Annotated in this window: 88 protein-coding genes, 3 tRNA genes and 1 pseudogene (1 of these 92 running past the window's edge); 46 read left to right on the top strand and 46 right to left on the bottom strand. The window is 67.7% G+C overall.

Annotated elements, in window-relative coordinates; genetic code table 11:
- The 11 genes from FN976_RS23875 to trpE form a co-directional block, all read right to left on the bottom strand.
- A partial coding sequence (locus tag FN976_RS23875; protein ID WP_255440780.1) for a GTP-binding protein occupies positions 1-287 on the bottom strand: 287 nt, incomplete at its 3' end.
- A gap of 31 nt (positions 288-318) precedes the next feature.
- Positions 319-393: transfer RNA gene (locus tag FN976_RS23870), tRNA-Thr, on the bottom strand.
- A 62-nt stretch (positions 394-455) separates the two neighbouring features.
- Positions 456-529, bottom strand: a tRNA-Gly gene (locus FN976_RS23865).
- Positions 530-640: 111 nt separating this feature from the next.
- Positions 641-726: transfer RNA gene (locus FN976_RS23860), tRNA-Tyr, on the bottom strand.
- Between the two features lie 63 nt (positions 727-789).
- The gene (locus FN976_RS23855) at positions 790-1,524 is read right to left on the bottom strand and encodes a uracil-DNA glycosylase (protein WP_145895637.1); all 735 of its coding nucleotides are present in this window, start codon (positions 1,522-1,524) and stop codon (positions 790-792) included.
- 14 nt (positions 1,525-1,538) lie between these two features.
- Positions 1,539-2,330 carry an indole-3-glycerol phosphate synthase TrpC gene (gene trpC, locus FN976_RS23850; RefSeq protein WP_145895625.1) on the bottom strand — a complete coding sequence of 264 codons (792 nt, stop codon included), beginning with the start codon at positions 2,328-2,330 and terminating at the stop codon, positions 1,539-1,541.
- A gap of 1 nt (position 2,331) precedes the next feature.
- Positions 2,332-3,363: an anthranilate phosphoribosyltransferase gene (trpD, locus tag FN976_RS23845; protein WP_145895623.1), complete on the bottom strand. Its 1,032-nt coding sequence runs from the start codon at positions 3,361-3,363 to the stop codon at positions 2,332-2,334.
- A gap of 12 nt (positions 3,364-3,375) precedes the next feature.
- Complete coding sequence (locus FN976_RS23840; RefSeq protein WP_145895621.1) at positions 3,376-4,023, bottom strand: LysE family translocator; 648 nt, start codon at positions 4,021-4,023, stop codon at positions 3,376-3,378.
- Between the two features lie 7 nt (positions 4,024-4,030).
- A complete protein-coding gene (ltaE, locus tag FN976_RS23835; protein WP_145895618.1) occupies positions 4,031-5,068 on the bottom strand; it encodes a low-specificity L-threonine aldolase in 1,038 nt (345 codons plus the stop codon).
- On the bottom strand, positions 5,065-5,637 hold the full coding sequence (locus FN976_RS23830; protein ID WP_145895616.1) for an anthranilate synthase component II: 573 nt from the start codon (positions 5,635-5,637) through the stop codon (positions 5,065-5,067). Before FN976_RS23830 ends, ltaE begins: the two co-directional genes overlap by 4 nt.
- Entirely contained in the window at positions 5,634-7,160 is a 1,527-nt protein-coding gene (gene trpE / locus FN976_RS23825) for an anthranilate synthase component I (protein ID WP_145895614.1), read from the bottom strand. The genes FN976_RS23830 and trpE overlap by 4 nt, the downstream gene beginning before the upstream one ends.
- A gap of 323 nt (positions 7,161-7,483) precedes the next feature.
- On the opposite strand from trpE, the gene FN976_RS23820 reads away from it, so the two are divergent.
- Complete coding sequence (locus tag FN976_RS23820; RefSeq protein ID WP_145895612.1) at positions 7,484-8,083, top strand: chalcone isomerase family protein; 600 nt, start codon at positions 7,484-7,486, stop codon at positions 8,081-8,083.
- Here the strand turns inward: FN976_RS23820 and FN976_RS23815 are convergent.
- From FN976_RS23815 to FN976_RS29565, 4 genes and pseudogenes are all read right to left on the bottom strand, one after another.
- Positions 8,080-9,654 carry a fibronectin type III domain-containing protein gene (locus FN976_RS23815; RefSeq protein WP_145895610.1) on the bottom strand — a complete coding sequence of 525 codons (1,575 nt, stop codon included), beginning with the start codon at positions 9,652-9,654 and terminating at the stop codon, positions 8,080-8,082. The genes FN976_RS23820 and FN976_RS23815 overlap by 4 nt on opposite strands.
- A 79-nt stretch (positions 9,655-9,733) precedes the next feature.
- A pseudogene (locus tag FN976_RS29810) lies at positions 9,734-9,841 on the bottom strand (phosphoglycolate phosphatase); the annotation flags it as partial.
- A gap of 39 nt (positions 9,842-9,880) precedes the next feature.
- Positions 9,881-12,037, bottom strand: a complete 2,157-nt coding sequence (locus FN976_RS23810; RefSeq protein WP_145895608.1) for a catalase — start codon at positions 12,035-12,037, stop codon at positions 9,881-9,883.
- A gap of 73 nt (positions 12,038-12,110) precedes the next feature.
- A complete protein-coding gene (locus tag FN976_RS29565) occupies positions 12,111-12,233 on the bottom strand; it encodes a hypothetical protein (protein ID WP_255440777.1) in 123 nt (40 codons plus the stop codon).
- 214 nt (positions 12,234-12,447) lie between these two features.
- Between FN976_RS29565 and FN976_RS23805 the strand changes: the two genes are divergently transcribed.
- Entirely contained in the window at positions 12,448-12,726 is a 279-nt protein-coding gene (locus FN976_RS23805) for a hypothetical protein (RefSeq protein WP_255440775.1), read from the top strand.
- On the opposite strand, the gene rpe is transcribed toward FN976_RS23805, so the two are convergent.
- Positions 12,707-13,399: a ribulose-phosphate 3-epimerase gene (gene rpe / locus FN976_RS23800; RefSeq protein WP_145895604.1), complete on the bottom strand. Its 693-nt coding sequence runs from the start codon at positions 13,397-13,399 to the stop codon at positions 12,707-12,709. The genes FN976_RS23805 and rpe overlap by 20 nt on opposite strands.
- 64 nt (positions 13,400-13,463) lie before the next feature.
- Between rpe and apaG the strand changes: the two genes are divergently transcribed.
- The 5 genes from apaG to FN976_RS23775 are packed head-to-tail and all read left to right on the top strand — an operon-like array spanning position 13,464 to position 17,755.
- Positions 13,464-13,844 (top strand): Co2+/Mg2+ efflux protein ApaG, encoded by a 381-nt coding sequence (apaG, locus tag FN976_RS23795; protein ID WP_145895602.1) that lies wholly within the window; start codon positions 13,464-13,466, stop codon positions 13,842-13,844.
- Positions 13,845-13,860: 16 nt separating this feature from the next.
- Positions 13,861-15,117 carry a cation:proton antiporter gene (locus FN976_RS23790; protein ID WP_145895600.1) on the top strand — a complete coding sequence of 419 codons (1,257 nt, stop codon included), beginning with the start codon at positions 13,861-13,863 and terminating at the stop codon, positions 15,115-15,117.
- 55 nt (positions 15,118-15,172) lie between these two features.
- Positions 15,173-16,285: a YbdK family carboxylate-amine ligase gene (locus tag FN976_RS23785; protein ID WP_145895635.1), complete on the top strand. Its 1,113-nt coding sequence runs from the start codon at positions 15,173-15,175 to the stop codon at positions 16,283-16,285.
- An 8-nt stretch (positions 16,286-16,293) separates the two neighbouring features.
- Positions 16,294-17,256, top strand: a complete 963-nt coding sequence (gene thiL, locus FN976_RS23780; RefSeq protein WP_145895598.1) for a thiamine-phosphate kinase — start codon at positions 16,294-16,296, stop codon at positions 17,254-17,256.
- A gap of 4 nt (positions 17,257-17,260) precedes the next feature.
- Positions 17,261-17,755 (top strand): thermonuclease family protein, encoded by a 495-nt coding sequence (locus tag FN976_RS23775; protein ID WP_145895596.1) that lies wholly within the window; start codon positions 17,261-17,263, stop codon positions 17,753-17,755.
- 44 nt (positions 17,756-17,799) lie between these two features.
- Here the strand turns inward: FN976_RS23775 and FN976_RS23770 are convergent, their stop codons facing one another.
- On the bottom strand, positions 17,800-17,991 hold the full coding sequence (locus tag FN976_RS23770; RefSeq protein ID WP_145895593.1) for a hypothetical protein: 192 nt from the start codon (positions 17,989-17,991) through the stop codon (positions 17,800-17,802).
- Positions 17,992-18,104: 113 nt separating this feature from the next.
- Between FN976_RS23770 and FN976_RS23765 the strand changes: the two genes are divergently transcribed.
- Genes FN976_RS23765 through FN976_RS23755 form a run of 3 tightly spaced genes read left to right on the top strand, consistent with a single transcriptional unit; the run spans position 18,105 to position 20,034 of the window.
- On the top strand, positions 18,105-19,025 hold the full coding sequence (locus FN976_RS23765; RefSeq protein ID WP_145895591.1) for a LysR family transcriptional regulator: 921 nt from the start codon (positions 18,105-18,107) through the stop codon (positions 19,023-19,025).
- Complete coding sequence (locus FN976_RS23760; RefSeq protein WP_145895589.1) at positions 19,022-19,546, top strand: phosphatidylglycerophosphatase A family protein; 525 nt, start codon at positions 19,022-19,024, stop codon at positions 19,544-19,546. The genes FN976_RS23765 and FN976_RS23760 overlap by 4 nt, the downstream gene beginning before the upstream one ends.
- Positions 19,543-20,034: a CinA family protein gene (locus tag FN976_RS23755; protein ID WP_145895587.1), complete on the top strand. Its 492-nt coding sequence runs from the start codon at positions 19,543-19,545 to the stop codon at positions 20,032-20,034. The genes FN976_RS23760 and FN976_RS23755 overlap by 4 nt, the downstream gene beginning before the upstream one ends.
- On the opposite strand, the gene FN976_RS23750 is transcribed toward FN976_RS23755, so the two are convergent.
- Positions 20,031-21,176 carry an Acg family FMN-binding oxidoreductase gene (locus FN976_RS23750; protein ID WP_145895585.1) on the bottom strand — a complete coding sequence of 382 codons (1,146 nt, stop codon included), beginning with the start codon at positions 21,174-21,176 and terminating at the stop codon, positions 20,031-20,033. The genes FN976_RS23755 and FN976_RS23750 overlap by 4 nt on opposite strands.
- 102 nt (positions 21,177-21,278) lie before the next feature.
- On the opposite strand from FN976_RS23750, the gene FN976_RS23745 reads away from it, so the two are divergent.
- The 3 genes from FN976_RS23745 to FN976_RS23735 are packed head-to-tail and all read left to right on the top strand — an operon-like array spanning position 21,279 to position 23,591.
- The gene (locus tag FN976_RS23745; RefSeq protein ID WP_145895583.1) at positions 21,279-22,163 is read left to right on the top strand and encodes a LysR family transcriptional regulator; all 885 of its coding nucleotides are present in this window, start codon (positions 21,279-21,281) and stop codon (positions 22,161-22,163) included.
- Between the two features lie 10 nt (positions 22,164-22,173).
- Positions 22,174-22,668 carry a nuclear transport factor 2 family protein gene (locus tag FN976_RS23740; protein WP_145895581.1) on the top strand — a complete coding sequence of 165 codons (495 nt, stop codon included), beginning with the start codon at positions 22,174-22,176 and terminating at the stop codon, positions 22,666-22,668.
- Positions 22,665-23,591: an alpha/beta fold hydrolase gene (locus tag FN976_RS23735; protein ID WP_145895579.1), complete on the top strand. Its 927-nt coding sequence runs from the start codon at positions 22,665-22,667 to the stop codon at positions 23,589-23,591. The genes FN976_RS23740 and FN976_RS23735 overlap by 4 nt, the downstream gene beginning before the upstream one ends.
- On the opposite strand, the gene FN976_RS23730 is transcribed toward FN976_RS23735, so the two are convergent.
- The 9 genes from FN976_RS23730 to argS all read right to left on the bottom strand — a co-directional run bounded on the left by FN976_RS23730 (position 23,533) and on the right by argS (position 31,696).
- Complete coding sequence (locus FN976_RS23730; RefSeq protein WP_145895577.1) at positions 23,533-23,802, bottom strand: hypothetical protein; 270 nt, start codon at positions 23,800-23,802, stop codon at positions 23,533-23,535. The genes FN976_RS23735 and FN976_RS23730 overlap by 59 nt on opposite strands.
- A 93-nt stretch (positions 23,803-23,895) precedes the next feature.
- The gene (locus FN976_RS23725; RefSeq protein WP_145895575.1) at positions 23,896-24,321 is read right to left on the bottom strand and encodes a putative toxin-antitoxin system toxin component, PIN family; all 426 of its coding nucleotides are present in this window, start codon (positions 24,319-24,321) and stop codon (positions 23,896-23,898) included.
- The gene (locus tag FN976_RS23720; protein WP_145895572.1) at positions 24,305-25,522 is read right to left on the bottom strand and encodes a THUMP domain-containing class I SAM-dependent RNA methyltransferase; all 1,218 of its coding nucleotides are present in this window, start codon (positions 25,520-25,522) and stop codon (positions 24,305-24,307) included. Before FN976_RS23720 ends, FN976_RS23725 begins: the two co-directional genes overlap by 17 nt.
- On the bottom strand, positions 25,519-27,099 hold the full coding sequence (locus tag FN976_RS23715) for an RNA polymerase factor sigma-54 (RefSeq protein WP_145895570.1): 1,581 nt from the start codon (positions 27,097-27,099) through the stop codon (positions 25,519-25,521). Before FN976_RS23715 ends, FN976_RS23720 begins: the two co-directional genes overlap by 4 nt.
- A 21-nt stretch (positions 27,100-27,120) precedes the next feature.
- Positions 27,121-27,909, bottom strand: a complete 789-nt coding sequence (lptB, locus tag FN976_RS23710) for an LPS export ABC transporter ATP-binding protein (RefSeq protein ID WP_145895568.1) — start codon at positions 27,907-27,909, stop codon at positions 27,121-27,123.
- Positions 27,909-28,541, bottom strand: a complete 633-nt coding sequence (gene lptA, locus FN976_RS23705; protein WP_145895566.1) for a lipopolysaccharide transport periplasmic protein LptA — start codon at positions 28,539-28,541, stop codon at positions 27,909-27,911. Before lptA ends, lptB begins: the two co-directional genes overlap by 1 nt.
- Before the next feature lie 99 nt (positions 28,542-28,640).
- The gene (locus tag FN976_RS23700) at positions 28,641-29,294 is read right to left on the bottom strand and encodes a thiol:disulfide interchange protein DsbA/DsbL (RefSeq protein WP_145895564.1); all 654 of its coding nucleotides are present in this window, start codon (positions 29,292-29,294) and stop codon (positions 28,641-28,643) included.
- 61 nt (positions 29,295-29,355) lie between these two features.
- Entirely contained in the window at positions 29,356-30,006 is a 651-nt protein-coding gene (locus tag FN976_RS23695) for an SPOR domain-containing protein (RefSeq protein ID WP_145895562.1), read from the bottom strand.
- A 16-nt stretch (positions 30,007-30,022) separates the two neighbouring features.
- A complete protein-coding gene (gene argS, locus FN976_RS23690) occupies positions 30,023-31,696 on the bottom strand; it encodes an arginine--tRNA ligase (protein ID WP_145895560.1) in 1,674 nt (557 codons plus the stop codon).
- Positions 31,697-31,801: 105 nt separating this feature from the next.
- Between argS and FN976_RS29560 the strand changes: the two genes are divergently transcribed.
- Entirely contained in the window at positions 31,802-32,254 is a 453-nt protein-coding gene (locus tag FN976_RS29560) for a hypothetical protein (RefSeq protein WP_255440770.1), read from the top strand.
- A gap of 6 nt (positions 32,255-32,260) precedes the next feature.
- Here the strand turns inward: FN976_RS29560 and FN976_RS23680 are convergent, their stop codons facing one another.
- The gene (locus tag FN976_RS23680; RefSeq protein WP_145895558.1) at positions 32,261-32,716 is read right to left on the bottom strand and encodes a DUF2214 family protein; all 456 of its coding nucleotides are present in this window, start codon (positions 32,714-32,716) and stop codon (positions 32,261-32,263) included.
- A complete protein-coding gene (locus tag FN976_RS23675; RefSeq protein WP_145895556.1) occupies positions 32,713-33,642 on the bottom strand; it encodes a LysR family transcriptional regulator in 930 nt (309 codons plus the stop codon). Before FN976_RS23675 ends, FN976_RS23680 begins: the two co-directional genes overlap by 4 nt.
- 53 nt (positions 33,643-33,695) lie before the next feature.
- Here FN976_RS23675 and FN976_RS23670 point away from each other — a divergent pair, with 53 nt between their 5' ends.
- Entirely contained in the window at positions 33,696-34,376 is a 681-nt protein-coding gene (locus FN976_RS23670) for a glutathione S-transferase family protein (protein ID WP_145895554.1), read from the top strand.
- 4 nt (positions 34,377-34,380) lie between these two features.
- Here the strand turns inward: FN976_RS23670 and FN976_RS23665 are convergent, their stop codons facing one another.
- The gene (locus tag FN976_RS23665; protein WP_145895552.1) at positions 34,381-35,331 is read right to left on the bottom strand and encodes a Bug family tripartite tricarboxylate transporter substrate binding protein; all 951 of its coding nucleotides are present in this window, start codon (positions 35,329-35,331) and stop codon (positions 34,381-34,383) included.
- A 126-nt stretch (positions 35,332-35,457) separates the two neighbouring features.
- Here FN976_RS23665 and FN976_RS23660 point away from each other — a divergent pair, with 126 nt between their 5' ends.
- The 6 genes from FN976_RS23660 (at position 35,458) to FN976_RS23635 (ending at position 42,498) form a co-directional block, all read left to right on the top strand.
- Positions 35,458-36,438, top strand: coding sequence for an amidohydrolase family protein (locus tag FN976_RS23660; RefSeq protein ID WP_145895550.1), 981 nt, complete (start codon positions 35,458-35,460; stop codon positions 36,436-36,438).
- A gap of 84 nt (positions 36,439-36,522) precedes the next feature.
- Positions 36,523-37,203: a haloacid dehalogenase type II gene (locus FN976_RS23655; RefSeq protein ID WP_145895548.1), complete on the top strand. Its 681-nt coding sequence runs from the start codon at positions 36,523-36,525 to the stop codon at positions 37,201-37,203.
- Between the two features lie 19 nt (positions 37,204-37,222).
- Positions 37,223-39,412, top strand: a complete 2,190-nt coding sequence (locus tag FN976_RS23650; protein ID WP_145895546.1) for a malate synthase G — start codon at positions 37,223-37,225, stop codon at positions 39,410-39,412.
- Between the two features lie 84 nt (positions 39,413-39,496).
- Positions 39,497-41,455 carry a tetratricopeptide repeat protein gene (locus FN976_RS23645; protein WP_145895544.1) on the top strand — a complete coding sequence of 653 codons (1,959 nt, stop codon included), beginning with the start codon at positions 39,497-39,499 and terminating at the stop codon, positions 41,453-41,455.
- Complete coding sequence (locus FN976_RS23640) at positions 41,433-41,726, top strand: cysteine-rich CWC family protein (RefSeq protein ID WP_255440769.1); 294 nt, start codon at positions 41,433-41,435, stop codon at positions 41,724-41,726. Before FN976_RS23645 ends, FN976_RS23640 begins: the two co-directional genes overlap by 23 nt.
- A 7-nt stretch (positions 41,727-41,733) precedes the next feature.
- On the top strand, positions 41,734-42,498 hold the full coding sequence (locus FN976_RS23635) for a class II glutamine amidotransferase (RefSeq protein ID WP_145895543.1): 765 nt from the start codon (positions 41,734-41,736) through the stop codon (positions 42,496-42,498).
- On the opposite strand, the gene gshB is transcribed toward FN976_RS23635, so the two are convergent.
- The 3 genes from gshB to ilvA all read right to left on the bottom strand — a co-directional run bounded on the left by gshB (position 42,491) and on the right by ilvA (position 45,937).
- Positions 42,491-43,435, bottom strand: coding sequence for a glutathione synthase (gshB, locus tag FN976_RS23630; protein ID WP_145895542.1), 945 nt, complete (start codon positions 43,433-43,435; stop codon positions 42,491-42,493). The two genes, FN976_RS23635 and gshB, sit on opposite strands and share 8 nt — an antisense overlap.
- An 83-nt stretch (positions 43,436-43,518) precedes the next feature.
- Complete coding sequence (cobS, locus tag FN976_RS23625) at positions 43,519-44,346, bottom strand: adenosylcobinamide-GDP ribazoletransferase (protein ID WP_145895541.1); 828 nt, start codon at positions 44,344-44,346, stop codon at positions 43,519-43,521.
- Positions 44,347-44,392: 46 nt separating this feature from the next.
- On the bottom strand, positions 44,393-45,937 hold the full coding sequence (gene ilvA, locus FN976_RS23620) for a threonine ammonia-lyase, biosynthetic (RefSeq protein WP_145895540.1): 1,545 nt from the start codon (positions 45,935-45,937) through the stop codon (positions 44,393-44,395).
- Between the two features lie 288 nt (positions 45,938-46,225).
- Here ilvA and FN976_RS23615 point away from each other — a divergent pair, with 288 nt between their 5' ends.
- The gene (locus FN976_RS23615) at positions 46,226-46,681 is read left to right on the top strand and encodes an OsmC family protein (RefSeq protein WP_145895539.1); all 456 of its coding nucleotides are present in this window, start codon (positions 46,226-46,228) and stop codon (positions 46,679-46,681) included.
- Between the two features lie 13 nt (positions 46,682-46,694).
- Here FN976_RS23615 and coq7 read toward each other — a convergent pair whose 3' ends face one another.
- Positions 46,695-47,312 carry a 2-polyprenyl-3-methyl-6-methoxy-1,4-benzoquinone monooxygenase gene (coq7, locus tag FN976_RS23610; RefSeq protein WP_145895538.1) on the bottom strand — a complete coding sequence of 206 codons (618 nt, stop codon included), beginning with the start codon at positions 47,310-47,312 and terminating at the stop codon, positions 46,695-46,697.
- A 318-nt stretch (positions 47,313-47,630) separates the two neighbouring features.
- On the opposite strand from coq7, the gene FN976_RS23605 reads away from it, so the two are divergent.
- From FN976_RS23605 to FN976_RS23565, 9 genes are all read left to right on the top strand, one after another.
- On the top strand, positions 47,631-48,698 hold the full coding sequence (locus FN976_RS23605) for a porin (protein WP_145895537.1): 1,068 nt from the start codon (positions 47,631-47,633) through the stop codon (positions 48,696-48,698).
- Positions 48,699-48,791: 93 nt separating this feature from the next.
- A complete protein-coding gene (locus FN976_RS23600) occupies positions 48,792-49,562 on the top strand; it encodes a DUF3047 domain-containing protein (RefSeq protein ID WP_255440768.1) in 771 nt (256 codons plus the stop codon).
- A gap of 106 nt (positions 49,563-49,668) precedes the next feature.
- Positions 49,669-51,252, top strand: a complete 1,584-nt coding sequence (locus FN976_RS23595; protein WP_145895536.1) for an ABC transporter substrate-binding protein — start codon at positions 49,669-49,671, stop codon at positions 51,250-51,252.
- A 94-nt stretch (positions 51,253-51,346) separates the two neighbouring features.
- Positions 51,347-52,327, top strand: coding sequence for an ABC transporter permease (locus FN976_RS23590; RefSeq protein WP_145895535.1), 981 nt, complete (start codon positions 51,347-51,349; stop codon positions 52,325-52,327).
- Positions 52,327-53,553 carry a M20 aminoacylase family protein gene (locus FN976_RS23585; protein ID WP_145895534.1) on the top strand — a complete coding sequence of 409 codons (1,227 nt, stop codon included), beginning with the start codon at positions 52,327-52,329 and terminating at the stop codon, positions 53,551-53,553. Before FN976_RS23590 ends, FN976_RS23585 begins: the two co-directional genes overlap by 1 nt.
- A gap of 58 nt (positions 53,554-53,611) precedes the next feature.
- Positions 53,612-55,195: an ABC transporter substrate-binding protein gene (locus tag FN976_RS23580; protein WP_145895533.1), complete on the top strand. Its 1,584-nt coding sequence runs from the start codon at positions 53,612-53,614 to the stop codon at positions 55,193-55,195.
- A gap of 48 nt (positions 55,196-55,243) precedes the next feature.
- Positions 55,244-56,176, top strand: a complete 933-nt coding sequence (locus FN976_RS23575) for an ABC transporter permease (RefSeq protein WP_145895532.1) — start codon at positions 55,244-55,246, stop codon at positions 56,174-56,176.
- Positions 56,177-56,189: 13 nt separating this feature from the next.
- Positions 56,190-57,167: an ABC transporter ATP-binding protein gene (locus tag FN976_RS23570; protein ID WP_145895531.1), complete on the top strand. Its 978-nt coding sequence runs from the start codon at positions 56,190-56,192 to the stop codon at positions 57,165-57,167.
- Positions 57,168-57,235: 68 nt separating this feature from the next.
- On the top strand, positions 57,236-58,264 hold the full coding sequence (locus tag FN976_RS23565; RefSeq protein WP_145895530.1) for an ABC transporter ATP-binding protein: 1,029 nt from the start codon (positions 57,236-57,238) through the stop codon (positions 58,262-58,264).
- Positions 58,265-58,298: 34 nt separating this feature from the next.
- Here FN976_RS23565 and FN976_RS23560 read toward each other — a convergent pair whose 3' ends face one another.
- Together FN976_RS23560 and zwf are read right to left on the bottom strand one after the other, a co-directional pair.
- The gene (locus FN976_RS23560; RefSeq protein WP_145895529.1) at positions 58,299-59,147 is read right to left on the bottom strand and encodes a MurR/RpiR family transcriptional regulator; all 849 of its coding nucleotides are present in this window, start codon (positions 59,145-59,147) and stop codon (positions 58,299-58,301) included.
- Between the two features lie 105 nt (positions 59,148-59,252).
- Positions 59,253-60,707 carry a glucose-6-phosphate dehydrogenase gene (zwf, locus tag FN976_RS23555; RefSeq protein ID WP_145895528.1) on the bottom strand — a complete coding sequence of 485 codons (1,455 nt, stop codon included), beginning with the start codon at positions 60,705-60,707 and terminating at the stop codon, positions 59,253-59,255.
- A 148-nt stretch (positions 60,708-60,855) separates the two neighbouring features.
- Here zwf and FN976_RS23550 point away from each other — a divergent pair, with 148 nt between their 5' ends.
- Genes FN976_RS23550 through FN976_RS23525 form a run of 6 tightly spaced genes read left to right on the top strand, consistent with a single transcriptional unit; the run spans position 60,856 to position 68,101 of the window.
- Positions 60,856-61,869, top strand: coding sequence for an ABC transporter substrate-binding protein (locus FN976_RS23550; RefSeq protein WP_145895527.1), 1,014 nt, complete (start codon positions 60,856-60,858; stop codon positions 61,867-61,869).
- Between the two features lie 16 nt (positions 61,870-61,885).
- A complete protein-coding gene (locus tag FN976_RS23545; protein WP_145895526.1) occupies positions 61,886-64,102 on the top strand; it encodes an ABC transporter permease in 2,217 nt (738 codons plus the stop codon).
- Between the two features lie 2 nt (positions 64,103-64,104).
- On the top strand, positions 64,105-65,163 hold the full coding sequence (locus tag FN976_RS23540; protein ID WP_145895525.1) for an ABC transporter ATP-binding protein: 1,059 nt from the start codon (positions 64,105-64,107) through the stop codon (positions 65,161-65,163).
- A gap of 44 nt (positions 65,164-65,207) precedes the next feature.
- Positions 65,208-66,155 carry a transaldolase gene (gene tal / locus FN976_RS23535; RefSeq protein ID WP_145895524.1) on the top strand — a complete coding sequence of 316 codons (948 nt, stop codon included), beginning with the start codon at positions 65,208-65,210 and terminating at the stop codon, positions 66,153-66,155.
- Between the two features lie 3 nt (positions 66,156-66,158).
- The gene (gene pgi / locus FN976_RS23530; RefSeq protein ID WP_145895523.1) at positions 66,159-67,697 is read left to right on the top strand and encodes a glucose-6-phosphate isomerase; all 1,539 of its coding nucleotides are present in this window, start codon (positions 66,159-66,161) and stop codon (positions 67,695-67,697) included.
- 35 nt (positions 67,698-67,732) lie between these two features.
- Positions 67,733-68,101, top strand: coding sequence for a DUF805 domain-containing protein (locus FN976_RS23525; RefSeq protein ID WP_145895522.1), 369 nt, complete (start codon positions 67,733-67,735; stop codon positions 68,099-68,101).
- 188 nt (positions 68,102-68,289) lie between these two features.
- Here the strand turns inward: FN976_RS23525 and groL are convergent, their stop codons facing one another.
- The 3 genes from groL to FN976_RS23510 all read right to left on the bottom strand — a co-directional run bounded on the left by groL (position 68,290) and on the right by FN976_RS23510 (position 72,032).
- Positions 68,290-69,936, bottom strand: coding sequence for a chaperonin GroEL (gene groL, locus FN976_RS23520; protein ID WP_145895521.1), 1,647 nt, complete (start codon positions 69,934-69,936; stop codon positions 68,290-68,292).
- Positions 69,937-69,982: 46 nt separating this feature from the next.
- Positions 69,983-70,303: a co-chaperone GroES gene (gene groES / locus FN976_RS23515; RefSeq protein ID WP_145895520.1), complete on the bottom strand. Its 321-nt coding sequence runs from the start codon at positions 70,301-70,303 to the stop codon at positions 69,983-69,985.
- A 199-nt stretch (positions 70,304-70,502) separates the two neighbouring features.
- Positions 70,503-72,032 (bottom strand): winged helix-turn-helix domain-containing protein, encoded by a 1,530-nt coding sequence (locus FN976_RS23510; protein ID WP_145895519.1) that lies wholly within the window; start codon positions 72,030-72,032, stop codon positions 70,503-70,505.
- A gap of 135 nt (positions 72,033-72,167) precedes the next feature.
- Between FN976_RS23510 and FN976_RS23505 the strand changes: the two genes are divergently transcribed.
- Positions 72,168-72,755: a hypothetical protein gene (locus FN976_RS23505; protein ID WP_186511130.1), complete on the top strand. Its 588-nt coding sequence runs from the start codon at positions 72,168-72,170 to the stop codon at positions 72,753-72,755.
- A gap of 1 nt (position 72,756) precedes the next feature.
- On the opposite strand, the gene FN976_RS23500 is transcribed toward FN976_RS23505, so the two are convergent.
- Genes FN976_RS23500 through FN976_RS23490 form a run of 3 tightly spaced genes read right to left on the bottom strand, consistent with a single transcriptional unit; the run spans position 72,757 to position 74,651 of the window.
- Positions 72,757-73,401, bottom strand: coding sequence for a MarC family protein (locus FN976_RS23500; protein ID WP_145895517.1), 645 nt, complete (start codon positions 73,399-73,401; stop codon positions 72,757-72,759).
- Entirely contained in the window at positions 73,402-73,905 is a 504-nt protein-coding gene (locus FN976_RS23495) for a MaoC family dehydratase (protein WP_145895516.1), read from the bottom strand.
- A complete protein-coding gene (locus tag FN976_RS23490; protein ID WP_145895515.1) occupies positions 73,905-74,651 on the bottom strand; it encodes an SDR family oxidoreductase in 747 nt (248 codons plus the stop codon). Before FN976_RS23490 ends, FN976_RS23495 begins: the two co-directional genes overlap by 1 nt.
- A gap of 123 nt (positions 74,652-74,774) precedes the next feature.
- On the opposite strand from FN976_RS23490, the gene FN976_RS23485 reads away from it, so the two are divergent.
- The 3 genes from FN976_RS23485 to FN976_RS23475 are packed head-to-tail and all read left to right on the top strand — an operon-like array spanning position 74,775 to position 76,991.
- The gene (locus FN976_RS23485) at positions 74,775-75,458 is read left to right on the top strand and encodes a dienelactone hydrolase family protein (protein ID WP_145895514.1); all 684 of its coding nucleotides are present in this window, start codon (positions 74,775-74,777) and stop codon (positions 75,456-75,458) included.
- A 4-nt stretch (positions 75,459-75,462) separates the two neighbouring features.
- Positions 75,463-76,347, top strand: coding sequence for an amidohydrolase family protein (locus tag FN976_RS23480; protein WP_145895513.1), 885 nt, complete (start codon positions 75,463-75,465; stop codon positions 76,345-76,347).
- Entirely contained in the window at positions 76,344-76,991 is a 648-nt protein-coding gene (locus tag FN976_RS23475) for a glutathione S-transferase family protein (protein ID WP_145895512.1), read from the top strand. Before FN976_RS23480 ends, FN976_RS23475 begins: the two co-directional genes overlap by 4 nt.
- Here FN976_RS23475 and FN976_RS23470 read toward each other — a convergent pair.
- From FN976_RS23470 to hemB, 4 genes are read right to left on the bottom strand one after another with little or no spacing between them, the layout of a single operon-like run.
- Positions 76,982-77,716, bottom strand: coding sequence for a DUF72 domain-containing protein (locus tag FN976_RS23470; RefSeq protein ID WP_145895511.1), 735 nt, complete (start codon positions 77,714-77,716; stop codon positions 76,982-76,984). The two genes, FN976_RS23475 and FN976_RS23470, sit on opposite strands and share 10 nt — an antisense overlap.
- A gap of 10 nt (positions 77,717-77,726) precedes the next feature.
- Positions 77,727-78,284 (bottom strand): DUF1003 domain-containing protein, encoded by a 558-nt coding sequence (locus FN976_RS23465; protein ID WP_255440763.1) that lies wholly within the window; start codon positions 78,282-78,284, stop codon positions 77,727-77,729.
- Complete coding sequence (locus FN976_RS23460) at positions 78,281-79,387, bottom strand: magnesium transporter CorA family protein (protein WP_145895510.1); 1,107 nt, start codon at positions 79,385-79,387, stop codon at positions 78,281-78,283. The genes FN976_RS23465 and FN976_RS23460 overlap by 4 nt, the downstream gene beginning before the upstream one ends.
- Before the next feature lie 9 nt (positions 79,388-79,396).
- Positions 79,397-80,398 carry a porphobilinogen synthase gene (hemB, locus tag FN976_RS23455; RefSeq protein ID WP_145895509.1) on the bottom strand — a complete coding sequence of 334 codons (1,002 nt, stop codon included), beginning with the start codon at positions 80,396-80,398 and terminating at the stop codon, positions 79,397-79,399.
- A gap of 212 nt (positions 80,399-80,610) precedes the next feature.
- Between hemB and FN976_RS23450 the strand changes: the two genes are divergently transcribed.
- The 5 genes in view from FN976_RS23450 to FN976_RS23430 are tightly spaced (each overlapping or abutting the next) and all read left to right on the top strand, a layout consistent with a single transcriptional unit that may run on beyond the window.
- Complete coding sequence (locus FN976_RS23450; RefSeq protein ID WP_145895508.1) at positions 80,611-81,033, top strand: CopD family protein; 423 nt, start codon at positions 80,611-80,613, stop codon at positions 81,031-81,033.
- On the top strand, positions 81,030-82,163 hold the full coding sequence (locus tag FN976_RS23445) for a VanZ family protein (RefSeq protein WP_145895507.1): 1,134 nt from the start codon (positions 81,030-81,032) through the stop codon (positions 82,161-82,163). Before FN976_RS23450 ends, FN976_RS23445 begins: the two co-directional genes overlap by 4 nt.
- Positions 82,160-82,498: a (2Fe-2S) ferredoxin domain-containing protein gene (locus FN976_RS23440; protein ID WP_145895506.1), complete on the top strand. Its 339-nt coding sequence runs from the start codon at positions 82,160-82,162 to the stop codon at positions 82,496-82,498. The genes FN976_RS23445 and FN976_RS23440 overlap by 4 nt, the downstream gene beginning before the upstream one ends.
- Complete coding sequence (locus tag FN976_RS23435) at positions 82,498-83,130, top strand: alpha/beta hydrolase (RefSeq protein WP_145895505.1); 633 nt, start codon at positions 82,498-82,500, stop codon at positions 83,128-83,130. Before FN976_RS23440 ends, FN976_RS23435 begins: the two co-directional genes overlap by 1 nt.
- Positions 83,127-83,985 carry the 5' portion of a D-alanyl-D-alanine carboxypeptidase family protein gene (locus FN976_RS23430; protein ID WP_145895504.1) on the top strand. 305 nt of this gene lie beyond the right edge of the window, so the window shows 859 of its 1,164 coding nt (coding positions 1-859); its start codon is at positions 83,127-83,129; its stop codon lies beyond the right edge, outside the window. The genes FN976_RS23435 and FN976_RS23430 overlap by 4 nt, the downstream gene beginning before the upstream one ends.

The following is an 83,985-nucleotide window of genomic DNA, read 5'->3' as shown; positions in this document are numbered from 1 at the left end:
GCACCGGTGATCATGTTCTTCACGTAGTCGGCGTGGCCGGGGCAGTCGACGTGGGCGTAGTGGCGGTTCGCCGTCTCGTATTCCACGTGGGCGGTGTTGATCGTGATGCCGCGCGCCTTTTCTTCCGGGGCCGCGTCGATCTGGTCGTACGCCTTGGCTTCGCCGCCGAACTTGCTCGCCAGCACGGAGGTGATCGCCGCCGTCAGCGTGGTCTTGCCATGGTCCACGTGACCGATGGTGCCCACGTTCATGTGCGGCTTGGTCCGCTCGAATTTACCTTTTGCCATTTTTTCGACTCCGAAAAAAGTTCCACAGTTCTGGTGCCCTTGGCGGGAATCGGACCCGCGACCTCTCCCTTACCAAGGGAGTGCTCTACCACTGAGCCACAAGGGCGAATTTCTCGCCGCGCCCCGAGGGGCCAATCTCATTTGTCGCCGCGCGTCGAACCGATGGCGTGGAGCGGGAGACGGGAATCGAACCCGCGTCATTAGCTTGGAAGGCTAGGGTTCTACCATTGAACTACTCCCGCAATGGGGGCCCGTTCAACAGCCCCGATGCAAGCCCAAGCTGCCACGACACATCATCAAACAACTCATCGTTCCGACACTTTCGCCAGCTCCGCAAACAACTCATGCGAAGCTGGTGGAGGAGGCTGGATTCGAACCAGCGTAGGCGTAAGCCAACAGATTTACAGTCTGCCCCCTTTAGCCACTCGGGCACCCCTCCGGCGAACCTCGAAATATAGCACGATTCGCGGCGGCCGATTCGCCCCGCGGCCCGCCCCCAGGCTCAGAAGGGGGGCGCCACCCCGCGGGCGGCCAGCCATGCCCGGGCTGCCAGGAAATGCCCACATCCAAGGAAGGGAGCCGGCGGCCGGCGGGCGGACAGTGGCGACGGATGGTTGGCCTGCAGGACCAGTGCTTCCCGGCCGTGCCGCGCCGCGGTTTCCTGGATGAGTTGCGCCTTGGCCTGGGCGTGCGTACCCCACAACAGGTAGACGCAGGGCGTGGCGGTTCGGGCGACCAGCGCGAGCAGCCGGTCCGTCAGCGCTTCCCAGCCGCGGCGCGCGTGGCTGGCCGGCTGGCCATCCTCGACCGTCAGGCAGGTGTTGAGGAGCAGCACGCCGCGCTGCGCCCAGCCCACGAGCGAGCCGGAACCCGGCTGGACCCCCAGCTCCTGGAAGATGTTGCGCAGCGACGGCGGCAGCTTCACCCCGGGCGCGACCGAAAATGCCAGGCCCTCCGCCTGCCCCGGCCCGTGGTAGGGGTCCTGTCCGAGCACGACGGCATGGATGTTTTCCAGCGGCGTCAGCTCCAGCGCGCGGAAGGGCCGCGGAGGGTAGACCACGGCGCCGGCCGCGAGCCTTTCGCGCAGAAAGTCCGCCAGGCGCCGGCCTTCGTCGCTGGCCAGGAAGCCCTCGACCTCGGCTTGCCAGCCCGGCGCCAGGGGCCAGTCTCCCGGTTCCCAGGCCTGCAGGCTCTGCGCGCCGGCAAAGTCGAATCCGGCCTGCGGCGGCTTGGCCATCGCCACCAGCCCGCTCAAGCGTTGAACAGCGCCGCCAACGCCGCGCCCGGATCCGGGGCGCGCATGAATGCCTCGCCGACCAGGAAGGCGTGCACGCCGGCTGCGCGCATCTTCTGCACGTCGTCCCGGCCCAGGATGCCGGACTCGGTCACCAGCAACCGGTCCGACGGGATGTCGGCCAGCATGCCCAGCGTCGTGTCCAGGCTGACTTCGAAGGTGCGCAGGTTGCGATTGTTGACGCCGACCAGCGGCGTCTTCAGCCGCAACGCCCGGTCGAGTTCGGCGCCGTCGTGCACCTCGACCAGCACGGCCATGTCGAGCGTGCGCGCGATGGCCTCGAACTCGGCCATCTGCGCGTCGGACAGCGAAGCGGCGATGAGCAGGATGCAGTCCGCCCCCATGGCCCGGGACTCGTAGACCTGGTAGGCGTCGACGAGAAAGTCCTTGCGCAACACCGGCAGGTCGCAGGAGGCGCGTGCCTGCTTGAGGTAGTCGGAACTGCCCTGGAAGAACTGGCGGTCGGTCAGCACCGAGAGGCAGGCCGCGCCGTGCTCGGCATAGCTCTGCGCGATGTCGGCTGGCATGAAATCCTCGCGCAGCACGCCCTTGCTGGGGCTGGCCTTCTTGATCTCTGCAATCACGGCCGCCTGGCCCGCCGCCACCTTGGCCCGCAGCGCCTGCTCGAAGCCGCGCGTGAGCACCCGGCTGAAGGCGTCGTCGCGCATCGCTTCCAGCGATTTCTTCTTCTTCGCCGCGGCAACTTCCTCCCGCTTCACCGCGACGATCTGGTCGAGGATGTCCGGCATGTCAGGCGCCCAGCGTCTTCGACAGGGCCACGAGCTGCTGCAGCTTGGCCATGGCACCCCCGCTCTCCAGCGCGGCGCGCGCCTGCTCGATGCCCTGCTTGATATCCGCCGCCACGTTGGCGGCATAAAGGCCGACGCCGGCATTGAACATGACGATGTCGCGGGACGGTCCGGCCTGGTTGGCCAGCACCTGCTCCAGCAGCACGCGCGACTGTTCGGCTGTTTCCACTTTCAGGGCCCGGTTGCTGGACATCGGAATGCCGAAGTCTTCCGGGTGGATTTCGTATTCGCGGATCTCGCCGTTCTTCAGCTCGCCCACCATGGTGGCCGCGCCGAGGCTCACTTCATCCATGCCGTCGCGCCCGTAGACAACCAGCGCGTGCTCCGCGCCCAGGCGTTGCAGCGCACGCACCTGGATGCCCACCAGGTCGGCGTGGAACACGCCCATCAGGATGTTCGGGGCGCCGGCAGGATTGGTCAGCGGCCCCAGGATGTTGAAGATCGTGCGCACGCCGAGTTCCTTGCGCACCGGAGCCACGTTCTTCATGGCCGGGTGGTGGTTGGGCGCGAACATGAAACCAATCCCGACCTGTTCGATGCACTTGGCGATGGCTTCGGGCGACAGGTTGATGTTGAGGCCCAGCGCCTCCAGCACGTCCGCGCTGCCGCTCTTGCTGGAAACGCCGCGTCCGCCGTGTTTGCTGACCTTGGCGCCCGCCGCCGCCGCCACGAACATCGAGCAGGTGGAGATGTTGAAGGTGTGCGAGCCGTCGCCACCGGTGCCGACGATGTCGACCAGGTGGGTCTTGTCGGCCACGTGCACCTTGGTCGAGAACTCGCGCATCACCTGCGCGGCCGCGGTGATCTCGCCGATGGTTTCCTTCTTCACGCGCAGGCCGGTGATCAGGGCCGCCATCATGACGGGCGAGCACTCGCCGCTCATGATCAGGCGGACGATCCTCAGCATCTCGTCGTGGAAGATCTCGCGGTGCTCGATCGTGCGCTGCAGCGCTTCCTGGGGAGTAATGGGCATCACAAGCTCCTCTTAGCGTGACGGATTGTCGGACAGGGCCAGGCGCACGCCGAAGCCGATGAACATGAGGCCGGCGACGCGGTCCAGCCAGTGCATGCCGCGCTGCACGGACTCACGCCGAGCCATCCAGCCGGCGGCCAGCGCCCAGCCGGAATTGACCGGGATGCTGTTGACGTTGAACAGCGTGCCCAGCAGGATGAAGGCGAGCGCCTTGTTGTCCGTTTCGGGCGCGATGAACTGCGGCACGAACGCCAGGAAGAAGATCGCCACTTTCGGGTTCAGCACGTTGGTCCAGAAACCGCCGAGGAAGACGGCGCGCAGGCTCGCGGGCTGCTGCTGCGCGAGGGCGTGCAGGTTGGCCGCCTGCGTGGGCGCGCGCGCCAGCAGCAGCTTCACGCCGATCCACAGCAGGTAGGCGGCGCCCGCCCACTTCAGCACCGTGAAGGCGAAGGCCGAGGTGGCGAGCAGCGCGCTCACGCCGAGCGCGGCGGCGAACACGTGGACGAAACAGCCGGCGGTGACCCCGAGGCCGCCGACCACGCCCGCCCGCACGCCGGAGCGCAGCGAGTTCGACACGATGTAGAGAACGTCCGGGCCGGGCGTCAGGTTCAACAGCACGCCGGCGGCGATGAAGAGCATCAGATGCTGGAATTCGGGCATGTCGTCCTCAGCGCTGGAAGAACGACCGGATCGCACCCGCGGCGCGGTCCACGCCTTCGGCATCCACGTCGAGATGAGTGACGAAACGCAGGCGGTACAGGCCGGTGGCGAGCACGCCTTGTCGCCGCAAGTGTTCGAGTAGTTCCGCCGAACGTTCGCGCGCCGCCCCTGTGAGGTCGACGAACAGGATGTTGGTCTGCGGCACTTCCACCTGCAGCCCATCGATGCCTTGCAGGCCCTCGGCGAGGCGGCGTGCCAAGGCGTGGTCCTGGGCCAGGCGGTCGACTTGCTGGTCGAGGGCGAACGACGCCGCAGCGGCCAGAACGCCGGATTGCCGCATCGCGCCCCCGGCCATCTTGCGCACGCGCCGCGCCCTGCCGATGAGCGCCTTCGAGCCGCAGAGCGCGGACCCGACGGGCGCACCCAGTCCCTTGCTGAAGCACACGGACACGCTGTCGAACAGCCGCGCGATGCGCCGGGCTTCGGCACGCGCGTCGCCGCCCCCGGCCTGCGCCACCGCCGCGTTGAACAGGCGGGCGCCGTCGAGGTGCGTGGCGAGCCCCTTGGCGCGCGCGAGCGCGGTCGCCTGCTCCAGGTAGCTGAAGGGCAGCACCTTGCCGCCGAGCGTGTTCTCCAGCGCGAGCAGGCGGCTGCGCGCGAAATGCGGATCATCCGGCTTGATGTTCGCTTCGATGTCGGCCAATGCCAGCGTGCCGTCGGCCTGGTGAGCCAGCGGCTGCGGCTGCACGCTGCCGAACACCGCGGCGCCGCCGCCTTCCCAGCGGTAGCAGTGCTGCATCTGGCCGACGATGTATTCGTCACCGCGTTCGCAATGCGACAGGATGCCGCACAGGTTGCTCTGTGTGCCGGTGGGCACGAACAGTGCGGCCTCGAAGCCGAGCATTCCCGCGATCTTGTCCTGCAGTGCGTTGACGCTCGGGTCGTCGCCGAAGACGTCGTCGCCGAGCGGCGCGGCGGCCATCGCCGCACGCATTCCTTCGGTCGGCTGGGTGACGGTGTCACTGCGCAGGTCAACAGCTTTCATGCGCGCTGCTCCAGGAAGTTCTTCAGCATCGCGTGACCGTGCTCGGTGAGGATGGATTCGGGGTGGAACTGCACGCCTTCCAGCGGCAGTTCACGGTGCCGCACGCCCATGATCTCGCCGTCGGGGGTCCAGGCCGTCACTTTCAGTTCCTTCGGGCAGCTCTCCCGTTCGATCGCCAGCGAGTGGTAGCGGTTGACGGTGAAGGTCTCCGGCAGATCGGCGAACACGCCTTCGCGCGTGGTGGTGATGACGCTGGTCTTGCCGTGCATCAGTTCCTGCGCGCGGATGATCTTGCCGCCCAGCGCCGCGCCGATGCTCTGGTGGCCCAGGCAGACGCCCAGCACCGGCAGCTTGCCGGCGAAATGGCGGATGGCTTCGACGGAAATGCCGGCCTCGGCGGGGGTGCAAGGCCCGGGCGAGACGACCAGCCGGTCAGGGCGCCGATCGGCGATGGCGGCCACGCTGATCTCGTCGTTGCGGAACACCTCCACCTCGGCGCCCAGCTCCCCGAAGTACTGCACCAGGTTGTAGGTGAAGCTGTCGTAGTTGTCGATCATGAGCAGCTTCATTCCAGCCCCTCCTCGACGAGTTCCGACGCACGCAGCAGCGCACGCGCTTTCGCTTCCGTTTCCCTCCATTCCATCTCGGGAACGGAGTCCGCCACCACGCCCGCCGCAGCCTGCACGTAGAGCATCTGGTCCTTGACGATGCCGGTGCGGATGGCGATGGCCACGTCCATGTCGCCGGCGTAACTGAGGTAGCCGCAGGCGCCGCCATAGAGGCCGCGCTTGTTCGGCTCCAGCTGGTCGATCAGTTCCATCGCATGGACCTTCGGCGCGCCCGTGAGCGTGCCCGCCGGAAAGGTCGCCTTCAGCACGTCCATGTTGGTCATGCCGTCGTTCAGGATGCCTTCGACGTTGCTCACGATGTGCATCACATGGCTGTAGCGCTCCACCGCGAACGCTTCGGTCACCTTCACGGTGCCCGTCTTGGCGATGCGGCCGATGTCGTTGCGCGCCAGGTCGATCAGCATCACGTGCTCGGCGCGCTCCTTCGGGTCTTCGATCAGCTGCTGCTCGGTGGCCTTGTCCAGCTCGGGCGTGGCGCCGCGCGGCCGGGTGCCGGCGAGCGGACGGATGGTGATCTTCTGGCCTTCGGGAGTGTGCTCCTGGCGCACCAGGATCTCGGGCGAGGCGCCGACGACGTGGAAGTCGCTGCCGCCCGAGCCGCCGGATGCACCGCTGAAGTTGTAGTAGTACATGTACGGGCTGGGGTTCAGCGAGCGCAGCGCCCGGTACAGCGACAGCGGTGATTCGGTGTAGCGCTTCTTGATCCGCTGGCCCACCTGCACCTGCATGAAATCGCCGGCCGCAATCAGCTCCTTGGCGCGCTCGACCGCCTGCAGGTAATCGGGCTTGGAGAACTCACGTTCCGCCGGGTAGGTCTCGGTCTGGCGCACCACCGGCGCGCTCACCGAGTACTTCAGCTGGTCCTTCAGCTCGCGCAGCCGCTTCTTGCCATTGGAATAGGCCTCGCCGCGCGCCGGGTCGGCATAAACGATCAGGTAGAGCTTGCCGGAGAGGTTGTCGATCACCGCCAGTTCCTCGCATTGCAGCAGCAGGATGTCCGGGCAGTTCAACGAGTCGGGCGGGCAGCTCTTTTCGAGCTTCTTCTCGATGTGGCGCACCGTGTCGTAGCCGAAGTAGCCGGCCAGGCCGCCGCAAAAGCGGGGCAGGCCGGGTCGCAGCGCCACCTTGAAGCGTTGCTGGTACGCGGCGACGAAATCCAGCGGGTTGCCCGGCGCCGACTCTACGACTTCGCCGTCGGTCACCACTTCGGTCAGCGCGTCGGCTCCGAAACCGCGGGCGCGCAGCAGGGTGCGCGCGGGCAGCCCGATGAAGCTGTAGCGGCCGAAGCGCTCGCCGCCGACGACGGATTCGAGCAGGAAGCTGAGTTTGCCGCCGCCCTTGGCGTGCGCCAGCTTCAGGTACAGAGAGAGCGGGGTTTCGAGGTCGGCGAAGGCCTCGGCGATGAGCGGGATGCGGTTGTAGCCCTGCGCCGCAAGGCTTTTGAATTCAAGTTCGGTGATCACGGGATGAGCCTCCACAAGCTCGGCGGCCGTTGCCGCGTGTTCTCAAAGACGGTGCCTCGGAGACGAGGCGCGGGGCACGGGCTGCCCCGTGCGGTCAGGATCGAACGTGACGTGGCTTGCGCCAGGGCCAGGCTCCCCGGTCCGCGCAACCTGTGATCGTGGTGTGGTGGATGAACACGGCAGCCAGTGTAGCAAAGGCATGTGGAATCCCGGGCGGGAACGGCAAAACATCGGGTTCCACGCGAAAACCCTCTTGCCATGCCTCGCGGCCATCCACAAAATCGGGGAAAACGAACGGTCGTTCTATTTCAGGAGACAAGGACATGCAAATCATCCGCAGCCTGCTGGCCGCCGCCGCCGTGACGTTGTTGCTCGCCGCCCCGGCGCTGGCGCAGACGGTCACGGTCAACGGTGTGAAATACGAGGACGCCACCGACCTGCGTGGGGCCAAGCTGCAGCTGAATGGCGCGGGGACGCGCTATCGCGGCCCTTTCAAGGTCTACACCGCCGGCTTGTACCTCACGAAGAAGGCGGGCACGCCCGATGAAGTCCTGGCGGTGCCCGGGGCGAAGCGTGTGAGCATCACCATGCTGCGCGACATCGATTCCGCCGAACTCGGCAAGCTGTTCGCGCGCAGCATCGAAGACAACATGGACAAGGCGGCGTTCTCCAAGCTGATCCCCGGGGTGATGCGCATGAGCCAGGTGTTCTCCGACTGCAAGAAGCTCTCCGCGGGGGAGAGCTTCAACATCGACTGGGTGCCCGGCGCCGGGACGGTCATCACCGTCAGCAACCCCAAGTGCCCGCAGAACATCGAGCCGTTCAAGGAGCCCGAGTTCTACAGCGCGCTGTTGCGCATCTGGGTGGGGCCTTCGCCGGCCGACTGGAAGCTGAAGGACGCCCTGCTGGGCAAGCCAGCCTAGGGATTGAGCAGCACGGCGGCGGCGCCAAAAGGCGCCTCGGTGCCGTTGGTGATGGCCATGTACATCACCTGCAGGTCCGCGCTGCCGGTCGGCATGAGGAAGTGGTAGTCGTCGATGTAGCCGTGCGCCGTGGCATCGAGGCGGTCGCCGTTGGGCCACAGGAACACCACTTCGCGGGCGCGCGACTGGTTCTCCCAATCTTCGAAGTCCACCCGGTCCGGCGCGCCTGAGCGAGCGCCGTCGGCGTAGATCAGCTTCTTCGGGCCCAGGAACGGAAGCTGGCCAGCGAGCCGGCCCGCCGTGACGGAAGGGTCGCCGTAATACAGCTTGTAGCGCGCGCCACCCACGTGCAGGGGAAACGCGGCCTGCGCGCTGGTGAACATCTTCGGGCAGCCCGCCGCGTCGTACTGCACCTGCCAGGCGCTGCCGCTCCATACCGCGTACGCGTGGTTCATGTTGAAGCTGGAGCAGCCGCTCACGCGGTCCACCGTGAACACCATGAACGTGCCGGCAGCGCCGTCCCAGCGCCAATCGGTGAGCGTGGGCCAGCCCACCTTGTGCTGGCGGGCGTTCTGGATGCGGCTGGCGGCGGCCACGCTGTCGCCTTCCACGCCGATCGCCACCTGCGGCGCGCAGCCGCCGCCCGCCGAATAGTCCGCAGCCGTGGTACAGGCGGTCGGCACACCCGCGTGGAAGTCCTGGCCCGTGTAGCCGTCGGCGCTGTCGACGCTGAAGATGCGCGTCCGGCCGTCCGCGCCTTGCGCTTCGAAAAAGAGCCGGACCTTCGCGCCCAGCGATGCGGCGAGCGGCACGCCTTGCCCGGTCGCCATGCCCGCGATCCAGGGCGTGGAACTGACCGGCGCATGCAGGCCGGTGGTGCCGCCGGAGCTGGAAAAAGCCAGGTAGCTGGCGGGCACGGCGGCGTCGATCGTGCGGGTACCGAGGGCGGTGGTCAGGATCTGTCGCGACTGCCCGCTGGGTCCGTAATACAGCTGCACGCGGTTCGCCGTGACGGCCGAAGCTTCCGGCCCGAACCGCGTGGCGCTGATGCGGGCATTGCCGTCGCTCACGATGCGCGCGAGCCCGGCGGTGCGATTGCCGCTGCCCTGCAGCTGCCAGTGTTCCGCGGGCGTGGCGCCGCTGGTGGGCGCGGCGGCAGCGGAAGTCGCGCAAGCTGCGTCGCCGCAAGCCGTCAGTGTCACTGCGTAGGTGGTGGCAGCTTTCAAGCTGGCCAGCACCAGCTGGGTGGCATCGGCCGGCGCAGTCAGCGCCAGCGGAACACCGCCGGTGTCGTCGGTGGCGGTGACGCGGAAATGGTCGACGCGCCCGGCGGTCGTCCAGCGAAGCAGCAACTGCGTGGATGAAGCGACGGTGACGGCGCCCAGCGCCCGCCCGCCGGTCTGCGCCAGCGTCACTCCGGCCGGTGCCTGCACGGCAGCCGGCGGCGCAACGGGAGCGGGAGCCGGAGCCGGGGGCGCAGGCGCCGGCGCGGGCGTGGCCGGTTCAGGGCTGGAACCACCGCCGCAGGCGCCAAGCAGGGCCAGCGTGCCCAAGGCAAGGACGATGCGCATCGTCCGATTGTGAAGACCTAACCGCGCCCCGACAAGGCGGGGATGCACAGGCCGAGATCGGCCAGCGAATCGACGAAACCAGCATGATGTCCAGCGCGGCGCAGAAGTCACCCAAAGTGTCGACCAGTGTGCCGTCGAGATCGAGGATGGCGGCTCGCAAGCCGGTGGGGAGCAGGGCGGAGCGCATCACCGCAGCATAGCTGCGCTCGCGCAGCCGGTCAGCGGTTCAGGCGGGCACCTCGTCCACCAGAGCGCGGCCCCAATGCCGGTGCCTGGCGATGGCCGCGATGAAGTCCTGCGCCATCTGCAGCCGCGTCGTCGGCTCGTTGGTGCCGATGATGACGCCCGCGGGCGGCGGGGCATCGGCCTGCGCGAGCCCGGCCGACTGCAGCAGCTCGATCGCCTCGCCGATGATGCACAGCGGCTTGCAATGCTTGTAGGCCTCCAGCAGGAAGTGCCTGGCGTCACCGTGGCGCATCAACGCCTGCGCGCTGGCCGCACCGCCCGGCACCAGCACCGCATCGAACATCACCGACGGCATGTTGGCGAAGGTATGGTCCACCGGCACCTGTTGGCCGGACGAGGACGCCACGACGCCCAGGTGGGAAGCGATCACCTTGGTGACCGCCCCCGCGTCCAGCAGCGCCTGCTGGATCACCTTGAAGGCGCCGAGCTCCACGCCCGGCGCGATCAGCACGGCGACGCGCCGGGTCTGGATGCCGTTCACCGCCCCTTCCATGCTGAGCGAGGGCGCCGCTTCAATGAGGGGCTTGGCGCGCGATTCGCGGAAGCCGGATTGCCCGGCCGCCGCCTTGGCGTCCGGTGGCCCGATGCCCAGCGGCTCGGCGACCTTGCGCGCGAGCTTGATGTCCACGTGCGCGAGGTTGTCCACCACGCGCTGGCGGATGGCCGGCACTTCCACCTTCGACAGTTCGAACTGGTAGGCGGCGATGATGTGTTCCTTCTCGGCGGGGCTTTGGCTGTTCCAGAACAGCGTCGCCTGGCTGAAGTGGTCGTCGAAGCTGGGGCTGCGGCGGCGGATCTTCGGCGACTCCAGCGCCTCGGGGTGGCTCTGGAAGCCCTGCTGCCCGCCGTCGACGCGAAATTCCGAGCCGGTGGCCAGCGTGTTCGGTTCGTAGGAGACCCGGCCCTTGTTGATCTGCATGCGGTGCATGCCGTCGCGCTGGAAATTGTGGAAGGGGCACACGCCCCGGTTGATCGGCAGCTCGTGGAAGTTGGGGCCGCCCAGGCGCGACAACTGGGTGTCGGTGTACGAGAACAGGCGTCCCTGCAGCAGCGGGTCGTTGGTGAAATCGATGCCGGGCACCACGTGTCCGGGGTGGAACGCGACCTGCTCGGTTTCGCTGAAGAAGTTGTCGGGGTTCCGGTTCAGCACCAGCTTGCCGACCACCGTGACAGGCACGAGTTCCTCCGGGATCAGCTTGGTGGGGTCGAGCAGGTCGAAGCCCAGGCTCTCGGCCTTGTCCTCGCTCACGATCTGCAGCGCCAGTTCCCACTCCGGGAAATCACCGCGGTCGATCGCCTCCCACAGGTCGCGCCGATGGAAGTCCGGGTCCTTGCCGGCGATCTTCTGCGCCTCGTCCCAGGCCAGGCCGTGCTTGCCCAGCTTCGGCTTCCAGTGGAACTTCACGAAGTGCGAGACGCCGCGCGCGTTGACCAGCCGGAAGGTGTGGACGCCGAAACCTTCCATCATCCGGTAGCTCCGGGGAATGGCCCGGTCGGACATGACCCACATCAGCATGTGCGAGGTCTCCGGCATCAGCGAGACGAAATCCCAGAAGGTGTCGTGCGCGCTGGAGGCCTGCGGCATCTCGTGGTGCGGCTCCGGCTTGAGGGCGTGGACCAGGTCCGGGAATTTCATCGCGTCCTGGATGAAGAACACGGGGATGTTGTTGCCCACCAGGTCGTAGTTGCCCTCGCGCGTGTAGAACTTGACGGAAAAGCCGCGCACGTCGCGCACGGTGTCGGCGGAGCCGCGGGAACCGGCGACGGTGGAAAAGCGCACGAACACCGGGGTGCGGCCGCCCACCTCCTGCAGGAAGTCGGCCTTGGTGTATTCCACCAGGGGCTTGGTCAGCTCGAAGTAGCCGTGGGCCGCGGCGCCGCGCGCATGCACCACGCGCTCGGGGATGCGTTCGTGGTCGAAATGGGTGATCTTCTCGCGGAGGATGAAGTCCTCCAGCAAGGTCGGCCCGCGCACGCCCGCCTTCAGCGAGTTGTGGTTGTCGGGCAGGACCACGCCCTGGTTGGTGGTCAGCAGGTTGTCGGTTCCCTGGCTGAAGGCTTCGAGCTGCTTGTTCTTGGCGGCGGCGGCATCGCCGGCCTTGGTCTTGCGCGAGCCATCCGGTCGGGACGAGGCCATTCAGTTCACTCCTGCGGAAACGGGCGAGTTGGGAGCGGCGCCGCGGGGGGCGGCGGAAGTTCGCTCTTGGGGGCTAGCGGACCTCGAGGTCCAGCATGGCTTCCAGCATGCGGGCCAACGAGACGAGGGCGAACGTTCCGACACCGCCGGCGGCCAGCCAGGTGAGCCCGTCGGGCACTGCGATGAGGACGTCCATCCGTTTCTCCTTGGCATTCTTTCTGTGAACAGGCATTGCACCAAGGCTCAGCCGCGCGGGCCGTAGCCCCGCAGCGGGCGCGTTTGTGGGGGGAGGCCGTCAATGACTGTAGGAACGCTCCCACGCCACCCCGGGTGACTGGCCGTCGTCGCGCGGCCCCGTCCTACCAGCGCGCCTGAGCCATGCGGCGAGCATGGAACGAAAGGAGCCATCCATGCCGACCCGATCCAGCAAGACCGAAGACCGGCCGCAAGGCCAGACGCTGCCAGTGCAGGGAGAAAAACAGGAGAGAGTGCCGCGCCAGCCGCACGAGCGCGACGAATCGGCAGACAGCCAGGCGGCCTCGGAACCGAACGGGCGTGCCATCGGAAAGATCGCCCACGACGACCTGGCCGAAGGCCAGGTCGACACCGACAAGGGCCCCGTGCTCGATGCGACCTATGACAAGGTGCGCGAAGGCGCCAGCCAGCCGGTCAAGCAGTTCCGGCCTTGAGCTGCTCGCGCATCGCGGAGATGACGCCGCGGTAGTCGGGCTTGCCGAAGATCGCGCTGCCGGCGACGAACGTGTCGGCGCCGGCAGCGGCCACGCGCGCGATGTTGTCGGTCTTGATGCCGCCGTCCACTTCGAGGCGGATGTCGCGCCCCGTTGCCGCGATGCGCTTGCGCGCGGCTTCGACCTTGCGCAGCGCGGAGTCGATGAAGCCCTGGCCGCCGAAGCCCGGGTTCACGCTCATGATGAGGATGAGGTCGATGTCGTCGATCAGCCAGTCCAGCACGTCGAGCGGTGCCGCCGGGTTGAACACCAGCCCGGCCTTGCAGCCGCGCGCCTTGATCGCCTGAACGCTTCGATGCGCGTGCGCGGAAGCGTCCGGGTGGAAGCTGATGTAGTCGGCGCCGGCTTCGGCGAAGGCCTGCGCCAGCGCGTCCACCGGCTGCACCATCAGGTGCACGTCGATCGGCACGGGCTGGCCGGTGGCCGTCTTCGCGTGCGGCTTCAGCGCCGAACAGATCATCGGGCCGAATGTCAGGTTGGGCACGTAATGGTTGTCCATCACGTCGAAATGGATCCAGTCCGCCCCGGCGGCGATGACGTCGCGCAGTTCCTCGCCCAGCCGCGCGAAATCGGCCGACAGGAGCGACGGTGCGATGCGGAAGTTCTTGCTCATGCCCGCATTGTCGCAAAGCGGCCGGGAACCAGGCTCCAGCTCGCGGGTAGTAGCATTCGCACCCATGGCCAAGTATGAGTTTCGCGTCGAGGTGCAGCCCCGCTACCTGCCCGACCAGTCCGCTCCCGAAGACGGGATCTACAGCTTCGCGTACACGATCACCATCGTGAATGCGGGCGAGGAGGCGGCGCAGCTGATCGCCCGCCACTGGATCATCACCAACGAGCTGGGCGCGGTGGAAGAGGTCAAGGGCCTCGGCGTGGTCGGCCAGCAGCCGCTGCTGAAGCCCGGCCAGTCGTTCGAATACACCAGCGGCTGCCGCCTGCGCACACCCACCGGCACCATGCGCGGCAGCTACTTCTGTGTGGCCGAAGACGGCGAGCGCTTCGAGGCCGAGGTGCCCGAATTCCACCTGGACGACGGCACCCGCCGCGTCCTGCACTGAGGGCGCGAGCCTGCCCATGGAAGAAGTGATGGCCATCTGGGCCGAGTGGCTGAAGCCTTCGGCCGGCCTGCCCACCGTGCAGTGGTCGCTGCTGCTCGCGGCGGCGGCCGCGGCAGGCCATCTGCTGCAGCGCTACACGGGTCTGCCGAAGGTGGTGGGCTACTCGATCGTCGGCACGCTGGCCGGCCTGGCGGGCTTCTCCGGTGCGGTCTGGCCGCTGCAAGGCGTCGCCCTGTTCCTGCTGGAGTTGGGCGTCGCCATGGTCCTGTTCGAATCCGGCGGCCGGATCCCGCTGCGCTGGTTCCGCCACAACCCGATGGTGCTGCTGCAAAGCCTGCTGGAGTCGGCGCTCACGGCAGTCGCCGTCTACTATGTGCTGCGCTGGCTCGACGTCCGGACCAGCGTGGCGGAGGCGGTCGCGTTGATCGCCATGGCCGCCTCCCCAGCGGTGCTGAGCCGCGTGATCATGGACACCGGCGCCGCCGGCCCCGTGACGGAGCGGGCGATGGCGTTGTCGACGCTGAGCACGTTCTACGCGCTGACGCTGGTGAGCGCGCGCGCGGGGACCATGAACCGGCCCGACCAGGACCCGATCGCCACCTTGTACCCGGTGGCCGTCGTGCTCGGCATCTCCGTCGTCGTGGGGGCCGTGCTGGCGCTGGCGTTGCGCTCCGCGTTGCGGTTCATGAGCCCGACCAGCGAGAACACGTCCATCCTCCTCATCTGCCTGATCGCCGCCGGAACGGCGCTGGCCGCGCACTTCGGCGGCTCGGCGCCGCTTGCGGCCCTGCTGGGCGGGCTGCTGCTGAAACAGCTGCACCCGCGCCCCTGGGCCTGGCCGCGGCAGCTGGGCACGGCCTCGTCGCTGCTGACCATGCTGATGTTCGTGCTGGTTTCGGTGGTGGCGGCCAAGGCGGACTGGAATCCCGCGGTGGCGGGCATCGTGGTGGCGCTCGTGCTGGCGCGCGCCGCCGCCAAGGTCGGCGGGGTGGCACTGGCCAATTGGGGCAGCGGCACCAGCTGGCAGCAGGCGCTCTGGACGGGCGCCGCGATGTCGCCGATGTCCTCGGTGGCGCTGCTCCTGGTCTCGCAGTTCGTCGCGTCGTCGCTGACGCTGGGCCCGCGCATTGCCAGCATCGCCTTGCCGGCCATCCTGCTGATGGAGATCCTGGGCGCCATCATCGCCACGTTCGCCATCTACCGCGCTGGTGAAAGCAGCAGGCCCTGGCAGCCGCAGGCGGCCGCGGTGCCGCTGGGGGAGGCGCGTGGATAAGCGCGTCGAACCGGTGCCCTCCGTGCCCGCGGCCGCCCCGGAGGAGCCGCCGCAACTGGAGACGTTCCAGCATTCGGCCGCCCTGTCGCTGGGCGTCGAGCTGGAACTGCAACTGGTCAACACGCACGACTATGACCTGGCCCCGTACTCCGACGAGATGCTGCGGCTGATGGCGAAGATCCCCTTGCCGGGTGCGGTGGTGCCGGAGATGACCTCCAGCATGATCGAAATCTCGACCGGCGTGTGTCATTCGTCGAACGAGGTGCTGGGGCAGCTCACGCTGATCCGCGATGCGCTGGTGCGCTGCGCCGACAAGCTCAACATCGCCTGCGTGGGCGGCGGCACGCACCCGTTCCAGCAATGGCACGAGCAGCGCATCTACGACCGGCCGCGCTTTCGCCAGTTGTCGGAGCTGTACGGCTACCTCTCCAAGCAGTTCACCATCTTCGGGCAACACGTCCACATCGGCTGTCCCGATGCCGATGCGGCGCTGCTGATGCTGCACCGGATGTCGCGCTACATCCCGCATTTCATCGCGCTGTCCGCGAGCTCGCCTTATGTACAGGGCCACGACACGCAGTTCGATTCGGCCCGGCTCAACTCGGTCTTCGCCTTCCCGATGTCGGGGCGGGCACCCTTCACCCTCAGCTGGGACGAGTTCGGCCAGTTCTTCGCCAAGACCACCCGCACCGGCGTCGTCAAGAGCATGAAGGACTTCTACTGGGACATCCGGCCCAAGCCGGAATACGGCACCATCGAGATCCGCGTGTTCGACACGCCCCTGACGGTGGAGCGCGCCGCGGCCCTGTCGGGTTTCGTGCAGGCCCTGGCGGCCTGGTTCCTGCATGAGCAGCCCTTCGTGCCGCAGGAAGACGATTACATGGTCTACACCTACAACCGCTTCCAGGCCTGCCGGTTCGGGCTGGAAGCCGTGTACGTCGAGCCGGCCACCGGCGAACACATGCCGCTGCGCGAGCACATCGCCGCCACGCTCAAGCGGATCGAGCCGCACGCGCGCGACATGGGAGCGGCCGCGGCCATCGACATGCTGCGGATGTCGGCCGAGCTCGCCGTGAATGACGCGCGCTGGCTGCGCGAGACGCAAGGCCGCGAACGGCTGCTGGCCGAGATGGTCCGCCAGGGGGCGCAACGCTTTCGCGGGCGCTGAGCGGCACCATGGGTGAGTTCGAACTGATCCGCCGCTTCTTCGACCGTCCCGTGCGGCGCAGCCCGCTGGGGGTGGGCGATGACTGCGCGCTGCTGGCGCCGCAGCCCGGCATGCAACTGGCCGTCTCGAGCGACATGCTCGTGGAGGGCCGCCACTTCCTCTCGACGGTCGATCCGCGTCGCCTGGGCCACAAGGCACTCGCCGTCAACCTGAGCGACCTGGCGGCCTGCGGCGCGCGGCCGCTCGCCTTTTCGCTGTCGCTCGCGTTGCCGCACGCGGATCCCCATTGGCTCGCTCCCTTCGCCGAGGGCCTGTTCGCATTGGCCGAGGCGCACGACTGCGAGCTGGTGGGCGGCGACACCACGCGCGGGCCGCTGTGCATCGCGATCACGGTGTACGGCGAAGTGCCCGCTGGCCAGGCCTTGCTGCGGTCCGGCGCACGGGCGGGGGACGACCTGTGGGTGAGCGGCACGCTGGGCGATGCGCGGCTGGCGCTGGAGATCTTCCGGGGGCGGGCGCAGGCGACGGCCGAGGTGTTCGTGGCCGCGCGGGCCCGCATGGAACAGCCCGAACCCCGGGTCTCGCTCGGACAAGCGCTGCGCGGGGTCGCCACGTCGGCCATCGATGTCAGCGACGGCTTGCTGGGTGACCTGGCGCATGTCCTGGACCGGTCAGGCGTGGGGGCTTCCGTGGACGCTCCCAGCGCGGCCGGGTTGCTGGCCGCCGCACGCGCGGGCTACACCGCGCCGGCGCCGCAGATTCTCGAACTGGTGCTGGCCGGCGGCGACGATTACGAACTTGCGTTCACCGCGCCGCCAGCGGCACGGCAGTCCGTGGAAGAGGCAGGGGCGCGGACCGGCACGCCGGTCACGCGCATTGGCCGCGTCGAAGCCGAACCGGGGTTGCGCGTGCTGGACGCGAACGGCGGCCTCGTGCCACGAAGCTTTGCAGGATTCGATCATTTCGCCTGAATCCATGGTGGCCATTGCGTGGCGCTTGGTGCTGGCCGCGGCGCTCCTGGGCGGTGCCGGCGCGCATGCGGGCCAGTTCCAGGGCGTCGTGAGTCATGTGACCGATGGCGACAGCCTGTGGGTGCGGCCGGCGGACGGCGCCGAGCCGGTGGAGATCCGGCTGCTGCACCTGGATGCACCCGAGGGTTGTCAGGCGTTCGGCGCCCAGGCCAGGGCGGCCCTGGCACGGCGCGTCTTGCACCAGAAGGCGATCGTGCGAACGAGGGGGCAGGACGACTATGGCCGGACCCTGGCCCGGATTCAGTTCCAGGGCGAGGACCTTGGCGCCTGGCTGGTGCGCGGCGGCTATGCGTGGTCGACCGGGAACCGCAAGAGCCCGGGTCCCTATGCGGCATTCGAGGCACAGGCACGTGACGCGCGCCAAGGTCTTTGGGCCGAACCCGGCGCGCAGCGGCCGCGCGACTTCCGCCGGACGCACGGCCGCTGCCAGCGCGGCTGAAGCTGGAGGCTGGCGTGTGCCGGGCCAGGCCCAACCGGCGGCATTCACGCCTCCATCTGGCGCGGAGCACGCGTGGGGGGTGTGCCGGCCAGGCCGCGCCAGCCACGTTGCAGGCGCAGCGCGATCGCGTCCAGGGAATCGTTGATGGCGGCGCGGCGGAGGTCATGGGCCCGCGCCCTCGCGCCTTCGACGATGCGCGCGTGCCGGTCGCTGGAGAGTTGAGAGATGTTGAACATGGCGGCTCCTTCTGGTGATGGCGGTACTTTAGGAACCGCGGCGATTCCGCGAAACCGCCTGCGCCGCAAATGCGTGTTGCACGGCTGGCAAAGCCGCTGGTTACCATGTCGCCATGCGGGACCTGCAATTCGACGACATGCACCTGTTCGCGCGCGTCGCCGAACTGGGCACGCTGTCGGCGGTGGCGCGCGAACGCGACGCACCAGTCAGCCAGGTCTCGCGCACGCTGGCCCGCATCGAAAAAGCCTGCGGCGCCCGGCTGATCCACCGTTCCACGCATGGCCTGTCGCTCACGGCCGAAGGCACCACTTTCCTCGCGTACTGCCGGCGGGTGGTCGGCACACTCGATGAGCTGGAAGGGGAGTTCGCCACCAGCGCCAAGGAGGCGACCGGCCTGGTCCGGGTGGCCGCCAGCACCGTGGTCGCGCACTACCAGCTGGTGCCCAGCCTGGCCGGGCTGGGCCAGCGGCATCCCGGATTGAAGGTCGAACTCGAGGTCGGCGACCGCCTGGCCGACATGGCGCGCGACGGCATCGACATCGCCATCCGCACCGTGGCCAACCTGCCGGACACGGTGGTGGCACGGCAGATCGGCACTTTGGGCCGCGCGATCTACGCCGCGCCGGCCTACATCGCCGCTGCCGGCATGCCGACGCACCCCGAGGACCTCCGGGCCCACCGCCTGATCACCAACACCGCGGTGCCCATGCTGAACCAGTGGCCCTTCGTGGTGCAAGGCGAGCGCACGGTGTTCGCCGCGGCCGGCCACTGGTCCACCAACGACACCAACATGGCCGCCACGATGGTGCTGGCCGGCCTCGGCATCGGACGCCTGGCGACGCTGGTGGGCGACGCCCTGGTGCGGCAAGGCCAGTTGGTGCCGGTGCTGGCGCCGTTCGTGGATCTCGGCCCGGTGCCTGTCTACGCCATCACGGCCGGCGCCCGCCACCGCCTGCCCAAGATCCGCGCCTGCATCGAGTACTGGGCCGAGTGGTTCATCGATGCGGAACGCGCGCGGGCGCTCGCCGCATGACCCTCGCCGCGCCATTGCTGGCACCCGCCCGTCCCACGCTGCGCTTCATGTTGTCGCATCCGGCGCACATGCTGGCGCTGGGTTTCGGTTCCGGCTTGTCGCCTGTGGCGCCGGGAACCTTCGGCACGCTCTGGGCCTGGGCTGCGTACTTCGCGCTGCAAGCCTGGCTGGACACAGCCGCCATCGGCTGGGTGATCGTGGGTGCGACGGCCGTCGGCTGGTGGGCCTGCACGGTCACGGCGCAGCACCTGCGGGTGCTGGACCCCGGCCACATCGTGTGGGACGAAGTGGTGGCGTTCTGGCTGGTGCTGTGGCTTGTGATGCCGGCCGGCTGGTCTGGCCAGCTGGCGGCCTTCCTGCTGTTCCGCTTCTTCGATGCGGTGAAGCCGGGGCCGGTGGCCTGGGCCGACAGCCTGTTCCACGGATTCGGCTGGCGCGGCGGCCTGGGCATCCTGCTGGATGACCTGGTGGCCGCCTTCTGCACCTTGCTGGTGATCGCTTTCTGGGCGCGCCTGTGGTGAACGGAACTGACGATCTCTGCCGCACTCTTGCGCAGGCTCTGCTCATGCGGGGCTGGCAGCTGGCGACGGCGGAAAGCTGCACCGGCGGGATGATCGCCGCCGCCTGCACCTCCCTCGCGGGCTCCAGCGAATGGTTCGAGCGCGGGTTCGTCACCTATTCGAACGAGGCCAAGACCGATTCGCTGGGCGTCGACGCGCAGCTGATCGCTCAGCACGGCGCAGTGAGCGAAGTGGTGGCGCGCGCCATGGCGTTCGGCGCCGTGCGCCATTCCCTCGCGCAGGTGGCCGTCGCGGTCACCGGCGTCGCGGGGCCGAGCGGCGGCAGCCCGCAGAAACCGGTGGGCACCGTGTGGTTCGGGTTCCAGGTGGATGGCCGCCTCGTCAGCGAGACGCTTCTGTTTCCAGGCGACCGGGCCGCCGTGCGCGAAGCCACAGTGCTGCATGCATTGCGGCGGCTGATCGAACTGCTGGCTGAAGAAGGCTCCTAGGCCGCCATCAGGTGCGCATCGAGGCCGCGGCGCGGTGACGGGCCGATGGCCGGCCCATAGCCGAGACGCGCCCACATCTGCACGGTGTGTCCTGGCGCGGCCAGCATGGAATGGATTCGCGCATAGGGCGCCGCCTGCTCCGGATATTCCTGCAGCGCCTGCGACAAGGGCTGCATGGCCAGGCCGTGCGCGGTCGCCGCGAGCTGGGCCCGCACGTAGGCGCGGCCGGCGTTCACCTGCGTGCGCCGGTCGTTCGCCGCGGTCGTCATCCAGAAGAAGGCCGGCGTCGCGGCCAGCTTGCCCTGGAACTGCTCGACCTGGCTGGTGGTCGCGTAGTCCTTGGGCCCCGGCGCCTGGCTGCGGTCCAACAGGCCGACCGCCGCCATCGCGCGCAGCATCGGCGAGTTGATCGACAGGCCGTCGCGATGCCGCGCGATCTCCACGGGGCCGACCCGCAGCACGCGGTAGGACTCCATGATCGTGCGAGGCGTCTCCAGTTCGATGCGCCAGGCCTGGGCGGCGATCGTCCGGTGCGTGGCCAGCAGATCGGGCCGGCTGCCGCCCGCGAAGCCCACCTTCGCGGCTTGCGGCGGCACGCTTTGCGCGATGGCGCGCAGTGCGTCAGCGGCGGGTTCGCGCGGCGTGTAGGCCTCGCGGTTGGTATGGCGATGCCGGATCTGCGCGAACAGCGGGTCGGGCGCGTCGGTGTCCGGCACCAGGCGGATGCGCGCGACCGGGCGGGCATCGAGCACCTTCGGGCCGAACTCCCCCTCGGGGAACAGGTTGACTTCGGCGCGGTGGCCGCGTTGCCGCGCCGCCAGGTCGAGCAGTTCGATGAAGGTTCCGTGGCTCATCATGATCTGGCGCGAGAACGGGTCGGTTTCCGGCAGCAGCCGCCCCAGGTCGCAATGCAGCAGGATCTCGCCGGGCTGGCGCAGGTCGACCAGCCAGGACTGCAGGTTGTGCGAATGCGGCGCGAGCACGGCGTGGCGGAGCGCCCAGCGGCGCAGGTCGGGCTCGGCGTCGCCCGGCCCTTGCCAGGCCTGCACGGCGGATGGGGGCAGGGTGCTCGAGCACCCTGTGGCGGTGGCCGCCAGGATGGCGCTCCCACCCACGACACGAACGAAACGGCGACGGTCCATGGTGAATCTCCGGTGAAGGTTCAATGCGATGCGATGGAGCCGATTGTGGAAAGCGCGCGCCTATTCGACAATCACCCAACCGTCCATAGGAGCTATGCATTCATGAATAGGGCCTTCGACTGGAACCTGGTGCGTTCCTTCCTCGCTGCGCTGGACCATGGCAGTCTGCTCGGCGCCGCCCGCGCTCTGGGTGCGAGCCAGCCCACGCTGGGCCGGCATATTGCGGAACTCGAGACGCAACTGGGCACGGTGCTGTTCGAGCGCACGGGCCGCGGCCTCCGGCCCACGGCCATGGCCGAGCAGCTGGCGGTGTCGGCCCGGGCCATGGAAAGCGGCGCCGACCAGTTGGCGCGCAGCATTTCCGGCGCCGACGCCGAGGAAGCCGGGTCGGTGCGGCTGAGCGCGAGCCAGACGGTGGCCTGCTACGTATTGCCGCCGCTGCTGGCGCAAATGCGGCTCGCGCTGCCCGGCATCCAGGTGGAGCTGATCGCGAGCAATGCCGTCAGCAACCTGCTGCGGCGCGAGGCCGACATCGCGCTGCGCATGGTGCAGCCGGACCAGGGGAGCCTGGTCGCGCGCCGCATCGGCCGCATCACGCTGGGGGCCTACGCGCATCGCGACTACCTGCAGCGCCGTGGCACGCCGAGGCAACTGGCGGACCTGCTCAACCACGACGTCATCGCCGGCGACCGTGACGAAGCCGTGCTGCGCGCCTACCGCGAGTTCGGCTTCGACGTGGACAAGACGGCCTTCGCCCTGCGCACCGACGATCTCATCGCCTACTGGCAGGCGGTGCGGGCCGGCCTGGGCATCGGCTTCGTCGGTGACACCCTGGCCGCGTCCGATCCTCAAGTGGTGCCGGTCCTGCCGACGCTGAAAATTCCGCCGCTGCCCATCTGGCTGACCGTGCATCGGGAAATCCGCAGCAACCGCCGCATCCGGGCGGTGTACGATTTCCTGGCGCGGGCCGTTCCCAAGGCGCTGTGAGGGACACCAGATGCAGACCCAGAACCGGCAGACCATCGAGAACCTCTATGGCGCGTTCGCGCGCCTCGACGCGGACGGCATGGCGCCTTGCTACGCGGACGACGCGCAGTTCGACGACGAAGTGTTCTCGCTGCGCGGCAAGCGCGAAGTGATGGGCATGTGGCGCATGCTGTGCGACGGCGTGCGCACCAAGGGGCGCGATGACTGGAAACTGGAGTTCCGCGACGTGGCGGCCGAAGGCGCCAGCGGCCAGGCGCACTGGGATGCGTATTACCGCTTCACCGCGACCGGCCGCTTGGTGCACAACAGCATTGATGCGAAGTTCGACTTCGACGACCAGGGCAGGATCCGCCGGCACCGGGACCGCTTCGACTTCTGGCTCTGGTCGCGCCAGGCGCTGGGCGCGCCGGGTGCCGTGCTGGGCTGGACGCCTTTCCTGCGCAACAAGGTGCGGGGCCAGGCGAATGCCAACTTGCAGCGCTTCCTGGCGAAGACTCCCGGATGAGCTGGTTCGAGGGTTTCGAGCGGGCCAGGTTCTCCCTGCCGGGGGGCAGCGTGACGGCGCGCATCGGCGGCCATCGCAGCAAGCCCGCGCTGTTGCTCCTGCATGGCTTTCCGCAGACGCACACGATGTGGCACCGCGTGGCGCAACAACTGCAAGAGTCGTACTTCGTCGTGCTGCCCGACCTGCGGGGGTATGGGGACTCGCACAAACCTCCCGGCGGCGCCGACCATGCCGCCTACAGCAAGCGCGCCATGGCGCAGGACATGGCCGACCTCATGACGGTGTTGGGGCAGCCACAGTTCTTCCTTTGCGGGCATGACCGCGGGGGGCGCGTGGCGCACCGCCTCGCGGTGGATCAGCCCAACCGCATCCGCAAACTGGCCCTGATCGACATCGCGCCCACCTTCGACATGTACCACGGCAACTGGGGGCGCGATCCCGCGCCGGGCGTCGACCCGCATTTCCAGTTCGCCAAGTCCTACTACCACTGGTTCCACCTGATCCAGCCGGCGCCCTTGCCCGAAAGGATGATCGGCGCCGACGCGCGCTCCTACCTGCACGCCAAGCTGGGAGGCTGGGGAGCGGCCGGGCTCCAGAACTACGAGCCGGAGGCGCTGGCCGAGTACGAGCGATGCTTCTGCCGCGCGGAATCGATCCATGCGGCCTGCGAGGACTACCGGGCGAGCGCCGGCATCGACCTGGAGCACGATGCGGAAAGCCGCGACAAGGGCCACAAGATCTGCTGCGAAACGCTGGTGCTGTGGGGCGAGCGCGGCGTGGTGGCCAGGCTGTTCGATCCGCTGGCGCTCTGGCAGGCCCAATGCGCCAGGGCGGTCACGGGCAGCACGCTGCCCGCGGGCCACTTCATTCCCGAGGAACTGCCCGGGCCGACGGCCGACGCCTTGCGCGCGTTCTTCCGCTGACCAGGTGCGGCAGCAGCATCGATCGGCGCACGCTGTCGGCGGCGCAGGCGGCGGTGGATTTCATGTCGTGGCCGAGGCCGGCCAGCGTGGTGTCGATGTCCTCGATGTGGTCGGCCCACTTGCCGGTCTGCATCTGGTCCATGGCCAGCAGCATGCGCAGGGCCAGCAGGTTGCGCACCAGCCGGCTCTTGTCGTCGAAGGCGGAATTCACGGTCTGCTCGGGTCGTTGTTCGTGACCCGCAGATTCCCATGATGCGCGGGCCCGGACTGTAGTCGCCGGGCGGCGCTTCCGGTGGCGCCGCCCCTACTGTGAAGTAGTACGGAATCCCGTCAGGCCCGAGGCCGCCGTCACCTCCAGGCGTCCCAGCCGTTTGGCCATCCGCAAGACATCGGCATCCTTGCTCAGCAGCACGCACCGCTCGGCCACCGCCAGGTCGATGAATTTCTGGTCATCCGCATCGCCGCAGGTCAGGGGTGCCCGGCCGGGCGGCGGGACGACGCGGGCAAGACGATCGAAATCGGCGAGCACGGCGAGTGCATCCCCGCGCGCCAGCCCCACGCGTGGCGCCAGCTTGGGGTACGCGAGGACGCGCGCCAGTTCCTCCCGCATGGTCGCGGTCGCCAGCCATTCGAAGCTCCCGTCGGCCAGACCCGCTGCAACCGGGGCCATCGCCGGATCGCGGAACACCAGCAAGTCCAGCACGATATTGGTGTCAAGCACCAGCCGCATCGCGCGCCCGGGCGGAGCCCGCCACCATGTCGAAGCGGAACAGCCGGCATTCGATCGGGCCGTTCCACATCGGGACGCGGCGCGATTCCTTCAGCCGCATCCGCGTCGGCAGCTTCAGGTCGGGCGAAAGCACCCAGGCGTTCCAGCCCGCGTAGTGGCGCTTCCAGTGCGCGGCCAGCTGCGTGAAGAAGTCGCCGCCCTGGTCCATCTGCGCCTGCTCTCGCCCGCCCCGGCCCGGGCCCGCGATGCCGCCGGCCTCGATGCGTTCGCCATAGGGCGGATTCAGCAGCATCATGCCGGGTGTGTCGGAGGGCGGCATGCGCTGCAGCGCGTCGCCGCCGCGGAACTGCACGGCCTGCGCCACGCCGGCCCGCTCCGCGTTGCGCTGGGCGAAGTCGACCATGCGGTGCGCGACGTCGCTGCCGAAGATCGGTGCGGCGGGCGCCCGCCGCGCGGCCTCCGCTTCGCGCACGATGGCGCCCCAGTCGGCCGGCCGATGCGGCGCCAGTCTCTCGAAACCGAAGCGGCGCAATGACCCTGGCGCGATGTTGCAGGCGATCTGCGCGGCTTCGATGGCAATGGTGCCGCTGCCGCAACAGGGGTCGTAGAGCGGCGTGGCGGCGTCCCAGCCGCTGGCCGCGAGCATGGCCGCCGCCAGGGTTTCCTTCAGCGGCGCCTCGCCCTTGTCCTCGCGCCAGCCGCGCTTGAACAGCGGCTCGCCCGACGTGTCGATGTACAGCGTCGCCAGTTCCTCGGCCAGGTGCGCGAAGATGCGCACGTCGGCCCTCTGCGTGTCGACGTCGGGCCGCGCACCACCGCGTTCGCGGAAGCGGTCGGCCACCGCGTCCTTGATCTTGAGGGCCGCGAAATTCAGGCTCTTGAGCGGGCTCTGGTGCGCCGTCAGCTCGATCTTGAAGCTCTGCCGGGTGTTGAACCAGTCTTCCCAGGCGACGCCGTGCGCCGCCGCATACAGATCGTCCTCGGCGCGGTAGGGCCCGTGGAACACCTGCAGGAGCACCCGCTGCGCGAGCCGGCTGTGCAGGTTGAGCCGCATGATCGTGTCACCGCTGCCTTGCAGCGCGATCCCGCCGCGCACGGCCTGTGGTCCCACGGCAGCGGGGCCGGCGACACGCGTCACTTCGTCCAGCAGGTACGGCTCCACACCGCTGGCGCAGGGCAGGAAGAGGGACAGGGTGCTCACAAAGCCTTCCGCAGGTTGGCCGGCGCGATCCGCAGCGCTTCGCGGTACTTGGCCACGGTGCGGCGCGCGCATTCGATGCCCTGCTCTTTCAGCATCTCGCTGATCTGGCTGTCCGACAGCGGCTTCTTGGTGCTCTCCGCCGCCACCAGCTGCTTGATGAGCGCACGTACCGCCGTGCTGGAGGCATTGCCGCCGGTCTCCGTGCCGAGCGCGGAGCCGAAGAAGTACTTGAGCTCGAACGTGCCGAAGGGCGTGGACATGTACTTGGCCGTGGTGACGCGCGAGATGGTGGACTCGTGCAAGCCCAGTTCGTCGGCGATCTCACGCAGCACCAGCGGCCGCATGGCCAGCTCGCCATGCGAGAAGAAGTTCTTCTGGCGCTCGACGATCGCGGTGGAAACGCGCAGGATGGTGTCGAAGCGCTGCTGGATGTTCTTGATGAACCAGCGGGCCTCCTGCAGCCGCTGCTGCAGCGCCTGGTGGCCTTCGCCCTTGTGCGCCTTCAACGCGCCGGCGTAGACGTCGTGCACGCGCAGGCGCGGCACCACGTCGGGATTGAGCTGCACGCGGAAGCGTGCCTGCGCGGTGCGTCCGATCTTGGTCACCAGCACGTCGGGCACGATGATGTTGCGTTCGACGTCGATGAAGCGCCGGCCCGGCTTGGGTTCCAGCCGCGTGATCATGGCGATGGCCAGCTTCACCTGCGCCTCGCTGTCGCCGCACAGCGCCGCCAGCCGCTTGACGTCGCGCCGGGCCAGCAGGTCGATCGGCTGCCGGCACATGCGCATCGCCAGCGGGATCACGGCGTCATCGGGCGCCGCCTGCTGCAGCACGCGCAGCTGCAGCGTCAGGCACTCGGCCAGCGAACGCGCCCCCACCCCCGTGGGCTCCAGGCTTTGCAGCAGGTGCATCGCCATGGTGAACTTGTGCACCAGCTCTTCCTGCTGCTCGAGGTCATGCGGCGCCAGGCCCGCGGCCATCGCCTCCGGCGTCTCCTCGAGGTAGCCGTCGTCGTTGAGCGATTCGATCAGGAAGCGCAGCGCGGCCCGGTCTTCCTCCGACAGGCGCAGCGACAGGGCCTGCCGGTGCAGCCAGGATTGCAGCGATTCGTTGCCGCGGGCCAGGTCGGTCGCGTCCACCTCGCTGTCGTCGCCCAGGTTGTTCTTCTTCGCCGGCGCGTCGCCGCCCCATTCGCCGTCGTCGGCCACGGTTTCAGTGCTGCCGTCGCCGTCCCAGCTCGGCGCCGTGTCGTCGCCATAGTCCGGGGCATCCGCAGCGGGTTCGGAGGCCGCTTCCGTCTGGGTTGCCCTGGGTGGCTCGTGGCCGTTCAGTGGAGCTTCACCGCCGAAGTCGATGTCGGATTCCTCGCGGGGCGGCGGCGCATCGGATTGGGCGGGGCCGAATTCCTCGCCGACCGGGTCGTCCGCATGAATGTCGAGGAAGGGGTTGTCGTCCAGCATCTGCTGGATCTCCTGGCCGAGTTCCAGCGTCGAGAGCTGCAGGAGGCGGATCGACTGCTGCAGCTGGGGCGTCAGCGCCAGGTGCTGCGAGACCCGGAGGGACAGGCCCTGTTTCATGTTCGTCCAGCTCGCCGTCTCTTACATCCGGAAGTGCTCACCGAGGTAGACCCGGCGCACGTCGGCGTTGTTGACGATCTCGGAGGGCGTGCCCTGGGCCAGCACGCAGCCCTCGCTGATGATGTACGCGTGGTCGCAGATGCCCAGTGTCTCGCGCACGTTGTGGTCGGTGATCAGCACGCCGATGCCGCGCGATTTCAGGAAGCCGATGATGCGCTGGATCTCGATCACCGCGATCGGGTCGATGCCGGCGAACGGCTCGTCCAGCAGGATGAAGCGCGGCTGCGTCGCCAGCGCCCGCGCGATCTCCACCCGGCGGCGCTCGCCGCCCGACAGCGCCAGCGCCGGCGAGTCGCGCAGGTGCTCCACCCGCAGGTCCTGCAGCAGCGTGGTCAGGCGCTTCTCGATCTCGTCGTGCGTGAGCGGCGCCTCGTCGGGGCCACGCTGCAGCTCGAGCACGGCGCGCACGTTGTCCTCGACGTTCAGCTTGCGGAAGATCGACGCTTCCTGCGGCAGGTACGACAGCCCCAGCCGCGAGCGCCGGTGGATCGGCATGTGCTCCACCGAGCGGCCGTCGATCGAGATCTCGCCGCCGTCGGCACGCACCAGGCCGACGATCATGTAGAACGACGTGGTCTTGCCCGCGCCATTGGGGCCGAGCAGCCCGACCACTTCGCCCTTGGCGACCGCCAGGGAAACGTCCTGCACCACTTTGCGGCCCGCATAGGACTTCTTCAGGTGGCGCGCTTCCAGCCGGCTGGTTTCGGCAGCCGCCGGTGCTTCCGGACGGCCGGTTTCGGCGTCGCCCATCAGCGGGCCTCTCCGCCCAGGGTCGTGCTGGGGCGCAGGCGCGCCGGTGCGGGGGCCGGTGTGGCAGGGGCCGCTGCAGCCGGCGCCGACGCGCCAGGGCGCGGGGCCAGGGTCGCGCGGACCCGGCCACCCGGGGTCGCCGGGGTGGCGCCCGCGGGCCCGCCGTCCACCGTGAACACGTCGGTCGTGTTGTCGTACGTGATCAGGCTGCCCGTCATCTCGTCGTTCAGCGTGGTGCCGCGGAAGCGCCGCATCTCGGCGCGGCTGATGAACTTGACCTTGTCGGCCCGGCCGTCGTACTCGATGGTCTGCGCCTCGCCCTCGATGAACTCGTCGACGCCTTCCCGCTTCTGCCGGAAGAACGCCAGCTTGCCTGGCTCGGCCGTCACCACGCCATGCTGGAAGCCGTCGGGGTCCTGCTTGACCTCGACCTTCGCGCCACGGATGACGATCGTGCCCTTGGTCAGCACGACGCGGCCGGTGAAGACGCTGGTCTGCCGCAAATCGTCGTACCGCAGGGCGTCCGCCTCGATGTTCATGGGCTTGGCGCGATCCGCTTTTTCGGCGGCCGCGCCCGTCGTGGCCAGCGCGAGAGCCAGGGCGAGCCAGAGGGAGGCAGAAGGGTGTTTCATAGAGGCATGAATCTTGCTGGGCATTGTAGCCAGCAGAAAACGGAAAGGCCCGCGCGAGCGGGCCTTTTCTGCGGCAGGACGCGCAGGCGCCGTGCGCTTTTACTTGGCCTTGCGGGCCTCGCCGATCAGGTAGTCAGTGACCTGCAAGGCCTTTTCGATGGTGCCAGCCATCGTGCCGTCGGTGTAGTACCGGCCGGCGACGCCCATCGCGGGCACCCCTTCGACCTTGTAGGCGTCCTGCAGCTGCGTGGCGCGGCGCGCCTTGGTCTGCACGGAGAACGAGTTGTAGGTCTCGGCGAACTTGGCCTTGTCCAGCCCGTTCTTTTCGGCCCACGCGACGATCAGCTCTTCGCGGTTGAGGGCTTCCTTGGTCGAGCCGTGGATGGACGCGAACACCTTGTGGTGCAGGTCGTCGAGCTTGCCCATGGCCTCCAGGGTGTAGAACAGGCGCTGCTGCGGCACGAAGTCGTCGCGGAAGGCGACGGGCACCCGGCGCACCACGATGTCGGCGGGGGCGCTCTTGATCCAGCTGACCAGCTTGGGTTCGAAAGCGTTGCAATGCGGGCAGCTGTACCAGAAGAACTCGATCACCTCGATCTTGCCGGCCGGCGCATCGACCGGCACGCGCTTGTCGAGCGTGCGGAATTCCTTGCCTTCCTCGGGCTTGCGCTGCGCCAGCGCGAAGCCGGGCCAACCGAGCGCCGCGGCGCCCACCAAACAGGCCGCTCCGGCCGAAAACTCGCGTCGATTCATTTCCGTTTTTTCTCCTAGAACTGGCTCAGAGCCGGGGGGAAGGCGAAGGTTCCTGAAGGCTTCAGCGCTGGACGCGCACGAGGGCCGTTTCGAAGCCGCCGGCCTCGATCTTTTCCTTGCTGCGGTCGGCGTCTTCCCGTTTCTCGAACGGGCCCACGCGGACCCGGAACACCTGGCGTCCAGCCTGTTCGCGTTCGAGCACCTTGGCCTCGACGCCCATCAGGGACAGCTTGGCGCGCTGGGCTTCGGCATCTTCCGCCGTCCGGAAGGCGCCCGCCTGCACGAAATACAGGAAGGGATCCGCCGCGCTCCCCGTGCGGGCCGCCGCCAGGTCGCCCAGCGGGTCGGCCGGCGGGGGCCGCCCGACCACGGCGGGCGGCTCGAGCGTCTTGTCCTTGGACTTCTCGGCTTCCTTGTCCTTGGCGTCTTTCGCCTTGGCGGTCGAAGCCGCTGCCGCCGGCGCCGAGGCGGACGCCGCCGGAGCCGAAGCCGCCTTGGCCGGGTTCTTGCCGTACAGCGGGGCGTTCGGGTCCCAGTTCTGGTTCTTCTTGGTCTCGGCCGCGTCCTGTTCGGCGGTGCGGCTGGGTCCCTTGTTCAGGAAGGGCACCGGCACCTTGGTCACGTAGACGGCCACAGCCAGGGCGGCTGCCAGGCCGAGGACCACGCCGATGATGACGCCGACAATGACGGAGCCGCGTTGTTTGTGTTTCACGTTGGGTTCGTTCAACCTACATCTTGCGCGGGGCGCCGACGCCCAGCACCGCCAGGCCATTGTGCAATACCTGCGCGCAGGCCGCGACCAGGGCCAACCGCGCCGTCTTGAGCCGTTCGTCGTCCACCAGGATGCGCTCGCTGTCGTAGTAGCTGTGGTACGCCGCAGCCAGCTCGCGCAGGTAGAAGGTGACGTCGTGCGGCGCGAAATCGGCCGCGGCCATCGTCAGCATCTCCGGATAACGGGCTAGCTGCAACATCAGGTTCAACGCGGCGGGGCTCTCCAGCGCCGACAGGTCGGACCCCGACAAGGTCGCGGGGTCGCCCCCCCAGGTCGCCAGCACCGAGCAGATCCGGGCATGGGCGTACTGCACGTAGTAGACCGGGTTGTCGTTGTTCTGCGCCAGCGCCAGGTCGACGTCGAACACGTACTCGGTGTCCGGCTTGCGCGAGAGCAGGAAGAACCGGACCGCGTCCTTGCTCGTCCACTCGATCAAGTCGCGCAGCGTCACGTAGCTGCCCGCGCGCTTGGAGATCTTCACCTCCTCGCCGCCGCGCATCACCCGCACCATGGTGTGCAGCACGTAGTCCGGGTAACCCTGCGGGATGCCGACGCCGGCCGCCTGCAGGCCGGCGCGCACGCGCGCGATGGTGCCGTGGTGGTCGGTGCCCTGGATGTTCACCACCTTCCTGAAGCCGCGCTCCCACTTGGTGATGTGGTACGCGACGTCGGGCACGAAGTAGGTGTAGCTGCCATCGGACTTGCGCATCACGCGGTCCTTGTCGTCGCCGTAGTCGGTGGATCTGAGCCACAGCGCGCCGTCCTGCTCGTAGGTCTTGCCGGCCTCCTGCAGGCGCTTGACGGCGTTGTCCACCTTGCCGGTGGTGTAGAGGCTGGACTCGAGGAAGTAGTTGTCGAATTTCACCTCGAACGCTTTCAGGTCGAGGTCCTGTTCGTGGCGCAGGTAGGCCACGGCGAACTGGCGGATGCCGTCCAGGTCGTTCACGTCGCCCGAGGCGGTGAATTCCCGGTCGTCGGCCTTCACGGTCTGGCGGGCCAGGAAGTCGTTGGCGATGTCCTGGATGTACTCGCCGTTGTAGGCTGCTTCCGGCCAGCCCGGGTCGCCCGGCTTCACGCCCTGGGCGCGCAGTTGCGTGGACTTCGCCAGCGTCTCGATCTGCACGCCCGCGTCGTTGTAATAGAACTCGCGCGTGACGTCCCAGCCCTGCGTGGCGAACAGGTTGCAGATCGCGTCGCCCAGCGCGGCTTGGCGGCCGTGGCCCACGTGCAGCGGCCCGGTGGGGTTGGCCGAAACGAACTCCACCATCATGCGCTGGCCATTCGCCGGTCGGGTGCCGAAGCCGGCACCCGCGGCCAGCACTTCGCGCACCACGGCCTGCTTGGCCTCGGGCTTCAGGCGGATGTTGAGGAAGCCGGGGCCGGCGATTTCGACCGCGTCCACCCAGCGCCCGAACGTGGGCGTGGCGAGCAGTGCTTCGCGCAGGCTTTCGGCCACCTGCCGGGGATTGCGCTTCAGCGGCTTGGCCAGCTGCATGGCGGCGGTGCAGGCCAGGTCGCCGTGCGCGGCCGCCTTGGGCGACTCGAAAGCGGCCTTGTCGCCGGCACCCGGCGAAAGCCGGTCCAGCTCGGCCGCCAGCGTGGCGAGCAATTCTTGTTTGACCTGGAGCATGGGCCGATTTTAGGCGAGGGGTCCCCGGCGACCCGGCCGTGGGCTTGTGACTGTCCAGCTTGTGTGCTCGAATCAGCCTTTCTGTCCCCGCTGTAGGAGTACCGCATGAAGAAGTTGTTTTCCCTCTTGACCCTGGCCGTCGCCCTGTCGGCCGGCCCGGCTTTTGCCGCCAGCCACGCCGGTGCGCCCATGGCGGGAGGCACCTGCGACGCGCAGGCCGCTGACAAGAAGCTCGCGGGGGCGGCCAAGACCAGTTTCCTCAAGAAGTGCAACGCCGACAGCGGCGGCGGCAACGCGGCTTGCGAGAAGTCCGCCGCCGACAAGAAGCTGGCAGGCGCCGCCAAGACCAGCCACATCAAGAAGTGCATGGAAGACGGTGGTGGCATCGCCTCGGCCTGCGAAAAGTCGGCCGCCGACAAGAAGCTGGCCGGCGCGGCGAAGAACAGCCACATCAAGAAGTGCATGGAATCGGGCCCCATGGCGGGTGCTCCCGCTCCTGCCGCCACCGCGACGGCGGCCGCCCCCGCAGCCAAACCGGCGGCCTCCGCCAAGAAATAGGCGGGGTCAGGCCGCCCCGAATCCCCTGGCGAGGAACACCGCCGCCAGCGGGATCAACGGGATGAGGTGCGCCTGCACCATGACCAGCCGGCGCGTCGCACGCACTTCATCCGGGCCCGGCAGGGCACCGGTGGCGCGCAGCGTGCGCTTCCAGCGGATGAAGCGGATCGTCGGCAGGATCGACAGCAGGGCCACCGCCACGAACAGGCCGAATTTCACGTACAGCAGCCAGTTGCTCCCGTACCAGGCCCCGCCCTTGGCGCCCAGGAACACCCGGGCCAGCCCGGTGGCGAAGACCGCTCCCGCAGCGATACCGTAGATGAGGTCAACCCGCGCGAGCCGGTCGACCACGCTGGCGTTCATCCATTCGGGGCGGCACAACACGGCCTCGCTGGTGAGGAAGACCACCATGGTGAGGATGGCGAGGAGGTGCGCGTAGGCGAGCAGGGCTTCGGAGGTCATCGTGTCTCCGCCAGCCAGAAGTCCGGCCGGGCGTAATGGTGCTTGAGGAAATCGATCCAGAGCCGCACCCGCAGCGGCAGGTGCTTGCGCTGGGGAAACACGGCATAGATGCCATTCGGCGGGGCGGCGAATCCCGCCAGCACCTCGACCAGCCGGCCCGACGCGATCTCGGCGTGCACTTCCCAGGTGCTGCGCCAGGCGATGCCCCAGCCCTGCAGGCACCAGTCGTGCAGGACCTGGCCATCGGTGCAGTCCAGCGGCCCAGGGGGCTTGAAGTGCATCAATTCGGCGGATCCGTCCTCCTGCGGCACGCGAAACGCCCAGCCGCGGGTCTGCGACGCGTCGCTGGAGAGCGTCAGGCAATCGAGCTTGAGCAGGTCGTTCGGATGCTGGGGCGTGCCGTGGCGTTTCAGGTACGCCGGCGTGGCGACGCACATCCGGCGGTTGTCCGCGAGGCGCACGCTCACCAGAGAGGAATCGGGGAAGTCGCCGACCCGCACCGCGCAATCGAACCCTTCCCCCGCGAGGTCGACCACGCGGTCGCTCAGGTTGAGCGAAATGGTGACGTCGTTGTGCAGCTCGCGAAAGCGCGGCACCAGGGGGGCCACGTGGCGCCGGCCGAAGCCGGCGGGCGAGGTGATGCGCAGGTGGCCGCTGGCCTTGACGCCCCCCGCGCTGACGCTGGCCTCCGCGTTGGCCAGGTCGGCCAGCAGGCGCTGGCAATCCTCGAGGAAGGCGCTGCCTTCGTGCGTGAGCGCGATGCGGCGGGTGGTGCGCACCAGCAGCTTGACGCCCAGGCGCTCCTCCAGCGCGTCGAGCCGCCGGCCCATGATGGCGGGCGCCACGCCTTCGGCACGCGCGGCGGCTGTCAGGCTGCCCTTGGTGGCCACCGAGACGAAGGATTCGAGCTGCTTCAGTTTGTCCATCCGCGCGCCATTATCCTGACAGCGCGGCGCGGCTGCCCTGTTAGGGTGCGCGGATGCCCAACGTCACCCCCTTCACCCTCTACTCCGGCCCGCTCAGCATGTACGGCGCCAAGACCCAGATCGCCGCGCTGGAGAAGGGCGCGGCGTTCGAGCTGGTCATGGTGCCGTTCGACTTCGACCAGCTCTACAGCCCCAAGCACGACGAAGTCGTGCGCATCAACCCCAAGCGGCAGGTGCCGGTGCTGGTGCACGACGGGGTCGAGCTCTTCGACTCCACGCAGATCTTCGAATACCTCGAAGACCTGCTTCCGGAGCCGCCGCTCTGGCCGCGCGGACGAGCCGAGCGCGCACGGGCACGGCTGCTGGAGCTGAAGTCGGACGAGGTGTACTTCCCGCATGTGATCCAGCTGATGGGGCTGCAGCGCGAGTTGCAGGGTGAGAAGGCCCGGGCGGCGATCGCGGCGTGCACGGCCTACTACCGGCAGATGGAGGCGCAGTTGCGCGACCGCGAATGGCTGGCCGGCGAGTACAGCTATGCCGACATTGCCTTCTACATGGGCGCGCTGTTCGGCGAACGCCAGGGTGCGCCGCTGCTGGCGGAAACGCCTCGTTTGCTGGCCTGGCGCGAGCGGATGACGGCCCGCCCGGCCGTGCGGCAGGTGGCGGGGGCCATGGGCCGCTGGCTGGCGTCGGTGGGCCGGCCGGTGCCGGCCTTCCTGCGGCCGGCGCTCTGAGCGGCTATTCAGCCTTGAATCCGGAGGCCTTGATCGGCGCCTCCCAACGCTTCAGGTGCGCGGCCTGGGTCGAGGCCAGCTCGGCAGACGGGGCGTGGTTGGGGACGAGGCCGAAGCCGTAGATGCGTTCCTGGATGTCGGGCGCCTTCAAGGCGTCGCCGACTGCGCGGTCGATGCGGGCCACCATGTCGGCCGGCATGCCGGGCGGGCCGTACAGGCCGAAGAACGCATCGGCCGCGGTGTTGATCCCCAGTTCCTTGAGCGTGGGCACATCAGGAAGCGCGCGCGAGCGCGTCTCGCCCGTCACGGCCAGGATGCGAACCCGGCCTGCCTTGTGGTGTTCCAGCGTCTCGGACGCGGTGTCCACCATCAAGGGGATCTGTCCGCCGATCAGGTCCTGCGCGGCCGGTGCCCCGCCCTTGTACGGCACATGCGTGATCGCGACGCCGGCGGCCTGGCTGAGCAGCAGGCCGGCGAAGTGCGGCACGGTGCCCGCCCCCGAAGTGGCGTAGCTCGCTTTGGTGGGGTTGGCCTTCATCCAGGCCAGCACCGATTTCAGGTCGCCCGCCGGCGCGCCCGGGCCGGCGGTCACCGCGAAATCGAAGGTGACGATGCGCGAGATCGGCGTGAAATCCTTGATCGGGTCGTAGTTCAGCGTGTACAGGTGCGGCGCGATCACTGTGGCGCCGCTGGGCGACAACACCAGGTTGAGGCCGTCCGGCGGCATCCGCTTGAGTTCGCCCAGGATCAGCCGGCCGGCGGCCCCGGGCTTGTTGTCGACCACCACGTTCTGGCCGAGCGGGCCCTTGATCTTCTCCGCGATCAGGCGCGCGATGGTGTCGGCCGAACCGCCGGGCGGGAAGCCCACCCAGATCTTCATCGTGCGGTCCTGCGCCAGCAGCGCCGGAGCTGTGAAGGCGGCGGCGGCAAGGGTCGCGAAGTGGCGGCGCTTCATGGGGCTCTCCTAGAATGCGGATGATTCATTTAACAAGTTAAACAACATATCGTCGCGGCCTCGCGCCGCCCATCGGGTCGCACCCGGTGAGTCGGAAAGTTGTACCAAAGCGAAGGAGACAAAGCCATGCCCGTGATCGACGTCCACACCCACATGTTCACCGCCCAATGGCTGGAGCTGCTGAAGAAGGAAGGCGGCGACTACAACATCCAGACGCGGCCCGACGGCCAGCAGGAGATCTTTCGCGGCAGCACGCCGGTGGTGATTCCGCAGAAGGGCCATTTCGACTGGGACCTGCGCATCCGGCACATGAACGAGGCGGGCATCGACGTTTCGGTGGTCTCCCTGACCTGCCCCAACGTCTACTGGGGCAACGAGGACGTGAGCTGCCGCGCCGCGCGCGAAGCCAACGACAACGTGGCCGACGCGCAATCGCGTTTCCCCGACCGCATCCGCTGGTTCGCGTCGCTGCCCTGGGAGTACCCGCAGCGCGCCATCGAGGAGCTGGAGCGCAGCTGCGCCAAGGGGGCCGCGGGCGTGATGGTGCTGGCCAATGTGGCCGGGCGCAGCCTCACCGACCCGGTGTTCGCCCCCATCTGGGCCGAGATCGACCGGCGCAAGCTGCCGGTGCTGGTGCACCCGACCGACCCGCCCGGCGTGGACCTGATGGACATGACCAAGTTCGACCTGAGCTGGTCGGTCGGCTTCATGTTCGACACCACGCTGGCGATCACGCGGATGATCTTCGAGGGCTTCTTCGACCAGTACCCGAACCTGAAGATCATCGCGTCGCATGGCGGCGGCACCTTGCCCTACCTGGTGGGCCGCTTCGAGAAGGGCGACGAGGTGGAGCTCGCTTCGCGGCGGCAGATGAAGCGCAAGCCGACCAACTACCTGCGCCACATCCACTACGACTGCATCACCTACAACCTGGGCGCCCTGCAGTACCTGATCTCGGTGGTGGGGGCGGAGCAGGTGATGTTCGGGACGGACTGGCCGCACTGGGTGCACGACACCAAGGGCGCCTTCGCCAATACCGCCCGCTTGCCAGCGGACCAGATGCGAGCCGTGCGCGGGGCAAATGCGGAGCGGCTGTTCGGGCTCTAGCGACCACATTACCTGCATCCAGGTCACGGATAAATCGCCATTCGGTCCACGAATGGCTGTGCAAGTTCGGAATACAGTGGCGGCATGGATCATCCCCGCGCCGTTTTGTTCGATGCCTACGGCACGCTGTTCGACGTCTACAGCGTCGGCCTGCTGGCGGAACAGCTGTTCCCCGGCCAGGGCCAGGCGCTCGGCGTGCTGTGGCGCGACAAGCAGATCGAATACACCCGGCTGGTCACCACCTGCGATGACGGCGCGCACTACCAGCCGTTCTGGGACCTGACGCGCGCGGGCCTGCGTTTTGCGTGCAAGCGGCTGGGGCTGGACCTCACGGCCGAACGCGAGCAGCAGTTGATGAACCAGTACCGGCACCTGTCGGCCTTCCCGGAGAACCGCGAAGTGCTGCAGGCGCTGAAGTCGCGCGGCATCGCCACCGGCATCCTGAGCAACGGCGACCCGGAGATGCTGGGCGTCGCCGTGCGCAGCGCGGGCCTGGAGAACTTGCTGGACCACGTGCTGAGCGTGGACAGCGTGCGCAAGTACAAGACGCATCCCGATGCCTACCGGCTCGGCACGCAAGCCACCGGGCTGCAGCCCGCGCAGATCGCCTTCGTCAGCTGCAACGCCTGGGACGCGCTGGCCGCCACCTGGTTCGGCTACCGCACCTTGTGGGTGAACCGCTACCAGCTGCCGTTCGAGGAGCTCGGCACGCAGCCCATCCGCACCGGCAGCACGCTCGCCGACGTGCTCGCCTTCTTTGATTGATCCCTCGAGAGGAACCGCCATGACCCGTACATCCATCCACGGCCTGCAGGTCGACAGCGCGCTCAAGCGCTTCATCGACGCCGACGTGCTGCCCGGCACTGGCGTGGACGCCGCCACGTTCTGGAAAGGCTTCGACGCCATCGTCGCCGACCTGGCCCCGAAGAATGCCGCGCTGCTGGCCGAACGGGACCGCCTGCAGACGGAGATGGACGGCTGGCACCGCGCGAACCCGGGCCCGATCCAGGACATGAAGGCGTATCGCGCCTTCCTCGAGCGCATCCGCTACCTGGTGCCACCGCCCAAGGGTGCGAAAGCCACCACCGCGAACGTCGACGCCGAACTCGCGCTGCAGGCCGGCCCGCAGCTGGTGGTGCCCATCCTGAACGCACGCTATGCGTTGAATGCGGCCAACGCACGCTGGGGCTCGCTCTACGACGCGCTCTATGGCACCGACGTGATCCCCGAAAGCGGCGGCGCGGAAAAGGGCCCCGGCTACAACGAAGCGCGCGGGGCCAAGGTGATCGCGTATGCGCGCCAGGTGCTGGACCAGGCCGCGCCGCTGGCGCAGGGCTCGCATGCGGACGCTACCGCCTACCAAGTGGACGGCGGCCAGCTGCGCGTCACGCTCAAGGGCGGCACGGCGACCGGGCTCAAGGACGGCAAACAGTTCGTCGGCTGGCAAGGCGAGGCGGGCGCGCCTTCGTCCGTGCTGCTGAAGCACAACGGCCTGCACCTGGACATCCAGGTCGACCGCACGCACGCCATCGGCCGCACGGACGCCGCCGGGGTGAGCGACGTCGTCATGGAAGCCGCGCTGTCGACCATCCTCGACCTCGAAGACTCCATCGCCGCGGTCGACGCCCAGGACAAGTTGCTGGCGTACACCAATTGGCTGGGCATCCTGAAGGGCACACTGACCGAGAGCGTGGCCAAGGGCGGCAAGAGCTTCACTCGCGGGCTGAACCCGGACCGCCGCTATCAGGGTGCCGATGGGCAGGAGGTGCGTTTGCACGGCCGCTCGCTGCTGTTCCTGCGTAACGTGGGCCACCTGATGACCAACCCCGCCATCCTGTGGGGCGGCGAGCGCGAGATCCCCGAAGGCATCCTCGACGCGGTGGTCACCACGGCGATCGCGATGCACGATTTGCAAGGCCATGGCGCCAACGGAATTCGCAACTCGCGCACCGGCTCGGTCTACATCGTCAAACCCAAGATGCACGGCCCAGCCGAAGTGGCGTTCGCCTGCGAGCTGTTCTCGCGCGCCGAACAGCTGCTGGGCCTGGCGCCGAACACCGTGAAGCTGGGCATCATGGACGAGGAGCGCCGCACCAGCGTCAACCTGCAGGCCTGCATCGCCGAAGCGGCGGCACGTGTCGCCTTCATCAACACCGGCTTCCTGGACCGCACCGGGGACGAGATGCACACCGCCATGCTGGCCGGCCCGATGTTCCGCAAGGGCGACATGAAGTCCAGCGCCTGGATCCAGGCTTACGAGAAGAACAACGTGCTGGTCGGCCTCACCTGCGGCCTGCGCGGACGGGCCCAGATCGGCAAGGGCATGTGGGCCATGCCCGACCTGATGGCCGCGATGCTGGAACAGAAGATCGGCCACCCGAAGGCCGGCGCCAACACCGCCTGGGTGCCGTCGCCGACCGCCGCCACGCTGCACGCGCTGCACTACCACCAGGTGGATGTGTCGGCGGTGCAACAGGAACTCGAAAAGATCAATGCGGAGGCCGAGCGCGACAACCTCCTCGCCGGCTTGCTCCAGATCCCCGTCGCGCCCGAAGCGAAGTGGTCGGCCGCCGAGCGGCAGCAGGAACTGGACAACAACGTGCAGGGCATCCTGGGCTATGTGGTCCGCTGGATCGACCAAGGCGTGGGCTGCTCGAAAGTGCCCGACATCCACAACGTGGGCCTGATGGAAGACCGCGCCACGTTGCGCATCTCCAGCCAGCACATCGCCAACTGGCTGCACCATGGTGTCGTGAGCCGGGAGCAGGTGGTCGAGACCTTCCAGCGCATGGCGGCCGTGGTGGACCAGCAGAACGCCGGCGACCCGCTTTACAAAGCCATGGCTGGCCACTTCACGACGTCGGCGGCTTACCAGGCTGCGCTCGACCTCGTCTTCAAGGGCATGGAGCAGCCGTCCGGTTACACCGAGCCGCTGCTCCACGCCTGGCGGCTGAAGGTCAAGGCAGGCGAGTGACCGCCATGGCCCCGTGCCGGCCGGGTTAAACTTGCTCGACCGTGCGGGGCCCCGCCACCGCGCGGGCTTCACTTCGTCTGCGGTATGACCAAGGCGCGCGCCTCTCTCGTCTTCTTCCTCGTCCTCGCGGCAGCCATCTTTGCGGTCTATGCGCCAGCGTTGGGCAATGGCCTGGTCTTCGACGACAACCGGCTCACGGACGGGACCATCTTCGGTGCCTATGGCGGAGTGTGGCCCCCGAAGCCGCGCCTGATTTCGTACGGCAGTTTCGTGTGGGTCCAGGCCCTGGTGGGCGAGGGTTGGTGGAAGCAGCGCCTCTTCAATGTGGTGCTGCATCTGGCGACCTGCTGGGTGGTCTACCTGCTGCTGCGCGAGCTGCTCGAACGCCTGCGGAGCGCCGAAGGGGAAACCGCTGCGCCGGAAGCCCTCGCCGCCGCCGCGCGCGTCGCGGTGCTGGTCTTCGCCCTGAATCCCATGGCCGTCTATGCCGTGGCGTACCTCGTGCAACGCTCCATCGTCATGGCGACACTGTTCGCCGCGCTGGCCTGCTGGTGCTGGGTGCGTGGCCTGGCGAGTGGCCGCATCGGCTTCTTCGCGGGCGCGCTCTGCTGCTATCTGCTCGCCCTCCTGTCGAAGGAAACGGCCGTCATGACAGCGGCGCTGGCCGTTCCGCTTTACGTCTATGTCCGGCGGCCGCACTGGAAGCAGACGGTCGCGATCGTCGCCGGGGCCCTGGCGCTGCTGGGCGTGGCGGTGGCGGCGCTCTTCCCTTTGTTCGGCGCAGCGCTCGGCCGGCTGCTCGACGCGGACTCCGTGCAATACGCCCGTCAGCTCGAACAGTTGCGCCCGGGCATCACGCCCCTGCTGTTTCCGTTGAGCATCCTGAACGAGGCGGCACTGTTCTTCGCCTACGGGCTGCTCTGGATCTTCCCGAACGTGCAATGGATGGCCATCGACGTGCGGCCCGCATTCCCGCTGGCGTTCACCTCATTTCCGCAAGCCGCCGGCGCGGTGGCTTTCGTGGCCGTGGTCGGAGTGTCGGCGTGGCGCCTGTTGCTGCGCTCCGACGCATGGGGCTTGCTGGGCCTGTGCGTGTTGAGCGCGGCACTGCTGTTCGGGACGGAGTTCGCCACGGTCTGGGTGCAAGACCCGTTCGTCCTGTACCGGAGCTACCTCTGGGCGATCTTTCTGCCCGCAGGGATTGCCTTGCTGCTGCTGCTGTTCCAGGCGCGGACGATTTACCAGATCGGCGTGCTGGCGGCGCTCGTGTTCGCGGGCCTGGCGGTGGAGCGCAATCTGAGCCTCAAGGATGAATTCAGCGTCTGGTCGGACGCCGCAGGCAAAGTGGACGAAAAAGCGCCTGCCAACGCCTTGGGGCGCTGGAGGCCCTTCCTGAATCGCGGCTCCTACTACCTGGACCGGGAAATGGTCGATCTCGCGCTGGCCGACTTCGCCCGCGCCGAACAGTTCGGCGAGACACAAGGCTCCGCGCGCTTCAGTCTCGGGATGGCGCTGCAGCTGACAAAGCGGCACGGGGAGGCATTGCAGAATTTCCAGGTGGCCGAGAACATGGGCTTCCAGGAAGCGCAGCTCTACTTTCACCGTGGTGAGTCACAGGCGAGCATGGGGCAGTGGGACCAGGCCGTCGCGAGCTATACCCGGGCGTTGGACAAGCGGCAGGACCGGTCCGTGGCGGCGCTTACGCGGCTGCGCCGCGGCGAGGCCGCCGTACCGGCACGAAACTATGACCTGGCGATCAAGGATTTCCAGATGCTGCTGGCCTCGCAGCCGCAGGATGAGCGCGTGCTCGCGGGCCTGGGCCTCGCGTACATCGGCAAGGAAGACGCCGCGCAGGCGATGGCCGTGTTCGACAAGCTGCTGGCCGCGCGCCCGTCGGCCGCGATGGGCTACTACGGCCGTGCTCTCGCCCACGTTGTCGGGGGCAACAAGGCCGCGGGGTTGCGCGACCTGGACCAGGCGATCGCCCTGGACCCCCGCAACGAGACGTACCGGAACCTTCGTGCGCGTATCGCGCAGAAATGAGGGCGCAGCCGTGGTTGTCCCGCCGGACGCATTCGTGCAGGACACACCGGTCGAGCCATGGGCCGCAACGGCTTGCCCGCTGTGTGGCCAGGCGAACCAGTGCGCGATGGAGGCCGCGCGGGCCAACGGGACCGAACCCGGCACGTGCTGGTGTGCCGGCGTGCCGTTTACCGCCGAGCTGCTGGCCGCGGTGCCTCCAGGGTTGAAGAACCGTGCCTGCATCTGCGAAAGATGCGCGCGCCGCGCCGCGGGCATTGGCGGCGGCCAATAATCGCCGCATGTGCCAGCTCCTCGGGATGAACTGCAACACGCCGACCGACGTGACGTTCAGCTTCGCCGGCTTCGCCCAGCGCGGCGGCCGCACCGATCACCATGCGGACGGCTGGGGCATTGCCTTCTTCGAGGGCGCCGGCCTGCGGCATTTCGTGGACCACCAGCCGGCCTGCGATTCCCCGGTGGCGGAGCTCATCCGCCGCTACCCGATCAAGAGCCGGCACGTCGTCGCGCACATCCGCAAGGCGACGCAGGGCGAAATCGCCCTGGAGAACTGCCACCCCTTCGTGCGTGAGCTCTGGGGCCGCTACTGGGTGTTCGCGCACAACGGCGACCTGAAGGATTTCCAGCCGCGGCTGCACGCCAGCTTCCGCCCGGTCGGCAACACCGACAGCGAGCGCGCCTTCTGCTGGTTGATGCAGGAGATCGCCAAGTCGCACGCCGGCGTGCCGAGCGTCGAGGAACTGACGCTCACCCTGCGCGAACTGACGCCGGTGATCGCGAAGCACGGGTGCTTCAACTTCATGCTCTCCAACGGGACCGCGCTCTGGGCCCATTGCTCGACGAACCTCTTCTATGTCGAGCGCAAACACCCTTTCGCGCACGCCCAGCTGAAGGACGAAGACATGAGCATCGACTTCGCGCGGCACACGTCGGCGGACGACAGGATCGCGGTGGTGGTGACCGCGCCGCTCACCGTCAACGAGACCTGGACAGCATTCGCGCCTGGCGAATTGAAAGTCTTCGTCGACGGCGCCGCGCTCAGCTGAGCGCGGCTTCGAGCGCGTCCACGAACATCGCGGGGACATCGAACCCCGCCTGCTGCGTGATCTCCTGGAAGCAGGTCGGGCTGGTGACGTTGATCTCGGTCAGGCGGTCGCCGATGACGTCGAGGCCGACCAGCAGCAGGCCGCGCTGCGCCAGCGTGGGCCCGAGCGCCTCCGCGATCCGGAGGTCGCTGGCCGAAAGGGGTTGCGCCACACCTTTGCCGCCCGCCGCCAGGTTGCCGCGGATCTCGCTGCCTTGCGGAATGCGCGCCAGGCTGAATGGCACCGGCTTGCCGCCGATCACCAGGATGCGCTTGTCGCCTTGCGCGATCTCGGGCACGAAGCGTTGCACCATCAAGGTGACGGCGCCGTCCTGGTTCAGTGTCTCGGTGATCGAGCCGAGATTCAGACCGTCGGCGCCGACGCGGAAGATGCCCATGCCGCCCATGCCGTCCAGGGGCTTGAGGATGATGTCGCGGTGCTCGGCATGGAAGGCGCGCACCTCGGCAGGATCGCGCGTGACGAGCGTGGGGCTGACGAACTCCGGGAACTCCATGATCGCCAGTTTTTCCGGGTGGTCGCGCAGCGCGGCTGGGCGATTGAACACCCGCGCGCCCTCGCGTTCGGCCTGTTCGAGCAGGTGCGTCGCGTAGAAATATTCGCTGTCGAACGGCGGGTCCTTGCGCATCAGCACCGCCCCGAAATCCTTCAGTGCGCGCGTCGAGGTGTCCGCTTCGGTGAACCAGCTGTCTTCGTCACCGGTGAGGGTGATGTCCCGCACCCGCGCATGCACGACGTCACCGGAGCGCCAGCTCACATCGCGCGGCTCGCAGGCGCTGATGCGGTGGCCGCGCCGCTGGGCCTCCCGCATCATCGAGAACGTGGTGTCCTTGTAGACCTTGAAGGACTCGAGGGGATCGGCGACGAACAGCAGGTTCATGCGGCTGGCGGGGCGTGGCGGAGCCCTCTACTGTTGCACGAAATGCGGCGGCTCGTGCACCGCGCGGCGGAAGCCCGCACGCCTCAACGGCCCAGGCCGAACCCCACGCCGAGGTAGAACGCCACCTCGCAGACCTGCTGCGTCGCGCCGAGGCCGTCGCCGGTGAAGCCTTGCAGCCGGCGCTGCAGCAGTTGGCGCATGGCGTACCAGGCCAGCGCACTGGCGACCAGCGCCAGCAGCAGGCTGATCCAGCCGCCGGCCACGCCCAGCAACAGCAATGGCAGCACGCACCAGAGGCCGGCCAGCACCAGCGAGCGCCGCTCGATGCGCTCGGCCAGCGGCTTGCTCTTGGAGTGCTCGGCGTCGCCGGCGTACGGCAGCGTGTGGATGATGAACAGCGGCCAGTAGCGCGACACCACATGGGCCGCCAGCAGCGCCGCCATCACGCCGCCCGCGGATTCGCTCGCGATCACGCCGATCAGCGACAGCTTCAGGCCCAGCGTGAGCACGAGCGCCATGGCCCCGAACGAACCGATGCGCGAGTCCTTCATGATCTCGAGCGCCCGCTCGCGGTCCGCGCTGCCGCCCAGGCCATCGGCCAGGTCGGCCAGACCGTCCTCGTGGAAGGCGCCGGTGAGCAGGGCGGTGGCGATCGTGCAGGCGAACGCCGCCGCCAGAAGGTTCAGCGGGCGGGTCGGCAAGCCCAGCGAGACGACGGCGAAGGCGAAGCAGGCCACGAAGCCGACGACCAGGCCGACACCGGGGAAATGGACGGCGCTGGCCCGCAGCATCTCGGGGCGGAAGTCGGTCCATTGGGCGATGGAGCCCGTCACCGGCAGCCGCGTGAAGTACTGCAACGCCACGAGGTAGTGGCGCAGGAACTGGCTCAGGCTGGCTCGGACGGCATCCATGCATCTGATCGTAACCAGAGCCGGCCCCTCGTGGGGCGCTTCCGGCTCAACTGCGCAGGAACAGCCGGTAGACCGGATTGGCGGTCTCTTCGACAACCGGGTAGCCCAGGGTCTCCAGGAACGACGCGAACACCTTGTCGTCGGCCTTGGGCACCTGCAGGCCCACCAGGATGCGACCGTAATCGGCGCCCTGGTTGCGGTAGTGGAACAGCGAGATGTTCCAGGTGGGCCGCATGTGCGAGAGGAACTTCATCAGCGCGCCCGGGCGCTCCGGGAACACGAAGCGCAGCAACCGCTCTTCCCGGGCCAGCGGCGAGTGGCCGCCCACCATGTGGCGGATGTGCTCCTTGGCCAGTTCGTCGTGCGTGAGGTCCAAGGCTTCGAAGCCATGGCGCGTGAAGTTGGCCGCGATCTTCGCGGACTCGCCCTTGCCATGCGTGGTGAGGCCGACGAAGACGTGGGCGCGGGCGGCGTCGCTGATCCGGTAGTTGAACTCGGTCACGTTGCGCGGCCCGCCCGGCAGGGTGCCGATGAGCTCGCAGAAACGGCGGAAGCTGCCCCGCTCCTCGGGGATGGTGACGGCCAACAGCGCCTCGCGCTCCTCGCCCACCTCGGCGCGCTCGGCGACGAAGCGCAGCCGGTCGAAGTTCATGTTGGCCCCGCACAGGATGGCCACGTAGGTCTCGCCACGGGTCTTCTTCGCGGCGACGTACTGCTTGATCGCGGCCACCGCCAGGGCGCCGGCGGGCTCGACGATGCTGCGCGTGTCGACGAACACGTCCTTGATGCCGGCGCACACCGCATCGGTGTCGACCAGCATGAATTCGTCCACCAGTTCGCGCGCGAGGCGAAAGGTTTCCTCGCCCACCAGCTTCACGGCGGTGCCGTCGGAGAACAGGCCCACGTCCTGCAGCGTGACGCGCTTCTTCGACGCCACTGACCGCATCATGGCATCGGAATCGCTCATCTGCACCCCGATCACCTTCACTTCGGGCCGGACCGCCTTGATGTAGCTGGCAACCCCGGAGATGAGGCCGCCGCCGCCGATGGCGACGAACACGGCGTCGAGCGGGCCCTGGTGCTGGCGCAGGATCTCCATGGCGATGGTGCCTTGGCCGGCAATGACGTCCGGGTCATCGAACGGGTGCACGAAGGTCAGGCCCTCGCGTTCGGCGATGCCCACGGCGTGGTCGTACGCGTCGGAATAGCTGTCGCCATGCAGCACGACTTCGCCCCCCAGCGATTTCACGCCTTCGATCTTCAGCTGCGGCGTCGTCACCGGCATGACGATGACCGCGCGTGAGCCGAGGCGGTGCGCCGCCATCGCCACCCCTTGCGCGTGGTTGCCGGCGGAGGCGCAGATGACGCCCCGCGCGAGCTGCTCGCGGTCGAGCTGGGCCATCTTGTTGTACGCCCCGCGCAGCTTGAAGCTGAAGACGGCCTGCTGGTCCTCGCGTTTGAGCAGCACCTTGTTGTGCAGGCGCCGGCTGAGGTTCCTGGCGGGCTCCAGCGCCGACTCCACGGCGACGTCGTACACCCGCGCGGTCAGGATTTTCTTGAGGTAGTCCGCAGGCTGCAGGTGCTTTTTCATGATCCGGAAATCATAAGTGGATAGAAAAAAGCCCCCGCGCCTTGCGGCTCGGGGGCTAAATCCACCAAAGGAGAGGTGGAGGAGACAACCGGTGCGGCTTGCAGCAGCGGGCTCTTGCCGAGCTGCCTTTGCAAGCGGGGCCTAGCGGAATCGCTATGCTGTGAAACCAGTATAGCCATGTATTTGTTGCGATGCACAACGGCCGTTGTGCCATTGCTGCAAACAAAGTTGCGGTATCAGCGAAATTTATCGGCGTGCAGGCGCCTTGATGCAGGAACGGATCGACGAATGGAATGCACAGTGAGTTGGACGGGGACCACGGGCGCGCGCTCGGGCATGGGCTTCTTGGCCGAAACCGGCAGCGGTCACGTCCTCATGATGGACGGCGCGCCCGATGAGGCGCGGCCGGAGAACGGCGGGCGCAACCTGGCGCCGCGGCCGATGGAGACCGTGCTGGCCGGCACGGGTGGCTGCACGGCCTACGACGTGGTGCTGATCCTCAAGCGCGGGCGGCACGACGTGCGGGCCTGCTCGGTGAAGCTGTCGGCGGATCGCGCGGCGACTGATCCCAAGGTGTTCACCAAGATCCACATGCATTTCACGGTGCGCGGCCGCGGGCTGCCCGCGGCGGCCGTGGAGCGCGCGATCGCGATGAGTCACGAGAAGTACTGCTCCGCCAGCGCCATGCTGGCGCACATGGCGGCCATGACCACCAGCTTCGACCTCGTCGAGGAGCCCGCCTAGCAGCCTGGGCGAGTCAGATGTAGTGCGCGGTGGTGGTCATCGCCTTGGCGGCGGCGCGCATCGCCAGGCGCACCGGCGCCGGCAACTCGGCGGCGCCGGCAGCCAGGGCCTGCTGTCCGTGCGCGGCCTCGTCGCTCTTCATCTGCGCCACGATGGCGCGCGACGCGTGGTCGCCGGACGGCAACCGTTCGAGGTGATCCTGCAGGTGCGCTTCGACCTGCCTCTCGGTTTCCATGACAAAGCCGAGACTGACTTTCTCGCCCAGACGGCCGGCGACGAGGCCGAGGCCGAACGCGCCGGCATACCAGAGCGGGTTCAGCAGGGAGGGCCGGGCACCGAGTTCGTCGAGGCGGGTCCGCGTCCACGCGAGGTGGTCGGACTCCTCGCGGGCCGCCTGCGTCAACTGAGCGCGCAGCTTCGGATCGTCGGTCGCAAGGGCCTGAGCCGTGTACAACGCCTGGGCGCAGATCTCGCCGACATGGTTGACCCGCATCAACGCCGCTGCGTGGCTGCGCTCCTGGGCCCCAAGATGGGTGTCGTCGGCCGGTACAACTGGGCATGGCCGGGTCGCCCGCGGCTTAGAAAAAAGTGTTCGTAGGGCGCCGTCGATGACGCCAAGAAGCGGATCCATGGCCGGAGTGTAAGTGCGCGCCTCCGGTTTCAGCCAGAAGGCGCTCAGTACCGCCTTTTCGCTACGGTCAATGCGCCGCGGGAAGCTTTTTTCGAGGGTGTTGCGCGGGGTCCACTCGACTGTTGGCGTTTGTTGTCGCCCTGCAACGAAACAACAACCGCGCGGTTAAATACTTTGCGAAAGAAAAGGCGGTCTGGTGCAATAGCGGCTAACTTCCCAAAAGGAGGTTGGCCCGGGGATCCGGTGGGAGCGCGAACGTGCCTGCATTTCGATTCCCAACCGTACCGGAGCCCTATGTTTAACCTTGGAGAAACTTGCATGAAAAAGTCCCTGATTGCTCTGGCCGTGATGGCTGCAGCCGGCGCAGCTTCCGCCCAGTCGTCTGTCACCCTGTTCGGTATCGTTGACGCCACGCTCCAGTTCGGCCGCGGCAACGTGTCCGACCGCAACCAGCTCGGCAACTCCGGCTACAACAGCTCGCGCCTCGGCTTCCGCGGCACGGAAGACCTCGGTGGCGGCATGTCCGCTTCGTTCTGGCTCGAAGCCGGCGTGAACAACGACAACGGTTCCGGCCAAGCCACGAACACCAACAACCAGGCTTCGGGCAACCCGATCGCCGGTATCGCTGGTGGCCAAGGCCTCACGTTCAACCGCCGTTCGACCGTCAGCCTGGCTGGCAACTGGGGCGAACTGCGCCTGGGCCGTGACTACACCCCGCATTTCTGGAACCTGACCGTGTTCGACCCGTTCGGCACGAACGGCGTGGGCACCACCGCCACCCTGAACACCGGCTTCACCGGTGTCACCACGGTCCGCGCTTCCAACAGCATCGGCTACTTCCTGCCCCGTAACCTGGGCGGCTTCTACGGCCAAGTCCAGTACTACATGGGCGAAAACGCTGACCCGTCCGCTGGCGGCGTCGAAGACGACGGTTCCGGCCTGAGCCTGCGTGTCGGCTTCGCCACCGGCCCGTTCAACGTCGCCTTCGCCTACGGCAAGACCGAATTCGCTGCTGGCGACATCAAGCAGATGAACCTGGCCGGCCAGTGGGACTTCGGCATGGCCAAGCTGATGGGCCAGATCGTGCGTGACGAAAACGGCGCGACGGACGCCGACGGCTGGCTGATCGGCGCCCTGGTGCCGGTCGGCGCCGGCGAAATCCGTCTGGCTTACTCGACCTACAAGGTCGACACCGCCGCCGCCGACCCGAAGCAGCGCAAGATCGCCCTGGGCTACGTGCACAACCTGTCCAAGCGCACCGCCGTGTACGCCACGTACGCTCAGGTGAAGAACAGCGGCGGCTCCGCCGTCGGCCTGAACGGTGCCGTGACCGCTGCCAACAGCTCTTCGCGCGGCCTGGACATCGGCATTCGCCACAGCTTCTAAGCACGAAGGACGGCTGGCCTTGCGCCAGCTCGACAATTCGAAGAAACTTGAAAGCCGCCTTCGGGCGGCTTTTTTACGTTCGTTGGGAAAGCTTTGAAACTCCTCACCGCCGCGGTGGCCGTGTTGGCAGCCGCGCTTCTCTGCGGCTGTTCGGCCATTGGCCCGACCCATCCGGTCCCTCCGGGGACGCCGGTCGCGCAAACGCCGTGGGCGACCGCCGGCGCGCGGTACGGTTCTGAATGGGCCCACTTCAAGCTGCCCGGCAAGCGCGGAGTCGACTTCCGCTACGTGCGCAACGAGGGGCGCGATGCCGTGGCGGCGACTTCGGTGTCGGCGGCCAGCATGCTGCGCAAGCCCGTGCGCATCGAAGCCCACGACCTGGGAAGCGTCCGCTTCTCATGGAAGGTTCCGGAACTGATCGCGCAAGCCGACCTGGCGCTGCGCGACCTGGCGGACTCCCCCGTCCGCATTGTTCTCGCCTTCGAAGGCGACCGGTCGCGGTTCTCCATGCGTGACGCAATGACGGCGGAGCTGGCGTATACCCTGACCGGCGAGACGATGCCGTACGCCACGCTGATGTACGTGTGGTGCAACGTGCGGCCACCGGGCACCGTGATCCGCAGCCCGCGGACGGACCGCATCCGAAAGCTCGTTGTCGAATCGGGTTCAGCCAACCTCAATCGCTGGCTGGACTACGAGCGGGACATCCGGGCCGACTACATGCAGGCTTTCGGGGAGCCGCCGGGCGCACTGGTCGGGATCGCCATCATGACGGACAGCGACAACACCCGGACCCGCACGCGTGCCTGGTATGGGCCGGCCAGGCTGGTGCCGTCGGCCGCATTCGTGCCTTCGGCGCACTGATGCCGCGCCCTGCGCGCCGTGTCACATCGGCGTCTGGGGAAACCCCTTTTGACCCCCTGGCACGGCTGCTGCATAGTCGTCGTTCTTTTCAATCCAGAGGGTTCCCATGAATTTTCGATACGCACTGTTGGCGGCCGCGGCCGCTGCGGCGCTGGCGGCTGCGCCCGCCGTGCAAGCCAAGCCGTTCAAGTGGACCAGCGCCAGCGACATCCCCACGCTGGACATCCATTCGCAGAACAACGCGCTTGGCAACGGCGTCCACGCATCGGTGTACGACGCCCTGGTCTACTACAACAGCCAGACCTTCAAGCCCGAAGGCCAGTTGGCCACCAGCTGGCGTGAAGTCACCCCCACACAGGTGCGCTTCACCCTGCGCTCGGGCGTGAAATTCAGCGACGGCACGGCACTCAACGCGGACGACGTGGTCTATTCGATCATGCGCGCCATGGCCAAGTCGTCGAACTACCATGTGTACACGCAGGGCATCGACAAGGTCGTGAAGGTCAACGACAACACCGTCGACTTCATGATGAAGGGCCCGAACCCGGTGCTGCTGAACCAGCTGACCGAGCTGCGCATCATGAGCAAGGCCTGGGCCGAGAAGAACAAGTCCGTCGAGCCCAAGGACATCCGCACCAAGGACGAGACTTTCGCGCACCGCAACGCGATGGGCACCGGCCAGTTCATGGTCAAGGAATGGAAGCCCGACGAGAAGCTGCACCTGGTGCGCAATCCCAATTACTGGGGCAAGGTCGACAGCAACGTCACCGAGATCATCTACACGCCGATCAAGTCCGAAGCCACGCGTGTCGCGGCCCTGCTTTCCGGCGAGGTCGACTTCCTGCTCGATCCGAGCCCGAACGACCTGGCCCGCCTGCGCGCCGGCGCCAACCTGAAGGTGATGGACGGCGTCGAGAACCGCACCATCTTCTTCGGCATGGACCAGTTCCGGGATGAACTGCCCGGCTCCAACGTGAAGGGCAAGAACCCGCTCAAGGACGTGAAGGTGCGCCGCGCGCTGTACCAGGCCATCGACAGCGACAGCATCCACAAGGTGACGATGCGCGGCCTGAGCCAGCCCACCGGGACCATCGTGGCACCGCAGGTCGCCGGCTGGACGGAGGCGGTGCACAAGCGCTTCCCGTACGACCCGGAAGCTTCCAAGAAGCTGTTGGCCGAGGCCGGCTATCCGCAGGGCTTCGAAGTCGACTTCGCCTGCCCGAACAACCGCTACATCAACGACGAGGAAATCTGCCAGGCCGTGACCGCGATGTGGTCGCGCATCGGCGTCAAGGCCAAGCTGCGCACGCTGCCCCTGGTGACCTACTTCCCGATGATCCAGCGCCACGAGGCCAGCATCTACATGCTGGGCTGGGGCGTGCCGACCTTCGACGCGTTGTACAGCCTGCAGTCGCTCACCCGCAGCATGGTGGCCGGCACGGGCGATGGCAACTACAACGTGGGCCGGTACAGCAACCCGCGCATGGACGTCATCGTCGACCGCATCAAGGTCGAGACCGACCTGCCGGTGCGCAACCGCTTCCTCACGGAAGGCCTGCAACTGAGCAATGACACCGTCTCGCACATCCCGATCCACAACCAGATCATCCCCTGGGCGATGAAAAAGAACGTGGAAGTGGTGCACCGCGCGGACAACCGCCTCGACTGGCGCCTGATCAAGGTGAATTGAGCATGGACGGGGGTTTTCTTTAAGTCTAAAGAAAACCCCCATTCCGGCACGGCACTTGCTCTGCTAGCATCGGCCGCTCCCAAGTTGCCTATACATGTTCGCTTTCATCCTGCGCCGTCTGATCCAGGCCGTGATCGTCATGGTCACGGTCGCCTTCATCGCCTTCCTGCTGTTCCAGTACGTCGGCGACCCGGTCGTGTTCCTGCTGGGCCAGGACGCCACCCCGCAACAGATTCGTGAGCTGCGCGCCGACCTCGGGCTCGACAAGCCGTTCTTCGTGCAGTTCTGGCATTTCCTGGCGAATGCCTCCCAGGGTGAATTCGGCCTGAGCCTGCGCCAGGGCGCCAAGGTCTCGCGCCTGATTGCCGAACGCTTCCCCGCCACCCTCGAACTCTCGCTCGTCGCCGCCTTGCTGGCGCTCATGATCGGCATCCCGATGGGTGTGTATGCGGCGCTGCGCCGCGGCACCTTCATGAGCCAGGTGTTCATGACGATTTCCTTGCTCGGCGTCTCGCTGCCCACCTTCCTGATCGGCATCCTGCTGATCCTGGTGTTCGCGGTGTCCCTGGGCTGGTTCCCGAGTTTCGGCCGCGGCGACACCGTGAAGATGGGCTGGTGGACTTCCGGCCTGCTCACGCCCAAAGGCTGGCACCACATCGTGCTGCCGGCGCTCACGCTCGCGATCTTCCAGCTCACGCTCATCATGCGGCTGGTCCGCGCCGAGATGCTCGAGGTCCTGCGCACGGACTACATCAAGTTCGCACGCGCCCGCGGCCTGTCGAACCGTTCCATCCATTTCGGCCATGCCCTGAAGAACACGCTCGTGCCGGTGATGACCATCACGGGCCTGCAACTCGGCGGACTGATCGCCTTCGCGATCATCACGGAGACGGTGTTCCAGTGGCCCGGCATGGGCCTGCTGTTCATCCAGGCGGTGACGTTCGCCGACATCCCGGTGATGGCGGCCTACCTGTGCCTGATCGCGCTGATCTTCGTGATCATCAACCTGGTCGTCGACCTGCTCTATTTCGCCGTCGATCCGCGCCTGCGCGTCGGCAAGGTCGGAGGGCACTGATGCTCGCACCCGCCGCTCCCTCGCGCCTGATGGCCCATGGCCGGGCGTTCTCGCACATCGCGCAGTTCCATCCGGAATTGACGGCGCTCCGGCGCGACCTGCACGCGCATCCGGAACTCGGCTTCGAAGAGGTCTACACCGCCGCGCGCGTCCAGGAAGCGCTGCGGCTGTGCGGCGTCGACGAGATCCATACCGGCATCGGCAAGACGGGCGTGGTGGGCATCATCCGCGGCCGGGGCCAGGCCTCGGGCCGGATGATCGGCTTGCGCGCCGACATGGACGCGCTCACCATGACCGAGCACAACGACTTCCCCTGGAAGTCGACCAAGACTGGAATGATGCACGGCTGCGGCCACGACGGCCACACCACCATGCTGGTCGGCGCCGCGCGCTACCTGGCTGAAACCCGCAACTTCGACGGCACCGCCGTCCTGATCTTCCAGCCGGGCGAGGAAGGCTTCGCCGGAGCCAAGGCCATGATCGAGGACGGCCTGTTCCAGCGCTTCCCCGTTGAATCCGTCTATGGCATGCACAACTGGCCCGGCCTGAAGCCCGGCACGGTCGGGATCATCCCCGGGCCCATGATGGCGGCGGCGGACCGGTTCACCATCGAAGTCACCGGCAAGGGCGGCCACGGCGCGCATGCCTACCTGGCCGTCGACCCGGTGCTGGTGTCCGCGCACATCATCACCGCCATCCAGAGCATCGTGTCGCGCAACGTCAAGCCCATCGACGGCGCGGTCGTCAGCGTGTGCGCCATGCAAGCCGGCGACCTGCATGCCATGAGCGTCATTCCCGGCAAAGCCACGCTGGTCGGCACCGCGCGCACCTTCCGGCCCGAGGTGCAGGCGCTGGTCGAGCGGCGCCTGAACGAGTTGTGCAGCGCGGTCGCACTCGGCTTCGGGGCCACGGCCAGCGTCCACTATGAGCGCATCTATCCGGCGACCGTGAACTCCGAACGCGAAGCCGAATTCGTGGCCGACGTCGCGGAAACGCTGGTGGGCGTGGAGCACGTGGTCCGCGACATGGAGCCCAGCATGGGCGCCGAGGACTTCTCCTTCATGCTGCAGGCGAAGCCGGGTGCCTACATGCGCATCGGCCAGGGCGGCGAGGGCAGCTGCATGCTGCACAACAGCCGCTACGACTTCAACGACGACATCCTTCCCCTGGGCGCGGCCATCCATGCCAGCCTGGTGGAGCAATCCATGCCGTTCGCCGCGGGCTGAGGCCTCGGCGCGCAATCTCCGTTTTGTCCAGACGTCCCACTCAACAAGGAGTTTCCCGATGAAATTCAAGACCCACCTGATCGCCGCCGCCGCGCTTTGCGCGGCCGCCGTGTCCGTCCAGGCGCAGACGGTCCGCATCGCCAACCAGGGTGACTCGCTCTCGATGGACCCGCACTCGCTGAACGAGTCGCTGCAGCTGTCCGTCACCGGAAATGTGTACGAAGCCCTCGTGGGCCGCAACAAGGACCTGAGCGTCGCCCCCGGCCTCGCCACCTCGTGGAAGCAGACCTCGCCCACCGTATGGCGCTTCGAGCTGCGCAAGGGCGTGCTGTTCCATGACGGCACCCCCTTCACCGCCGACGACGTCGTCTTCTCGTTCGCCCGCACGCAGGTCGACGGCTCCGACATGAAGTCGTACACCAACGACTTCAAGGAAGTCCGCAAGATCAACGACCACACGGTCGAGATCGAGACCAAGGCGCCGTTCCCCATCCTGCCGGACGTCATCTCGCTCGTGTACATCATGAGCAAGAAGTGGTGCGAGACCAACCAGGCCACGCGCCCGGTGGACCGCCGCAAGGGCGTGGAGAACGCCGCATCGTTCCGCGCCAACGGCACCGGACCCTACCGCCTGCGCGAGCGCCAGCCCAACGTGCGCACCACCTTCATCCGCAACGGTGCCTACTGGGGCAAGATCGACGGCAACGTCCAGGAAGTCGTGTTCACGCCCATCGGCAACGACGCCACCCGTGTCGCCGCGCTGCTGTCCGGCGAGATCGACGTGATGGAGCCGGTGCCCGTGCAGGACATCGACAAGGTCAATGGCTCCGCCAACGCCAAGGTCCTGGTGGCCCCGGAGCTGCGGACCATCTTCCTGGGCATGGACCAGAAGCGCGACGAGCTGCTGTACTCCAGCGTCAAGGGCAAGAACCCCTTCAAGGACAAGCGCGTGCGCCAGGCCTTCTACCAGGCCATCGACATCGAGGGCATCCAGAAGACCGTGATGCGCGGCGCCTCCAAGCCGACGGCGCTGATGGTCGGCCCCGGCATCAACGGCTTCGTCGCGGACATGAACAAGCGGCTGCCGTTCGACCCGGAAGCGTCCAAGAAGCTGCTGGCGGACGCCGGCTATCCGCAGGGCTTCGAAGTGACGATGAACTGCCCCAACGACCGCTACGTCAATGACGCGCGGATCTGCCAGACGGTGGCCGCCAACCTGGCGCGCGTCGGCGTCAAGATCAACCTGGCCGCGGAAACCAAGGGCACTTACTTCCCGAAGATCCTGCGCCGCGACACCAGCTTCTACCTGCTGGGCTGGACGCCGGGCACCTATGACGCGCACAACGCGCTGAATGCCCTGATGGCCTGCGTGGACGACAAGGGCGCCGGCCAGTTCAACCTGGGCGCGTACTGCAATCCCGAGGTGGACAAGCTGACGCGGGCGATCCAGTCCGAGACCGACAAGCCCAAGCGCAACAAGATGATCGTCGATGCCTTCAAGGCGCACGCGGACGACGTCGGCCACCTGCCGCTGCACCAGCAGTCGCTCGCCTGGGGCGTGCAGAAGAACGTCGACCTGGTCCAGCTGGCCGACAACTTCATGCCCTTCAAGTGGATCAGCGTCAAGAAGAGCGGCGCCTGAACCCGTGCCGCGGGGCCCTCTCCGGCTCCGCGGCCTTTCCCGCCTCCCATGAAAAAAATCCTGTTCCGCTGGTTCGACAGTGACGTCGGCTACAGCTTCCGCACGTCGCCGGTGGCGATGGTGGCGGCCTTCATCGCGGCCGTCTGCGTTTTCTGCGCCGCTTTCGCCGACTTCGTCGCGCCGCACAAACCCTTCGACCTGACGACCCTCGAGCTGAGCCATGCGCGGCTGGAGCCGTCGATGAAGGCGCATCCGCTGGCCGACCCCAAGCTGCCCGCGCGCACCTACCTGCTCGGCACCGATGACCAGGGCCGCGACATCCTGTCGACGCTGATGTACGGGGCGCGCGTGTCGCTCGTCGTTGGCGCCGTCTCCGTGCTGCTCTCGGTGATCATCGGCGTGTCGCTCGGCCTGCTCGCGGGCTTCCGCGGCGGCTGGATCGATGGCTTCCTGATGCGGCTGTGCGACGTGATGCTCAGCTTTCCGCCCATCCTCGTGGCCTTGCTGATCGCCGGGGTCGGCCGCGCGATGTTCCCCAATGCGCACGACACCGTGGCCTTCGGCGTGCTGATCCTGGCCATCACGCTCACCGGCTGGGTGCAGTACGCCCGCACGGTACGCGGCTCCACGATGGTGGAGCGCAACAAGGAATACGTGCAGGCCGCGCGTGTCACCGGCGTGGCGCCGTTGCGCATCATGGTGCGTCACGTGCTGCCCAACGTGCTGGGACCGGTGCTGGTGCTGGGCACGATCCAGGTGGCCACGGCCATCATCACCGAAGCCACCTTGTCGTTCCTCGGTGTCGGCGTACCGCCGACCCAACCGTCGCTGGGCACCCTCATCCGGGTGGGCAACGACTATCTCTTCTCCGGCGAGTGGTGGATCACCGTCTGGCCCGGAGTCATGCTGATCCTGATCGCCCTGTCGGTGAACCTGCTGGGCGATTGGCTGCGCGATGCCCTGAACCCCAGGCTGCGCTGATCCCGCCCATTCCATGAGCCTCCTACAAGTCCAGAACCTGATCGTCGAGTTCCCATCGCGCCGCGGCACGCTGCGCGCGCTGGACGACATCTCCTTCGAAATCGCGCCGGGTGAAATCCTGGGCGTCGTCGGCGAGTCCGGCGCCGGCAAATCGCTCACGGGCGCCGCCATCATCGGCCTGCTGGAGCCGCCGGGGCGCATTGGCTCCGGCCAGATCGTGCTGGAAGGCCAGCGCATCGACAACCTGCCTTACGACCAGATGCGCCACATCCGCGGCCGCAAGATCGGCGCGATCTTCCAGGACCCGCTGACCTCGCTGAACCCGCTGTACACCATCGGCCGGCAGCTGACCGAAACGATCCAGGCGCACCTGCCGGTCAGCGACGAGGAAGCCAAGCGCCGCGCCATCGGCCTGCTGGAAGACACCGGCATTCCCGCCGCGGCGGAACGCATCGACCACTTCCCGCACCAGTTCTCCGGCGGCATGCGCCAGCGCGTGGTGATCGCGCTCGCGCTGGCGGCCGAACCCAAGCTGATCGTGGCGGACGAGCCCACCACCGCGCTCGACGTTTCCATCCAGGCGCAGATCATCCAGCTGCTCAAACGAATCTGCAAGGACCGCGGCGCCGCGGTCATGCTGATCACGCACGACATGGGTGTGATCGCCGAAACCTGCGACCGCGTGGCGGTGCTTTACGCCGGGCGCGTGGCCGAGATCGGCCCGGTGCACGAGGTGATCAACCAGCCGGCGCACCCCTACACGCTGGGGCTGATGGCGGCCATCCCCGACATCACGATCGACCGCGAGCGGCTGAACCAGATCGACGGCGCGATGCCGCGGCTGAACGCCATCCCGCCCGGCTGCGCCTACAACCCGCGTTGCCCGCGCGTGTTCGACCGCTGCCTGCGCGACCGGCCCGACCTCCTGCACGCCGGCGCCACGCGCGCGGCCTGCTGGCTGCATGACGCGAACGCGGAGGCCCTGGCATGAGCATGAGCGCGGTCATTCCCGCCCCGGAAGGGACGTCGCTCCCTCTCCCCTCCGGGGAGAGGGTTGGGGTGAGGGGCGCGAGCGTCGAAGCGCCCGCGACCACCAATCCTCCTCTGGTCCAGGCCCGCGATCTTGCCAAGACGTTCGACGTCTCGGCTCCGTGGCTGAACCGCGTGATCGAGCGCAAACCGCGCCAGCTGCTGCACGCCGTGGATGGTGTGAGCTTCGACATCCAGAAGGGCCAGACGCTGGCCCTGGTCGGCGAGTCGGGCTGCGGCAAGAGCACGGTGGCGCGCCTGCTCGTGGGTCTGTACGAACCCACGCGCGGCGGCTTGCAGTTCGACGGCGTCGATGCGCATGCCGCGTTCAAGACGCCGGAAGGCCGCAAGCTGCGCCGGCGCATCCAGATGATCTTCCAGGATCCCTATGCCAGCCTGAACCCGCGCTGGAAGGTGGAAGACATCGTGGGCGAGCCGCTCAAGGAGCACGAGCTGGTGACCGACCCCGCCGAGTTGAAGGCGCGCGTGGGCGAGCTGCTGAAGTCGGTGGGCCTGTCGCCGCTCGACATGGTGAAGTACCCGCACCAGTTCTCGGGCGGCCAGCGCCAGCGCATCTCGATCGCGCGGGCGCTCGCCACCGAGCCGGAATTCCTGGTGTGCGACGAGCCGACCTCCGCGCTCGACGTGAGCGTGCAGGCGCAAGTGCTGAACATCATGAAGGACCTGCAGCGCGAGCGGGGCCTCACCTACCTGTTCATCTCGCACAACCTGGCCGTGGTGCGCCACGTGAGCGACCAGGTCGGCGTGATGTACCTGGGCCGGCTGGTCGAAGTGGCCGGCAAGCACCAGCTGTTCGGCAACCCGCGGCACCCCTACACGCGCATGCTGCTGGACGCCATCCCGAAGATGCACGACACCGGCCGCTCGCGAACGCCGGTCTCCGGCGAGGTGCCCAACCCCTTGAACCCGCCGCCCGGCTGCGCCTTCAATCCGCGCTGCCCGCACGCCAATGAGCGCTGCCGCACCGAGCGGCCCAGCCTGCTGCCGATCCAGGGCATTCGTGTGGCTTGCCACGCGGTGGAAGAGGGGCGGATCTAGTTTCTGGGTCCCCGCCTGCGCGGGGATGGCGGTCCTACGCGTAGCGCTTGGACCGCAAATTGTTCTTCATCTCACGCAGCAACGGCTGCAGCCGAGCGCCCCCGATGCGCAGTGCCACGGTGGTCGCCAGCACGTCCACGATCATCAGGTGCAGCAGGCGCGAGACCATCGGGCTGTAGCGGTCATACCCTTCCGGATGATCGGCCGCCAGGTGGATCTGGCCGGACCCCGCCAGCGGTGAACCGGTCGCGGTGATGGCGATGGTGGTGGCGCCGTTGCGCCGCGCGATGTCGCAGGCATCCATCAGGTCGCGCGTGCGGCCGGAATTGGAGATGATCACCGCGCAGTCGCCCGGCCCGAGCAGGGTGGCGCCCATCACCTGCATGTGGCCGTCGCTGTAGGCGATGGTGTTGACGCCCAGCCGGAAGAATTTGTGCTGCGCGTCCTGCGCGACGATGCCGGAGTTGCCCGCGCCATAGAACTCGATGCGCCGCCCGGTCTTGTGCGTGGCCGCCAGCGCTTCGACGGCCCGTTCGATCGCCAATGTCGACGCGTCGTTGCGGTACTTGAGGAAGGCGGCGACGGCGTTGTCGATCACTTTCACCAGCACGTCACCGGTCTTGTCGTCGGCATCGACGCTGCGGTGGATGAAGGGCACACCCTCGCTCACGCTCCCCGCGAGCTTCAGCTTGAAATCCGACAGGCCATCGTAGCCCACGCTGCGGCAGAAGCGCACGACCGTGGGCTTGCTCACGTGCGCGCGGTCCGCCAGTTCGCTCACCGGCAGGTTGGCGAAGGCACGCGGGTCCCCGAGCACCAGCCGCGCGACGCGCTGCTCGGCGGGGGCAAGCGAAGGCAGGGAAGCCTTGATCCGATCCAACATGTCAGCGAGCCAGCAGCCAAAGCGCGGGCCACCGCGGAACCGGCTTTGCCGGGCCGCTGGTGGCGCCCCCCTGGGGGGGAGGCGCCGCAGGCGCTTCGGGGGGGGTCAACATTCTTCACTCCAGCAGTAGCCGTCGCGGGCGATCATCGCGCTCGAGGCGCTGGGTCCCCAGGTGCCGGACGCATAAGGGCGCGGTCCGCGCGCGTCGGCGCGCCAGTGTTCCATGATGGGTTCGACCCAGCGCCAGGCCTCTTCCTGCTCGTCGCTGCGCACGAACAGGTTCAGCCGGCCATCGATGACGTCGAGGAGCAGGCGTTCGTAGGCGCCCACGCGTTCGGAACCGAAACGCTTGTCGAAGTCCAGGTCCAGTTGCACCGGCGCCAGCGCCTGGCCATTGCGGCGGTTCTCCTGGCCTTGGGCCAGCAGGTGCAGTTGCAGCCCGTCGCGGGGCTGCAGGTTGATGACCAGGCGGTTGACGCTGCCCGGCGGCGCGCTGAAGATCGCGTGCGGCGCGGGCCGGAAGTTCACCACGATGTGGGCGTCCCGGGCGGCCAGGCGCTTGCCCGTGCGGATGTAGAACGGCACGCCGGCCCAGCGCCAGTTGGCGATCTCGGCGCGCAGCGCCACGAAGGTTTCCGTCGTGCTGTCGGCCGCCACCCCCGGCTCGTCGCGATAGCCCGGCGCGGCCGCGCCGTTGACGTTCCCGGCCGCGTACTGGCCACGCACCACATGCTGGTCGAGCGTGGTCGGTGTCCAGGGCTTGAGCGAACGCAGCACCTTCAGCTTCTCATCGCGGATCGCGTCGGCATGCGCGTTAATCGGCGGCTCCATGCCGATGGCGCAGAGCAGTTGCAGCGCGTGGTTCTGCACCATGTCGCGCAGGGCGCCGGTGCTGTCATAGAACGCGCCGCGCTTTTCCACGCCCAGTTCCTCGGCGATGGTGATCTGGATGTTGGCGACGTTCTCGCGCCGCCACAGCGGCTCGAACAAGGCGTTGCCGAACCGCATGGCGAACAGGTTCTGCACCGCCGGCTTGCCCAGGTAGTGGTCGATCCGGAAGATCTGCTTTTCGCTGAGGACGGCGCGCACGCTCTGGTTGATGGCGCGGTTGGACGCGAGGTCATGGCCCAGGGGCTTTTCCAGCACCAGCCGGACATTCGGCCCGTTGAGCCCGGCGGCGGCGAGCTGTTCGCAGGCCACGGTGAAGAGCGCAGGCGCAGTCGCGAGGTACATCACGACAGTGTCGGCGCCGCGCTCGTGCAACAGGCCGGCCAGCCGGTCGTAGTCCTGCGGCCTCGACAGGTCCATGCGCAGGAAATGCAGCAGTTCGGCGAAACGGGCGAACTCGTCGGGCGATGGACGCTTGGCCAGGTCAACTTCGTCGAAGCGGGCCTGGATGAGCGTCCGGTACTGGGCGTCGCTCAGGTCATCGCGCGCCACGCCGATGATGCGCCCCCCGGCGGGCAGCGTGCCATGGCGGAAGGCCTGGAACAGCGCGGGCATCAGCTTGCGCCAGGCCAGGTCGCCGGTGCCACCGAACAGGACAAGATCAAAACTCATGGGGTGGGGCGGAGGTTTCGACGCGCCTAATGTAACTTAGTTTCATCTCGAGGTCGCCGGCGAGGTAACACCCCGTGTTTACCCCAGCGGAGACGATTGCAGGCTCCGGCTATGCTGAAAGCGTAATTCTGTTACTGGAGCGGGAACCATGAAGCAACTCGTGCTGGGCGGCGTGTTCGCCCTGCTTTCCGGGCACGCCGCCGCGCAGGCTCAAGTCAACATCATCTGCTCCGTGCAGGCCGAATGGTGCAACCTGATGTCCACGGTGTACTCGCGCACCACGGGCACCAAGGTGAACATGACGGCCAAGGGTTCAGGCGAAGCGCTGGCCCAGCTGAACGCCGAGAAAGCCAACCCCAAGACGGACATCTGGTTCGGCGGCACGGGCGATCCGCACCTGCAGGCGGCCGAACAGGGGCTGACCCTGGAGTACAAATCCGAACAGATCGCCCAGCTGCATCCCTGGGCGCAGAAGCAGGCCGCCGACTCCAAGTACCGGACAGTCGGGGTCTACCTGGGCCCGCTGGGCTTCGGCTTCAACAAGGAGCTGCTGGCCAAGAAGAAGGCGGCCGAGCCGAAGTCGTGGGCCGACCTGCTCAAGCCCGAATTCAAGGGCGAGGTCCAGATGGCGAACCCGGCCTCGAGCGGCACGGCCTACACCATGATCGCGACGCTGGTGCAGCTGATGGGGGAAGACAAGGCCTTCGACTACATGAAGAAGCTGCACCCCAACATCAGCACCTACACGCGCTCGGGCACGGCGCCGGTCAAGGCGGCGGCGCGGGGCGAAACCACGGTGTCCATCAGCTTCGTGCACGACGTCACCACGGAGGCGGTCACCGGGTTCCCGGTCGGATCCGCCACGCCGTCCGAGGGCACCGGCGCCGAGATCGGCTCCATGAGCATCGTGAAAGGCGGCCCCAACACCGAGGCCGCCAAGAAATTCTACGAATGGGCGCTGACCCCCGGCGGCCAGCAGTTCGGGCTGGCCGCCAAGCAGTTCCAGCTGCCCAGCAACACCAAGGTGCCCAAGGACCCGCGCATGACGGACCCGGCCAAGATCAAACTGATCGACTACGACTACGCGAAGTACGGCGCCAGCGCGGAGCGGCGCCGGCTGATCGCGAAGTGGGAGAAGGAAGTCCAGAACCAGGGCCGCTGAGACCGGTCATCGGCTCATGAATCATCCCGCCAACCGGGCCCTCTGGGCGTGGGTCGCGCTCGGCCTGCTGGCCTACGTCGTGCTGCCCTGGTACGCGATCCAGGACGGCAATGGCCTGGGCCGCGTGTTCCAGGTCTTCGGCGACGCGCAGAACGGCAACGGCCTGATGCAGGCGGCCGCCCACGGTCGTCCGTGGCTGTGGCTGGGGTTGGTGGGTCTCGCGATCGCCGCGGCGGGCGCATGGCAGCCGCCGGGCAGGCAGCAGGGGGCTTGGCTGATCGCGGGCGGCGGTTTCGCCCTGAGCGCCCTGTTGCTGACTGGTTTCACCATCGGGGCCAAGGGCTGGGCGTTCGATACCCTGAATTCAGCGGTTGGTGAACTGGGGGCGAAGCAGCCCGGCCTGGGATGGGGCGGGTTCGTCGCCCTGAGCGCGGGCCTCGTGCTCGCTGCCTTCGGGGTCGCGCGCAGGGGGCGCTTCAAGGGCGACCTGTTCGTCGCCGCGGCCGTGCTGGGCTGCGGCGGCCTGCTGGCGCTCTTCATCCTGTTCCCGGTGTTGAAAGCGCTGTCGGCCGCGGTGTTCGACGAGGACGGCCGCGTGGCGTTCAGCGTGCTGTGGCAGCGCATCGCCAGCGACCGCAACTTCGGCCTCGGCTGCGTCACGGGCGGGCCGCGCTGCGGCGTCGCCTGGAACACGCTCTTCCTCGGCCTGCTGACGGCGGCGAGCACCACGGTGCTGGGAACCCTGATGGCGCTGATGGCGGAGCGCTCGTCGCGGCGCTTCGCCCGGCCGCTCAACATCATCGCGATGCTGCCCATCATCACGCCGCCCTTCGTGGTGGGCCTGGGCCTGATCCTGCTGTTCGGCCGCGCGGGCATCGCCAACCAGTTCCTCGAATACGCGTTCGGCATCACGCCCACACGCTGGTTCTATGGCTGGTTCGGCGTCTGGATCGCACAGACCTTCGCGTTCACACCCATCGCCTTCATGATCATGCGCGGCGTGGTCCAGGGCGTCGCGCCCAGCCTGGAAGAGGCGGCGCAGACCCTGCGGGCGAACGCGCAACAGACCTTCATGACCGTGACGCTGCCCTTGCTCAAGCCGGGCCTGGCAAACGCGTTCCTGGTCGGCTTCATCGAGAGCATGGCCGACTTCGGCAACCCCATCGTGGTGGGTGGGCAGTTCTCCGTGTTGTCGACGGAGATCTTCTTCGCCATCGTCGGCGCGCAGTACGACCAGGGTCGTGCCGCTTCGCTGGCCTGGCTGCTCACCCTCTTCGCGCTGACGGTTTTCGCGATCCAGCGCTGGCTGCTCGGGCGCCAGAACTTCACCACGGTGTCCGGCAAGGGCGACTCGGGGGTGCCGATGCCCCTGCCGGCCAGCGTGCGCCGCCTGGTCAACGGCATTGCCCTGCCGTGGATGGCGTTCACGCTCGTCGTCTACCTGTTCGCCTTCGCCGGCGGCTTCGTCCAGACCTGGGGCCGCGACTACACGCTCACGCTGAATCACTTCAAGACGGCCTTCGCGCTGGAGTGGGGCGCGTTCGGCCTGGTCTGGGCCGGCACCGCCTGGAACTCGTTCTTCACGACCATCAAGCTCGCCGCGATCTCGGCCCCGATGACGGCGACGCTGGGGTTGCTGATCGCCTGGCTGCTGGCCCGCACCGAATTCCGCGGCCAGGGCCTGTTCGAGTTCTCGGCCCTGCTGGCCTTTGCGATCCCGGGCACGGTGCTCGGCGTCAGCTACATCCTGGCGTTCAACGTACCGCCGTTCGAGTTGACGGGCACCGGGCTGATCATCGTGCTGTGCTTCCTGTTCCGCAACCTGCCGGTCGGCGTGCGGGCCGGAACGGCGGCCTTCAAGCAGCTGGACAAGTCACTCGACGAGGCCTCGTTGATGCTGCGCGCTTCCAGCGTGCAGACCCTGCGGCACGTGGTGCTGCCGCTCCTCAAGCCCGCGCTGGTGGCCGCCCTGGTCTACAGCTTCGTGCGGGCCATCACCACGGTGAGCGCGGTGATCTTCCTGGTGACCGCGGAGAACGAGCTGGCCACCACGTACATCATCGGCCGTGTCGGCAACGGCGACTACGGCGTGGCCCTGGCCTATTGCACCGTCCTCATCCTCCTCATGAGCGCGGCGACGGCGCTGATCCAGTTCGTGGTCGGCGAGCGCCGCCTCGGGCGCCGCAGGGCCGCGGCCGCCGGCATCACTGAATTGAGCCAAGCGAAAGCCTGACCATGATCCAACCCACCGAAGCCGGCATCGAATTCCGCGGCGTCACCAAGCGCTATGGCAACGATGCAGCCGGTCCGCTGGCCGTCAAGGGCATCAGCTTCCGTGCCGAGTACGGGACGCTCACCACCATCCTGGGACCGTCCGGCTGCGGCAAGACGACCACGCTGCGCATGATCGCTGGCCTGGAGTCGCCGACTTCCGGCCAGATCCTCATCGCCGGCAAGGACGTCACCACCCTGGGCCCGGCGCAGCGCAACGTCAGCATGATGTTCCAGAGCTATGCGCTGTTCCCGCACATGGACGTGGCGGAGAACGTCATGTATGGCCTCCGCATGTCGGGCATTCCCAAGGAGCAGGCGCGCGAGCGGGCCACCGAGACGCTGCGCAACGTGGGGCTGGTGGGCTTCGACACGCGCCTGCCGAGCGAATTGTCCGGCGGCCAGCAGCAGCGCGTGGCCCTGGCCCGGGCGCTGGTGCTCGAACCGGCGGTGCTGCTGTTCGACGAGCCACTGTCCAACCTCGACGCCCGCCTGCGCCGCGAAATGCGCGAAGAGATCCGCACGCTGCAGCAGCGCCTGAAGCTCACCTTGGCCTACGTGACGCACGACCAGAGCGAAGCGCTGGCCGTCAGCGACCAGATCATCGTGATGGACCACGGTGTCATCGCGCAGGCGGGCACGCCGCAACAGCTCTATGAGACCCCTTCCACCGAGTTTGTCGCCGGCTTCATGGGGGAGGCCATGCTGTTCCCGGCGTCGGCCGACGCGGCCGGGACCGTCAGCCTGGGCCCTTTGCGGATCGAGCCGCGCCAGCCCATGGGTGAAGGCGTCGTGAAGGTCGCGGTGCGGCCGGAAGCGTGGCAGGTCGGCCCACCGGGCACTGGATTGAACGGCCGGCTGGCCAAGGCGGCTTACCTGGGCAGCAACTACGAATACACCTTCGAGACGGAACTGGGGCCCATCTTCGTGGTTTCTGCGGACCTGGCTCGCGTGCTCAACGTGGGCTGTGATGTCGGCCTGCGGCTGGCCGACCATGGGGTGTCGGTCGTTCCGGTTTCGTAACCGCCGCACGCCACGAGCGCGAGAGCGCGGCCGATAATGCGCGCATGAACCAACTCGATGCGCTCAAGCAGTTCACCACCGTCGTCGCCGACACCGGCGACTTCAAGCAACTCGCGCAGTACCGTCCACAGGACGCGACGACCAATCCCTCGCTCATCCTGAAGGCCGTGCAGAAGCCGGAGTACGCACCGCTGCTCGGCGAGACGGTCGAGCGCTTCCGCGCCAAGCCGCTCGACGAGACGATGGACCGCCTGCTGGTGCGCTTCGGCACGGAGATCCTTCGCATCATCCCGGGCCGCGTCTCGACGGAAGTGGATGCGCGCCTGAGCTTCGACGAGGAGGCGACCTACACCCGCGCGGAACGCATCGTCGAGCTGTACGAAGCCGAGGGCGTGCCGATCGATCGCGTCCTCATCAAGGTGGCGGCCACGTGGGAAGGCATCCAGGCGGCGGGCCGGTTGCAGCGGCGCGGCATCAACACCAACCTGACCTTGCTGTTCTCTTTCTGCCAGGCCATCGCGTGCGGCCAGGCCAAGGTGCAATTGATCTCGCCCTTCGTGGGCCGCATCTACGACTGGTACAAGAAGACAGCGGGCAGCAGCTGGGACGAATCCGCAAGAGCCGGTGCCAACGATCCCGGCGTGCAGTCGGTGCGCCAGATCTACGAGTACTACAAGCACTTCGGGATCGCCACCGAAGTCATGGGCGCGAGCTTCCGCAACACCGGGCAGATCCTCGCGCTCGCTGGTTGCGACCTGCTCACCATCAGCCCCGAACTGCTGGCGCAGCTGGCGGCCTCGGAGCAACCCGTCGCGCGCGCGCTGGACGCGGCGGCGGCGCGGTCAGTCGCGCTGGAGCCGGTGAACCATGACGAGGCGAGCTTTCGCTGGGCGTTGAACGAGGATGCCATGGCGACCGAGAAGCTCGCCGAGGGGATCCGGGCTTTCGCGGTGGATGCCGTGAAGCTCGAAAAACTGATGCAGGCGGCCTGAGCCATGCGAGTGCGCTGCGACACGACCACGGCCTGGCCCCGGCTGCATCGCCACTTCGAGCAACGAGGACGAGGCTTCGATCTGCGGCAGGCTTTCACCGCGGACCGCGCACGCTTCGACGCGTTCAGCCAGGAAGCTCCGGAGATCTTCGCGGATCTCTCGAAGAACCTCATCGACCGCGAAGCCGAAGCGCTGTTGTTCGAGCTCGCGCGGGAGTGCGGCGTTGAAGCGCATCGTGACGCCATGTTCGCTGGCGAGCGCATCAACAGCACGGAGGGCCGCGCGGTGAAGCACTGGCTGCTGCGCGCGGGTGGCGAAGCCGGCGAAGGTGACGCGGTGCTGGTGCGGCAGGCGCTGGAATCCATGCTCGCCTACGCCGGACAGGTGCGCGCCGACGCTGCGATCACCGATGTGGTCAACATCGGCATCGGCGGATCGGATCTCGGGCCGCAGATGGCGGTGGCGGCGCTGGAAACTTTCCGGGACCCGGGCAAGCGCTTCCACTTCGTCTCCAATGTCGACGGCCACGAACTGGCCGGCGTCCTGCGCGGCCTGAAGGCCGGGAACACGCTGTTCCTGGTCGCTTCCAAGACTTTCACCACGCTCGAGACGATGACCAATGCGCGGTCCGCCAGGCGCTGGTTCGAGGAGCAGGGCGGACGCGACGTGGCACGCCACTTCGCGGCCCTGACCACCAACGTGGAAGCAGCGCGCGACTTCGGCATCACGTCGACGTTCGGCTTCTGGGACTGGGTCGGCGGGCGGTACTCACTGTGGTCCACCATCGGCTTGCCGATCGCCATCGCCATCGGCGCGGCGCAGTTCCAGGACTTGCTGCGTGGCGCGAACGCGATGGATGCGCACTTCCGCTCGCAACCGCTGGAAAGCAACCTGCCGGTGCGCCTGGGACTGCTGGACGTCTGGTACCGCAACTTTCACGGCTTCACCAGCCGCTGCATCGCGCCGTACCACAGCGCGCTGAAACGGCTGCCGGCGTATCTGCAGCAACTGGAGATGGAAAGCAACGGCAAGAGGGTGGACGCGCAAGGCCAGCCCTTGCCCTTCGCGACCTCACCCGTGCTGTGGGGCGAGCCCGGCACGAACGGGCAGCATGCCTACTTCCAGATGCTGCACCAGGGCACCGACACGGTGCCGGTCGAATTCATCGCGGTGCGCCAGCCCGCGCATGCGCTGCCCGTGCATCACGAATTGCTGCTGGCGAATGCGCTGGCCCAGGCCCAGGCCCTGATGCAGGGCAAGCCCGATCCCGGCGGCCATCGCCATTTCCCGGGCAACCGGCCCAGCACTTTTTTCCTGCTGGAATCGCTGACGCCGGCCAGCCTTGGCGCGCTGCTTGCCCTGCACGAGCACCGTGTGTTCGTCAGCGGCAGTGTCTGGGGCATCGACAGCTTCGACCAATGGGGCGTCGAACTGGGCAAGGTGCTGGCGCAGGACATTGCGCAAAGGTTCACATCGCTCAGTCTGAATGGACTGGACGATTCGACGGCCGGCCTCTTGCGCCGGATTCACCCGCCGATATGATGGGCCCGGCCATCACCAACCGCCGAGGAGGCGCCATGAACTTCACCACCGCAGTCCAGACTTGCCTGAAGAAGTACGTTGATTTCTCCGGCCGTGCCAGCCGGTCCGAGTACTGGTATTTCGCCCTCGCCTATTTCATCGTCATGATCGTCACCGGCATGATCAGCGAGATGTTGTCCAGCATCCTCGCGCTCGGCGTGTTGCTCCCCAGCCTGGCCGTTGCCACCCGGCGCCTCCACGACATCGGCAAGAGCGGATGGTGGCAGCTGATCGCCCTCACCGGCATCGGCATCTTCCTGCTGCTGTATTGGTATGTCCAGCCGAGCAGCCCCGAGTCGAACGAGTATGGTGCCGCCGCAGGCGCCCCGCCCGACGCCGCCGCCCTGCCGCCAGGAGCCGTCTGACAAACACTGCCTCCGCCAAAGGCGGGCGGGCAGATCGACGGAGTTTCAGCTCCCCTAGGGGCACCAGTCGCGCGTAGTAACACGCAGCGCGACTCCCATGAAAAAAGCCGGGCTCTGCCCGGCTTTTTGATCTGACTGAACGGATGTCCGCCCACAGAGAAAACGCAAGGCGTTTTCTCTGTGAAAGCTTACATATCCATCCCGCCCATGCCACCCATCCCGCCCATGCCGCCACCGCCAGGCGCCGGGGACTCGTCCTTCGGCGCTTCGGCGACCATGGCTTCCGTGGTCAGCATCAGCGACGCGACGGAGGCGGCGTTCTGCAGGGCAGTGCGCGTCACCTTGGTCGGGTCCAGGATGCCCATCTCGATCATGTCGCCATAGGTGTCGTTGGCGGCGTTGAAGCCGTAGTTGCCCTTGCCGGCCAGCACGGCGGCCACGACGACGGAGGCTTCGCCACCGGCGTTGTAGACGATCTCGCGCAGGGGCGACTCGATCGCCTTCAGCACCAGCTTGATGCCGGCTTCCTGGTCGGCGTTGTCGCCCTTGATGGCGCCAGCCGATTGCTTGGCGCGCAGCAGCGCGACGCCGCCACCAGCCACGATGCCTTCTTCGACCGCAGCGCGCGTGGCGTGCAGGGCGTCTTCGACGCGGGCCTTCTTTTCCTTCATCTCGACTTCGGTCGCGGCACCGACCTTGATCACGGCAACACCGCCGGCCAGCTTGGCCACGCGCTCTTGCAGCTTCTCACGGTCGTAGTCGGACGTGGCTTCCTCGATCTGGACGCGGATCTGCTTGACGCGCGCTTCGATGTCGGCGCCGGCGCCGGCGCCGTCGATGATCGTCGTGTTTTCCTTGCCCACTTCGATGCGCTTCGCCTGGCCCAGGTCGGCCAGGGTCACCTTCTCGAGCGTCAGGCCGACTTCTTCAGCGATGACCTTGCCGCCCGTCAGGATGGCGATGTCTTCCAGCATGGCCTTGCGGCGGTCGCCGAAGCCCGGCGCCTTGACGGCCACGACCTTCAGGATGCCGCGGATGGTGTTGACCACCAGGGTCGCCAGCGCTTCGCCTTCGACTTCTTCCGCGACGATCAGCAGCGGACGGCCGGCCTTGGCAACCTGCTCCAGCGTGGGCAGCAGTTCGCGGATGTTGCTGATCTTCTTGTCGAACAGCAGCACGAACGGGTTGTCCAGCAGCGCGGATTGCTTTTCCGGGTTGTTGATGAAGTAGGGCGACAGGTAGCCGCGGTCGAACTGCATGCCTTCGACGATGTCGAGCTCGTTGTCGAGCGACTTGCCGTCTTCGACGGTGATCACGCCTTCCTTGCCGACCTTGTCCATCGCCTTGGCGATGATCTCGCCGATGGAGGCGTCGGAGTTGGCGGAGATCGAGCCGACTTGCGCGATTTCCTTGCTGGTGGTCGTGGCCTTGGAAGCCTTCTTCAGCTCTTCGACCAGGGCCGTCACGGCCTTGTCGATGCCGCGCTTCAGGTCCATCGGGTTCATGCCCGCGGCCACGTACTTCATGCCTTCGCGGACGATGGACTGGGCCAGCACCGTGGCGGTGGTGGTGCCGTCACCGGCGATGTCGCTGGTCTTGGAAGCGACTTCCTTGACCATCTGCGCGCCCATGTTCTGGAGCTTGTCCTTCAGCTCGATTTCCTTGGCCACGGACACACCGTCCTTGGTCACGGTGGGGGCACCGAAGGAGCGCTCGAGCACCACGTTGCGGCCCTTCGGGCCCAGGGTCACCTTGACCGCGTTGGCCAGGATGTTCACGCCTTCGACCATGCGGGCGCGGGCGTCGCCGCCGAAAATCACGTCTTTTGCTGCCATGTGTATTTACCTCAGAGATGTTGGGGGTTGACCGGTCGGGTGGCGCTCAGGCGACCTTCTTCAGGCCGGCGGCGGGGGCGCCTTCGACCACGGCGAACAGGTCGTCTTCCTTCATGACCAGCAGCTCGTCGCCGTCGACCTTGACGGTCTGGCCGCTGTACTTGCCGAACAGGACGCGGTCGCCGACGGCGACGTTCAGGGCGATGACTTCACCCTTGTCGTTCTTGCGGCCGGGGCCGACAGCCAGGATTTCGCCCTGGTCGGGCTTCTCGGCGGCGGTGTCGGGGATCACGATGCCAGACGCGGTCTTGGTTTCGTTTTCGAGGCGCTTGACGATCACGCGGTCGTGCAGAGGACGAAGTTTCATTGCATCTCCTTCAATGAGAACAAGGGTTGGGAACCAAAAGGCGCCAACGAAGTTAGCGCCCATTAACCTGAGGAGGGTGCCGGGCAGACTCAGCTGCTAGCACTCAGCTCCATCGAGTGCTAATGATAAGGGAATTCCTGTCGGTTTCAAGCGCGGCGGTGTGTAGTCGGACGACTACGCCGTCAAAAACCGGGCGAACTCAGCCGGGCCAGCCCGCTTCGCGCAGGTGGCCCGCGAACCGCTCCAGCAGCGCGGGGTCCGTGAAGGGATGGCCCGCCTGCAAGGCGGGCATGCCATAGGAACCAAAGGCCTGGGCACGCTGGAGGCTCTGCCGGGCGGTGTCCAGACGGCCCGCGCCGGCTTCGCAGGCGGCGAGCAGGTAGTAGTTGAAGAACCAGTCCGGCCGCTTCGCCGCGGCCTGCCGCGCGTAGCGCGAGGCCTCGTCGTAGTCGCCGTCGACGAAGCTGGCAATGGCGCGGGTGCGGACCCACAGGCTCAGGTGCGGGTCATGCGGGCTGGCGTCGATGGCCTGCAGTACGTATTCGACGGCCTCGGACGTGCGGCCCGAGAAGGCCAGCAACCGCCCGAGCTCGCCGGCGGCTGCCGCGAATTGCGGATAGAGCGCCAGGGCGTGTTCCAGCTCCGCGATCGCCTGCGGGATGTTGCCGGTGAACGAAAGCGCGGTGCCAAGCGTGAAATGGGCGAAGCTGTCCGTGTCGTCCTGCCGCACGGCGCGCAGCGCCAGCCGGTTCGCCTCGACGATCTCCTCACGGGGATTCGGCGCCCAACCCGCCCAGACCCGTGACATGTGGGTGAAGGCCAGCAGCGAGAGCGAAGCGGGGTCGTCGGGCTTGCGTTGCAGCGCCTGCGCCAGGCAGTCGCGCGCGCGGTCCACATGCTCGCGAGTGCTGCGCCAGAAGTGCCAGCGCGCGCGCATCAACAGCTCCCAGTGCTCCACGCCCGGTGTCACGGACTGGCTGGTGAGGTATTCCTCGCGCCGCAGGTACACCGGCTCGATGGTGCTCACGATCTGCGTGGAAATCTCGCTCTGGATCTGGAACAGGTCGGCCAGCGGGCGATCGTATTGCTGCGCCCACAGCGTCTCCTGCCGCTGGCCGTCGATGAGTTCCGCCGAGACACGCAGGGTGGTGCCGGAACGGCGCACGGTACCGGTGGCGAGATAGCGCGCACCCAGCGCGCGGCCGGCCTGCGCCACCACCACGTCACGCCCGCGAAACGCGAACGACGAGTTGCGCGCGATCACGTGCAGCCACGGCGATCGCGTCAGCTTGTTGATGATGTCCTCGGCCAGGCCGTCGGAGAAGTACTCCTGGTCGGGGTCGGTGCCGAGGTTGGTGAAGGGCAGCACCGCGATCGAGCGGGCAGACATCGTGGCTTGCGCGGCGGGTGGTGCGGCGGCCAGGTCGCCGCGCGGCGTGACGCGCGCGGTGAAGCGGTAGCCGCGGCCCGGGATGGTCGCGATCAGCTCCGCGCCCAGGCGCTTGCGCAGCGTGGAAATATGCACCTGGAGGTTGTTTTCCTCCACCACCAGTCCGGGCCACACCAGGTCGAACAGCTCGGACTTGCTCACCAGCTCGCCTGCGCGGGCGACCAGCGCCGCAAGCACGTCGAACGCGCGGGCGCCGAGCGAAACCGGCCTGCCATCGGCGAGCAGCTGGCGTTCGTGCACCCGCAAAGTGAACGTGGAGAACGTGAGCTCAGGTGCCATCGGGCCAGTTTAAGAACTTTTCAGGAGAAAGCAGTGGCGATAAAGGACGCCGGCCGCCTGCCGCGGAACACTTCGTCCATGCCCAACGACAACCCAGACAGCACCGGGTCCCATCACCCTCACGAGGCCACCTGCATGAACCTGAACCCATCCGCCGCCCAGCCCACCCCCTGGAACGGCTTGAGAGCCCTGCCACCCGCCGTGGTGCCGGCCGCGGTCATGTGGCGCCAGACCGTCCTGATCGAGGCGCCGGATGGGCGCGACGAGTCCTTCTCCATCGGGCCCGATGGCTACGTCTGGAGTTACCAGATCCCTTCGCTGGGGCAGGGAGCGGGCCGCCTCATCAGCACGGGCCTTCGGGCCAGGGTGTTCGCCGTCGGGCGCGCGCGCGCCGGCATGGTCGTCATTGCCGCGAACGAGGAGGGCGTTCAATGGGTCAGCGAGTCGGCTGGCGGCGGCCAGCGCTGGTGCGCTCCGACTGCGATCGACGCGCCGGGCCTGGCGGCCGGCACCAGGATCGTACGCATCGCGACATTGGGCGACGAGGGTCATTTGTTCGTGGGCTTCCTGCTGCGGCATGTGGACGCCACAGGCCAGGCGCACACCCGCATCATGGACGGCCTGTGGTCCGACGACGCACTGCTGATGCGCAACGAGCCGCTGCATTCCGGCGAACTGCTGAACTTCTGGATCCAGAGCCTGGGCGCGGACGCGTTCGGTTGAGTCAGCTGCCCGCCACGCGGCCGAGAACCGGGAACAGCTTGCCCAGGCCTTCCGCCATGACCTCCACCGCGAGTGCGGCCAGGATCAGCCCCATCAACCGGGTGAGGACGTTGATGCCGGTCTTGCCGAGAACCCGGGCGATCGGGCCGGCAAGCGAAAAGCACAGCGCGGTCACCAGCCCGATCACCACGCCGTACCCGACCAGCACGGCCAGTTGCAGCACGGTGGCCGCGCGTTCCGCGTAGATCACCACGGTGGACATCGTCGCCGGCCCGGTGAGCAGTGGAATGGTGAGGGGGACGACGGCGATGCTGGCGCCCATGGCCGCCTTCTCCGCGCCGTCCTGCATTTCATGCGTGTTCGGCTTGGCTTCCGCCGGGTTGGCATTCAGCATGTTGAGCGCGCTGGTGAGCAGGAGCATGCCGCCGCCCACCTGGAAGCTGGCCAGCGAAATGCCGAAAAACTCGAGGATGCGGATGCCCAGCACGGCGCTGGCAGCGATCACCAGGAAGGCGGAGAACGAAGCGACCAGGATCGTGCGCTTGCGCTGCTCACGGCCGAAGCCTTGCGTGTAGTGGATGAAGAACGGGACGATCGCCAGCGGATTGACGATGGCCAGCAGCGTGATCAGCGGCTTGAAGTCCATTCAGGCCGAGCCGGCGCGTTCGGCGTCGATGCGCGCCAGTTCCTCGGCGGTCGCCTTGTGGCGCCGGCCGAACATGCCGTAGCCCTCCATCTCCAGCACCACGTCGCCGTTCTGGTTGCTCAGCTCCCAGCGCGAGCGGACCATGCCGGCGTCCGGCCGGCGGCGCATGGGGCGCGACTCCAGGATGGTGTGGCGCAGGCTCAGCTTGTCGTCCGGATACACCGGCTTCAGCCAGCGCAGGCTTTCCAGGCCGGGCGAGCCCAGGCTGGCCGACTCGTTCAGGAAATTGTCGACGGTCAGGCGCATGGCCAGGGCGCAGGTATGCCACCCGCTCGCGCACAGCCCCCCGAACAGCGAATGCTTGCCCGCGACTTCATCCATGTGGAAGGGTTGCGGGTCGTATTGCTCCGCGAAATCCTTGATCTCCTCGCGCGAAACCGAGGTGGTCCCGAGGTCGCGCACGCTGCCGACTTCCAGGTCTTCCCAATAGACGCGAATGCTCATCAGCGGCCTCCCGAAACGTCCACCAGCGACATGGTGGTGTAACTCGCCTGCGGCGAGAGCAGCCACACGATGGCTTGCGCGACTTCCTCCGCGGTGCCGCCCCGCTGCATCGGCACCAGGTGCGCCAGGTCGCGCACCCGGTCCGGCAGGCCGCCCGATGCATGGATCTCGGTCTCGATCAGCCCCGGCCGCACCGCGTTGACGCGGATGCCTTCTGCAGCCACTTCTTTCGCCAGGCCGAGCGTGAAGGCGTCGATCGCCCCCTTGGCCGCCGCGTAATCCAGATACTGCCCGGGCGACCCGAGTCGCGCCGCCGCGCTGGAGAGGTTGACGATCGCGCCGCCGCCGCCGCCGTGACGCGTGCTCATCCGTCGGACGGCTTCGCGCGCGCACAGCAAGCTGCCGATCACGTTGATGTCGAACATGCGCTTCCAGCGCTGCATGCTCATTTCGTCGAGCCGCGCCGAGACGTCCACGACGCCCGCGTTGTTCACCAGGCCTGTCAGCCGTCCGAGTTGGGCGTCGATCCGCGAGAACATGGCAAGCACCTGGGATTCGTCCGCCACGTCGGCCTGGACAGCCAGCGCTTTGCCGCCTTGCTTGCGGATGGCGGCCACCACGCTTTCGGCGGCCGCCTCGTTGCTCGTGTAATTCACGGCCACCGCATGGCCGGCGTCCGCCGCCAGCAGCGCCGTGGCGGCGCCGATCCCGCGGCTGCCACCCGTCACCAGGAGAACTTGATTCACGGCTTCTGCTCCTTAGAGCCTGCCATTAGATCAAAAGCGCGACCTTCGCGCCGGCCGGTTGACGCGGCGGGGCCGGATGGGCGAAGCTCGCGCCTTTGCGCGACGACCAACAAGGAGCATTCCATGGGCAGTTTCATCGATCTCAAGGCCGCCGACGGCCAGGCCATTCCCGCTTACGTTGCCCAGCCGGCGGGCCAGCCCAGAGGCGGCGTGGTGGTGATCCAGGAAATCTTCGGCGTGAACTCGCACATCCGCTCGGTGGCCGACGGCTATGCCGCGGCGGGTTACCTGGCGGTGGCGCCGTCCACCTTCCATCGGGTGAAGCCGGGCGTGGACCTGGGCTACCAGCCCGACGACATGACGGCCGGCATGGCTTTGAAGGCGGCAGTGGAAGCCCTTCCCGCGCCAGGCGTCATGCAGGACTTGCAAGCGGCCATCGGCCACGCCGCGCAAGGCGGCAAGGTGGGGATCGTGGGCTACTGCTATGGCGGCCTGCTCACCTGGCGTGCGGCCTGCATGTTGAACGGATTGAGCGCTGCCGTGCCGTACTACGGCGGGGGTGTCACCACGCCCGACGAGATCGCCCGCCAACCCAAGGTGCCGGTGCTGGCGCACTTCGGCGACCAGGACCACTGGATCCCCCTGGACAGCGTGGAAGCGTTCAAGAAAGCGCACCCGGAAGTGGAAGTCCACGTCTACCACGCCAACCACGGCTTCAACTGCGACCAGCGTGGTTCGTACAACGCCGAAGCAGCCACGCTGGCGCGCCAGCGCACCCTGGACTTCTTCGCCAAGCACCTTGGCTGAGCGAATGCGCCTGCAAATTTTCATCGCATTGGCCTTCGCCTGGGCGAGCACCGCCGCCGCGGCCGACTACGCCGGTCCGCTGTTCGACGCCCACCTGCACTACAACGAGGAAGCGTGGGATGGCCGCTCCGGCCCGCATCCCGTCCCCGACGTCCTGGCGCGCATGAAGCGCAACGGCGTGCGCGCGATCGTGGCCAACTCGCGCCCGAACGACGGCACGAAGTCGCTGGCACAGGCGCCCGAGACGCGCGCCGCGGGCGTCACGGTCGTGCCGTTCGTGCGGCTCTATCGCAACCGTGCCGACTACGACAACTGGTTTCGCGACGACACCATCTACGACATGGTGCAGGCCGAACTGGCGCGCGGGACCGCGGCCGGCCCGTTCCGCGGGATCGGCGAGTTCCATCTGTACGACAGCGCCAACGCCAACGGCCCGGTCGCCCGCAAGCTGATGGCGCTGGCGGAGGAGAAGGACCTGGTGGTGCTCGCGCACGTGGACGACACGGCCATCGACCTGCTGATGGCGCATCCGCCGGCCAAAGGCCAGAAGTCTCGGCTGATCTGGGCGCACACCGGCATCGGCGGTGCGCCCGCCGCCCGGGTCGACCAGCTGTTCGCGCGTTATCCGCTGCTCATGGGGGAGCTTTCCTATCGCCCCGGCCTCACCTGCGAGGGCGGCAAGCTGTGCCCCGAGTGGCGGGCCCTGCTGCTCAAGTACCCGACGCGGTTCCTGATCGGCTCCGACACCTGGGTCAACCAGCGCTGGCAGTACTACGATGAGTTGATGAAGGGCTATCGCACCTGGCTCGGCGGCCTGCCCCCGGAGGCGGCGCGCCGGATCGCCTGGGACAACGGCGCGGCGCTCTTCGGGTTGAAGGCGCCGCAATGATCAGCCTGCTGTATTACCCCAGCACCGCGGCCATGGTGCCGCACATCCTCCTGGAGGAGCTGGCGATCCCGTTCGAGCGGGTGCTCGTGGACCGCACGCAGAACCTGCACAAGGCACCTGCTTACCTGCGGCTCAATCCGAACGGCCTGCTTCCGGTCCTGAGCGATGGCGACCTGGTGCTGTACGAAACCGCCGCGATCGTGCTGCACCTGTGCGACACGCATCCCCAGGCCCGGCTGGCGCCGGCGTTGGGCACACCCGAGCGGGCGCACTTCTACAAGTGGCTCGCTTGGCTGACGAACACGCTGCAATCGACCCTGATCGTCTATTTCTACCCCGAACGCTGGATGGACGAAGGCAACGCGGCAGGCGTGGCCGAACTCAAGCGCCATGCGCAGGAACGCATCGGCCCGATGCTGGACCAGCTGGATGCGTTGGTGGCCGCGCCGGGTCCTTGGGCACTGGGCGAACGCTACAGCGCGCTCGACCCCTACATCTTCACGCTGTGCCGCTGGACGCGGCATTTCGAAAGCGGGAAGGCGCGCGAACGCCCGCACCTGGGTCCCTATCTGCGACGCATGCTCGAGCGCCCTGCCGTCCAGCGCGTGCTGGCGGCGGAAGCGCTGTCCCCGCCCTACGTCTGACACATTGCGCGCAATGCCAGCGCATTTGCCGCAGCGGCGCCCGAGGCGGTGTTGTCGAAGATGCACCAGACTTCCGAACCAGCGTCGCGCGCCTGGCTGATTCGACGCGCCAGCGCCGACAGCAGGCTGCCGTCATACGCGGAGTAGTAGACCCGCGGCGAGCCGTGCAGGCGCAGGTAGACCAGGCCCGGGTGGCCGCCGGGCCGCTCGCCCCCCGCGTGCCGCACCGGGTCGGCCAGCACCCGCGCCATGTGAAGGGACTGCAGCAGGTCCTCCGCCGGCCGGGTGAACCAGCTCGCGTGGCGCGGCTCCAGGGCGATCGCACCTGTGTGGCGGCCGCGCAATGTCTCGAGGAAAGCAGTGGCGACACGTGCCTCGAATGCCAGGCTGGGGGGCAACTGCACCAGCAGTGCCGCCAACCGGGCGCCGAGGCCGCCGGCCTGTTCCAGGAAGGCGTCCAGGGGCGCTTCGCACCCCGTGAGACGCAACTCGTGGGTGATGACCTTGGGCAGCTTGACGCAGAACCGGAAGTCGGCAGGCACCATCGCCGCCCAGCGGGCGTACTGCGCCCGCGTGTGCGGCCGGTGGAAGGACGAATTGATCTCGACGGCGGGCAGGCGTGTCGCATAGCGGGCCAGATGACTGTCACCAGCGCCGAAGTGCGGCTGCAGCGCGACCGGCAAGCTCCAGCCGGCGCAGCCGATCCGGACTCCGGTCTCCGCCATGCGGGAAACCTCAGTCCGCCTTTTGGCGGACGGCGGCGCGATAGGACTCCTCGATCTGCCGCGCGAGCGTCTCCGGCCGTGTTGCCTGTTCCAGGGCCCCCACCTCCGGGTCCTCGTGGTCCGTCGCGCCGACCTTGCGGGCGATCAGCTCCAGCAATTGCAGCATCTTGGTGTTTTCCTGCTCCGCCAGGAGGTTGATCTGCAAGTCGAGCTGGCTGCGCCGCTCGGTCACGCGCATCTCGTAGTTCTGGCTGATCAGGATGAAGGAGGAAAGGAAGATGGCTTCGAGCGACACGCAGAGCGTGAGGAAGGTGAAGGGGTAGGGATCGAAGTGCGGCAGCCCCGGCAGCACGTTCCAGGCGATCCAGCCGGCGAACAGCGCGACGTGGATCCAGACGAAGACGATGCTGCCGCAGAACTGCGCGACGAACTCGGCGATCCGGTCCGCTGTCGAGCGCTTGGCCACGGCCAAGTCCTCGAGCTGGCGCATGGCCCGCACGTTCTCGCGCGTGACGTCGGCCACGCTGCGCGGCTTGCGGTAGGGGGGCGTCTTCTCGTGCGCTGTCACCGCCCGCCCCGCGCGAGGTAGCGCTTGTGGCGGAACACCAGTGCCAGCACGGCCGCGATCAGCGCCATCGCGCCCAGGGTCCACCAGAACCCCGATGCCAGTTTCGTGAGGGGCAGCACGTCGAAATTCATGCCGAAGATGCCGGCGATCAGGTTCAGCGGCAGAAAGATGGCGGTGAGCGCCGTGAGCGTGCGCATCGTCTCATTGGTTCTGTTGCTTTGCGCGGAGAAATGGATCTGCACCGCCGTTTCCGCGCCTTGCTCCATGCGGCGCAGGTGGTGCACGACCCGCTGGATGTGTTCCACCACGTCCCGGGCGCGGGCCAGCAGGCTGTCGCGCTCGACCTGCTGCATCCAGGGCGCGGGTTGCTCGCGCTGCGTGTCCAGCCATTCCTGCATGGCGTCGTTCTGCTCCTCGCACAGGTCTTCCAGCGTATGCAGCGCGTTGCGCGCGGTCATCAGGGCGGCCCAGTCGGCGGCCCGGCTGTCCGGTCCCAGCAGCGACTGCTGCCACTGGTCCATCTCGGTTCCGAGCACCTTGCGCAGGTCCAGGTAGTTGTCGACCATCACGTTGAGCATGCGCAGCATCAGGTCGGCCGAGCTGATCGGCAGCCGGCTGCGCGCCGCGGCGTTCAGCCCCTCCGCCTGCACGGCGTCGCTCAGGTACCGTTCGATGAACGAGCGCGCGGCAAAGCAGCCGGCCGGATGCACCGTGATCAGCAGCCGGTCGAACACCACGAAGCTGACGGCGCGCGTCCGGATGCGGCTGAAGGCGCCGAGACGCTGGCCGCTTCTTTTCTCCGACGCGGCCTCGCCCAATTCCGCGAGGACTTCGGCTTCCGTCGCCAGGCGGCGGAACGTCACGATGTCGTAGATGGACGTGTAGTCGTAGTACGAGGGATGCGCGCGGTTGGCGAGGTCCTTCACATGCAGGTCGAGCACGGGCGAGCCGCCCAGTGCCTGCGCAGCCCGCTGCACCGCCGGCAGTTCCTGCTCCAGCGACTCGCGCTCCAGGTAGATCCAGACGAAGCCACCCTCGGGCGCCCGCTGCGGCACCTGGTCCAGGAAGCGCAGCGTGCCGGCGCCGAATTCGACGATCTGCATCCGCGGCGATCAGGCCCGCAGCCGGCGCGCGGCATCCAGCGCGAAATAAGTCAGCACACCATCGGCGCCCGCCCGCTTGAAGGCGAGCAGGCTTTCCATCATCACGGCATCGTGGTCGAGCCAGCCGTTGGCGGCCGCCGCCTTCAGCATCGCGTATTCGCCGGACACCTGGTAGGCGAAGGTGGGCACGCGGAACTCGTCCTTCACCCGCCGCAGCACGTCGAGGTAAGGCATGCCCGGCTTCACCATCACCATGTCGGCGCCCTCGGCGATGTCCATGGCCACTTCGCGCAGGGCTTCGTCGGTGTTGCCGGGGTCCATCTGGTAGACCTTCTTGTCGCTCTTGCCCAGGTTGCCCGCCGAGCCCACGGCGTCGCGGAAGGGGCCGTAGAAGGCGCTCGCGTACTTGGCGCTGTAGGCCATGATCCTGGTGTGGATGTCGCCGCGCGCCTCCAGCGCGGCGCGGATCGCCCCGATGCGCCCGTCCATCATGTCGGAGGGGGCGACGATGTCCACGCCGGCCTGCGACTGGGTGAGCGCCTGCTGGATCAGCACTTCGACCGTCTCGTCGTTCAGGATATAGCCGGTGTCATCCAGCAGGCCGTCCTGGCCATGGCTGGTGAAGGGGTCGAGCGCGACGTCGGTCATCACGCCCAATTGCGGAAACTCGCGCTTGAGGGCCTGCACCACTTGCGGCACCAGCCCGTCCGGGTTGCACGCTTCCCGTCCGTCGGGCGTTTTCAGGCGCGCATCGATCACCGGGAAGAGCGCCATCACCGGAATGCCGAGCTCCACGCATTGCGCCGCGACAGGCAACAGCAGGTCCAGGCTCAGGCGATCCACGCCCGGCATCGACGCCACCGCTTCCCTGCGCCCGCGGCCCTCCAGCACGAACACCGGGTAGATGAGGTCGTGCGCCGTCAGGGCGTTCTCACGAACCAGGTTCCGGGTGAATCCGTCCCGGCGCAGCCGTCGAGGCCGTCCGGTCGGAAAAGGGGCGTGCAGGGTCATAGCGAAAATTGTGCCCCATGCGCGGCTTGAAACACTTCCCATGGTTTGTTAAATTACATGTGGGCGGCTTGCCGCTCCCCGCTTTTCCTCCCTGAGCGGGCGCCTTGATGTGTGACAGCAAAAAGGCTTCCCAGCCCCGGCTTTCAGGCCGGGGTTTTTTTGTGAGGCCGAAACCAGCCCGAATCGCCTGCTCCGCTCTTTAAACTCGCGCCATGCTCTGGGTCAAGGCGTTCCACATCGTGTTCGTGGCCAGCTGGTTCGCCGGCTTGTTCTACCTGCCGCGCATCTTCGTGAACCTGGCGCTGGTGGAGCCGCAATCGGACGCCGAGCGGCGCCGCCTGCTGTTGATGGCCCGCAAGCTCCTGCGCTTCACCACCCTGTTGGCGATTCCCGCCCTGGGCCTGGGATTGTGGCTGTGGCTGGGGTGGGGCATCGGCCGCGGCAGCGGCTGGATGCACGCCAAACTGGCGGCGGTCGCGCTCACCATCGGATATCACCATGCATGCGCGGCGCTGCTGCGCAAGCTCGAGGCCGGCACGGATCGCCACAGCCACACCTGGTTCCGCTGGTTCAACGAGCTGCCCGTCTTCCTGCTGGCCGCGGCCGTGGTGCTCGTGGTGGTGAAGCCGTTTTGAACCGCCACAAAACTTCAGCGTGGCCGTTGGCCGAGGCCTACGCGGCGCTGATCGTCTACGCCAGCCTCTACCCGTTCTCCGGCTGGCGCGACCAGGGCATCGCCCCGTGGGAGTTCCTGGCGAGTCCCTGGCCGAAGTACTGGACCTGGTTCGACTTCGCGGCCAACGTGGTGGGCTATGTGCCGCTGGGTTTCCTGCTGGCGCTGAGCTCCTTGCGGCGCGGTGCCCTGCGCTTCGCCGCGACCGGCAACCGCTCGGCGATCGCCGTGGCCACGCTGGCGGGTGCCGGGCTGGCCCTGGCGATGGAAGCGCTGCAGAGCTACCTGCCCTACCGCGTGCCCTCCAACGTTGATTTCGCCTTGAACGTTGCCGGCACGCTGGTCGGCGCCGTCGCGGCGGCCGGCCTGGAACTGGCCGGCTGGATCGACCGGTGGAGCCGCTTCCGCGACCGCTGGTTCGTCCCCGAGGCCCGCGGCGCGCTGGTCCTGATCGCCTTGTGGCCGTTCGCGCTGCTTTTCCCTGCGGCGGTGCCGCTGAGCCTGGGGCAGGTGCTGGAGCGCCTGGAAGTCAGCATGGCTGAATGGCTGCAGGACACCCCATTCCTGGAATGGATGCCGTTGCGCGAGGTGGAGATGCAGCCGCTGGTGCCGGCGGCGGAGCTTCTGTGCGTCGGACTGGGGGCGTTGATCCCCTGCCTGCTGGGCTATTCGGTGCTGCAGACCGTGGGCCGACGCGCCGTGTTCGCGTTGGCCATCGTGGCGGCGGGCGTCGGGGCGACCGCCCTGTCGGCCGCACTGAGCTGGGGGCCCGACCATGCCTGGGCCTGGCTGAGCCTGCCGGTGCGGGTGGGTCTCGCCTTCGGCCTGGCCCTGGCACTGGCGGTCACCGGTCTGCCGCGCCGCGGCTGCGCCGCGCTGATGTTGCTGGCCCTGGCCGTGCACCTGAGCGTGCTCAACCAGGCGCCGGCCAGCGCCTATTTCGCCGACACGCTGCAAGCCTGGGAACAGGGCCGCTTCATCCGCTTTCACGGGCTGGCGCAGTGGCTGGGCTGGCTGTGGCCATACGCGGCGATGGTTTATGTGCTCCTGCGGGTGTCGCGGCGCGATGCGGCTCCTACAATTTCGCGATGAGCGAAGCGACTTCCTACTACGGCCACCACATCTTCTTCTGCCTGAACAAGCGGGAGAACGGCGAAGCCTGCTGCGCCGACCATAACGCCCAGGCCGCATTTGACCGCTGCAAGTCCCAGGTGAAAGCGCGCGGCCTGGCCGGCCCCGGCAAGGTGCGGGTCAACAAGGCCGGTTGCCTCGACCGCTGCCAGGGAGGCCCCATCGCCGTGGTGTATCCCGAGGGGGTCTGGTACACCTATGTGGACCAGAACGACATCGACGAAATCGTCGAATCGCACCTGCAGAACGGCAAGGTCGTCGAACGGTTGCTCACGCCCCCGCACCTGGGCCGCTGATGAACGTTCGAACCGAACGGCTGGAGTTTGCCGGCGCCGCCGGCCGGATCCAGGCCTTGCGCGACCAGCCCGAAGGCACGCCGCATGGCGTCGCCGTCATTGCCCACCCGCATCCGCTGTTCGGCGGCACCATGGACAACAAGGTGGTGCAGACGCTGGCCCGTGCCTTCGTGCAATGCGGCTGGACGGCGCTGCGCTTCAACTTCCGCGGCGTGGGCACGAGCGAAGGCGCGCATGACGACGGTCGTGGCGAAGCCGACGACATGCAGGCGCTCATCCGGCAGGCCGTCCCGCAAGGGCCGCTGGCGCTGGCCGGCTTCTCGTTCGGCGCTTTCGTCACGGCCCAGTGCGCGGCTGCGCTCTGGGAGCCGCGTGACGTGCGGCACCTGGTGCTGGTCGGGACCGCCGCGGCGCGCTTCGCCGTGCCGGCGTTGCCGGCCGCGAGCCATGAGCGCGCGCTGGTCATCCATGGCGAGCAGGACGACACGGTGCCGCTGGCCGCCGTGCTCGACTGGGCGCGGCCGCAGTCACTGCCAGTTACGGTCATTCCCGGCGTGGAGCATTTCTTTCACGGACAATTACCGCTCTTGAAGAATCTGGTGGCACGCCACCTCGGCCGACAAATCCCATGAGAAGAACGCGTTGGATGCGGGTGCTCTTTGCGCCCCTGCTTGCTTTGGCCTGCCTGGCCGCCTCGGCCCAGGTGCCGCAGCCGCCCGAGGTGGCGGCCCGCAGTTTCCTGGTGCTGGATGTGTCCGCCAACCAGGTCCTGGGCGCGCGCGAGCCTGACTCCCCGGTGGAGCCCGCGTCGCTGACCAAGCTGATGACCGCTTACCTCGTCTTCGATGCCCTGAAGGCGAAGAAGATCGACCTGAAGCAGGCCCTGCCGGTCAGCGAGCGCGCCTGGAAGATGCCGGGATCGCGGATGTTCATCGACCCGAAGATGCAGGTGCCGGTGGAAGACCTGATCAAGGGGATGATCGTGCAGTCCGGCAACGACGCCACGGTCGCGTTGGCCGAAGGGGTGGCCGGAACCGTCGAACGTTTCGTCGAGCTGATGAACCAGCAGGCCAAGGCGCTGGGAATGAAGAACACGGGGTACAAGAATCCGGAGGGCCTGACGGCACCGGGACATACCACCACCGCGCGCGACCTGAGCATCCTGTCGGCTCGCCTGATCCAGGATTTCCCGGACTACGTGGGTTACTACTCCATCCGGAAGTACCGCTACCAGGGCACACCGACCGCCAACGACACCAACCGGAACATGCTGCTGTTCCGCGATCCGACGGTGGATGGCCTGAAGACCGGGCACACCGAGGCGGCCGGCTATTGCCTGATCGCCACGGCCAAGCGCGACTTTCCCAACCTGGCTGGCCGGCGCGTGCTGGCCATCGTCCTGGGGGCGTCGAGCGAGACCAGCCGGGCCAATGAAGCGCAGAAGCTGCTGAATTGGGGTTACACCGCCTACGAGGGGCTGAAGCTGT

The sequence above is a fragment of the Caenimonas sedimenti genome (assembly GCF_007833165.1).
In the GTDB taxonomy this organism is placed as follows: Bacteria; Pseudomonadota; Gammaproteobacteria; order Burkholderiales; family Burkholderiaceae_C; genus Ramlibacter; species Ramlibacter sedimenti.
This window is presented reverse-complemented; position numbering and strand designations above follow the sequence as displayed.

Bases quoted from the DNA above. Each gene is read 5' to 3' on its own strand.
- FN976_RS23510 (WP_145895519.1), bottom strand. From the start codon at position 72,032: ATGGCACCTGAGCTCACGTTCTCCACGTTCACTTTGCGGGTGCACGAA.
- hemB (WP_145895509.1), bottom strand. From the start codon at position 80,398: ATGACCCTGCACGCCCCTTTTCCGACCGGACGGCCTCGACGGCTGCGC.
- FN976_RS23700 (WP_145895564.1), bottom strand. From the start codon at position 29,294: ATGAATCGACGCGAGTTTTCGGCCGGAGCGGCCTGTTTGGTGGGCGCC.
- FN976_RS23545 (WP_145895526.1), top strand. From the start codon at position 61,886: ATGAATCATCCCGCCAACCGGGCCCTCTGGGCGTGGGTCGCGCTCGGC.
- FN976_RS23435 (WP_145895505.1), top strand. From the start codon at position 82,498: ATGAACGTTCGAACCGAACGGCTGGAGTTTGCCGGCGCCGCCGGCCGG.
- ltaE (WP_145895618.1), bottom strand. From the start codon at position 5,068: ATGAAAGCTGTTGACCTGCGCAGTGACACCGTCACCCAGCCGACCGAA.
- FN976_RS23460 (WP_145895510.1), bottom strand. From the start codon at position 79,387: ATGCAGATCGTCGAATTCGGCGCCGGCACGCTGCGCTTCCTGGACCAG.
- FN976_RS23650 (WP_145895546.1), top strand. From the start codon at position 37,223: ATGACCCGTACATCCATCCACGGCCTGCAGGTCGACAGCGCGCTCAAG.
- thiL (WP_145895598.1), top strand. From the start codon at position 16,294: ATGGGTGAGTTCGAACTGATCCGCCGCTTCTTCGACCGTCCCGTGCGG.
- FN976_RS23505 (WP_186511130.1), top strand. From the start codon at position 72,168: ATGAACCTGAACCCATCCGCCGCCCAGCCCACCCCCTGGAACGGCTTG.
- groL (WP_145895521.1), bottom strand. From the start codon at position 69,936: ATGGCAGCAAAAGACGTGATTTTCGGCGGCGACGCCCGCGCCCGCATG.
- FN976_RS23715 (WP_145895570.1), bottom strand. From the start codon at position 27,099: ATGAAACAGGGCCTGTCCCTCCGGGTCTCGCAGCACCTGGCGCTGACG.
- FN976_RS23750 (WP_145895585.1), bottom strand. From the start codon at position 21,176: ATGGACCGTCGCCGTTTCGTTCGTGTCGTGGGTGGGAGCGCCATCCTG.
- FN976_RS23575 (WP_145895532.1), top strand. From the start codon at position 55,244: ATGAAAAAAATCCTGTTCCGCTGGTTCGACAGTGACGTCGGCTACAGC.
- FN976_RS23590 (WP_145895535.1), top strand. From the start codon at position 51,347: ATGTTCGCTTTCATCCTGCGCCGTCTGATCCAGGCCGTGATCGTCATG.
- FN976_RS23485 (WP_145895514.1), top strand. From the start codon at position 74,775: ATGGGCAGTTTCATCGATCTCAAGGCCGCCGACGGCCAGGCCATTCCC.
- FN976_RS23635 (WP_145895543.1), top strand. From the start codon at position 41,734: ATGTGCCAGCTCCTCGGGATGAACTGCAACACGCCGACCGACGTGACG.
- FN976_RS23495 (WP_145895516.1), bottom strand. From the start codon at position 73,905: ATGAGCATTCGCGTCTATTGGGAAGACCTGGAAGTCGGCAGCGTGCGC.
- FN976_RS23855 (WP_145895637.1), bottom strand. From the start codon at position 1,524: ATGGCCAAGCCGCCGCAGGCCGGATTCGACTTTGCCGGCGCGCAGAGC.
- FN976_RS23480 (WP_145895513.1), top strand. From the start codon at position 75,463: ATGCGCCTGCAAATTTTCATCGCATTGGCCTTCGCCTGGGCGAGCACC.
- FN976_RS23645 (WP_145895544.1), top strand. From the start codon at position 39,497: ATGACCAAGGCGCGCGCCTCTCTCGTCTTCTTCCTCGTCCTCGCGGCA.
- groES (WP_145895520.1), bottom strand. From the start codon at position 70,303: ATGAAACTTCGTCCTCTGCACGACCGCGTGATCGTCAAGCGCCTCGAA.
- FN976_RS23550 (WP_145895527.1), top strand. From the start codon at position 60,856: ATGAAGCAACTCGTGCTGGGCGGCGTGTTCGCCCTGCTTTCCGGGCAC.
- FN976_RS23580 (WP_145895533.1), top strand. From the start codon at position 53,612: ATGAAATTCAAGACCCACCTGATCGCCGCCGCCGCGCTTTGCGCGGCC.
- FN976_RS23655 (WP_145895548.1), top strand. From the start codon at position 36,523: ATGGATCATCCCCGCGCCGTTTTGTTCGATGCCTACGGCACGCTGTTC.
- FN976_RS23760 (WP_145895589.1), top strand. From the start codon at position 19,022: ATGACCCTCGCCGCGCCATTGCTGGCACCCGCCCGTCCCACGCTGCGC.
- FN976_RS23815 (WP_145895610.1), bottom strand. From the start codon at position 9,654: ATGCGCATCGTCCTTGCCTTGGGCACGCTGGCCCTGCTTGGCGCCTGC.
- FN976_RS23585 (WP_145895534.1), top strand. From the start codon at position 52,327: ATGCTCGCACCCGCCGCTCCCTCGCGCCTGATGGCCCATGGCCGGGCG.
- FN976_RS23570 (WP_145895531.1), top strand. From the start codon at position 56,190: ATGAGCCTCCTACAAGTCCAGAACCTGATCGTCGAGTTCCCATCGCGC.
- FN976_RS23615 (WP_145895539.1), top strand. From the start codon at position 46,226: ATGGAATGCACAGTGAGTTGGACGGGGACCACGGGCGCGCGCTCGGGC.
- FN976_RS23805 (WP_255440775.1), top strand. From the start codon at position 12,448: ATGCCGACCCGATCCAGCAAGACCGAAGACCGGCCGCAAGGCCAGACG.
- FN976_RS23740 (WP_145895581.1), top strand. From the start codon at position 22,174: ATGCAGACCCAGAACCGGCAGACCATCGAGAACCTCTATGGCGCGTTC.
- FN976_RS23500 (WP_145895517.1), bottom strand. From the start codon at position 73,401: ATGGACTTCAAGCCGCTGATCACGCTGCTGGCCATCGTCAATCCGCTG.
- FN976_RS23440 (WP_145895506.1), top strand. From the start codon at position 82,160: ATGAGCGAAGCGACTTCCTACTACGGCCACCACATCTTCTTCTGCCTG.
- FN976_RS23770 (WP_145895593.1), bottom strand. From the start codon at position 17,991: ATGTTCAACATCTCTCAACTCTCCAGCGACCGGCACGCGCGCATCGTC.
- FN976_RS23810 (WP_145895608.1), bottom strand. From the start codon at position 12,037: ATGGCCTCGTCCCGACCGGATGGCTCGCGCAAGACCAAGGCCGGCGAT.
- FN976_RS23830 (WP_145895616.1), bottom strand. From the start codon at position 5,637: ATGAAGCTGCTCATGATCGACAACTACGACAGCTTCACCTACAACCTG.
- FN976_RS23670 (WP_145895554.1), top strand. From the start codon at position 33,696: ATGCCCAACGTCACCCCCTTCACCCTCTACTCCGGCCCGCTCAGCATG.
- gshB (WP_145895542.1), bottom strand. From the start codon at position 43,435: ATGAACCTGCTGTTCGTCGCCGATCCCCTCGAGTCCTTCAAGGTCTAC.
- apaG (WP_145895602.1), top strand. From the start codon at position 13,464: ATGGCCAAGTATGAGTTTCGCGTCGAGGTGCAGCCCCGCTACCTGCCC.
- argS (WP_145895560.1), bottom strand. From the start codon at position 31,696: ATGCTCCAGGTCAAACAAGAATTGCTCGCCACGCTGGCGGCCGAGCTG.
- FN976_RS23775 (WP_145895596.1), top strand. From the start codon at position 17,261: ATGGTGGCCATTGCGTGGCGCTTGGTGCTGGCCGCGGCGCTCCTGGGC.
- FN976_RS23470 (WP_145895511.1), bottom strand. From the start codon at position 77,716: ATGGCGGAGACCGGAGTCCGGATCGGCTGCGCCGGCTGGAGCTTGCCG.
- zwf (WP_145895528.1), bottom strand. From the start codon at position 60,707: ATGAGTTTTGATCTTGTCCTGTTCGGTGGCACCGGCGACCTGGCCTGG.
- trpC (WP_145895625.1), bottom strand. From the start codon at position 2,330: ATGCCGGACATCCTCGACCAGATCGTCGCGGTGAAGCGGGAGGAAGTT.
- FN976_RS23765 (WP_145895591.1), top strand. From the start codon at position 18,105: ATGCGGGACCTGCAATTCGACGACATGCACCTGTTCGCGCGCGTCGCC.
- FN976_RS23735 (WP_145895579.1), top strand. From the start codon at position 22,665: ATGAGCTGGTTCGAGGGTTTCGAGCGGGCCAGGTTCTCCCTGCCGGGG.
- FN976_RS23540 (WP_145895525.1), top strand. From the start codon at position 64,105: ATGATCCAACCCACCGAAGCCGGCATCGAATTCCGCGGCGTCACCAAG.
- FN976_RS23560 (WP_145895529.1), bottom strand. From the start codon at position 59,147: ATGTTGGATCGGATCAAGGCTTCCCTGCCTTCGCTTGCCCCCGCCGAG.
- trpD (WP_145895623.1), bottom strand. From the start codon at position 3,363: ATGCCCATTACTCCCCAGGAAGCGCTGCAGCGCACGATCGAGCACCGC.
- lptA (WP_145895566.1), bottom strand. From the start codon at position 28,541: ATGAAACACCCTTCTGCCTCCCTCTGGCTCGCCCTGGCTCTCGCGCTG.
- FN976_RS23675 (WP_145895556.1), bottom strand. From the start codon at position 33,642: ATGGACAAACTGAAGCAGCTCGAATCCTTCGTCTCGGTGGCCACCAAG.
- FN976_RS23525 (WP_145895522.1), top strand. From the start codon at position 67,733: ATGAACTTCACCACCGCAGTCCAGACTTGCCTGAAGAAGTACGTTGAT.
- pgi (WP_145895523.1), top strand. From the start codon at position 66,159: ATGCGAGTGCGCTGCGACACGACCACGGCCTGGCCCCGGCTGCATCGC.
- FN976_RS23475 (WP_145895512.1), top strand. From the start codon at position 76,344: ATGATCAGCCTGCTGTATTACCCCAGCACCGCGGCCATGGTGCCGCAC.
- ilvA (WP_145895540.1), bottom strand. From the start codon at position 45,937: ATGAAAAAGCACCTGCAGCCTGCGGACTACCTCAAGAAAATCCTGACC.
- tal (WP_145895524.1), top strand. From the start codon at position 65,208: ATGAACCAACTCGATGCGCTCAAGCAGTTCACCACCGTCGTCGCCGAC.
- FN976_RS23725 (WP_145895575.1), bottom strand. From the start codon at position 24,321: ATGCGGCTGGTGCTTGACACCAATATCGTGCTGGACTTGCTGGTGTTC.
- FN976_RS29565 (WP_255440777.1), bottom strand. From the start codon at position 12,233: ATGGACGTCCTCATCGCAGTGCCCGACGGGCTCACCTGGCTGGCCGCC.
- FN976_RS23450 (WP_145895508.1), top strand. From the start codon at position 80,611: ATGCTCTGGGTCAAGGCGTTCCACATCGTGTTCGTGGCCAGCTGGTTC.
- cobS (WP_145895541.1), bottom strand. From the start codon at position 44,346: ATGGATGCCGTCCGAGCCAGCCTGAGCCAGTTCCTGCGCCACTACCTC.
- FN976_RS23745 (WP_145895583.1), top strand. From the start codon at position 21,279: ATGAATAGGGCCTTCGACTGGAACCTGGTGCGTTCCTTCCTCGCTGCG.
- FN976_RS23595 (WP_145895536.1), top strand. From the start codon at position 49,669: ATGAATTTTCGATACGCACTGTTGGCGGCCGCGGCCGCTGCGGCGCTG.
- FN976_RS29560 (WP_255440770.1), top strand. From the start codon at position 31,802: ATGAAGAAGTTGTTTTCCCTCTTGACCCTGGCCGTCGCCCTGTCGGCC.
- lptB (WP_145895568.1), bottom strand. From the start codon at position 27,909: ATGGGCGACGCCGAAACCGGCCGTCCGGAAGCACCGGCGGCTGCCGAA.
- FN976_RS23665 (WP_145895552.1), bottom strand. From the start codon at position 35,331: ATGAAGCGCCGCCACTTCGCGACCCTTGCCGCCGCCGCCTTCACAGCT.
- FN976_RS23605 (WP_145895537.1), top strand. From the start codon at position 47,631: ATGAAAAAGTCCCTGATTGCTCTGGCCGTGATGGCTGCAGCCGGCGCA.
- FN976_RS23840 (WP_145895621.1), bottom strand. From the start codon at position 4,023: ATGCCCGAATTCCAGCATCTGATGCTCTTCATCGCCGCCGGCGTGCTG.
- FN976_RS23660 (WP_145895550.1), top strand. From the start codon at position 35,458: ATGCCCGTGATCGACGTCCACACCCACATGTTCACCGCCCAATGGCTG.
- FN976_RS23820 (WP_145895612.1), top strand. From the start codon at position 7,484: ATGCAAATCATCCGCAGCCTGCTGGCCGCCGCCGCCGTGACGTTGTTG.
- FN976_RS23790 (WP_145895600.1), top strand. From the start codon at position 13,861: ATGGAAGAAGTGATGGCCATCTGGGCCGAGTGGCTGAAGCCTTCGGCC.
- coq7 (WP_145895538.1), bottom strand. From the start codon at position 47,312: ATGGATCCGCTTCTTGGCGTCATCGACGGCGCCCTACGAACACTTTTT.
- rpe (WP_145895604.1), bottom strand. From the start codon at position 13,399: ATGAGCAAGAACTTCCGCATCGCACCGTCGCTCCTGTCGGCCGATTTC.
- FN976_RS23680 (WP_145895558.1), bottom strand. From the start codon at position 32,716: ATGACCTCCGAAGCCCTGCTCGCCTACGCGCACCTCCTCGCCATCCTC.